The organism is Paenibacillus tianjinensis (assembly GCF_017086365.1).
GTDB lineage: Bacteria > Bacillota > Bacilli > Paenibacillales > Paenibacillaceae > Paenibacillus_AQ > Paenibacillus_AQ tianjinensis.
Genome location: NZ_CP070969.1, coordinates 807401 through 922743, shown reverse-complemented (window position 1 = coordinate 922743; position 115343 = coordinate 807401). Strand labels below are relative to the sequence as shown.

96 protein-coding genes, 1 pseudogene and 1 riboswitch (1 of these 98 cut by a window edge) are annotated in these 115343 nt (G+C 52.7%); of the genes and pseudogenes, 34 read left to right on the top strand and 63 right to left on the bottom strand.

Going from position 1 to position 115343, the window contains the following annotated elements; all coding sequences use genetic code 11:
* Positions 1 to 102: 102 nt before the first annotated feature.
* A complete protein-coding gene (locus JRJ22_RS03965; RefSeq protein ID WP_206103330.1) occupies positions 103 to 342 on the top strand; it encodes an NHLP leader peptide family RiPP precursor in 240 nt (79 codons plus the stop codon).
* A 17-nt stretch (positions 343 to 359) separates the two neighbouring features.
* Here the strand turns inward: JRJ22_RS03965 and JRJ22_RS03960 are convergent, their stop codons facing one another.
* Positions 360 to 2204, bottom strand: coding sequence for a sensor histidine kinase (locus tag JRJ22_RS03960; protein ID WP_232381023.1), 1845 nt, complete (start codon positions 2202 to 2204; stop codon positions 360 to 362).
* A gap of 176 nt (positions 2205 to 2380) precedes the next feature.
* The gene (locus JRJ22_RS03955; protein ID WP_206103328.1) at positions 2381 to 4291 is read right to left on the bottom strand and encodes a sensor histidine kinase; all 1911 of its coding nucleotides are present in this window, start codon (positions 4289 to 4291) and stop codon (positions 2381 to 2383) included.
* A gap of 259 nt (positions 4292 to 4550) precedes the next feature.
* Between JRJ22_RS03955 and JRJ22_RS03950 the strand changes: the two genes are divergently transcribed.
* Together JRJ22_RS03950 and JRJ22_RS03945 are read left to right on the top strand one after the other, a co-directional pair.
* Positions 4551 to 4736: a hypothetical protein gene (locus JRJ22_RS03950; protein WP_206105366.1), complete on the top strand. Its 186-nt coding sequence runs from the start codon at positions 4551 to 4553 to the stop codon at positions 4734 to 4736.
* 15 nt (positions 4737 to 4751) lie between these two features.
* Positions 4752 to 5291 (top strand): hypothetical protein, encoded by a 540-nt coding sequence (locus JRJ22_RS03945; protein ID WP_206103327.1) that lies wholly within the window; start codon positions 4752 to 4754, stop codon positions 5289 to 5291.
* A gap of 94 nt (positions 5292 to 5385) precedes the next feature.
* Here JRJ22_RS03945 and JRJ22_RS03940 read toward each other — a convergent pair whose 3' ends face one another.
* The gene (locus JRJ22_RS03940) at positions 5386 to 6624 is read right to left on the bottom strand and encodes an MFS transporter (RefSeq protein WP_206103326.1); all 1239 of its coding nucleotides are present in this window, start codon (positions 6622 to 6624) and stop codon (positions 5386 to 5388) included.
* A 170-nt stretch (positions 6625 to 6794) separates the two neighbouring features.
* Between JRJ22_RS03940 and JRJ22_RS03935 the strand changes: the two genes are divergently transcribed.
* Positions 6795 to 7457 (top strand): peptidylprolyl isomerase, encoded by a 663-nt coding sequence (locus JRJ22_RS03935; RefSeq protein ID WP_408637864.1) that lies wholly within the window; start codon positions 6795 to 6797, stop codon positions 7455 to 7457.
* A gap of 188 nt (positions 7458 to 7645) precedes the next feature.
* Here JRJ22_RS03935 and JRJ22_RS03930 read toward each other — a convergent pair whose 3' ends face one another.
* The 9 genes from JRJ22_RS03930 to JRJ22_RS03890 form a co-directional block, all read right to left on the bottom strand.
* Complete coding sequence (locus tag JRJ22_RS03930; protein ID WP_206104969.1) at positions 7646 to 8740, bottom strand: Glu/Leu/Phe/Val family dehydrogenase; 1095 nt, start codon at positions 8738 to 8740, stop codon at positions 7646 to 7648.
* A gap of 186 nt (positions 8741 to 8926) precedes the next feature.
* The gene (locus JRJ22_RS03925; protein ID WP_206103325.1) at positions 8927 to 9259 is read right to left on the bottom strand and encodes a hypothetical protein; all 333 of its coding nucleotides are present in this window, start codon (positions 9257 to 9259) and stop codon (positions 8927 to 8929) included.
* A gap of 37 nt (positions 9260 to 9296) precedes the next feature.
* Positions 9297 to 9998, bottom strand: coding sequence for a pirin family protein (locus JRJ22_RS03920; RefSeq protein WP_206103324.1), 702 nt, complete (start codon positions 9996 to 9998; stop codon positions 9297 to 9299).
* Between the two features lie 171 nt (positions 9999 to 10169).
* Positions 10170 to 10817 (bottom strand): nitroreductase family protein, encoded by a 648-nt coding sequence (locus JRJ22_RS03915; protein WP_206103323.1) that lies wholly within the window; start codon positions 10815 to 10817, stop codon positions 10170 to 10172.
* A gap of 153 nt (positions 10818 to 10970) precedes the next feature.
* Positions 10971 to 11405: an RrF2 family transcriptional regulator gene (locus tag JRJ22_RS03910; protein ID WP_206103322.1), complete on the bottom strand. Its 435-nt coding sequence runs from the start codon at positions 11403 to 11405 to the stop codon at positions 10971 to 10973.
* A 121-nt stretch (positions 11406 to 11526) separates the two neighbouring features.
* Complete coding sequence (locus tag JRJ22_RS03905) at positions 11527 to 12459, bottom strand: manganese-dependent inorganic pyrophosphatase (RefSeq protein ID WP_206103321.1); 933 nt, start codon at positions 12457 to 12459, stop codon at positions 11527 to 11529.
* A 188-nt stretch (positions 12460 to 12647) separates the two neighbouring features.
* Positions 12648 to 13763 (bottom strand): slipin family protein, encoded by a 1116-nt coding sequence (locus JRJ22_RS03900; protein WP_206103320.1) that lies wholly within the window; start codon positions 13761 to 13763, stop codon positions 12648 to 12650.
* 146 nt (positions 13764 to 13909) lie between these two features.
* Positions 13910 to 14059 carry a hypothetical protein gene (locus JRJ22_RS03895; RefSeq protein ID WP_206103319.1) on the bottom strand — a complete coding sequence of 50 codons (150 nt, stop codon included), beginning with the start codon at positions 14057 to 14059 and terminating at the stop codon, positions 13910 to 13912.
* A 202-nt stretch (positions 14060 to 14261) separates the two neighbouring features.
* The gene (locus JRJ22_RS03890) at positions 14262 to 15680 is read right to left on the bottom strand and encodes an RtcB family protein (RefSeq protein ID WP_206103318.1); all 1419 of its coding nucleotides are present in this window, start codon (positions 15678 to 15680) and stop codon (positions 14262 to 14264) included.
* Between the two features lie 612 nt (positions 15681 to 16292).
* Between JRJ22_RS03890 and JRJ22_RS03885 the strand changes: the two genes are divergently transcribed.
* Positions 16293 to 16829, top strand: coding sequence for a hypothetical protein (locus JRJ22_RS03885; protein WP_206103317.1), 537 nt, complete (start codon positions 16293 to 16295; stop codon positions 16827 to 16829).
* Between the two features lie 108 nt (positions 16830 to 16937).
* On the opposite strand, the gene JRJ22_RS03880 is transcribed toward JRJ22_RS03885, so the two are convergent.
* On the bottom strand, positions 16938 to 17084 hold the full coding sequence (locus JRJ22_RS03880) for a hypothetical protein (RefSeq protein WP_206103316.1): 147 nt from the start codon (positions 17082 to 17084) through the stop codon (positions 16938 to 16940).
* Positions 17085 to 17229: 145 nt separating this feature from the next.
* Positions 17230 to 18039: an AAC(3) family N-acetyltransferase gene (locus JRJ22_RS03875; protein ID WP_206103315.1), complete on the bottom strand. Its 810-nt coding sequence runs from the start codon at positions 18037 to 18039 to the stop codon at positions 17230 to 17232.
* 176 nt (positions 18040 to 18215) lie between these two features.
* Between JRJ22_RS03875 and JRJ22_RS03870 the strand changes: the two genes are divergently transcribed.
* Entirely contained in the window at positions 18216 to 19199 is a 984-nt protein-coding gene (locus JRJ22_RS03870) for a ring-cleaving dioxygenase (RefSeq protein WP_206103314.1), read from the top strand.
* Positions 19200 to 19298: 99 nt separating this feature from the next.
* Here the strand turns inward: JRJ22_RS03870 and JRJ22_RS03865 are convergent, their stop codons facing one another.
* Positions 19299 to 19964 (bottom strand): hypothetical protein, encoded by a 666-nt coding sequence (locus tag JRJ22_RS03865; RefSeq protein WP_206103313.1) that lies wholly within the window; start codon positions 19962 to 19964, stop codon positions 19299 to 19301.
* A 126-nt stretch (positions 19965 to 20090) separates the two neighbouring features.
* Positions 20091 to 20777 carry a YjjG family noncanonical pyrimidine nucleotidase gene (locus tag JRJ22_RS03860; RefSeq protein ID WP_206103312.1) on the bottom strand — a complete coding sequence of 229 codons (687 nt, stop codon included), beginning with the start codon at positions 20775 to 20777 and terminating at the stop codon, positions 20091 to 20093.
* A gap of 96 nt (positions 20778 to 20873) precedes the next feature.
* On the opposite strand from JRJ22_RS03860, the gene JRJ22_RS03855 reads away from it, so the two are divergent.
* Positions 20874 to 21833 carry an MraY family glycosyltransferase gene (locus JRJ22_RS03855; RefSeq protein ID WP_206104968.1) on the top strand — a complete coding sequence of 320 codons (960 nt, stop codon included), beginning with the start codon at positions 20874 to 20876 and terminating at the stop codon, positions 21831 to 21833.
* Positions 21834 to 21929: 96 nt separating this feature from the next.
* Here JRJ22_RS03855 and JRJ22_RS03850 read toward each other — a convergent pair whose 3' ends face one another.
* From JRJ22_RS03850 to JRJ22_RS03820, 8 genes are all read right to left on the bottom strand, one after another.
* Positions 21930 to 22445, bottom strand: coding sequence for a mismatch-specific DNA-glycosylase (locus JRJ22_RS03850; RefSeq protein ID WP_206103311.1), 516 nt, complete (start codon positions 22443 to 22445; stop codon positions 21930 to 21932).
* Positions 22446 to 22468: 23 nt separating this feature from the next.
* Positions 22469 to 22603 carry a hypothetical protein gene (locus tag JRJ22_RS29415; RefSeq protein ID WP_269751869.1) on the bottom strand — a complete coding sequence of 45 codons (135 nt, stop codon included), beginning with the start codon at positions 22601 to 22603 and terminating at the stop codon, positions 22469 to 22471.
* The gene (locus JRJ22_RS03845; RefSeq protein ID WP_206104967.1) at positions 22567 to 23394 is read right to left on the bottom strand and encodes a nucleotidyltransferase domain-containing protein; all 828 of its coding nucleotides are present in this window, start codon (positions 23392 to 23394) and stop codon (positions 22567 to 22569) included. The genes JRJ22_RS29415 and JRJ22_RS03845 overlap by 37 nt, the downstream gene beginning before the upstream one ends.
* 241 nt (positions 23395 to 23635) lie before the next feature.
* The gene (locus JRJ22_RS03840; protein ID WP_206103310.1) at positions 23636 to 25642 is read right to left on the bottom strand and encodes a DUF6449 domain-containing protein; all 2007 of its coding nucleotides are present in this window, start codon (positions 25640 to 25642) and stop codon (positions 23636 to 23638) included.
* Positions 25617 to 26519, bottom strand: a complete 903-nt coding sequence (locus JRJ22_RS03835; protein ID WP_206103309.1) for an ABC transporter ATP-binding protein — start codon at positions 26517 to 26519, stop codon at positions 25617 to 25619. Before JRJ22_RS03835 ends, JRJ22_RS03840 begins: the two co-directional genes overlap by 26 nt.
* Positions 26512 to 26898: a GntR family transcriptional regulator gene (locus tag JRJ22_RS03830; protein WP_206103308.1), complete on the bottom strand. Its 387-nt coding sequence runs from the start codon at positions 26896 to 26898 to the stop codon at positions 26512 to 26514. Before JRJ22_RS03830 ends, JRJ22_RS03835 begins: the two co-directional genes overlap by 8 nt.
* Positions 26899 to 27034: 136 nt before the next feature.
* Positions 27035 to 28159 (bottom strand): agmatine deiminase, encoded by a 1125-nt coding sequence (aguA, locus tag JRJ22_RS03825; RefSeq protein WP_206103307.1) that lies wholly within the window; start codon positions 28157 to 28159, stop codon positions 27035 to 27037.
* A gap of 76 nt (positions 28160 to 28235) precedes the next feature.
* Positions 28236 to 29921 carry an MFS transporter gene (locus JRJ22_RS03820; protein WP_232381151.1) on the bottom strand — a complete coding sequence of 562 codons (1686 nt, stop codon included), beginning with the start codon at positions 29919 to 29921 and terminating at the stop codon, positions 28236 to 28238.
* A 165-nt stretch (positions 29922 to 30086) separates the two neighbouring features.
* Between JRJ22_RS03820 and JRJ22_RS03815 the strand changes: the two genes are divergently transcribed.
* Positions 30087 to 30704 (top strand): TetR/AcrR family transcriptional regulator, encoded by a 618-nt coding sequence (locus tag JRJ22_RS03815; RefSeq protein WP_206103305.1) that lies wholly within the window; start codon positions 30087 to 30089, stop codon positions 30702 to 30704.
* Between the two features lie 121 nt (positions 30705 to 30825).
* On the opposite strand, the gene JRJ22_RS03810 is transcribed toward JRJ22_RS03815, so the two are convergent.
* Positions 30826 to 31968, bottom strand: coding sequence for a polysaccharide deacetylase family protein (locus JRJ22_RS03810; RefSeq protein ID WP_206103304.1), 1143 nt, complete (start codon positions 31966 to 31968; stop codon positions 30826 to 30828).
* A 521-nt stretch (positions 31969 to 32489) separates the two neighbouring features.
* Between JRJ22_RS03810 and qoxA the strand changes: the two genes are divergently transcribed.
* Genes qoxA through qoxD form a run of 4 tightly spaced genes read left to right on the top strand, consistent with a single transcriptional unit; the run spans position 32490 to position 36365 of the window.
* Positions 32490 to 33497: a cytochrome aa3 quinol oxidase subunit II gene (gene qoxA, locus JRJ22_RS03805; RefSeq protein ID WP_206103303.1), complete on the top strand. Its 1008-nt coding sequence runs from the start codon at positions 32490 to 32492 to the stop codon at positions 33495 to 33497.
* Between the two features lie 36 nt (positions 33498 to 33533).
* Positions 33534 to 35477 (top strand): cytochrome aa3 quinol oxidase subunit I, encoded by a 1944-nt coding sequence (qoxB, locus tag JRJ22_RS03800; protein WP_206103302.1) that lies wholly within the window; start codon positions 33534 to 33536, stop codon positions 35475 to 35477.
* Positions 35474 to 36070: a cytochrome aa3 quinol oxidase subunit III gene (qoxC, locus tag JRJ22_RS03795; RefSeq protein WP_206103301.1), complete on the top strand. Its 597-nt coding sequence runs from the start codon at positions 35474 to 35476 to the stop codon at positions 36068 to 36070. Before qoxB ends, qoxC begins: the two co-directional genes overlap by 4 nt.
* Position 36071: 1 nt before the next feature.
* Positions 36072 to 36365 carry a cytochrome aa3 quinol oxidase subunit IV gene (gene qoxD / locus JRJ22_RS03790; RefSeq protein ID WP_206103300.1) on the top strand — a complete coding sequence of 98 codons (294 nt, stop codon included), beginning with the start codon at positions 36072 to 36074 and terminating at the stop codon, positions 36363 to 36365.
* Positions 36366 to 36664: 299 nt separating this feature from the next.
* Here qoxD and JRJ22_RS03785 read toward each other — a convergent pair whose 3' ends face one another.
* From JRJ22_RS03785 to JRJ22_RS03725, 13 genes are all read right to left on the bottom strand, one after another.
* On the bottom strand, positions 36665 to 38359 hold the full coding sequence (locus JRJ22_RS03785; RefSeq protein WP_206103299.1) for a methyl-accepting chemotaxis protein: 1695 nt from the start codon (positions 38357 to 38359) through the stop codon (positions 36665 to 36667).
* 152 nt (positions 38360 to 38511) lie between these two features.
* A complete protein-coding gene (locus JRJ22_RS03780; protein WP_206103298.1) occupies positions 38512 to 39198 on the bottom strand; it encodes an ECF transporter S component in 687 nt (228 codons plus the stop codon).
* Positions 39171 to 40856 (bottom strand): ABC transporter ATP-binding protein, encoded by a 1686-nt coding sequence (locus JRJ22_RS03775; protein ID WP_206103297.1) that lies wholly within the window; start codon positions 40854 to 40856, stop codon positions 39171 to 39173. Before JRJ22_RS03775 ends, JRJ22_RS03780 begins: the two co-directional genes overlap by 28 nt.
* Entirely contained in the window at positions 40772 to 41716 is a 945-nt protein-coding gene (locus tag JRJ22_RS03770; RefSeq protein WP_206103296.1) for an energy-coupling factor transporter transmembrane component T, read from the bottom strand. Before JRJ22_RS03770 ends, JRJ22_RS03775 begins: the two co-directional genes overlap by 85 nt.
* Positions 41713 to 42558 (bottom strand): DUF4430 domain-containing protein, encoded by an 846-nt coding sequence (locus tag JRJ22_RS03765; RefSeq protein ID WP_232381022.1) that lies wholly within the window; start codon positions 42556 to 42558, stop codon positions 41713 to 41715. Before JRJ22_RS03765 ends, JRJ22_RS03770 begins: the two co-directional genes overlap by 4 nt.
* Positions 42559 to 42690: 132 nt before the next feature.
* The gene (locus JRJ22_RS03760) at positions 42691 to 47856 is read right to left on the bottom strand and encodes an S-layer homology domain-containing protein (RefSeq protein WP_206103295.1); all 5166 of its coding nucleotides are present in this window, start codon (positions 47854 to 47856) and stop codon (positions 42691 to 42693) included.
* Between the two features lie 165 nt (positions 47857 to 48021).
* Positions 48022 to 48228: riboswitch (cobalamin riboswitch) on the bottom strand.
* 441 nt (positions 48229 to 48669) lie between these two features.
* Positions 48670 to 51690 (bottom strand): GAP1-N2 domain-containing protein, encoded by a 3021-nt coding sequence (locus JRJ22_RS03755; protein WP_206103294.1) that lies wholly within the window; start codon positions 51688 to 51690, stop codon positions 48670 to 48672.
* Complete coding sequence (locus JRJ22_RS03750; RefSeq protein ID WP_206103293.1) at positions 51687 to 52949, bottom strand: hypothetical protein; 1263 nt, start codon at positions 52947 to 52949, stop codon at positions 51687 to 51689. Before JRJ22_RS03750 ends, JRJ22_RS03755 begins: the two co-directional genes overlap by 4 nt.
* A gap of 140 nt (positions 52950 to 53089) precedes the next feature.
* Positions 53090 to 53725 carry a beta-mannanase gene (locus JRJ22_RS03745; protein ID WP_206103292.1) on the bottom strand — a complete coding sequence of 212 codons (636 nt, stop codon included), beginning with the start codon at positions 53723 to 53725 and terminating at the stop codon, positions 53090 to 53092.
* A gap of 39 nt (positions 53726 to 53764) precedes the next feature.
* Positions 53765 to 55045, bottom strand: a complete 1281-nt coding sequence (locus JRJ22_RS03740) for a vWA domain-containing protein (protein WP_206103291.1) — start codon at positions 55043 to 55045, stop codon at positions 53765 to 53767.
* Between the two features lie 277 nt (positions 55046 to 55322).
* A complete protein-coding gene (locus JRJ22_RS03735) occupies positions 55323 to 57743 on the bottom strand; it encodes a transcription initiation factor TFIID (RefSeq protein ID WP_206103290.1) in 2421 nt (806 codons plus the stop codon).
* A 4-nt stretch (positions 57744 to 57747) separates the two neighbouring features.
* Positions 57748 to 61137, bottom strand: coding sequence for a tubulin-like doman-containing protein (locus JRJ22_RS03730; protein WP_206103289.1), 3390 nt, complete (start codon positions 61135 to 61137; stop codon positions 57748 to 57750).
* Between the two features lie 13 nt (positions 61138 to 61150).
* The gene (locus JRJ22_RS03725) at positions 61151 to 62974 is read right to left on the bottom strand and encodes a vWA domain-containing protein (protein ID WP_232381021.1); all 1824 of its coding nucleotides are present in this window, start codon (positions 62972 to 62974) and stop codon (positions 61151 to 61153) included.
* Positions 62975 to 63177: 203 nt separating this feature from the next.
* On the opposite strand from JRJ22_RS03725, the gene JRJ22_RS03720 reads away from it, so the two are divergent.
* From JRJ22_RS03720 to JRJ22_RS03710, 3 genes are read left to right on the top strand one after another with little or no spacing between them, the layout of a single operon-like run.
* Complete coding sequence (locus JRJ22_RS03720) at positions 63178 to 63330, top strand: hypothetical protein (RefSeq protein WP_159067651.1); 153 nt, start codon at positions 63178 to 63180, stop codon at positions 63328 to 63330.
* A complete protein-coding gene (locus JRJ22_RS03715) occupies positions 63323 to 64246 on the top strand; it encodes an Ntn hydrolase family protein (RefSeq protein WP_206103288.1) in 924 nt (307 codons plus the stop codon). Before JRJ22_RS03720 ends, JRJ22_RS03715 begins: the two co-directional genes overlap by 8 nt.
* Before the next feature lie 55 nt (positions 64247 to 64301).
* Positions 64302 to 66113: a hypothetical protein gene (locus tag JRJ22_RS03710; RefSeq protein ID WP_206103287.1), complete on the top strand. Its 1812-nt coding sequence runs from the start codon at positions 64302 to 64304 to the stop codon at positions 66111 to 66113.
* Positions 66114 to 66237: 124 nt separating this feature from the next.
* Here the strand turns inward: JRJ22_RS03710 and JRJ22_RS03705 are convergent, their stop codons facing one another.
* Together JRJ22_RS03705 and aroB are read right to left on the bottom strand one after the other, a co-directional pair.
* A complete protein-coding gene (locus JRJ22_RS03705) occupies positions 66238 to 66558 on the bottom strand; it encodes a hypothetical protein (RefSeq protein ID WP_206103286.1) in 321 nt (106 codons plus the stop codon).
* Between the two features lie 286 nt (positions 66559 to 66844).
* On the bottom strand, positions 66845 to 67984 hold the full coding sequence (gene aroB, locus JRJ22_RS03700) for a 3-dehydroquinate synthase (RefSeq protein WP_206103285.1): 1140 nt from the start codon (positions 67982 to 67984) through the stop codon (positions 66845 to 66847).
* Positions 67985 to 68130: 146 nt separating this feature from the next.
* On the opposite strand from aroB, the gene JRJ22_RS03695 reads away from it, so the two are divergent.
* The gene (locus JRJ22_RS03695; RefSeq protein ID WP_206103284.1) at positions 68131 to 68784 is read left to right on the top strand and encodes an SDR family NAD(P)-dependent oxidoreductase; all 654 of its coding nucleotides are present in this window, start codon (positions 68131 to 68133) and stop codon (positions 68782 to 68784) included.
* A gap of 71 nt (positions 68785 to 68855) precedes the next feature.
* Here JRJ22_RS03695 and JRJ22_RS03690 read toward each other — a convergent pair whose 3' ends face one another.
* From JRJ22_RS03690 to JRJ22_RS03680, 3 genes are read right to left on the bottom strand one after another with little or no spacing between them, the layout of a single operon-like run.
* Positions 68856 to 69182, bottom strand: coding sequence for a hypothetical protein (locus JRJ22_RS03690; protein ID WP_206103283.1), 327 nt, complete (start codon positions 69180 to 69182; stop codon positions 68856 to 68858).
* Complete coding sequence (locus JRJ22_RS03685) at positions 69182 to 69931, bottom strand: WecB/TagA/CpsF family glycosyltransferase (RefSeq protein ID WP_206103282.1); 750 nt, start codon at positions 69929 to 69931, stop codon at positions 69182 to 69184. Before JRJ22_RS03685 ends, JRJ22_RS03690 begins: the two co-directional genes overlap by 1 nt.
* 2 nt (positions 69932 to 69933) lie before the next feature.
* The gene (locus tag JRJ22_RS03680) at positions 69934 to 70443 is read right to left on the bottom strand and encodes an NUDIX hydrolase (RefSeq protein ID WP_206103281.1); all 510 of its coding nucleotides are present in this window, start codon (positions 70441 to 70443) and stop codon (positions 69934 to 69936) included.
* A 176-nt stretch (positions 70444 to 70619) separates the two neighbouring features.
* Here JRJ22_RS03680 and thyX point away from each other — a divergent pair, with 176 nt between their 5' ends.
* Together thyX and JRJ22_RS03670 are read left to right on the top strand one after the other, a co-directional pair.
* Positions 70620 to 71321, top strand: coding sequence for an FAD-dependent thymidylate synthase (thyX, locus tag JRJ22_RS03675; RefSeq protein WP_206103280.1), 702 nt, complete (start codon positions 70620 to 70622; stop codon positions 71319 to 71321).
* A gap of 219 nt (positions 71322 to 71540) precedes the next feature.
* The gene (locus JRJ22_RS03670) at positions 71541 to 72344 is read left to right on the top strand and encodes an AAC(3) family N-acetyltransferase (protein ID WP_232381020.1); all 804 of its coding nucleotides are present in this window, start codon (positions 71541 to 71543) and stop codon (positions 72342 to 72344) included.
* Between the two features lie 29 nt (positions 72345 to 72373).
* Here the strand turns inward: JRJ22_RS03670 and helD are convergent, their stop codons facing one another.
* The gene (gene helD / locus JRJ22_RS03665; protein WP_206103279.1) at positions 72374 to 74812 is read right to left on the bottom strand and encodes an RNA polymerase recycling motor HelD; all 2439 of its coding nucleotides are present in this window, start codon (positions 74810 to 74812) and stop codon (positions 72374 to 72376) included.
* A gap of 310 nt (positions 74813 to 75122) precedes the next feature.
* On the opposite strand from helD, the gene infC reads away from it, so the two are divergent.
* A complete protein-coding gene (infC, locus tag JRJ22_RS03660; protein ID WP_206103278.1) occupies positions 75123 to 75644 on the top strand; it encodes a translation initiation factor IF-3 in 522 nt (173 codons plus the stop codon).
* Positions 75645 to 75735: 91 nt separating this feature from the next.
* Here the strand turns inward: infC and ltrA are convergent, their stop codons facing one another.
* The 7 genes from ltrA to mutT form a co-directional block, all read right to left on the bottom strand.
* Positions 75736 to 77127, bottom strand: a complete 1392-nt coding sequence (gene ltrA / locus JRJ22_RS03655; RefSeq protein ID WP_206103180.1) for a group II intron reverse transcriptase/maturase — start codon at positions 77125 to 77127, stop codon at positions 75736 to 75738.
* A 549-nt stretch (positions 77128 to 77676) separates the two neighbouring features.
* Positions 77677 to 77961 (bottom strand): alpha/beta-type small acid-soluble spore protein, encoded by a 285-nt coding sequence (locus JRJ22_RS03650; RefSeq protein WP_206103277.1) that lies wholly within the window; start codon positions 77959 to 77961, stop codon positions 77677 to 77679.
* A 27-nt stretch (positions 77962 to 77988) separates the two neighbouring features.
* Positions 77989 to 78927, bottom strand: coding sequence for an ADP-ribosylglycohydrolase family protein (locus JRJ22_RS03645; protein WP_206103276.1), 939 nt, complete (start codon positions 78925 to 78927; stop codon positions 77989 to 77991).
* Between the two features lie 81 nt (positions 78928 to 79008).
* Entirely contained in the window at positions 79009 to 80010 is a 1002-nt protein-coding gene (locus JRJ22_RS03640) for a Gfo/Idh/MocA family protein (protein WP_408637863.1), read from the bottom strand.
* A gap of 80 nt (positions 80011 to 80090) precedes the next feature.
* Positions 80091 to 80441: a DUF1648 domain-containing protein gene (locus JRJ22_RS03635; protein WP_206103275.1), complete on the bottom strand. Its 351-nt coding sequence runs from the start codon at positions 80439 to 80441 to the stop codon at positions 80091 to 80093.
* Positions 80428 to 80772, bottom strand: coding sequence for a nucleoside triphosphate pyrophosphohydrolase (locus tag JRJ22_RS03630; protein ID WP_206103274.1), 345 nt, complete (start codon positions 80770 to 80772; stop codon positions 80428 to 80430). The genes JRJ22_RS03635 and JRJ22_RS03630 overlap by 14 nt, the downstream gene beginning before the upstream one ends.
* A gap of 39 nt (positions 80773 to 80811) precedes the next feature.
* Positions 80812 to 81204: an 8-oxo-dGTP diphosphatase MutT gene (gene mutT / locus JRJ22_RS03625; RefSeq protein WP_206103273.1), complete on the bottom strand. Its 393-nt coding sequence runs from the start codon at positions 81202 to 81204 to the stop codon at positions 80812 to 80814.
* Positions 81205 to 81344: 140 nt separating this feature from the next.
* On the opposite strand from mutT, the gene JRJ22_RS03620 reads away from it, so the two are divergent.
* Positions 81345 to 83441: a peptidoglycan D,D-transpeptidase FtsI family protein gene (locus JRJ22_RS03620; protein ID WP_206103272.1), complete on the top strand. Its 2097-nt coding sequence runs from the start codon at positions 81345 to 81347 to the stop codon at positions 83439 to 83441.
* Between the two features lie 101 nt (positions 83442 to 83542).
* Here the strand turns inward: JRJ22_RS03620 and JRJ22_RS03615 are convergent, their stop codons facing one another.
* Positions 83543 to 84259, bottom strand: coding sequence for a YceI family protein (locus JRJ22_RS03615; RefSeq protein WP_206103271.1), 717 nt, complete (start codon positions 84257 to 84259; stop codon positions 83543 to 83545).
* A 137-nt stretch (positions 84260 to 84396) separates the two neighbouring features.
* On the opposite strand from JRJ22_RS03615, the gene JRJ22_RS03610 reads away from it, so the two are divergent.
* From JRJ22_RS03610 to JRJ22_RS03595, 4 genes are all read left to right on the top strand, one after another.
* A complete protein-coding gene (locus JRJ22_RS03610) occupies positions 84397 to 85077 on the top strand; it encodes a response regulator transcription factor (RefSeq protein ID WP_206103270.1) in 681 nt (226 codons plus the stop codon).
* The gene (locus JRJ22_RS03605; RefSeq protein ID WP_206103269.1) at positions 85065 to 86474 is read left to right on the top strand and encodes a sensor histidine kinase; all 1410 of its coding nucleotides are present in this window, start codon (positions 85065 to 85067) and stop codon (positions 86472 to 86474) included. Before JRJ22_RS03610 ends, JRJ22_RS03605 begins: the two co-directional genes overlap by 13 nt.
* A gap of 107 nt (positions 86475 to 86581) precedes the next feature.
* On the top strand, positions 86582 to 87079 hold the full coding sequence (locus JRJ22_RS03600; protein ID WP_206103268.1) for a hypothetical protein: 498 nt from the start codon (positions 86582 to 86584) through the stop codon (positions 87077 to 87079).
* A gap of 388 nt (positions 87080 to 87467) precedes the next feature.
* On the top strand, positions 87468 to 89462 hold the full coding sequence (locus JRJ22_RS03595; RefSeq protein ID WP_206103267.1) for a methyl-accepting chemotaxis protein: 1995 nt from the start codon (positions 87468 to 87470) through the stop codon (positions 89460 to 89462).
* 89 nt (positions 89463 to 89551) lie between these two features.
* Here the strand turns inward: JRJ22_RS03595 and JRJ22_RS03590 are convergent, their stop codons facing one another.
* Entirely contained in the window at positions 89552 to 90370 is an 819-nt protein-coding gene (locus JRJ22_RS03590) for a DUF6612 family protein (protein WP_206103266.1), read from the bottom strand.
* A 176-nt stretch (positions 90371 to 90546) separates the two neighbouring features.
* Between JRJ22_RS03590 and JRJ22_RS03585 the strand changes: the two genes are divergently transcribed.
* The gene (locus tag JRJ22_RS03585; RefSeq protein WP_206103265.1) at positions 90547 to 92004 is read left to right on the top strand and encodes an amidase family protein; all 1458 of its coding nucleotides are present in this window, start codon (positions 90547 to 90549) and stop codon (positions 92002 to 92004) included.
* Between the two features lie 13 nt (positions 92005 to 92017).
* On the opposite strand, the gene JRJ22_RS03580 is transcribed toward JRJ22_RS03585, so the two are convergent.
* Positions 92018 to 92338 (bottom strand): YciI family protein, encoded by a 321-nt coding sequence (locus JRJ22_RS03580; protein ID WP_206103264.1) that lies wholly within the window; start codon positions 92336 to 92338, stop codon positions 92018 to 92020.
* A 52-nt stretch (positions 92339 to 92390) separates the two neighbouring features.
* Positions 92391 to 92948, bottom strand: coding sequence for an SLOG family protein (locus JRJ22_RS03575; RefSeq protein WP_206103263.1), 558 nt, complete (start codon positions 92946 to 92948; stop codon positions 92391 to 92393).
* 449 nt (positions 92949 to 93397) lie between these two features.
* On the opposite strand from JRJ22_RS03575, the gene JRJ22_RS03570 reads away from it, so the two are divergent.
* The 3 genes and pseudogenes from JRJ22_RS03570 (at position 93398) to JRJ22_RS03560 (ending at position 97373) form a co-directional block, all read left to right on the top strand.
* Positions 93398 to 95059, top strand: coding sequence for a spore germination protein (locus JRJ22_RS03570; RefSeq protein WP_206103262.1), 1662 nt, complete (start codon positions 93398 to 93400; stop codon positions 95057 to 95059).
* 27 nt (positions 95060 to 95086) lie between these two features.
* A pseudogene (locus tag JRJ22_RS03565) lies at positions 95087 to 96190 on the top strand (GerAB/ArcD/ProY family transporter).
* On the top strand, positions 96183 to 97373 hold the full coding sequence (locus JRJ22_RS03560) for a Ger(x)C family spore germination protein (protein WP_206103261.1): 1191 nt from the start codon (positions 96183 to 96185) through the stop codon (positions 97371 to 97373). Before JRJ22_RS03565 ends, JRJ22_RS03560 begins: the two are co-directional and overlap by 8 nt.
* A 64-nt stretch (positions 97374 to 97437) precedes the next feature.
* On the opposite strand, the gene JRJ22_RS03555 is transcribed toward JRJ22_RS03560, so the two are convergent.
* Positions 97438 to 99468 (bottom strand): beta-galactosidase, encoded by a 2031-nt coding sequence (locus JRJ22_RS03555; RefSeq protein WP_206103260.1) that lies wholly within the window; start codon positions 99466 to 99468, stop codon positions 97438 to 97440.
* Between the two features lie 120 nt (positions 99469 to 99588).
* Between JRJ22_RS03555 and JRJ22_RS03550 the strand changes: the two genes are divergently transcribed.
* Positions 99589 to 100425 (top strand): AraC family transcriptional regulator, encoded by an 837-nt coding sequence (locus JRJ22_RS03550; RefSeq protein WP_206103259.1) that lies wholly within the window; start codon positions 99589 to 99591, stop codon positions 100423 to 100425.
* Positions 100426 to 100523: 98 nt separating this feature from the next.
* On the opposite strand, the gene JRJ22_RS03545 is transcribed toward JRJ22_RS03550, so the two are convergent.
* A complete protein-coding gene (locus tag JRJ22_RS03545; RefSeq protein WP_232381019.1) occupies positions 100524 to 101447 on the bottom strand; it encodes a LysR family transcriptional regulator in 924 nt (307 codons plus the stop codon).
* Between the two features lie 140 nt (positions 101448 to 101587).
* Between JRJ22_RS03545 and JRJ22_RS03540 the strand changes: the two genes are divergently transcribed.
* Positions 101588 to 101818: a hypothetical protein gene (locus JRJ22_RS03540; protein ID WP_206103258.1), complete on the top strand. Its 231-nt coding sequence runs from the start codon at positions 101588 to 101590 to the stop codon at positions 101816 to 101818.
* 19 nt (positions 101819 to 101837) lie between these two features.
* Here JRJ22_RS03540 and JRJ22_RS03535 read toward each other — a convergent pair whose 3' ends face one another.
* The 4 genes from JRJ22_RS03535 to JRJ22_RS03520 all read right to left on the bottom strand — a co-directional run bounded on the left by JRJ22_RS03535 (position 101838) and on the right by JRJ22_RS03520 (position 107078).
* The gene (locus JRJ22_RS03535; protein WP_206103257.1) at positions 101838 to 103841 is read right to left on the bottom strand and encodes a beta-galactosidase; all 2004 of its coding nucleotides are present in this window, start codon (positions 103839 to 103841) and stop codon (positions 101838 to 101840) included.
* Between the two features lie 150 nt (positions 103842 to 103991).
* Positions 103992 to 105299, bottom strand: a complete 1308-nt coding sequence (locus JRJ22_RS03530; protein WP_206103256.1) for an ABC transporter substrate-binding protein — start codon at positions 105297 to 105299, stop codon at positions 103992 to 103994.
* Positions 105300 to 105363: 64 nt separating this feature from the next.
* On the bottom strand, positions 105364 to 106197 hold the full coding sequence (locus tag JRJ22_RS03525; protein ID WP_206103255.1) for a carbohydrate ABC transporter permease: 834 nt from the start codon (positions 106195 to 106197) through the stop codon (positions 105364 to 105366).
* Positions 106197 to 107078 carry a carbohydrate ABC transporter permease gene (locus JRJ22_RS03520; protein WP_206103254.1) on the bottom strand — a complete coding sequence of 294 codons (882 nt, stop codon included), beginning with the start codon at positions 107076 to 107078 and terminating at the stop codon, positions 106197 to 106199. The genes JRJ22_RS03525 and JRJ22_RS03520 overlap by 1 nt, the downstream gene beginning before the upstream one ends.
* Before the next feature lie 134 nt (positions 107079 to 107212).
* Here JRJ22_RS03520 and JRJ22_RS03515 point away from each other — a divergent pair, with 134 nt between their 5' ends.
* The 3 genes from JRJ22_RS03515 to JRJ22_RS29640 all read left to right on the top strand — a co-directional run bounded on the left by JRJ22_RS03515 (position 107213) and on the right by JRJ22_RS29640 (position 110883).
* A complete protein-coding gene (locus tag JRJ22_RS03515; protein ID WP_206103253.1) occupies positions 107213 to 109036 on the top strand; it encodes a sensor histidine kinase in 1824 nt (607 codons plus the stop codon).
* Positions 109033 to 110682 (top strand): helix-turn-helix domain-containing protein, encoded by a 1650-nt coding sequence (locus tag JRJ22_RS03510; RefSeq protein ID WP_206103252.1) that lies wholly within the window; start codon positions 109033 to 109035, stop codon positions 110680 to 110682. Before JRJ22_RS03515 ends, JRJ22_RS03510 begins: the two co-directional genes overlap by 4 nt.
* 105 nt (positions 110683 to 110787) lie before the next feature.
* A complete protein-coding gene (locus JRJ22_RS29640; RefSeq protein WP_408637862.1) occupies positions 110788 to 110883 on the top strand; it encodes a YjcZ family sporulation protein in 96 nt (31 codons plus the stop codon).
* A gap of 423 nt (positions 110884 to 111306) precedes the next feature.
* Here JRJ22_RS29640 and JRJ22_RS03500 read toward each other — a convergent pair whose 3' ends face one another.
* Together JRJ22_RS03500 and yicI are read right to left on the bottom strand one after the other, a co-directional pair.
* Positions 111307 to 112482 carry an SGNH/GDSL hydrolase family protein gene (locus tag JRJ22_RS03500; RefSeq protein ID WP_206103251.1) on the bottom strand — a complete coding sequence of 392 codons (1176 nt, stop codon included), beginning with the start codon at positions 112480 to 112482 and terminating at the stop codon, positions 111307 to 111309.
* Positions 112483 to 112711: 229 nt separating this feature from the next.
* A complete protein-coding gene (gene yicI / locus JRJ22_RS03495) occupies positions 112712 to 115033 on the bottom strand; it encodes an alpha-xylosidase (protein WP_206103250.1) in 2322 nt (773 codons plus the stop codon).
* Positions 115034 to 115160: 127 nt separating this feature from the next.
* On the opposite strand from yicI, the gene JRJ22_RS03490 reads away from it, so the two are divergent.
* Positions 115161 to 115343: the 5' end (the start) of an AraC family transcriptional regulator gene (locus JRJ22_RS03490; RefSeq protein ID WP_206103249.1), read on the top strand. The gene runs 747 nt beyond the window's last position; 183 of the gene's 930 nt are visible here — the first part of the coding sequence; the start codon lies at positions 115161 to 115163; its stop codon lies beyond the right edge, outside the window.

Sequence of the window (115343 nt, the reverse complement as noted above, 5' to 3'; positions counted from 1 at the left end):
CTCAAACAGCGGATAACAACCAAAAAAAGTCATGGATTCAAAAATAATGCTATGTTATGCTTACGGGGTAAGCATTTATCATTTCGAGGAAGGGTGATTGTAATGTCAGAAGCAATTCTTAAGAATCAAGTGATTCAGAAGGCATGGGAAGATCCAAGTTTCAAACAGAAACTGCTTACAGATCCGAAAGAAGCCCTCAGAGAAGCACTAGGTATTCATCTGCCGGACAATATTACACTCAAAACCGTGGAGGAAGGCTCTAATGAGTTTTATCTCGTCATTCCTCCCCGTCCATCCTCGGGCATCATGAAGACGGATGTTTCCCCCCTAAGTTCCTGGTAAATCACCCTAGTCTAACTTCATAGGGAGCCCGAACCTTCCGGAGCGTCTGCCAGCGGCAGCATAGTGACGGACTCGGTTCCGGCTCCTTTTTGGCTCTCAAAATGGATTTCGCCCTGCATGGATTCAATAATCCGGAAGGTAACCATCAGCCCAAGCCCTGTCCCCTTCGTCTTATTGGAGAAATACGGCTCCCCGAGCCGGTTCAGAACCTCCTGATCCATTCCCTCGCCATCATCCTTGATATGAATATACACCTTGTCACCGACACCGTAGGCTATCATATGTATAGTTCCTTCATCACCCAGCGACTCGATACTGTTCTTAATGATATTAATAAATGCCTGCTTGAATTTGGAGGAATTCCCCCTTACCCATAACCCTTCTCCGGCTTCCATGATCATTCGGCCCCCGTTCAGATGACAGAGCGGCAGCATAATACTCTCAATATGTTTAAACTCATCCTGAACGTTCAGGATCGAAATCTGCTCAAATTCCGGTTTGGCAAAGGTCAGAAAATCTGTAATAATGTTCGCGGCACGGTCAAGTTCGCTTAGAGCCATAGATAAGTACTGTTCTTCACTACCGCTTGATTTCTCGCTGAGGAGCTGGAGGAACCCTCTGGTCACCTGCAGCGGATTGCGCACTTCATGTGCCACCGATGCAGCGAGCTCACTGATAATCTCCATTTTCTCCGAACGCTGTAGTTCATTGTTGAACAGCTCCAGCTCCCGGGAATACTTGACCACCTGCCGGTGGTTCAGGGCCAGCCTGCGCCCGAGAATAATAATGAGCGAGAGAATGAAGACAACCAGCGCCCATTTCCAGTAAAACAGATCATAATTACCGCTCTTGACGTAGTACCAGATTAATTCGGACACGCCTGTTAAAGCCGCTGTACCAAAGCCTACAGCAAAAATAATGGCGTCTTTATTCCCTTTTATAGAGTAGGCAATGACATACGCAATAAGCAGAATAAATTGGATAATCATTATAAAACCGATTACCGTGGCAGATACGAAATAATAAAATTCTACAAAACGGTTACCGGACAATGTATTCACAATCATACACAGGATGCAGAATAAGGAGTACGCCGTCTGGAAGATCCGGAACCGCCGGATAATCGAGAAGCGCCCGCTGCCGAATATGTTCTCGAACAGATAGGTAAGCGCCGGAAGCAGCGACAGCAGCCCCAGGTCCAGAAAGATAACGCTGAGCGCTCCAAGAGAACTGTAAAAGGTATAAATAAACGGAGAATACGTGATTGATAAAACCCCGGTAGCTGCGATGACAACGGATAATGAGGCTGCTATGTGGAAATGTTCCCTGTCCAGGAAAAACCCGCATACAAACAGGACCACCGCTACAAAAACAAAAGCGCCGCCCAGAATCACATCGATGAGCCCGTTTTTTATATAGCCTCTGACCAGATCACTATACTCGCCGATGACTGCCGGTTCTTTAATTCCGATCCGGTCCTGCAGAGTTGACGTCCAGATATACATTGTTTTGCCGTCATCGTCTGCGCTAAGAGGAACAAGCAGCGAGAAATTGTCTTTGATATAGCTGCGGTCATCTTCAAACACCATACGGTCTTCGATATACACTTTAACATGCAGGGCATATAAGGTTTTGATGTAGACTGCAGGTGTCACATATTTGAATGCCGGCAGCTCAATACGTGTCCAGGCCGAGGATACGCCATTAGGAAGCTCCGTCATCCCCGGATCTGCTCCGGTGCTGATCCATTCCCCCTGATCCGGAGCAGGTACGTTAAAGCCGTTATCCCCCGGATCATGTACCCATTTGATCTGCCATTCCTTAATTTCCTTAGAGGCATAATGACTATCTGCTGAAGCCAATAGTGAACTGCAGGTCATTAAAAGCAGAAAAAACACTGCTGTTATATGTAAACTTTTACCGATCAAGCGCATGCAAGCACCCCAGAATAAAGTTTTAGAAGCAATGTATACAAGCTAGTATTTCGCCCTAAACGTCCCTTATCCCTTCAAAAAAACGGTATTATCCAAAAAAATTGCTATTTATTGCGATAGGCTGGGAGTTTCACAATCACTTCGGTCCCCTCGCCCTTTTTACTGTGAAACTGAATCGAACCATTCATCGCTTCAATAATCCGGAAGGTAACCATCAGGCCGAGCCCAGTCCCCTTTGTCTTATTGGAGTAATAAGGTTCGCCCAAGCGAGCCAGCTCGCTGACCTTCATGCCTTCCCCGTTATCCTTAACACTGACCATTATATGTGGTCCCGATTTCCAGGCGGACACTTTGATCAGACCATTCTCCTGTAAAGATTCCACACTGTTCTTGATCAGATTAATAAATGCCTGTTTAAATTTAGAGGAGCTGCCAAGCACTTGAAGCCCGTCCTGCAGCTGAAGCTGAATAGCTCCGCCTTGCAGATTAGCCAGCGGCACCAGAATCCCGGACACATGCTTCAGTTCCCCGGAAACCTCCAGGATATCCTCCTGATCCAGCCCCGGTTTGGCAAACGTGAGAAAGTCCGTAATGATGACTGAGGCTCTATCCAGCTCCTGCATCGCCATATCGAGATATTCCTTCTCTTTTGAACCGGAGCGTTCTCCTAAAATTTGCAGGAATCCCCGCGTAACCTGCAGCGGATTGCGCACCTCATGGGCAACGGACGCGGCCAGTTCACTGATAATCTCCATTTTCTCCGAACGCTGCACTTCATTGTTGAATTTCTCCAGCTCCCGGGAATAGCTAACCGCCTGCTCATAGTTTCTGGCAAAGCCCCGTCCAAGAATTACAATCAGTGAAATAACAAAAGCAATCACTCCCCACTTCCACCAATACAAATGGTAGCGTTCTGCAGAAGTGAAGTACAGCAGCAGCTCACCAAGGGAGACAACAGCAAATGCAGCGAATCCAAGCGAGAAAATAACGGCATCCTTATTGCCTCTGTAAGCATAAATCACCGCCAGGCCAAGCAAATAGGCGAGCTGTATAATCATCAGTATTCCCATAACCTCTACAGTCATGATCCTATACAGGTGATCCAGCCGGTAAGACAGCAGTGTATTCAATAGGAGAAAGCCGGAGCAGAAGATGGAATAGCCGAGCTGAAAATTACGGAAACGCACAAGCCGGTTCCCTCTGCCGGGGCCAAAAATCCGTTCGAAATAAAAGGTAAAGGCCGGCAGAAGTGTAAATAAAGCCAGATCAAAAAAAGTTTCAATTAACCGCCCCTGATTGTGCAGAATAAGCGGCAGAAACGGTGAGTAGGTAATGAATAGAACGCCAAAGGATACAATCACCAGCACTAGCCAAAGTCCGCCTGAGAAAAGCTCAACCCTTACAAAAAACAGGCACGTCATCAATACGGCCGCCATAAAGATCAGCGCCGCACCAAGCACCATATCCACTAAATCCTGTTTGACATAAAGGGCGATCAGCTGATCATAATTTCCTGTTCTGACCTCACCTTCTACGCCGAAGCCCTTGCTGCCGCCACTGCTCCATAGATATAACGGTCCATTGCCGTCTTTCGGGGATAGCGGAATCAGCACCTTGCTGCCATTAAAATTAACCATCTGACTTGAATCATAGATGATCTCGTTATTCCGATACGCTTTGATTGTATTTCCATATACTTTATCTATAAGCAGTGCCGAATTGGTAGTCACCTTAGGTATTGCAAAACGCAGCCAGGCTGCGCTTACTCCGGCCGGGGGCAGCGGTCTGGCTGCATTCGCGGGCACCTTCATCCATTCCTGGTCTGGAGCTGCTGCCGTTTCTTCAAAAGAATCAGCTAACGAATCAGCGTCCGGCTGTTCCCATTTCATCTCCCATTCCGGAAGTATAGGTCCTGTCTTGCCGCTCCACTCCATAGCAACCCCTAAGGGTACTAAAGCTATCAAGAGCAGAAGCATGAGAATAGCAGCCACTCTTTTTGGTGATGGCAACTTCATCTTGACACCTCAATAAATCATTAGTTGGATTTTTGTAGTCCATATGATTCTTACTTTCGACAACCTTCGCACTATCCCTGCTAATCCTGCAAAAATACTCGAAATAAGTAGTTTTCCGCTTCACGCGGTTAATCGTACAGATAAATGAATATATTAAGGAAGGCAATGAATAATGGACTGAGTGGACTCAAGGAATAGATTCGCCGCCGAATTATCGGGTAAAGAATGATTATAGATGTTAAGTGGAGGAGGATGGGCAATGAACGACAAAAAGAACTCCGCCGCCAGCGGTACTCCGGCCGAGGATGGACTTGTGACCGAGCGGGATATCGATGAGGAGTTCGGCCTGTTTCAGGAAGATTCCTATCCCGGTGCGCTGCCGGATGAAGACCAGAAGGCAGCCATTAATCATGCTGTTCCTAAAGAGAATCAGACTAAAGCCTAAAGGAGTTGAACGGCTATGGGTAATGAATTCAACAAAACTGAAGCCGATTTAGCATATGAGCGTTATCAGAAAATGGGGAGTATCACTTCCGAAGAAGACATCCCTCTTGAGGATGTGCGGCTGCCCGGTACCCATGAAGCGCCTGTCGATTATGTGGACGACATAGTGGATGAAGGCTCTGATCCGGTGCTGGAGGGGGATCCGATTCTGGCTGCCGATATTGGCCTGAATACGCCGGAAACCGCCCTTGGCCCAAGAGCCGACCGCAACGGCCGCATCACAGCAGCGCCTGCCCCGGAACGGGACGAGCTGCTGGAGTCGGATGCGATCTTCGCCGCCGGGGCAGCAGGATTAACCGGCAGTGTAATTGATTATGCCGATGAAGAGGATGTCCTGGCAGACGATCTTAACAACGACGAAGAAGACTTACCGCTAGAGGATATACCTGACGCTGACGAATTGCAGCCAGGCACCGCAGTCGATCCCGCGGCCCCGCCGCTTGATGTAATGCCTGGAACCGATGTGCTTAACGGCTCGACCGGCGAAGAGGATTAATCAGACTTAGGGCATCACCGGATTCTATTCCGGTGGTGCTTTTTTGCCTGCATTTCGAGCAGTTCCTTCTATTATATGTGTTCATATAATGAGCTTATAAATTGATCTCTGCCCCTCCACCCGCCGTTTCTCCATGGGAACGTGCCTCCCCGACCTTGGCCTCCAGTTTAGCGGCCTTCACCAGCAGTGCAGCTACAAGCAGCATTACTCCATTAATGACAAATACCCAGCGGATCGGAATGAATGCGCCCAGCAGCCCGCCGATAATCGGCCCGGCCATCGTTGCTAATTGTGTAGATGCCTGATTCAGGCCGAACGCCCTGCCGCGGAAGCCCGGCTCAATGGTCTGTACAATCATGGCATTGACCGAAGGCAGCACCCCGGCATAAAACAGACCGTAGGCAAATCGCAGGATGGCAAACTCCACATAGCCTGATACAAAATACTGGAGAATGTTCCCGATCCCGCCCCCTATGAGGCCGATAAACAAAATAAATCCGAATCCTTTGCGGCTGCCGATCCGTCCCCACTGCGGGGCCATAATCACGGTTGCTATGCCTACTGCGGAGAATACAATGCCGGAGCTTAATGAGGCGCTGTTCTTCGCAATTCCCATATCCAGCAGATATATCGGCAGCAGCGGCTCCAGAATCATCACGGAAAAGGTACTGATGCCGGCCAGCAGCAGCAAAGTAATAAAGGCGCGGTTGTTCCTCGCCTCACGGATGTCATCCCGGACACGGGATCTTGGGGCAGAACGGTCAAAGTTCTCTTCTTTGGCGAAAAAGGTTGCGATCAGCGCCGATACGAGCACAATCGCTGCCGAGAAGAGAAAAGCGCTGCGGTTGCTCGAATAATAACTGACCACTCCGCCGATGAGCGGGCCGATAATACTCCCTGTAGCTCCCGCCGTAGACATGATGCTGAGCGCGTAGCCGGTCTTCTCTTCCGGGGTATTCGTGGCAACCATCGCGATGGCTGCCGGAACAAACCCGGCCAGTAGCCCTTGCAAAATTCGTACAATCAGAAAAACATAAGGATCATGAACAAAGAAATTGATCAAATAAAGTGCAGCCAGACTGAAGCCCGAGCGGATCAGCATGGGCTTACGTCCATATTTATCAGCCAGCGATCCCCAGTAAGGAGAGATCAAAGCACTGGCCAGAAAGGTAATCCCGAAGCTGGCCCCTGACCAGATCTCCAAATGATCGGAAACCCCCAGCTGGTCACTCAAAAAAATCGAGAGGAACGGAATCGAAATGGAATAGGCCGTACTGCAGAAGAATACACCTACCCAAAGCACGATCAAATTCCGCTTCCATGAAAATGCCATGCTCTCACCTCCTTTTCTGTTTTTCCGCGAAGTATCCTACCATTCTAACCCTCTTTTCCCGGTGTGCCAATCCCTGGTAAGTCTTAAGGCTTTGCAAGAAGCGGGACAAACCATGTATGATGAAGGATGACTGAACCAGATTACTCAAACACAAAAGGAGAGATTCAAACGTGAAGCGCACCAAAAGAACCCCTGTCATCCTGCTGCTGATGATGACACTCCTGCTGCTCATTGTCGCAGGATGCGGCAATAAACCGGCAGGCAACAATTCGGTGGACAATGCCGCAACTGAAGGCGTTCCCTCTGCCACGGCCAGCCATCCGGTTGTCACCATTGAGATGGATAACGGCGGTATTATCAAAGCTGAACTCTATCCCGAGGTTGCTCCCAACACCGTAAACAACTTCATTTCCCTGATTCAAAAGGGCTTCTACAATGGGACGATTTTCCATCGCGTGATTCCCGGCTTCATGATTCAGGGCGGAGATCCTGACGGCACCGGCATGGGCGGTCCAGGATATAGCATTGCAGGTGAATTCTCCGCGAACGGATTCACGAACAACCTTCTGCATACCGAAGGCGTCCTCTCCATGGCCAGAGGCGAAGACATGAACACCGCCGGCTCCCAGTTCTTCATTATGGCCGCCACTTATCCTAGCCTGGACGGCAGCTATGCCGCTTTCGGTAAAGTAACTGAGGGGCTTGATGTAGTGCAATCCATCGTCAACCTGCCGCGCGACAGCTCGGACCGGCCGGAAACCCCGCCGGTAATGACTAAGGTCACTGTAGACACACTCGGCGTTACTTATCCGGAGCCGGAAAAGGTGAAATAACATTCCATCCGCGAATAGTCGGCTCTTCAGCCGGTGAAATTTCGGAGAAAGCCCTCCACCGGGCTTCACCGATTTCGCGGCTTCCGTACACCAAAAAAGCCCATTTCCCTATTTTGAGGGAAATGGGCTTTTGCTTATGCAGCTGGCAGCGATGCTCTATTGCCGCTGAGCAGCAGCGTGCGGCGCTGCTATCTTCTGCTAATCGCGTGATGCGGATTACGCAGGAAGGTGCTGCGGCTATTCCGCAATAGCGCAATGCGTTCTTCCGCAAGGCGGTCCGCTGCTACATAGGCAGGAATGCTGCTGGTCCGCGAAATCTCCAGCACGCGGGTGATGCTGCCATAAATTTTGCCAATCTGTTTAAAGGCGCGTTCCTTATTATAGCCATTCAGCTCATCGGCAATGTTGATTACACCCCCGGCATTAATGACATAATCCGGAGCATAGACGATACCCATCTCATGCAGGGCATCCCCGTGGCGGGGCTCCTTAAGCTGGTTGTTAGCCGCACCTGCAACCACCTTCGCCTGGAGTACCTTCAGCGACTCATCATTAATGGTCGCGCCGAGGGCACACGGTGCGTAGATATCACATTTCACGCCGAGAATGTCGGCAGGATCTACGGCCTTGGCACCGTAAGCATCAACCGCCCGGGCCACGGCCTCTTTGTTGATATCCGTTACAATCAGCTCGGCGCCTTCTTCATGCAGATACTTGCATAGCGTAAACGAGACATTCCCGACCCCCTGCACGGCAACGGTTTTGCCGGCCAGTGAATCGCTGCCGAAGGCTGCTTTGGCTGCAGCTTTCATGCCTTGGTACACTCCGAATGCCGTAGCCGGGGATGGATTACCCGAAGAACCGTAAGTCGCTGAAATCCCGGTTACAAAATCGGTCTCCTGATGAATAATGTCCATGTCTGCTTCCGTCGTCCCTACATCCTCGGCTGTAATATAACGGCCGTTAAGTCCTTGTATGTATCTGCCAAAGGCGCGGAACATCGCCTCATTTTTATCTTTTTTAGGATCACCGATAATGACTGTTTTACCCCCGCCCAAATTCAGCCCGGCAACCGCATTCTTATAGGTCATGCCCTTTGCCAGCCGGAGCGCATCGACTACCGCCGCTTCTTCGGACGCATACGTCCACATTCTCGTTCCACCCAGTGCGGGTCCCAGGGTTGTGTCATGAATTGCAATGATTGCCTTTAAGCCCGATGCCTTATCCTGACAAAACAACAGTTCCTCGTAATCATCCCGCTCCATTGCTGCAAACAATTCCATTTTGTCCATTTCTCCTGTCTCATCTCTTTATAACGTGTTACGTTTCATAACAAAGCTAGTACACTCAAAGATTGTTGTCAAGTTCATTTGTCCTTTTTCAAGGAAAAAACATGAAATAAATACGCATAGCAAACATCAACATAACGCAATATGTTAGATGATAGCGAGACGGGCTTCACCACATCCCTATTCCCAGTACTCATCCGGACGGTATTGAATTTCCGATTGTACAGTGATCTTCAGGCACCCGGAACCAGCATCATACTCCACGGGATTGTCTCCGACGTAATACCAATGCTTGATGACCGGACCGCCTGCCGGCTCTTCAAAGCGGAATACATTCAGCTCGGACCGCAGCTCCACTACTGCCGCACCTTGCTCAGCCTCCACGCCGCATACCGTAATTAATGTAAGATCGCCCTGCGGATCAAAACTATACGTCAGCCCGTCAGTGCTGCTGACCAGCATTCGACCTGTTACAGAATGCTTCACCAGCACTCTCTCCTGCTGCATCATCATTCGTTCCTCCCTCAATGTTGTGCTTAGACGGGACCGCTTACGGCAAATCAATCACCATCACCAGGGTATCCGCTTCAGCAGCAAGCAATAATTCGCTGTATCCCTCAATCCGCGCGGAATCTCCCGGTGACAGAACCTGATGATCCGGCAGTTTGATCTGTCCTTCAATCAGATATATGAAAACCCGCCGCCCCGGCATCTGCTGAAAGTTCAGCTCCTCCCCGGCTCCTGCCCGGCCAAGATAGATCGTCATATCCTGGGCGATATCCACAATTTCCGCAGTACGCTCTGCAGCCACCACAGGCAGCAGCCTGCCTTCAAGCTTAGCGGGATCAAAGCGCCCTGTGGTATAGGAGGGAGCGGTGCCGCGGGTACGCGGCATGAACCACAGCTGCAGCAGCCGGACCGGCTCTGAATCAGAAGGATTATGTTCTGTATGAATGGCGCCTGTCCCCGCTGACATCCGCTGAATGCCGCCAAAGGTTGTTTCCGCCACATTACCTAAATTATCTTCATGGCGCAGCCTCCCGGAGAGCACAATAGAGACGATCTCCATGTCACTGTGCGGATGGGCACCAAAGCCTCTGCCCGGGGAAATCGTATCATCATTACAGACCCGCATCGGGCCGAAGGCTGTATTGTCCGGATCGTAGAAATCCCCGAACGAGAAGCTGTGACTGCCTTTCAGCCAGCCATGATCAAATTGGTGAGCGGATTCTGCAGAATAGACCTTTATCATGTGATCCCCTCCTGAAAGATTCGTGAGCATTCTCTTCTAACCATAGTTTAGCAGAAAGCGCCGGAAAACAAAAAAACTGCAGCCATACCGGTAACGTAAAGTATCTGCTTTCTCCTATTAAAAAAGGACAGCCAGCATACGCTGGCCGCCCCTTATTCTTCTATAAAATCCTTAACCCTGAAATTCGTTCCACTGGGTAACTTCATCCAGCGGCAGTCTGGCCGTTGAGCGTCCTTCGGCAGCGGCTTTGCCCAGTGCAATCAGCATCACGGTCACATAACGTTCCGGGATATTGAACAGCTCGCGGAATTGCTCGGGATTGAATCCGCCCATCGGTACGGTATCATAACCCTTCGCTTTGGCAGCCAGCATCAGCTGCATGGACACCAGACCGCCATCGACCAGAGCGATCTCCTTCAGCTTCTCTTGCGGCAAGCTGGAGTAGCCGTCCTTGCTGCGTTTAGCCATCGCCGCGCCCACTTCCGCTGTTACATAACCAGCCGCTTCGGCGTATTCATAAATTTTGTCCGCATTGCGGTAGGCTTCGATGTCGCCGATCACGGCAATTGTAGCCGAGGCATCAACGATCTGCTGCTGATTGTTAGCGATCGGCAGCACTTTCTCTTTCAGCTCCTGATCCGTAATCACAAGAAAACGCCAGGGCTGCAGATTGGATGAGGACGGCGCCAGAATAGCATCACCCAGAATCTCCTTAATTTCCGCATCGGAAATCTTCCAGGATGGATCGTATTTCCGTACCGAATGCCGTTCGCGGATCACCTTGTTAAATTCCACTTCCGATTTCAGTTCTGTTGTCATTGCCATACTCCTCCTCTTCCTAATCCCGTTGATTTGTATTCTGTGTCTATAAAAGCACAGTTAACCGCAAAAAAAACTTCATTGTTGCCCGGCTTCTTGCGGCGTTTAACTGTAATAATTTATGCACAGTATAATCCACAAAAAAGCTTCCTGTCAACAGCCCGATTTGCGAACCATATCCGCCAGCGTATATTTCTCTAGTACCGCCATCATACTCCGGTCCATTTCCTCAAAAATATCGAAGCATGCTTCCTTCAGCTGTCCTCCCAGCACAGTGCCGCACATCGTATCATTCCCTGCCTGGCAGCGCGGTTCCTCTTCCAGTGCCTGATAAATCTCTGCAAGCGTCAGTTCTTCCGGGACACGGTTCAGGGCGTAGCCGCCGTCCCGTCCCTCCTTGGTAGTCAGAATCTGATCACGCGTCAGCTTAGCCATCGTCTTCCTTAACAGAGTCGCCTCCGAAGAGAGCAGTTCCGCCAGTTCGCAGCTGGAGCAGGTATTGCCTTTGCGTGCCAGCAGCACGAGTGCCTGCAGGACAAGCCCGAAGGATTTATATTGAAGAGCCCCGCTGTTCCGTGTTTTTGCCATTGTTCCGGCCCTCCTAACTCAGGTGTTGTAGACTAAGTATAGAACGCAAAGCCCGTTTTGGCAAAACAAAGCCTCCGCCGGAATCCACTTCATTCCCCCGGCAGAGGCTTGTTACGCATGATTACAGCTTGGCAATCGTTTCAGTCAGAACAGGTACGATTTGCGATTTGCGGGAGACAACACCCTTAAGAATTGCTTTATTGTCATCCAGCTTCACATTGTAAGCCTGCTCAACTGCACCTGCAACACGGCCCAATGCCAGACCCACGGAATCATTGTTCAGGATATCTGTCACTACGAACAGGAACAGATCCAGTCCTTTTTCATCAATGATCGCAGTAAGGGCCGTTTCCAGCTCCGCCTGCTTGGAGAGCACATCGTTCACATCAACTGCATTCACTTGGGCAATTTCCACTTTGTAATCACCCATTTTGAATTCTTTGGCATCGAGGGAGATGAGCTGTGCAATGCTCTTGTCGCTGAGGTCAGCTCCGGCTTTTAGCATGGACAGGCCGTAGCTTTCGGCGTCTACACCGGCAATTTCAGCCAGTTCGCGTGCTGCTGCTACATCCTCTTCAGTGCAGGTAGGCGATTTGAACAGCAAGGAATCGGAAATGATAGCGGACAGCATCAGGCCGGCGATATCCTTAGGAATGGCTACTCCGTTCTCTTTGTACAGCTTGTTCAGGATTGTTGCTGTGCAGCCTACAGGCTCGGCACGGTAGTACAGTGGGTGAGCTGTTTCAAAGTTAGCGATCCGGTGATGGTCAATAACCTCAACCACACGTACCTGATCGATATCATTCGCACTCTGCTGGCGTTCATTATGGTCAACCAGAATGACCTGTTTGGCTTCCCCTGCAACATTCTCAACCAGTCTAGGTGCAGCCACGCCGAATTGATCCAGTGCGAATTGGGTTTCGCCGCTTACCTCTCCCAGACGAACCGGTTCAGCATCCCATCCCAGTTCCTTCTTAAGTGCAGCATAGGCAATTGCCGAACAAATTGTATCCGTATCCGGATTTTTGTGTCCAAAGATCAAAGTTTTTTCCATTTCCAATCTCCTTACTTTGTTTTTTGTGAGAATAATATACCATACATTGATAGGGACAAGCCAGACAAGGAGCAGGAAGTTATCATCCCTCTCCGGCTGCAGCCTATAAAATAATAACCCGCTCACGAAAAAACTCCGCAAGCAGGTTATTTTAACAAGAATGGATACAGGATAGTTGCTCCTTTATGTCACTGCTTTCCGTCGCCTTCATGGATAAGCAGCTGGCCCAGCCTTTCCGTGAGCGTTCCACCACCGACCAGGGAGACATTGCCGATCCGTTCGCTGATCTTTTCGAGGAACTCCAGCTCTTTAAGACGGTAGAGTGTTTTATTCTCGTCCATTAACTTCGCCGTGTTCAGCAAGCTGCGGGTGGAGGCTGTTTCTTCACGCCGGGTAATCAGATTGGCCTGGGCCTTCTTCTCAGCCAGCAGCACCGTGTTAAGTATATCCTTGATTTCTCCCGGCAAAATAATATCCTTCACTCCTGTGGAATGGAAGATGACGCCATACCCCTCACTCAGCTCCTGCAGCCGGGATAGTACAAAGGCACCCACCTCTTGCTTCATCCGCAGCAGATCATCCAGCTTCATGGTGCCCACATACTCCCGGAGTACCAGCTGCAGGGTGACGTAAATCTGCTCTTCCACCGATTTAATCGCCAGCGTCCGCTGAGGATTCACAACCGAATACTGGCAGACAAAATTAAGCCGCAGGCTCACTTTATCCTCTGTCAGCATCTCCTGGCCGGTCATATCCAGCTGCTGCTGGCGCAGGTCAACGGTCTTCACTACCACTGTAACCGGACCTCTCCAGAAATCGTATTTACCCGGCGGCAGCTCACGCTGATACGCATTGTTAAAATACAGAATCCCCGTCTCGTGGATGGCGACTCCAAAGCTCTGCACAGCAAACGGGATACGGGCCAGGATGGACCGGTCAATCTCCGCCGGAATTTCCGGTTCACGGCTGTCCGCCCGGATGAACTGATGCTTCGTAAGCTTGGTCCAGAATGCATGCTGTCCCGGGGGAAGCAGTTCACTAAAGCTGCCGTCCTCATAATGCAGAACGTATTCATGGTCGGCTACGGTGACAATCGCAAGCTCGCGCACCAGCGCTTCATCCTGCAAAAAAAGATTCAGTTTCTTGCCGGGCACCGCAAAGGGCTCGCTAAGTTTCAGCTTGAGGATCTCCTGATCCGTAAATCCGGTCAGCCAATATGTACCGGGCTCCAAATATTTGTCATAGCTGCCCTGCTTGAACAAAAGCCCGCGTTCATCAGCGGCAATCGTAATCTTCTTGAACATAGTGTTCTCCTTAATCCGCCAAGCGGCGATCCTTCTGATGTGCGACCCCCGGAAGAAGCTTCAGCCGTAAGCGGCTGCGGAGCCCATTTTGAGGAGCGGGGCTGAGGCGTCATTGTGGCAAAAAGCCAAGGCATGACAACACCGGCTCAGACTGCAGCCTGACTGTTCACGCGGATGGCATGTTTACCCGCTTGAACGCCCCGTTCCGGCACTCCGGTATCCAACGGCTGCATAACAGCGCTCCCGGCATCCGCCCCGCAGGGCAGACAAGAAACTCCGTCCGGAGGTCTTTCCATATCAGATTTACAAGTTGGCCACAATTCGCTTGACAGGCGAGTGGGGAATCGAACCCCGAATGGTGGATAAGTCCCCGTCTGCTGCAGCATACCCTGCCATAGAATGGCGGGCACTGCGTGATTATTCCGAAATCACCGCCAGGCAGACAGAACGTTTAAATACCCAGATCTATTATAATTTGTAAACTCCTGTTCCGTACAGCTAAATTCCTTTGATGACGGCCATCGGCTTACACTTCGCCACCACATCTGCCAGTCCGGCACCCGTGATACTGTCGATGATCTGGTCCACATCCTTGTATGCCTGCGGGCATTCATCGAGAATGGTGTCCAGGGAACGGTGGTTCACGACGATCTCGTCATCCGTACCAACCCGCAGGGATTGGCTGAATTCATCCACCGTCACCGCCAGCCGGGTGGCTCTTCTGGAACGCAGCCGTCCGGCTCCATGGCAGATGGAGTAGAAGTTCTTCACACCTTCGTCCCGGCCCAGCATAATGTACGAGGCGGTACCCATCGAGCCGGGAATCAGCGCCGGATGTCCGGTTGCCTTATATACCGGCGTATTGAGAAAATGCCCCGGCGGCAGCGCCCGGGTCGCCCCTTTGCGGTGCACCAGCATCGGCTGGCCGCGGTGGAATTCCTTCAGCGCGTAGTTGTGCATCAGGTCATACAGCACCGGCATCTGAAACTGCGGACCGTACAGCTCACGGAAGGCTTCCTGCACCCCGAACGCAATCATATGCCGGTTCGTTACCGCAAAATTCAGTGCAGAGTACATCAGATTCAGATAAGTCTGGCCTTCACGGCTGCTGATCGGCGCGTAATTCAGGTTGGGGTCGGGGTTGCTTACTCCCCATAAATGCATGGCTTCTTTAATTGTTCGGGTATGCTCCCGTCCTACCATCGCTCCCCAGGCGCGTGAGCCGGAGTGAATCATTACGACAACCCCTCCGTCAACCAGCCCCCACTTCGCCGCCAGCTCCTTATACTCTTCAGCAATCTCCAAATATTGAATCTCACAAAAATGATTGCCGCTCCCCAGCGTCCCTAACTGGCCATGGGCGTTCTTGCGGATCTTAGGCGGAAGCATCTCCAGAGCCGCATGGTCATAACTGAAATTACTTTCCTCCACATGCGTAATCCACTGGGGTGAGGGAATGTATTTGTCCGGCAGTCCCTTCAGCCCGCTGCGCACAACCTCCATAATATCGATGTCTTGATAATTGCTGTTGACGCGTTCGTTGGTCGGCACATATTTTTCAATCGTTTCGATCAGCTTGCGGCGGACTTCCTTGTCCTGCAGATCCCGCTTGTGCAGCGGTGTCGTGTGCACGCGCATCCCGCAGCCGATGTCTACACCAACAATTGAAGGTGACACCATACCGTCCTTCATATTCCACACCGCCGTTGTGCCGATGCAGGTCCCGACGCCGACATGCGCATCCGGGGTATAAGCCATGTATTTATTGCGCGGAATCCGCAAATTGTTGTCAGCCATCTCAAATACCTTATCCTCAAACGACTCGTAAATCTCCTGATTGGCAAACACATGCAGCGCTCCATGCGGGAGCTCAAGCTCATAATGGTTACTGCCGTGTGCCTTACTGTTCCGGTTCATTCCTTCTCCTCCTGGTTGTTGTTATTTATATAAGAAGAAACGGCTTCGCCGTCCTATTAGGGACGGTATCCGTTTCTGCGAAAAATAGAAGGATAATTTATAGCGTAAAACATATACATTCTTATATTTCAAAAAAGCTGCCGGTCCGCGTTCATCTCCACCCCCACCTGTATCCAGGTCCAGCGAAAACTTGCGCAATCCGGCAGCCTCATTTCTTCTCATTGCTATAGCACGGCTGTGTTATAGTTGCGGGAAACCCTTGTTCCTCCGCCTTGAGAGGGAGGAAGCAGGATACTTGAGACAGACGGACCGATAAGGCTCGCCCTCATCAGGTTGTACGCGCTGTATGGATATAGTGGGGTAATCGGGGGATAGAGATTGGGATAGAGATTGGGATAGAGATTGGGATAGAGATTGGGATTGGGATTGGGATAGAGATAGAAGTAGGGCCTGTGTATGCTCCTGCTCTTGCCAATTCATCTTTGTATTCATGCTTCTCTCTCCTTTCATGGTGGTATGAAGTTTTTCTTATATTTCAGTTGCCGGGAATCGGTAAGTAAACGTCCCGAGATAAGGGTGCACCGCGGAATCAGAGGAATTTATACCTCTGATTTGTACATTTTGCCCGGGCGCGGCGGAATCAGAGGGATTTATACCTCTGATTTGTACGTTTCGCCCGGGTACGGCGGAATCAGAGGGATTTATACCTCTGATTTGTACATTTCGCCCGGGTGCGGCGGAATCAGAGGGATTTATACCTCTGATTTGTACGTTTCGCCCGGGTGCGGCGGAATCAGAGGGATTTATACCTCTGATTTGTACGTTTCGCACGGGTACGGCGGAATCAGAGGGATTTATACCTCTGATTTCTACGTTTCATCCGGGCGCGGCGGAATCAGAGGGATTTATACCTCTGATTTGTACGTTTCATCCGGGCGCGGCGGAATCAGAGGGATTTATACCTCTGATTTGTACGTTTCATCCGGGCGCGGCGGAATCAGAGGGATTTATACCTCTGATTGGCTCGTTTTGCCCGGGTGCGGCGGAATCAGAGGGATTTATACCTCTGATTTGTACGTTTCGCCCGGGTACGGCGGAATCAGAGGGATTTATACCTCTGATTGGCTCGTTTCACCCGCCGGACAATAAAAAAGCTGCGTCCCGCGGTCTTCTACCCTACCCTTATCCAAGGGCAAAGAAAAAGACTGCGGTGCACGCAGCCTGAGTTCCCGGTATAGCCATATCGGCGGGGCAGGATTAGACCTGCACACCGGGAGGCAAGGGAGCGCTGCGTGATACCTGGGTATCCTCTATATAAGAATCAAATGCCGGTTGGTTGGATAGTCGAACTTGCTCATTCCAGCCATGCTGGAGCTTCTGTTCATACCCGTTCACCTTATTCATTGATCCTTCGCCTCCCTCAGCCATTTGCCGGCTCGTAAATTTGTAGCCAGCTTACCATGGATTTCCAAACATTGTAAACCATAATTCAGAATATACTAAGGCAGCTTCTGCATGCGATTTCAACATTACAGCCTGGCCTGATACGTTATTCCGGGAGCCCCCGTTTCGTCTTGGGCAGCGGCTCGGGTACCGGCTGACCGTGCAAAGGCTCGTTGTCACCGAACAGATCAGGGTTCTCCGCCAGCATCCTGCTCAGAATATCCGTAGTTTCTACAGCGCCGCAGATCATAACAGCCGCATCTCCAAAGCGGCCTTTGCGCAAGGCTCCCCCATCCTCCAGAACCTGCTCTACCTTCCAGAAATGCTGGGACCATGACAGACCGCAATGTCTGCGTGACGGCACGGGAATTTCCGTGCCGTCGGGAGTGATTGTGTACAGCAGCTCAGGCTCATCGGTCATTCTGCCGGGAATGTCTACCCATTCCTCAATGCCGTGAATGAACGTATTGCGCCGCAGATCCACGCCAAGCAGCATAATCTCCGCGCTCCGGTCCAGCAGCTTGCCGTAGACCGACCCCCGGGCACATGGGGTATCCCAGCGGTGATCTCCGGCAGTGAAAGCCTCGGCATCCCTGCCGAGGGCAGCCACGGAATGGGTCGGATGCCAGGAACGGATGACACCCGGGCGCCGCCGGAACAGCTCTGGCAGAATGCCGACACAGACAGGCGATTCCTCCACAGAAAACCGCGGATGACTAGCATCAATATACGACCAGGTATGCGTAGGCAGGACGAGCAGTCCATCCTTCATATACACTGACAGCACATCCAGCACCGTATCTGCACCACCCTGCACGGGGCCGATGCTTTTGAATGAAGAATGAACCAGCAGTGTCCCCCGCGGATTAATTCCAAGCTCCTTTAGCTGCTTCAAGAGGCTGGCTTCGGTATGCATTACATTTCTCTCCTTATCTGGATAGGTTAAAATCTCTGCTTGCAATCATCTTACTTTACTTATAAAATTATAGTTACTTAATATTATTCACTAAACTTCCGATAGAACAGTAACGGGCTCATTCCTATATTTCCATACAGTTTTATTTGAAAGTACACTTTCAAGGAGGGTACACCATGAGTTTAACATTAAAAGGCCTTCACCATGTATCTGCGATTACAGCCAGAGCGCCGGAGAATTACAAATTCTACACCGAAGTGCTTGGGCTGCGACTGATCAAAAAAACCGTGAACCAGGATGACATCTCGGTCTATCACCTATTCTACGGCGATGAAGCAGGCAATCCCGGCACAGAGCTGACCTTCTTCGAGCTTCCGAACGCCGGACGCAACCGTGACGGCAACAACAGCATCTCCACACTGTCGCTGCGCGTGCCGGATGATCAGGCACTCGACTATTGGAAGCAGCGGTTTACAGAACTTAACGTAGAGCACGAGACCATCGCTGAACGCGGCGGCCGCCAGACGCTGGGCTTCCGTGATCATGAGGGGCAGCGGTTCCTGCTCGTATCCGATCAGAACAATCAGGGCGTTGCCGGAGACAAGCCATGGGCGGACAGCCCGGTACCGGCCGAATACGGTATTATTGGGCTCGGACCCGCTCATCTCACCGTCGAGAATGCTGAGCATACCGCACTCATCCTGGAGGATCTCTTGGGGTTCCGCCGCAAAGGAAGCTATCCATCACCTGTAGACGGACAGCCGGATGTCGTGGTATTTGAAACCGGAGAAGGCGGCTCCGGCGCTGAGGTGCATCTGGAAGAGCGCACCGATCTGCCGCAGGAGCGGCTCGGCCGGGGCGGCGTGCATCATGTCGCCTTCCGGGTCGACAATGAGGAGGAACTCAAGCTGTGGATCGAGCGCATCCGCACCGTCCAGCTGCCTAATTCCGGCTTCGTTGACCGATTTTACTTCCGTTCCCTGTACTTCCGCGAACCCAATGGCATTTTGTTCGAGCTGGCTACGGACGGGCCCGGTTTTGCCACCGACGAGCCTATGGAGCATCTTGGCGAATCCCTTGCCCTTCCGCCGTTTCTGGAAGACAAACGCGCCCAGATTGAAGCCCATCTCAAGCCGCTAAATACCCGTCAGCAGGCTTGAGTCCCGGCCTGTCTCTTCTAACAGCAGCACAAACAGCTGCGTTCCGGCCCTGGAACGCAGCTGTTGTTGTTATTCCCTATTCAGCAGGTGAAAATAAGATCAGCTCTCTGACCAGGTGATCGTAAAGATCGTGAAGCCGGGACGGGCGGTGGACGGCTTGCCTGTGATCGAGACCGGACTTGTGCCGCCCAGAAGGCCGGTGATTTTGACCGTTGTTGAAGTCACGGTCTGCGAGGCATTGTCCAGCCGTTTGATCCGGACATACTCACTGTACACGAAGCCCATGGTATCCAGCGATTCCTGCGTTGAATAGCTGAACGCGGCCTTCTTCACACCATCGACATCCGTATCCACCGTAGTCGCAATGATGGCATCTCCCGGGATCGGAAAATCCTTCGGCAGGTTGACCGGCCTCAGCGTGCTCTCCACCGGAGTGCTTCCGGAAGTTCCCGGCGTTTCAGCCGTGTCCGCACCGCTGCCAATTCTGACTTTATAATTTACAGAATCATACGTGATAGGCACATCCAGGGCATCTGCAACCGAGCGGATCGGCAGATACGTAAGACCTTCGTAGGTGATCGGCGTTAAGGTTTTGCCGTTGCCGTCTTTAAGCCAGTAGGGCGTACCGTCAACGACCACTCCAATGCTGTGGTTTAAATAAGCTTTGATCTGCTGTAATTTGGCTCCGGCATAGACCCCTGCTGAGCCGGTCACCGCCATGCCTGTAACGACCGCGGCAATCAGCCATTTTTTATTCAAGTTCATAGCTATCCTCTCCCGTGTATTAGAATGATGTAGAAATGAATGTTGCGTCTTCATATATTTACCACCAGGAGAACCCCGCCAACCTTTTTCTAACGGAAAAACACCCTATAACCGGCCCGCTTGCTGCTATTCATGGACAATCTCCGGCAGTGCAGCCAGCTCACGGATTTCGTAGGTCGGCATAATCCCTGCACTGTTAGCTTTGCCCAGCGGGTTGAACCAGCAGGTATCGATGCCGTAGTTGATTCCGCCCTGGATATCCGAAGTCAGCGAGTCCCCGACAATCAGCACCCTGCGCTTATCCGTAATCCCCAGCTTCTCAAAAGCATAGTCGAAAATGCCGGTGGCCGGCTTTTGATAACCCGCTTCCTCAGAAATGATTATCTGCTCAAAAGTGTCCGCAAGCGGCGACCCCTTGATTCTGGACAGCTGCACTTCCTTGATTCCATTTGTAATAATCGCCAGTCTGCAGGCCGCCAGCTCCTCGCATAGCTCTACCGCACCTTGAATCAGAAACGTACCTTCTCCCAGAAACCGCAAATAGGCCTCGCTGAATTCCTCCGGGTTCAAATCGAGCTGATGGGCAGCAAACAGCCGGTTAAACCGCTCCACCCGCAGCGCAGCGGAGGTAATCCGCCCCGCTTCCAGATCCGCCCACAACGCCCGGTTGATGGTCTGGTAGCTGGCCGCATACTCATCGGCTCCGGTCGGCAGCCCGAAATGGGTAAATACATTCAGGAAAGCCTGCCCCTCAGCCATTCCGTAATCAAACAGCGTATCGTCCGCATCAAATAAAATTACATCGTATTTCATGATTCGCCTCCAAATGTACGTACAATCGACAAGATAACATCCTCTGCGATATAATTTAGACAGACCTGTTTAAAAAAATCAACGGTGGTGATTGTCATTTTATACGTTTTATCGTTCCTGGTGTCATTTTTCATCGTTTACCTGCTCATCCCTCCGCTTGGCAAGCTTGCGTTCTGGCTTGATTTTGTGGACAGGCCCCGGCAGGATGTCGAACGTAAAATCCATAGGGAGCCTATTCCTCTGACAGCCAGCTATGCGATATTTATCGGTTTTTTCATTACATACCTGCTGTTTGCCCGGGATTTCTCGCTGGAGACGCTCGCCCTCTTCATCGGCGGGGTGCTTCTGCTCACTATAGGTACTATCGATGACTGGTACAAGACAAAAGGCAAGGATTTCCCTGCGCTGCCCAAATTTATCGTACAGATTGCGGCGGCCGTTCTTGTGTTCTTGTCCGGCAATGCTTTTACCGGGTTCATCAACCCGTTCTCAGGGGACTACATTTCCCTGCCGTTCATTTTGCAGTTCGTGCTGACGATCGTCTGGATCTTCGGTGTCACTACGGTCATTAATTTCTCCGACGGCATGGACGGCCTGGCTGGAGGACTTACGGCAATCTCAGCAATCACGCTGTTCATCGTTGCGCTCATGAAGGGCCAGTCCGCATCCGCCATCATGGCCATTTCTCTGGTCGGTGTGACCCTGGCCTACTTACGCTTTAACAAGGCACCTGCCAAAATTTTTATGGGTGATGCCGGCGCTACCTTCCTCGGTTTTATCCTGGCGGTAATCGCACTGGACGGAGCCTTTAAGCAGGCTACTGTGCTGTCGCTGTTCATCCCGATTCTGGCAATGGGCGTGCCGATCTTCGATAATATTTTTGTCGTAATCAAACGGTTCATTCAAGGCAAAGCGATCTATCAGGCCGATGCCAGCCAGGTACACTACCGGCTGCTCAAAGCCGGATTGAACCAGAAGCAGGTTGTTGCTGTGTTGTATCTGGTCAGCGTCTGCCTGTCCCTGTCCTCGATCATTCTGCTGTTAATTGAAACCTGATATTTAGGCATGCCGGTTCGTTCATCTGCCGGAAACAGACAAAAACACCCTTGCCTGCAAGGGTGTTTTGCTTTTCCCATGACCCCCGTGCTTCATTCAAACCCCCTCATGGGTAAAGTCGTATAATCTGCGGTAAATATTCACAATCTCCTGCATCGGCATCCGGACCAGACCGCTGGAGGAAGGGGCAACAAACTCGCGCACACCATCAACTACCGGCTCTGTCTGCTGGAACCCCCACTCCGCCTTGGTTCTGCGGCTGAACTCCGTATAGACCCCTTTGCCAACAAAGCAGGCAATCTCCGGACGGTACAGAGCCAGCTTCCCGCGTAGCAGCTCACGCCCTTCAGTATATTCCTCCCGGGTGATATCCTCCGCGCCTACCGTCGGACGGGCGACAATATTCGTAAAGCCATAACCCAGCTTCAGCAGCTCTCCATCCTCCGAGGCCTCGTACAGGCGCGGCGTCAGACCCGACTGGTGAAGAATCCGCCAGAAGTTATTGCGCGGGTTCGCATAATGATGCCCCAGCTCTCCTGAGCGGATGCTCGGGTTAAAGCCGATAAAGACAATCTGCAGACCGTGCTCCAGGTGATCCGGTACTTCCTCCATGAACAGCCCTCCGCTTCACTTAGTTATACTTCGTTGCCCGCATAATAGAAGGTTACACCGGAAGCCGCGGCCTTAACCGTGTCTGCTGCAAGAAGCACATGGGTGCCTGCCGTTTCCTCCCTTAGTTGCGGCTCCGCCGGCTTACCCCAGCGGTCCATAAGCTATCTTCTCCCCATACCTCTGCCAGCGCCGCGCGGAACAGCTCATCCAGCACTTCATACGATACGCCGTCCCCCGGACCAAACCGGGAGGCCGCTTCTTCAAAATAGGCGATTTGCTGCTCCAAATATGTATTTATCACTTCAAGGCGCGGCTCCAGATTCAGTTCATCGCCTGACATTTTGCGGATCAGCAGGTTGTTCACAGTCTCTCTCAGGAGGGTGCCTGCCGGAATGAGCTCCTCTACCAGGACGGAAAATTCCAATGGCGGAACCTCATTGTATTTCTCTATCCAGGCACAGGCCAGCAGCGGGCGGAGCACATAGAAATATTTTTTGATTTTGACCTCGCTGCCCTGCAGATAGGTGCGATAGTTGCCCCGTGCCATGTTCAGATAGTGATAGATACATGACTTAGGTGAAAACCCCAGCGGCGAAAGCTTGCGGATGCTCTCTGCCACCGTGTAGTTTTCTTCATAACGGATACAGGACTGCAGCCACTCCAGCAGCGGCGGATTGGATTTGCGGAACAACGTCAGGCCTTTCTTCAAATCCCAGCCGTTAATATCCAGCAGATCGCTGATTGGCCGTTCGATCACATCTCTCGGCTCCAGGATCGACAGATAAGCCTCCGGCCGGCGCAAGTATAGGAACCGGACATCGTAGTCGCTGTCCTTGGACGGAAAGCCCCAGGCCCGGCTGCCCGACTCACAGGCATACAGAATACGCACATTCTCTTCCGCTTCAATCGAACGCAGCTGGCGCACAATCTCTTTATGAATTTCAGACATCATTCAACACTCCCTTCAGCTCCAAAACAATACAAAAAGGCCATGGATTCTATCATCCATGGCCCCGCTCCGTCTATAGCAGACTTCCAGCTACATATGCTGCAACGCTAAACTACCGTTCCGGCGATACATATACTGCTGCTGAGACTACGCTATGAACCAGGGAGGACAGTTGGACGGATAGAATCCAGTTTCTGTCAACCCGCCTTAGAGCAGCCAGCTGCGCTGGCGTATTCCATATTTATGGGAGGATAGCTTTAACCGCTGGTGTTAAGTCTTGTTTCTGCAATGTAACATAATCCGTTCTGCCCTCTTTATAGACCAGCTTCACCAGGTAATCGCCACTCTCCGCTTTATAATAGCGCTGATTCTCCAGGATATCGGCAATAGCGTCAGCATCTTGGATCACAGCCGAACGTTTCTCGCTGCGGGCCAGCTGCAGGTGACGCTCAGCATCATATCGCTCAGCAGCAGGAAGCTGGTCATTGTAATTATCCAGAATGATCTCTGCAGATGCAATATCACCTGGTTGGGTACGGATTCTATCGGCGTACCCCTTCTGCTCCAGCCACGCTCCCAGCTCCTTGAAGGAGGACTGCCATTCGTAGGCGTAGTAGAGCTGATACCCGGTAGCATCCGGCTTACTCATGATTTGGATTGACGCATATGGCGGCTGGAGAAGCCTCTGGTTCTGATCCTCATAGGTCATATTCAGAATTTCCCGTTTCAGAATTTCTTTGAATTCCTTAACCTCCTGCGGGTCCGAAAGGCTCAGCGCTTTATTGTAGTTATCTAAGCGGAAGCCTTCGATGTCCCCATCAAGCCGGGACAGCATATACGCTTTGCGTTTGTATCCCTCACTCTCCATCACGGCCTTGAGCTCCGGTTCAAACCCGGCAGTGGGAATCAGGTAGGAACGCTGTACGATCCGCCCGTTATCAAGCCGGTAGGACAGATAGAATTGCCGGTAATCCGAGTATGAATTATTCGCCGGAATCTCCGGGCGTGCAGCGGCCACGGCAAGATGCAGCTTGCGTACAGCCTCGATATAGTTCCGATCCTTAGTGAACGGATCCTCCTTGCTGATATTCGGATTGGTATTATTCAAATATGCATCATTAGCCGCATAATCACTTCCTGCATAAACACCTTCAATCTTCTCAAGAGCCGGCACCCGGTTCTCATAGCCGGAGATTCCTGAGACCGGAATATACAGCAGCAGACCCAGCAGCAATGTATAACCGGCAAATTCCAGCGGCACCCGGCGGGTTAGAATCTGCCAGGTTTTGCGGATGATCATCTCCGCCGCAATGTAGCCGATAAGCGCTCCGGCCAGGTTGCCCGCGATGATCCAGCCAAGCTGCAGCTGCTTAAGCTGGGCGAAATAGGTGCCGGAGATCAGCATCGCACAGAACATGACCCCCGCTTTGAACAGCGGATTGAAATACGTAAAGGCAATCGCCTGGCCTGCCTTTTCCCCGTGGCGTCTGCGGTACAGTATAACAGACAGCGCAAATAACAGGACAGACAAGGCCGAATACATCCACAGATCACCGGCGCTGAAGGCATTAGTATTCACGTAGATCATATGCAGAATCGGGGACCATACTTCCATATGCGCCTGCGCCCCGTACCATCTGGGATAACCGTACAGGTACATCCCGAAATGTTCATTGACCAATTGGAGCAGCATGACAGGCAGAAGCAGCAGGATGTAGATCACCGCCCCCTGAAGCACCGTTTGTCCGGTACAGATGCCAACAAACATGCTGAAGATAAACAGGAACAGCGTAAGGATACTTAGCGTCAGGCACCATTCCAAGACATCCGATCCAGTATAAATGTACATATTACTATCCAGCGGCTGCACTATGGCAGTAACAGCACCCGTCAGCCAGATGGGAACCAACAGCAGAATCAGACCGCTCACCGTATGGGACACCAGCAGATGCTCCCGGCGCAGCGGGAGGCTATGCCACAGATCAGACGGCATTTTGGCCTGCAGATAACGGAACAGGAATAAACCGGCAGCTACAGGAACCGTAACGACGAACAGCATCTGAATCTCTCCGCCGACGAAGAACAGATTCTGTACCGTCTGCGGTTTGGCATTCGGGTCACCGTTCATGAACATCTGCAGCGGCAGTGCGAATAGAAGAGCAAGGGTATAAATAATTCCGATCCAGCCGTGCTGGCGCAAATTCTGGCGGATCACGCTGCTGTTAAAGAAGAATCGGCTGCGCGTCATAACCGGCATCCCCCATTTCATAAATAAAGATTTCTTCCAGCGTCAGCGGCAGCAGATCAAACACATACGGCTCATAGACATGAAAAGCCCGGGAGATCCGCTCACGGTCGCCTTTTACGATATACAGGTTAACGCTGCCCCGCTGCTCCTGATGGAGAATCTGCAGCTTGGCGGTAAGTGCGCCGGCGTGGCGTTCATCACGGAAAGCCACTTGAATTTTATGCGTGTCCGCCTTCAGATCATCCAGATCCTTCTCGACCAGCATTTTACCGCCATGCATAATGCCGACATGATCACATAAATCCTCAATTTCTCGCAGATTATGCGAAGAGATCAGTACAGTCAGGCCGCGTTCGGCCACTTCCTGGAACAGCAGATTCTTGATCTGCCGCCGCATGACCGGATCAAGCCCGTCAATCGGCTCATCCATAATCAGTACCTCCGGCGCACAGCTCAGTGCAAGCCAAAAAGCAGCCTGCCGCTGCATTCCTTTAGAGAATCTGCTGAGCTTCCGGCCCTGATCCAGCCGAAATACGGCAGCCAGTTCCTTGAAACGTTCCTCGCTCCATGTCGGATAGATTGACCGGTAAAAGGCAGCCATGCTCCGGATTGACGCCTGCGGGAAAAAATACGGGCTATCCGGCATGAAAATAATCCGCTGCTTCACTTCCGGCGCCTCAAACACCGGCTTGCCTCCGATCGTAACCGTTCCTTGCTCGGGCCTATAAATACCAGCGAGCGTTTTTAGCAGTGTCGTTTTACCTGCACCGTTCGAACCGAGCAATCCGTAGATTGCCCCTTTATGTACAGTCAGCGAGATGCCGTCAACGGCCTTTTCCCCTTGAAAAATCTTGCTTACTCCGCGGATCTCAATCATGCTTCTCCCCCTCTCTCTGCTCCAGAACCTGGCGGTACAATGTGCTGATCTCATTTTCGGTGAATCCAAGATATACGGCCTCTGCCATCAGCCGCAGCAGCTCCCCGCGCAGCTCCGCCCGTTTGCTCTCACTGCGTTCCTGCCGAAGCGGAGCCACGAAGCTCCCCTTGCCCGGCAGAGAATAGATATACTCTTCACGCTCCAGCTCCCGGTAAGCCTTCTGAATCGTATTCGGATTGACTGTGAGCTGTGAAGATAACGTTCTTACCGACGGAAGCTGTTCATCTGCCCGGAGAATCCCATGCATAATCATCTCTTTGATCTTACCCGTCAGCTGTTCGTAAATCGGCTTGCGGCTGCGAACGTCCAGTTCGAACATAAGCATCCTCCTTTCCATTGCATAGCAGTTCTCTCAGGTGTATTAACTGTACTACTATTATTAGTACAGTCGGATGCTATTGTCAACATAAAGAAACGGCTTTCCTCCTTTGCCGGAGAGCCGTTTTGGTGGCCTTTTATCGGGGCAGGTTATATTTAATCCGCTGCCCTTTGGGCTGCTGCTGGGTAATGCAGTGAATATTGCCGCCGCCGAGGGCGATTTCCCTTGTATTGATCTGCACGACCTTCCGCTCCGGAAACAATCTGCTTAGCGTTACATAAGCCTCTGCATCCTTACGGTCCCCGAAGCCGGGCATAATCACTCCCCCGTTGCAGATATAGAAATTTACATAGCTGGCGGCTAAAAGGGTTCCCGCTCTGCGGCTGTAGCTATGACTGGCCCGGTCAATCCGGCCTGCTTCCTCACCGGTAATTTCCAGGGGCTGCGGGAGTTGCAGCTTATGGATGTCAAGCCTGCGTCCCTGTGCATCTGTTGCCCGGCTTAAGTGTTTATAGGCCTCATTCAGCACCTCATACTGCGGATCCCGCCGATTGTCCGTCCAGCTCATTACAACCACGCCGGGTCTCACAAACGCCGCAACCTCATCGACATGCCCATCCGTTTCATCATGAAGCATGCCGCGCGGGAGCCAGATAATTTGGTCGATATTCAGGGAATTACGCAGCACAGCTTCAATCTGCGCCTTCGATAGCTGCGGGTTGCGGTTTTTGTGCAGCAGACACTGCTCTGTAGTGATAAGCGTACCTTCCCCGTCTACATGAACCGATCCGCCTTCCAAAATAAAATGCTGAAGATCATAGCGGTCCAGACGCTCGATCTCCAGCACTTTTTGTTTCACCAGCAGGTCCTGATCCCATGGGAAATACAGTCCTCCGTTTAGTCCGCCCCAAGCGTTAAAACCCCAGTCAATTCCTCTTACGCCACCCTCACGGTTCAGAACAAAGGTCGGGCCGATATCCCGCATCCAGGCATCGTTGGAGGAAATCTCAACTACCCGGACGGACTCTGGCATCCGTGAGCGTACATGCTCAAACTGGCCGGAGGCAACGCCTATCGTCACCGGCTCAAATTCAGCAATTGCCGCTGCTACGGCTACAAAAGCATCCTGTGCCGGCTTAGCCCCCAGCCTCCAGGTGTCGGTGCGGGTAGGCCAGAGCATCCAGGTACCTGCATGAGGCTCATATTCGCCCGGCATACGATAACCGTCTTCCCTCGGCGATCTTCCTATTGTGTGTGGCATCCGTATTCACCCCGGCTATAGAATCCTAATAGAATTCTATGCGGATAAACAGGCTGCTGCTACTGGTGTATATAGCTCAAATAGCAGAGCTTTCCGCCTCAAGCAGGGTCTCCTTCTGCCTCTTCGGGCGCTTGTCGCTCAGCAGCGCAAAGAGAATCCCGGGAAGCATCAGCAGACTTGCACAAACAAACGTCCGGCTGAAGGCATGAACAGCCGCCCCCTGCAAACCTGCTGCAGCTTGTGAGAGCAGCTGCCCGGCTTCGCGGAACTGATTCCCGCTGTCTGCCGCAAATGCCTGCTGCTCCGCAGGACTCAGCGTGGCAGCGGCAAGCTTGGTCTTCGCCATCACTTCCGTGAACACTTCATCGCCGTCTGCTTTCCCGTCTGAGCCGTGTTCCCCTTGCCCGAGCGAGGTAATAGCGGCAATCAGCACCGGTTTAATAAACGGCTGCAGCACTTGATCCTCCTTCACCGCCTGCACCGCACGGTTCCCGGCGGTGTGCAGGTTATTATCCGTTTGCTGCTGCAGCACTGTTACGATAATTGCTACACCGATTACACTGCCCAGCGCCTTGCTCATATTCGTGATGCCCGAAGCAATTCCCACCTTCTCTTCAGGAACGTTGCGGACTGCGGAAGACATCACGGGCGCCATCGTAAGGCCAGTTCCCAGTCCCATGGCGACTAAGCGGACCAATACATCGGCCAGCGCCGAATCTGCCTGCAGTCCGCTTAAGGAATAGGCGGCACCAGCCATTATGAGCACTCCCCCCGCAGCGAACAGGTGACTCCCGTATTTAGCGGAGAGCGGCCCGGATATAGCCGAGCTGACAATGGAGCCCACTGCAATCATAGAGAGGACAAGACCCGCTTTCAGCTCCGTCATTCCCATCATCCGGGTCAGGAAAAAGCTGGTCAGCAGCGAGATATTCATCAGTGCCGCCCCGACGATAATCATGGTCAGCGATGCGCCGTTAAAGGTACGGATCCGTAGCAGCGAGAGCGGCAGCATCGGCTCCCTTCCTTTCCGCTGCGAGAAGGAAAAGAAGATCAGGAACAATATGCCCAGTGCCAGCAGCAGCAGAATAACCCGGGAATTCCAGCCAAAGTCTTGAACTTTGATTAACGCATAGGTAATGAAGAACATCGCTCCGGTGATTCCCAGCGTACCGCCAACATCGACAGATCTGCCTGCAGAATCGTCACGGGATTCCTGGATGAACAGCGCTGTGAGCACAATGCTCAGCACCCCAAGCGGCACATTGACAAAAAAGATCCACTGCCAGTTGAGCTGCTGGGTAATTACACCGCCAAGCGCCGGACCGCTCGCTGCAGCAACCCCCGAGATAGCTCCCCAGATGCCGATAATGAGACCATGCATTTCTTTGGGGAAGGTGGTCGTGGTCAGCGGGATTGTAACAGGAACAATAATCGCCCCCGCCAAACCCTGCAGAACACGAAGCAGAATCAGAACTCCCAGGGAGGGAGCCAGACCGGCAAGCAATGAAGTCACCGTGAACAACAAAACACCGATCAAAAATACTCTCTTACGCCCGAACTGGTCCGCCAGCCGCGACGCTGTCAGAATAAACACGGCAAACGCCAGATTGTAACCGTTCATTATCCAGGATATTTGTGACACGGTTCCCCCGAAATGGCGCGTCATCTCCGGTAAGGCAATATTAATAATCGTGGTATCCAGCAGTGCCATAAAGAAACCGAGGACAATTGCAGTAAAAGAAAAAATCCGCCGTACACGCATACTCAACCTCATCACTCCCTTTATAATCTGAACTATAGTTCATATTTAGAATTATATGAACTATAGTTCATGTTTGTCAATGAAAAAAATGAACTATAGTTCATCTTTTGTTGACAGTAAAAAAGCACTCCTCTACAATCGGGTATATAAGGGGGACCTTAACACATGGGTGAAACGGAAGATAAGATTAGAACACCGCAACAGGACCGCAGTATTAGAACCAAGCAGGCGATCGTCCAAGCTGCTATGAAGCTTTTTTCGGAGAAAGGCTATCATCAGACTAATACTAAGCAAATTGCCGCCGCGGCAGGAGTATCTACAGGTAGTTTTTATTCTTACTTTATTGATAAGCGGGCTGTATTTATGGAAGTGCTGACGGGGTACAGCGAGGTTCTTCTGGAACGGATCGATTCCTCCATGGCCGAAATTAATTTCCAGATTATGGACAAACATTCCCTGCTTACACATCTCGTAGACAGCCTCCTGTTGTCACATGAGGTCTATACCGGTTTCCATAAAGAGCTGTCCATTATGTATCTCAGCGATGAGGATATTAAGCGGCAGATGGACGCACAGTATGAAGTTGGCCGAGTCCGAACACTGCAGTTTCTCCAAATGGGGAAGGATGAGCTGAAAGTTACCGACCTGGAAGCGGCAGCTATCCTTGTATTCGAGTCCGTAAACGCCATTGTGGATGTAATCGCCTTCTCTCCGCACCGGGTTTCGCCTGAACGGCTGAAGAGAGAACTCGTCAATATGCTCGTTGAGTATCTGTATGTATGATATATAGATTGAACTTGTGATTTTTTATTATGAGATGGCCGTAAGCGTCTTAACCTTTCTCAGCAAAAAAACAGCGGCCGGCAGAATCACTTCTGCCGGCCGCTGTTTCACTTCTCGCCGCTCAACGTTCATCCTTCCAAAAATTCAGCGGTTTAAGATCCTTAGTGATAATCGCAAAGCTGTATCCTTCCTTCTTGAAGGTCTCCAAAAGACGCGGCAGCACTTTAAGCGTCGCCTTCTGGTCATGCATAAGTATGACCGGATTCGTCTTCGATTTCTGCAGTTTATGCACCTGACTCATGACGGAAGCATAGATTTTGCCGCTATCTTCCTTGTACCTCCAGTCTTCTGAGTCGACATTCCAGTCCCATAAATGATAACCCTGGGTCAACACCTTATCTCTGAAGGCTTGAGTGAAATAGGGTTTGCTTCCGTATGGCGGCCGGATCAGTGACGTTTCCGCTCCGCTGATTTTCTTCAGCACCGCATTGTCTCCCGCCATCTCTGCCAGTGCAGCGGCCGGAGATGCATAGAATTTCTCCTTGCGGTGAGTCATTCCGTGCAGGCCAAGCCCGTAGCCTGCCTTCACAATCTGTTTCACCTGGGAAGGATAACGGTTCATGTTGATCCCCAGCATAAAGAAGGTCGCCTTTGCATCATATTTCTCCATTATACCCAACAGCTCAGAGGTCGTTGCCGACGGCCCGTCATCAAATGTAAGATACAGGGTCCGCCCCTTGGCCTCAGAAGTAGCCGGAGATGTATCCGCAGAAGCAGTTCCGCTGGCGGCCTGCGGTGTCAGCTTGTCTTTATATTGAACAATGAAGTCCTCGTCGCTCAGCAGCGCCCCGGCATCCCGTACCCGAAGTAAATATTTATCCGGCTGAAAGGTTAAGCTATACCCAAGGTAGGTGCTGATCCGCAGAGGCACCATCAGCTTACCGTCCTTCAGGAAAGTGCTCATCGCAGCAAATGTTCCGTCCGGAAGCTGAAGTCCCCCGTCATTGTTAAGCAGCCGTACCGTATGATCTCCGGCCGCAACTTCAATTCCTTCCTGCAGACCGGTAATGGTCCATTTCAGTTCTGCGGATAGCGCACGAAGCGGAACATAATAGGTATCCTTAACGGATACAGCTTCGATTTCAGTCAAGCTATCGTTGACACCCAGCTTCAAGACTGATCCTGCCCCCGCAGCCTTAGCTGTGGTTTGCAGAATCCCAAAACATAAGAATAATGACATTAATAAAGCCATTGCTTTTTTCATAGGCACGAGCAGAATCTCCAATCTATGTATATTTACCTCTAACTCTATCATACATAGATATAACGTAATTTGAGAGATTGTAACCCAATCCATAAATTATTGTTACTTTTTCGGGCTGTGACATATGACATAGCAAGCCCTTCTTATACAAAAAGGCAGTGATTCCTTATATTTCGTCGAATGCTGTCGCATCAACAAAAAAAGCGGTTAAACAGCATCGTTTTTACACATTATAATTGTGACGAAATTAGCAACATTTGTGAATGTTTGAACAAATTTTGAACTACCTTAAATTCAGCTTAAAGCCCGTCGCTACAGTGATCTTTGTCATACCTAACCGCACTTGTAACAAATTGATCACAGATATTTAACTTTATCGCCATTATTAAGGTCGATAATAGATATTATGTTAAAATATGTATTTTGCAATTAGGGTAAGTAATTCTTACTATAGATACAGGTTAAGCTTTCCCAGCCATCGAACGGCTAATGAAAAGAAGTATTGAAGGAAGGAGTTCTATATGAAAAAAAAGGGACCGTTATACGCTTTGTTTCTGAGCCTGCTCTTCATTCTGCCGGGATGCAGTTCACTTTCCGTACTGAACCCGAAGGGGCCGGCTGCCCGAACTTTATCTGACACGATCATCCTCTCCATTCTGGTGATGGCCGGTGTCCTCGCAGTTGTCTACATCTTATATATCTTCGTCCTGGTAAAATACCGGGCAAAGAAGAGCAATGAAGGGTACATTCCTGAACATGAGGAGGGCAATAAGGTTCTTGAGGCCATCTGGATTATCATCCCGATCATCATCGTAGCCTTTCTGTCTGTTGTGACTGTTAAGTCCACGCATGCGGTCGAGAATGTCGCCACTGAGTACAAGGATCAGGATCCGCTGGTCATTTATGCTTCGTCCTCCAACTGGAAATGGCATTTCAGCTATCCTGAGGAAGGCATTGAAACAGTGAATTACGTCAACATTCCCGTTCACCGTGCGGTAGAATTCAGATTGTACTCCTTCGGGACAATCACGAGCTTCTGGGTTCCCCAGCTTGCCGGTCAAAAATACGCGATGAGCGATATGATTACCGAGCTTAACCTCTCGGCCGATACTGTGGGCTCTTATATCGGAAAGAACTCGAACTTCAGCGGTAAGGGCTTTGCCCATATGGAATTCGAGACGCTTGTAATGACCGATAAGGATTACCAGGATTGGGTGAAGGAAGTTAAAGAAACTGCACCTGCACTTACCGAAGAGGAATTCAAAGGTCTGCTCGCCGCCGAAGTACTTGGGCGCAAAACCTACTCATCTACGCATCTGACGTTCAGTCCTCCTCCGGGTGACCATAACGAGCATATGAGCGGAAACGGCTCGGAAATGGATATGGAGAACGGCGGTATGGAACATGAGGACAACAAGGAAATCCATCCTTCTCCGGAGCCATCCAGCCAGACAGAGTTTGATAGTGTGCCTAATCCGGAAGTTAATGAACCGCTGCCAAGTTCGCCTGTTGAAGAAACTACGAACTAATGATGCAATAGCAACAACCTGAAAGGAGCCACCCTAATGGATTTAGACAAATTTAAGGTTCACGGCGAACCCTTGATTTACGGAGCCATGGTCAGTATCGCACTCGCTACCATCGGGATTCTCGTCGGGTTGACCTATTTCAAGAAATGGGGATACCTGTGGCGCGAATGGCTTACTACCGTGGATCACAAGAAAATCGGGGTTATGTATATTCTAGCAGCACTTCTGATGCTGTTCCGCGGCGGCGTGGACGCGATAATGATGCGTCTGCAAACCGCAGCACCGGAAATGAAATTCCTCGATGCGCAGCATTATAACGAGGTATTTACCACTCACGGCCTGATTATGATTCTCTTCATGGCCATGCCTTTTATCATCGGTCTGATGAACGTCATCATTCCGCTGCAAATCGGCGCAAGAGACGTTGCTTTTCCGCGCCTCAACGCTGTCAGCTTCTGGCTTTTCTTCATGGGAGCCATGCTGCTTAACATTTCCTTCGTTATCGGGGGATCACCGGATGCAGGCTGGTCCGCGTACTTCCCGCTTGCGAGTCTGGAATTCAGCCCGACCGTTGGTAACAACTACTACTCCCTGGCACTGCAGATTTCCGGTATCGGGACACTGATTACAGGGGTTAACTTCATTGTTACCATTCTCAAAATGCGCGCACCAGGCATGACGCTGATGAAAATGCCAATGTTCACCTGGTCCGTACTGATCACCAACGTCATTATCGTCTTCGCCTTCCCGGTGCTGACCGTAGCACTTGCCCTGATGATGTTTGACCGTCTGTTCGGCTCACAATTCTTCACGATGGCCAACGGCGGGATGGATATGCTCTGGGCCAACCTGTTCTGGGTATGGGGACATCCTGAGGTTTACATTGTTATATTACCGGCATTCGGGATTTACAGTGAAATTATCGCCACCTTCTCCAAAAAGAACCTGTACGGCTATACCTCAATGGTATTCAGTATGGTCATCATCTCGCTCTTGTCCTTCCTGGTTTGGGCTCACCATTTCTACACCATGGGTCAAGGCGTTATGGTCAACAGCTTCTTCTCCATCACTACGATGGCGATTGCCGTACCAACCGGGGTCAAAATATTCAACTGGCTGTTCACCCTACGTAAAGGGCGAATTACCTTCACGACACCGATGTTATACACTCTGGCCTTCATTCCGATCTTTACTATCGGCGGTGTAACCGGCGTAATGCTGGCGATGGCCAGTGCGGATTACCAGTATCACAACACCATGTTCCTGGTAGCCCATTTCCACTACGTTCTGATTCCAGGTGCAGTGTTTGCGGTTATTGCAGGCTTCCATTACTGGTTCCCGAAAGTATTCGGCTTCCGTCTTAATGAACGCCTCGGCAAACATGCTTTCTGGTGGATTATTATTTCCTTTAACGTGACCTTCTTCCCACTCTTCTTCCTGGGACTGATGGGAATGACCCGCCGTATGTACACCTATTCAGAGGAGAGCGGCTTCGGTCCGCTGAATATGCTGTCCTTCGTCGGAGCAGTGGGTCTGGCAATCGGTTTTGTTATCCTGGTCTACAACATTTACTGGAGTACACGCTACATGCCAAGAGATACAACAAGCGATCCTTGGGATGGACGTACCCTGGAATGGGCTACACCAAGTCCGATTCCGGCTTACAACTTCGCTGTAGTGCCAAACGTGAAAACTCGCGATGCCTTCTGGGCAGCCAAGCAGGATAATGTGCCGCTGTTTGAGGATAAAATCACTAAGATTCACTTGCCGAACAATACCGGGAAGCCGTTTATCCTGGGTGTCATCTTCTTCTTCCTGGGCTTCTTCCTCGTATTCAGCATGTGGATTCCAGCGATCGTTGCCGGAGTCGGCGTAATCATTATGCTGGCGGCAATGTCCTTTGACCGGGATCACGGCTTCTACGTACCGGCTGAAGAAGTTATTGCTACTGAAAAGAAATTGCGGGGTGAGACTGTATGAAAATAGATGCGTCCAAGCCGCTGGAATATTCAACAGAAGAGAACAGTAATAAAATCTTCGGCTTTTGGGTTTTTCTCGGGGCTGAAATACCGCTCTTCGCTACACTGTTTACCGTATACTTCGTAATGGTTAACCGCTTTGCCAGCGGTCCAAGCGGCAAAGAGCTGTTTGAAATCGGTCCTGTGCTGATGGAAACTTTCCTGTTGCTTACAAGCTCGTTCACAATCGGCCTCGCCATTCATGCTATGCGGCACGGCTACAAGAAAGCGATGATGTTCTTTATGGGCATCACGCTCCTGATGGGTCTTGGCTTTATCGGCATTGAGATCGATGAATTCTTCACCTATGTCCATGAAGGCGCCACACTCCAAACCAGCGGTTTCCTGTCCAGTCTCTTCGTACTGCTCGGAACCCACGGTGCCCACGTCAGCTTCGGCTTCCTGTGGGGCGCGGGGATCATGATTCAGCTGTGGCGGCAGGGAATTACTCCGGCTACTGCCAATAAAGCCTTTATCTTCTCACTGTTCTGGCATTTCTTAGACGTTGTCTGGATCTTCATCTTCAGCTTCGTCTACCTGAAAGGAATGATGTGATATGATAAAGCAACTGTTTCCAATTCGCCATGTTATGGGTTATCTGGCTTCCCTGGTCCTTTCTGCCGCTGCGCTGATTGTGATCTATGGAGACCTCTCCCATACGGCTAATATGACGGTTCTGTTCATCACTGCGCTTATCCAGGCATCCCTGCAGCTCTTTGTGTTCATGCACATCGGGGAATCGGCAGATACCAAAAAAGAACTTTATCTCAACATTGCTTATGCCTTGTTCGTAGGGCTGGTAACCCTCTTCGGTACCCTCTTCATCTTCGTATGGGGCTGGTATTCCTAAGACAGGCATACGATCTTTCTTCCATTAAGCAGCCCGCTTCCGGTAATTTGACCAGAGCGGGCTGCTTTTTTGTGCTAGCGCAGTTTCATTCATTTTCAACAAACATTCAGCCCATGTTCAACCAACCGCTGTTAATGCAAATCCGGCGAAGTCCGCTTCGCTTACTCTGGATGCTAACAGCACCTGGAATGTCTCTGGAGACTCCTATTTAAGCGGCGGTTAACTGATCTTTGCTGCAATAAAATCAACAAAACCCTGGAATTTATTCGTCCCAGGGTCTTGTTTTATTTGAGATATGTTTAGAGCTTGAACCGCGCCATTTCCTTCTGCAAATCCTCTGCTAAAGTCGCCAGGTACTGAGCCGAAGCCATCATTTCTTCCATCGCCGACAGCTGCTCCTCACTGGCGGCACTGGTATCCTGAACATCTTCCACACCCTTACGGGAAATCTCACTTACCCGTTCCATCGCCCCTGATAAGGCCCGCGACTCCAGTGAGACATGTCCGACTGCCCCCCTGATCTCTTCTGTCTGCAAGGCAGCAGCCTTAATGGAAGCCTGAATTTTGTCAAATGCCTGGGAAACCACTCCGCTCTGCTCCACTCCAAGCGCTACAAGCTCAGAGCCTAGTGCCATCGACTCCACGGCACTGCCGGTCTGCTGCTGAATGTCGGTAATAATCTCTGTAATCTGCAACGAGCTACTGCCGGTTGCCTCGGCCAGCTTGCGGATCTCACCGGCAACCACGGCAAAACCAAGGCCATGTTCCCCGGCTCTGGATGCTTCAATCGATGCATTCAGCGAGAGCAGATTGGTCTGGGCGGAAATTTCATTAATGGTAGTAATAATAGTGTTGATCTCTGCGGATAAACTGCCAAGATTGCGGACAATGGCCTGAGTGGCGGTTACACTGGCATTAATATCTTTCATTTGTCTGATAATTCTATCTACAGCCGCAGCACCTTGATCCGTTGAAACTGCTGCACCGGCCATAAGATCCGCCATTTCACTACTGCTGCGCTCAACAGCAGCAATGTCCTCCGTCATCGTCAGCACGGATAACGCCGTACGGTCAATGCTGTTCACCTGGTTTTCGAAGCCTGCGGCTATTTCACTTGAGGTCTCAGCAATCAGCCGGGAAGCGCGTCCGGTCTGTTCGGCACTTGCACTCATTTCCTGGGAGGAGGCTGACAGCACCTCTGCGCTCTCTGAAACACCCAGCATCATTCGCTTCAAGCTATCGAGCATACTGTTGAATGAAGTATTGATCTGGCCGATTTCATCCTTCGACTGGTAAGCTGCCGTTACAGTCAGATCTCCTTCTTCGGCACGGCGCATAAGCGCCTGCAGTTCTTTGAGCGGATTCGTAATCAAGCGGGTGATGACGATGCTGATTGCAATGCATAATACCCAGGCTGCGGTAATAAGTATGCCGCTTAACATCGAGGAGGTCTGTGCATTATTTAATGTAAGTTCATTATGCGTTTTGGCATCCGCCAGAAGCAGCGCTGACGCATCATCCAGAAGGCCCACCATCTTCGTCCGGGACTCGCTGAACGTACGGCCCGAGAAAACCTGGTAGCCCTCTTCATTTAGGTTTTTATTGGCAAGCTGAATAATATTATCGCGCTGTGCCCGGTAATCCTCAAGAAGAGACAAATATTCATTAATTTTGTTGCTGACTTCAGTATCCTTAAAGTCGATGGATTTCAGCTGGTTCATCAGTTCATTATTCTGCTTAATCTTCTCCTGAATTCCGGCAGTGAGCCCCTGGCTCTTATCCGCCTCTTTCGTAAGCAGGTCTTCCAGCAAAAAGGACTCGATGGCCCGGTTATTGGCGCGTATCTCAGTAACCATATGAATAGGCACCAGATTCAGATTGTATGTCTCTTGTGACCGGTCAGCTAATTTGTTAGCGAACAGAATACCATTCATCCCGATACCGATCACCATGATTACTGCAACAGCCGCAAGCACAGCCATTTTATATTTCACCTTTAGATCTCTCATCGTCCTAGTTCCCGCCTTTTCCCTACTTGCTGTATTCTATTTATCGGCGAAAAAGGTCGAATAATGATACTTTATTGAAATTTTTGTCGAATAATCTACTTTAATTTTCACCAATTCAACTTTACACAATGCAAACTCTATTCCTGCAGCAAGCCGTACTTTTTGCGGAAACGCTCCAGCACTTTGGTCCACCCTCCGGCAAGAATGGCAAGGAAAAAGACATTGGACAACGCATGCGCTAAATCAAAATAAAAGCTGGAGGCATATGCAGCGGCCACAAGTCCCCAGCTGAACGCGTCCGGAAGGCTGATGATATACCAGACATTCATGATCCAGCCGAATAAGAACCCCCACACAAAGCCGAAGATCAGCATACCGCTGCGTTTCTTCATCCACCAGGCATTCCGCAGCCAGCCTGCACTAAGGCCGACCATCCCCCAGGCAAACATCTGCCAGGGTGTCCAGGGACCCTGCCCGAAATAGATATTAGAGACAAGCGCGGCCACAGCCCCGATGATGAAGCCTGCTTCTGCTCCAAATACATAGGCCGACAGAATTACGATCGCCGACACAGGCTTCACACTGGGCAGTGCAGCGAACGGAATCCGGCTGACCGCCGCAATAGCCGACAGTACAGCGAGCAGCACCAGCTCTCTAGACTCCAGCGGCCGCCGTTCCAGGCGGATAAAAACCGGCAGCAGCGCAGCGAGAAGCAGCACAAGACTGAGCAGCATATAATGACGGTCCTTCAATGCTGCCGTAAGCGCCAGGCCGGCGATGAAAAGGACTATGGCAATTATAAGCGGGATGCGAAAACGTGCCAAGCGGCCATCACATCCTCTATGGTTAATGCCTGCGGAAGAATATCCCGGACCATGCGGTTTACCGCCGTAGTATAGAAATAATTGCTGCTGAAAAAAGCTGATGGCCTTCCCTCTGCGGTAATGCTCCCGTCAAACAGCAGTGCGCAGCGGGACGCGTACCGTGCAGCAAACTCTACATCATGCGTCACAATCCCAATACTGATCCCCTGGTCCAGCAGCTGCCCGAGCAAGCCCGCGAACCTGGACTTGGCCTCAGGGTCCAGACCCTTGGTCGGCTCGTCCAGCAGCAGCACCGCCGGCTTCAGCAGCATGATCATCGCCAGCGCCAGCTTCTGCTGCTGGCCGCCGCTAAGATCATGCGGATGGCTCTCCAGCACCTGCTGAAGCTGAAACACCTCCAGCAGCCGCTCAATCTCCGATTGTGCCGTTTCGTTAGCTAAACCTGCAACGGAGGCCATGTGCCTCAGCTCCTCTATAACGGTATCAAAGCTGAAATACAGCAGCGGATTCTGGGCCAGGTACCCGGTAGTTACCCCTTTGGCGAGGTCCACATTGCCGCGCTGGGGCTTTGCCAGACCGCTCAGTACCTGCAGCAGGGTGGACTTGCCTGCACCGTTGCCGCCCAGGATCGCCAGCAGCTCGCCTTGATGCAGCGACAGGTTCAGCTTACGCAGCACCTCCGGCCCATCCTTCTCATAGCGGAAGGTGACTTCCCTGGCGCCGAGCAGGGTAGCAGCCGGTACAGAGGAACGCTCAGCGCGTATCGCTGCAGCAGGCTCCGGGGCGCTGGCGGCAAGCATCTCCTGCCCGGTGGCCGCATAAGCCTGCAGCCAGCGTTTGCCCTCACGGACCGTCAGCGGAATGGTTTCCAGCGGCAGCTCCCCCTCCGGTGACAAGGCAAGGAATAGCCGTGATGCAGTCGGCAAGTAGGCCCGGCGCGCAGCCTGCCGCGCGTCTCCGGCTCCCCGTACGAACTCGCGGGGACTGCCGGAAGCCTGCAGCACACCGTCTTCCAGCAGCAGGACACGGTCTGCCAGCGGCAGGACCTCCTCCAGGCGGTGCTCACTGATAATGATGGTCATCGACATTTCCTCATTCAGCCTATACAAGGTCTGGATGAACTCGCGTGCCGCGACAGGGTCCAGCTGTGAGGTCGGCTCGTCCAGCAGCAGCAGCTTCGGTTGAAGCAGCAGCACGGAGGCCAGATTTAGCAGCTGCTTCTGGCCTCCGGAGAGCTCATGGACCGATTTGTACAGCAGCGGCTCCAGACCGAACAGCCCGGCCATCTCTGCCAGTCTGCTCCGCATAACAGAAGGCGGATAGCCCAGGTTCTCCATTGCGAAGGCCAGTTCATGCCACACCGTATCCATTACAATCTGCGCATCCGGGTTCTGAAAGACCATCCCGATATCCCCGGCCGCCTTCTCCGCCGGCAGCTCCGCCAGCGGCTGCCCTTGATAACGGATCATGCCGCTGCCTGTGCCCACGGGGGTAAGCTCACGCTTCAGATGACGCAGCAGTGTTGTTTTACCGCAGCCCGACGGGCCAAGCAGCACAACGAACTCCCCTTCTTCTACTGAGAATGAGAGCTCATGGAGCGAGTCCCGGTCTTCTTCGGGATAACGGAAGGATAAGCGCTCCGCCGTGATGATCTCCATAACCATTTCTCCTTTCCTTCCAGGCCCAGGGGTGTCAGCACGAACAGGCAGAAGCTGATATACATCACCGCTTCGCCCCCGCCGAACTCCATAGGCTTCATACGCGGATAAATCTCCAGGATTCCGTATCCCTGCAGCCAGCCAAGCAGCGGAATCAGACCGCTGACGGTAAGCAGCAGTAAGATCCCCTTATCCAGCCGGTCCAGCTTAAAGATACTGTATGCACTGCGTTTGCGGATGCCATAGCCGCGTGCCTTCATCGAATCGCCGGTCTGGAGCGCTTCCTCCAGCGACCAGGTCAGCAGCACTTTCAGCAGCGTCATGCCGTCCTGCATTCTTTTGCGCAGGCTGCCTTGACCCGCATCTATGCCCCGGAGGCGCTGGATGAGGGTAATCTGCCGCAGCCTTCTTTGGAACAAGGGCACAAACCGCAGTGCCATCAGCGTCAGCAGGGCTGTTTTGGGTGCAGCTGCAGCGAATAAATACATAAACTTATCTGTCGTTACCGTGTAATTGTAAGAGATGAATACGATAAAAATCGTGAGCAGCACCAGCATCATCATCAGCCCGTACAGCACGGATTCCAGCGTAACCGGCTGATCCCAAAAATAGAACAGGATGTGCGCTCCCCTGTGGGAGAACAAAGGGTTCAGCACAGCCACGGAACCGGCCATCAGCAGATAGAAGGGCAGCCCCTGCAGCAGCTGCCTTCCCTGTCCCTGCAGCAGCAGAAGGCCCGCGAGACCTGCAATCTCCGTTAGGAGGAACAGCGGATGAAACAGCAGCGCGGCGAACAGCATCAGCCCGCCGTAATAGAGCAGCGCAACCGCCGGATGCATGGCGCGGAAGCCGCTGCTCATGGCGCTTTGGCTCCCAGGTCTTTGCCGAGATCCAGCGTATACAGCCACTCAATGGTATCGCCGGGATTTACGGTATAGCTTCCCGCACCTTTATCCGGGAAAGCTCCGTTGACCTTATACATCCAGCCGCTCTCCGCCCCATGGTCGAATTCATAGAGATTGTCTATGCCTTCAACATAGGCGAAGGCCTTGGCGCCCTGATATTCCATCTGGATCTTGGATGAACGGGTAATCCGCTTCAGCAGCTCCAGCGCAGTCTCGCCTTCCTTGATCTCATAGGCGGCAGGCGCCAAAATCACGCCATGCTCCTCATCTCCCGTAATGGAGATGACCGCTGTGGCAGCCTCTGCGGCAGGCGCAGCAGCTGCAGAGGCTCCTGCCGTGGCCTGCGGCGTGGCTGCCGGCCGCGCAGTCGCGGTGGCTGCCGGTGGCTTCGCACCGGCAGAAGGGCTTGCCGCAGCGGGCTTGCCGCCAGCTGCGGCCGTGGCTGCACCGGCGCCTGTGCCTGGCGGCGCCGAAGCCCGCGGGGCCGTTCCAGCGGCTGCGGGAACGGCAGTTGGCGCGGCGGCAGCAGCCGCGCCTTCAGGAGCAGCCGTCTCCGCTGCGGGAGACGGCGAAGCGCTTGTGCCCGCCGGGGCAGACGGCGGGGCTGTGGCCACTGCGTCTCCGGCCTGCGGAGACGCGCTGCCTTCCGGGTGCGTGCTGTGCACCGCAGCCGTTGCGGCCGTATTGCCGCCGTCAGGACCGGCGGCAGGCCGCTCCGCGGCGCAGCCTGTGAACAGCAGCGCCGCCAGCAGGATGAGCATCGGATATAAGAACCTGTGTATGGCTGATTTCGACATTAATGTTCACACCTCCGTAAAAAAGGGAAAGAACGAGGGCTTCCTGCTGCTCCCCCGTTCCATCCCTATCCAATATGTCTGTTATTATTCTATCTTAAAACGGGCTGTAAATCTGCCCTCTTGCGTAATCTTTTATTGTGGCAATCTTACTGCTACGACCGCAGCCATTTCCCGCGTTACCGTTGCCGCCGGATCAAAGGCTCCGTTAAAGCCGGTCATGTAGCCCAGTTCAGAGGCGGTACGTACAGCGGACAGCGCATAGCTGCTAATCCGGCTCTCGTCCGTGAAGGCCCCGGCCTGAACCGCAGCTGAAGCAGCGTTCTCCAGCTTGAAGGCTCTGGAGATCATGACTGCCATATCCTGGCGGGTAATAGCTCCGCCGGGATTAAAGACCTTATCTGATACTCCGCTGATAATTCCTAGCTCCTTCGCCTTCAGCACTGCTCCATAATACCACGCACCCGGCTTCACGTCGCTGAATACAGGTGCCGCAGCCGCTGCGGACGGGTCCTGATTCATCAGTCTCAGGAGAAGGGCTGCGAATTCGGCGCGGGTAATCTGCTGCTTCGGCGCGAAGACCAGGTCGGTTTCACTGACGCCCTTCATCAATCCTTGATCATAGGCGGCATGAACGGAATCCAGCGCCCAGGAAGAAATGCGGCTCTCGTCTGTGAATACGGTACTGCTGACAGCTGCCGGTGAAATACTGAATAGTTTGCTGTCTCCTGTCAGGAAGCGGCTATAGGCAGTCAGGGCCAGCAGTGCCTGTTCGGTAGCCAGACTATTCTCCGGCTGGCCGGCGGCATGGACATAACCGCCGTCCGCCAGTCGGAATGAGGCCAGATGGCTGAGCAGTCCGCCCTTCGCTTTGACGAAGCGTGCATCTCCCGGGCCTACACCGGCTGCACTAAGAGCGATAATCACCTGTGCGGTGCTCTCGCTGTTCTCTACTCCGGACAGCTTATAGCCGCCGTTCTCCAGCTGCTGCTGCGACAGCCAAGTGACCGCTTTATCCAGCGCTGTCTGTACTGCTGCCTGCTCTGCATGGGAGGAGAGCGCGGATACTGCCATCGCGGTAAGATCCACATCATCGGTTCCGCCCGCGGTCAGCGGGAAGCCGCCATCCTTACTCTGCAGCTCCAGAATGGCCTGGATCAGCCGTTCTTTGGTCCACAGCGCACCTGCCGGAACACTGTAGGAGCCGCTGTCCAGGGCAATCAGGCCAAAAATCAAACCGTTGCTGCCCTGGCTGGCCATCTTGTCATTGCTGTAAATTTTCTCAATCAGATTGTAGCCGCCAAAGCTTTGCGGATTGCCTCCGGCAGCGGCCACGGCCAGTACCAGACGCTCATAATCCGTAACTTTGCGGAATTCGCCCTGGCTTGCGGCAAGCCGCTCTTTCACCCCGCTCAGATAGCCGGCTGGTACAGAATGGCCGGAACGGGCCAGGCCAAGCGCCTGCCAGTCACTGAGTTCTCCGGCGGCCGTAACCATTTTGGCTGTAGCGGCAATATCGCTGATCAGCTGGGCCTGCTTCGGCTCAAATTTGCTGCGGTCCACAACCGCATAAGTAGTGAAATGGCTGACCTTACCGGTCATGATCCCCGTTTTGAGGTCAAGTGACGCAGGAACCGGTATCCAGTTCCCTGTGCTTTCATCCAGCCAGGCCAGGGCCAGATTGGCCGGATTAGCTGTGGTAACAGGAATCTTGATCAGTAGATCCGCTGTTTTCAGGAATTTGGTGCCGTCAGGCTTGAAATCATACAATCCCGATACCAGCTCAGGACGGTTTGCGCTGCTCTCACGCACACTGATTTTCAGCGTACCGGAGACTGCACCGGCAGGCAGCTTCAGCTCTACTTCACCGCCGCTGTCTTTTAAAGACGCTGCAGCCGGAGTCACATCCTGTTCGAAGGAAGCAACATTGGCGCTCAGACTCTGCTTAAGCGCAGCTGCTTCTGCCCGTGTCATGACCGTACCGGAAACGGCTGTCGTTTGCAGAACCCTGTCCAGCGGCAGCGTATTGTCTGCCGTGATATCAACACCGCTCACCGTCGTTCCTGTGCCGCCTAATCCGGCAGCTGAACCACCCAGATCTCCGTTCTTAACCGTATAACGCCAAGCCACCGTATCACCATTGCTTAGCTTGTAACTTGCTGCACTGTAATTTGGAAATTCTCCATTTACAGAGTACATCCAGCCGCTCTCCGGCCCGCGGTCTCCTTCACCCAGTCCGTCGATGGACCGGATGTAGATGTCACTACCTGTACCGCTGCTGACCACCTTGCTTCCAAGCTGGCGGACCAGCAGACTATAGGCGGTTTCACCGTCATTCAGGATGACTGTGGTACCCGGCAGAATCGTTCCCTTTACACTGTCACCGATGACAGAAATCGTCGCCGAGGCCTGGAAAGGAGCACTTACTGTTAACGGTTGTGTATAGCGGGCGATATTAGGTGCTTTCCCTTCTACATACCCTGTTACGGCCAGCGAGTACGAACCTGCAGGCAATCCCTGCTGGAAGGAAGCCACGCCCTCAGCATTCGTTGTTGCTGTTACTCCCCCGCTACTTACCTGTATGCCCTCTGCCTTCGAGGTTACCGGGTCTGACGTATACGTTGTGTTGTTCCAAACCCATTTTTTCTGTTCCACCGTAACGGTGAACGGCTCACCCGGCTTCGGCTGCGCAGGCGATACGGCCAGCGAATTGACCACCTGCGTATTAGCACCGGTATAGTAGACAAGCACTTTGTCAGATGGCTGAAGTACAAAATCATTCAAGCCTACATCCGGATAAATCCACGCCCCGCCGCGTGACACTGCGAAGCCCCAATAGTCGTTAGGACTGTAAGCGCCATTCTCTATCCCGCCGATGCCCCATACAAAAATACCGTAAGAGGACTCCGTGCTTTGCAGCGGAATACCGCCGGAAGCAGCAAGCTGCTGCAGCGCATCAAACGCATTGTAGGCATCAAGCGTGCCTTCGGCCAGTGGACCCTGCGGTCCTTCAATAGACAGATGGGCCGAAACATTGCCCGGAGCCACCTTCAGTGACTGGGTGTAGCGGGCAACTTTGGGAGCCGCACCTCCGGCATAACCAGTAACAGCCACTGTATAGATTTTGCTGGATAGTCCTTTTTCCACAACAGCCTGGCCTTGGCTGTCCGTTGTTAAGGTTGTACCGGCAAGAGTAACTTGTACACCTACCGCAGGTGAAACCACCGGATCACTGGTAGAAGTGGTATTGTTCCATACCCACTTTTTCTGAGTAACCTTAATTGTAAACGGCTCACCCGGCTTCGGCTGCAGCGGAGAAGTCACAACCTTATCCACTATCTGCGTATTTGTTCCGCCAAAGTAGACAAGCACCTTATCGGCTGCCTGCAGTTCAAAATCTCCCATGCCCACGCTTGGGTAGATCCATTCCCCGCTGCGTAAGACAACGAAATTCCAGTAGGCATCGCGGATTCCGTTCGTTATTCCGGCAATGCCGGACACATAGCTGCCATAGGCAGAATCCGTAATTTGCAGCGGAATATTCTGCGAAGCCGTCAGCTTCTTCAATGCCTCCAGCACATTGGCTGCTTTCAGCGCACCCTCCGCAACCGTTCCATCGGGTCCTTCAACCGCCAGATAGGCGGATACTTTTTTCGAGACTACCGTTATAGCCTGCGTGTATTTTGCAACTTTTGGCGCTGCCCCCGCCACATAACCGGTAACAGTCAGCGTATAATCGCCTGCCGCTACCCCTGCGGTGAATTCGGCCTTGCCGTCTTTATCCGTAACAGCCTTCTGATCCCCGATCGCGACCTCTACCCCGGCTGCCTTTGAGATTACCGGGCTGGACGTAAAGGTTGTGTTATCCCAGACCCATTTAATCTGATTAACCGTGACGGTAAAAGGCTCCTCTTCCCCAGGCTGCGCCTTGGATAAGGTAACGGATTCCACAAGCTGTGTATCGCTGCCCGCGTAATAAACGACTACCCGGTCCGAGTCCTTCAGCTTGAAGTCCTTCATCCCTACATCGGGATTCAGCCACTGTCCGCCGCGGACCACCGCATACATCCAGCCGTCCCAGCCGCCGTAGGTTCCGGCGAATACATTGCCGATCCCCGTAACATAGCTGCCGGAAGGATTCTTAAGCGCGAGCCCGTTCTGGGCCGCCACTTTCTCCAGCGCTTCGAGCGCGTTTCCTGCATAAGCATTTCCCTGGCCCAGTGTGCCCTGTGGCCCTTCAATGACCAGCGGTACATACACCAGCGGGTTCTGCGCCGCAGGTTTCGTAAAGTCATACAGCTTGCCGTTGCTGCCGCCGCTGAACAATTTATAAGCGACCAGCGCCTGCAGTCCCTGCTCGGTTGCAAACGGGTTAATGCTGCCGCCCGCGTTATGAATGAATCCGCCGGATGAGGTTTGGAAGCTCAGCAGCCTTCCGATCAGATCTGCTCCGTTTTTGGTAAACTGGACGCCCGCAGGGTCAATCCCAAAAGAGGTCAGCCCGATGATGACCTGGGCGGCGCTTTCGCTGTTATCGCCATAGCCGCCTTTACTGTCCTGTGCTGCCGAGAGCCAGGCTACCGCCTTTTGTCCGGCACTCGCTACCGCCGGGTCGCTTTTGTATGCGGACAGGGCCGTTAAGGCCATTGCCGTTATATCCGGCTCGCTTGCACCTGAATTCAGGGCAAAGCCGCCGTCTGCATTTTGCTTGGATAGAATCTCGGTCAAGAGCGCTGCCTTGGTCCACTTGGCATTGCCCGGAATGGTATAATTCCCGGAATCCAGTGCCAGCAGCGCATACACAGGATAGTTCAGCGTCTGGCCGCTGATCTTCTCATTGTTATAGATACGTTCGAGCAGATTGTAGCCTGCCGTTGAACCGTTTCCGGCAAAATCCGCCGGATCAGCACCTAGTGCCTTCACCGCCAGCACAATACGTGCATATTCGGTGACGCTTGCGAACCTGCCGCCGGCAGTCTGCACTTGCTGAGTCAGGGACTGGACATAGCTGTCCGGCACCCTGTAGCCAGCCTGGGCAAGCCCGATGGCTTGCCATTCAGACGTCACGCCACTGCCTAGAATATATTCGGCAGTCTTGTAAGTGGCATCTGTCGCGCTAATCTGGCCTGCTGCCGCATACACCGCATCAGTAACCGTGTCCGTACCCACAGCAGCTGGAGAGGATTCGGCTGCGGATGCCGCTTGCCCGGCAGGAACAACAGCAGCTCCTATAATCGAGATAACCAGCAATAAAGCCAGGCCTAGTCTTAAGAACTTGGCGGGGAACATCGTCTTCATCATTAACCTCTTTTCATAGATAAAATGGTCTTACAGTACAGCAGACAACATAAAGACCGCCCTCTTAAGGGCGGTCCGGGAAGAATACAAACTCAGGGCCGTGGCAAATTACACCCGTAAGCCACAGTCCATCTGCATATGTTCCGCATTCTTACCCCACGAAGAATAGAAACGTTCGTGAAAAAGGCAGGTCTCCTGGCTTATGCTTCATCGCTTCTCCCGGCCTTCCCGTCCGTATTCTCAGCTGGACAGTGGCTTCAAGCAGGAGTTGCTCCGCATCACAGTGGCGGGACCGCGCCGGATTTCCACCGGCCTTCCCTTTTAAGCGGTTCTATCAATGGATATAGAATCCGCACCTTTTTCAAAACCCTATGAAATTTTAATATTCATAATCATATCTAGTATTCCCCTGTATGTCTATAGAAAAGGTGCTTCAATAACTCTCCGGCTAGCCGTGAGTGCGCTGAGCGCTGACTGTATCCGGTTTTGCTCTATGTACATTATGCCTATGTTTCATATTCTATGAGAATCACGAAAGGAAACCTATGAGTTGAAAAAACTACCGCTAATCCCGCGAAAATGGACATTCCAAGGTACCTAAGTGGAATTCCTCCACTACATTCGGCAACTTCGAGCATAGAAGGCGGAATTAGAGATAATTAGGGGGATTATTTCCAACTAGTTGTGGACATTACCCTTTTAAGCCGGTGTTAGCGGGAGGAAATCCAACTAAGCAGCAGAAAAAATCCTGAACGCCCTGCCCTGTTATTTGCGGCAAAATCATGCGGTTCAGGATTTAGTTCTGCATTACTCTTGTTACTCGGTGCCAGCATCGCCAGCGGCATTAGTACCATTCGCAGCGTCAGCATCAGGCGTTTCTTCAGCAGCCGCGGAAGGCTGAAGCGTTGGTGACGGAGCAGGTGCGGTATCCGGGGCAGACTGGACAATCAGCTTGTAGTCACCGGCGACAATCATGCTGCCTGCGGCCAGCTCCGCTCCCGGTTCCAGGTCAACCGTGACCTGATAAGCCGCCGCGCCGGTCTGGCCGGTTGACGGAGGGGACGTGACATCCTGGTCCCCGTTGTCTGTTCCGGCGTTGGCGTTCCCGGCCGCGCCGCTATCCGTTCCGGCGCTAGCGTTATCCGCCGCGCCGCCGTCTGTTCCCGCGGCTGCATCGCTCGCAGCCGCCGACGCGCCGCCCTCAGTAGCGGCGGCGTCCGGCTCCGGCGATGGCGACGGCACGAGGCAAGTGCCCGCCGTCGCCGTGACCTTGTACGTGTCCGTCACATCCCCGCCGGACATCACCCCAATCTCCGCCGGTTTGAAGGCGGAGCACTCCGCCGCATCGGCGAAGGTGAACACCAGCCGGCTGCCCGCCGCTTCCCCGCTGCTGCTGAGTGCTACCGTAACAGGCGGCTGGCTGCCGCCTGCCCCGGCACTACTCTCCGGCAGCGCGGTGTCTGCCGGGTCCGGCCGCAGCAGGCTGATGGCGATGATCGCCGCAATCACCGTGATCCCCAGCACGGTGCCGGTGATCAGGAGTTGAAATCGGCTGCGGCTGATCCACCGCGCCAGCGGCGAAGCCAGCTTGCCCCGGGCTTCGTTATAGACATTCTGCAGCGCCGGTCCTGCGGAGGCGGCATAGGTTTTGCGGAATTCCCGGTTCTTGAACGCTTCGCGGTCGCTGTTCTGGAAATATTTCAGGATCGCTCTGCGGTACCCCGGCCACAGCTTCTTATTCGAAACCGTGAACAACCGGCTGCCCTGTGACCAGGCGAAAAAGCGGTACACCGTCTCTTTATCCCCGCCCGCCTTGCGCGTAACGAGCTCCAGCAGTGCATCATAATCCAGCGGTCCGCCCTCGCGTTCACTGCTGTGATAGAAGGCCAGCGGCAGCCGGTCAAACGGCTCCACATTGCGCGACTCCTTCAGCCAGCGGCGTCCGAGCAGCTGCACGTCGTCCAGCTCTCTTGGAGCCAGGCCGGCAAAGATGTTCTCATCCGGATTCTCCTCACCGAACCAGCGGTAGGCGGCGCGGAGCGCATTGGCCTTGCGCTTATTGATGGCATCCAGCGGAGGCTGCCACTCTCCCGTATCCCGGTAGCGCAGGAACGAAATATCCAGCAGCTGCTCCTGCGTCAGCTCCTCGAGCGATACCCGGTTCAGCAGGGAACGGTCGGCTGCAGCCGCCAGCTCCTGGAGCAGTGCCAGCGCCTCAGGGTAGAGGCCGCTGCCTCTGCGCCGCTCTTTTTCCGCCTTCTCGACAAATTCATGAATTGCCGCTACAGCCCCAACCGGATTATCGTCATGCTGAAGCTTCTCCAGCAGATATTCCTTCGCGCCATCACGGACAAAGGCCTGCTGAAGCATTTCCGGCAGGAACCGGCCCCAGTGGGCGGCAAATCGCAGCACATCCGCCGGTTTCACCGCTGCAGCCAGCCTGGATTCCATGTAGGGCTCCAACAATGCTTTGCGGAACACAGCCTGTCCCAGCACTTTCTGGAAGAAAGCCTCACTCAGCTCATCATTGCTCTCGATAATGCTATACGCCGCTGCCAGCACATCCTCACGGCCTGCAGTGGTACAATTGTACATGCCGTTAATGAAGTAATCGACGATTTTACCCCGGTAATGATGGCCCTGCAGCGCAAAATACTCCTTAAACTGCTCCAGAATCTCCGGCTGGGGAATCCCCCTTTGACGGATCACATCATATTCGCGGTCGAACCGCTCCAGGAACATATCGTTCAGCCGAATCCGTGACGCAAGCGCACCCTCCGGCTTCAGGTAGGACAGCAATCCTGCCAGCACCGCGTTTTTGTTCCCGGTATACAGCAGTTCATTGCCCTGCTCAATCTCATACAATACCGCCAGCTCATTGTATAGCGCAAGCTGAAGCTTGCGTTCCACCCCTTCGCCCAGCAGCAGCGCATCGGCAAACCGGGCAAAGTCCTCAAGGCTCCCCTTTTGGCTCAGCGTCTTCCATGCCAGGTCGGCAAAAGGCTGTGGCGTCCCGCCGAAATCGGCATTCAATATCCGGCCGGAGACCAGATCAAACACGTAATCCTTCTCGATATTCCGGTCCCCAGGGCGCAGCGAGCCCTTCTCCACAAAAGTCAGGTGAATAAACTTGCGGTTCTGCGGCTCACTTGCATACGTAATCACGCCCAGCCTGCGGCGGAAATCATACGGGAGCACGCTGTAGATGACTTCCGTCAGTTCGGCAGCGCGCCGTGACAGCTCACTGACCGGCACGTCCAGCGCGATGTATATTTTTTTCTTTCCTGCCACCGAGAGCATGACCGCCTGCAGCAGCACCTTGAATGGCTCTTCACCAAACCCTAGTGACCGCAGTACCGCCAGCGGCTCCGGCCGCCGTTCACGCGGCGCTACAGGAATATCCTCAAGTTCCGGCAGCGTCCCCCCGGGTTCCCCTTCATAGCTCCAGGCAAAATCTGCATGCAGCCAGTCTCCGTAATGCTCCACAATCTCCTCCGAACGAATCGGGGGAACGATAAAGTTATGGGCAAAAAAAGCGCTGCGCTGCCCGGTAAAATCAGCCGCCAGATAGCGGCTTTGTCCGATGACCGTCTCGTTCGCTTCCGTATGGAACAGATGCAGCGCGGCCGGATACATGTCCTCATTCTTTTCGCCGCGTGCCGTCAGCTCTGCCGGAGCATCGTAGAGGCAGAAGGGATGCAGCATTTTTTTGACAAAATTATTGTCGAGACTCTCTGACTTGGCTATTGTATCGAAGCCCTCGGTTGCCCGGTAAACCCCGCGCCGCTCGCGGGTATACATCTGCTGGGTAATCCTGGACCCTGAAAATCTGTTCACGGCCCGTCGCTCCCCTCAATATAGTTCAGCTTGTGCAGCAGCCAGATAAACGGCTCGTCAACACGGATCGGGCTGACCACACCCTCTATTCTTTGGTTCACCGGATTGCTGCCCAGGGCAGACACGGCGAAATAACCGGTACTCCCAAAATACACATCCATCGTATCCTTAAACGGACGGTCCACTTTCTCGATAAAACGGCGGATTTCTCCGTCAATGTTGTGGAATTCATCCAGATTCAGCGTCTTGCGGTGCACGTAGTTGTTAAAGACATTACTGTTGGATTTAATATAGTCGCCATCTTCATCCTTGAGCGAATGCAGCATATCGCTTTTGGTCAGCACAACAGCCGTCGGAATAACCGTTTTGCTCTTCTCCTGATAGGCGATGAAATCGCCGAACATCGTCAGCACCACATCGCGCGGCTCATCATACTGCGAGACCCATTCTCCTGGGCGGTCCCCGTAATTCATCCGGATCTTCTCGCGGATAGAGCGGATCTGCAGCGGATCGACCATAAACAGGATCCCTGCGGAGTTCTTGATATGCTGGCCGTGCAGGCCCAGATAGTCCTGATCGACCATGCCTTCACCGGCCACATCGAAGAATACCAGCGTCAGCGGCGGCTTGCTCTCATCCTTGAACACAAACTGGAAGATAAACGGCTCCTGCATCTTTTCCTTCTGGGTCGAGGCCAGCAGATCACCGCGCTCAAACAGCGGTTCTTCGTATAGCGTGCGGAACTTACGGCTAATCTCGGCATTCAGCGGCATGCAGGCCGCGTCAAAATGCCCGGCTGTCGTATGCTGCAGCGTATGGATCAGCGAGGTCATATAGACCGACTTCCCGACCTGGGAAGCACCGATGATCGAAATGATATTGCTCGGCACTTTGCCTGCCGTTACAGGAAGCTCATTATGGCAGGCCGGGCAGAGCCGTCTGCGCGTCAGCACCCCGTAACGGTCGGTAATGCCGGTCAGCACATGGTCAGTGTAATGGTGGTATTCTTCCGGAATATCCGCCGGATTCAGAATTGCCTCCATATCATCCACCGTATCGAGGCCGAAGCGCTCGCGATATTTGTTCAGCGCATCATCTTCGCCGAGCGCATAGTTCTCATCATCTTCACGGCTGTGCATCGCCCGGAAGACCACATCCTCCGGCTGAAACTTCGTGAAGCAGTAAGGGCACACAATATCATAAAAAAGCGGCCGCGGCTGCGGCTGGTTTTTCTTCATAAAGCGGCTGAAAAAAGACATCTCTCATCCTCCTTAAAGTTTTGTGAGCGTAACCTCCATTGAAATGCTCCGGACAAAACTCACTACGGAAGCATAAACTTAAGTTTTGACAGCTCAACCGGATCGCTTAAACGCGCTCACCAGGAGCCTGCTGCCCCGGCCTACTCCGGCACCAGCTCATAATACAGTCCGTACTTGCGGCCGTCGGTGAAAAAGATCCGTACAAAGTCCTCTTTGCCGATCTCAATCGGCGGGAGCGCATTCCGTCCGGCAGCAAAATCCTGCACGAAATGGAAGAGGACCCCGTCCTCCCTGGAGGCCGGATAGCCGCCTCTTTTTTTGACGTAGCAGAGTACATCCTTCGGCACCGGCGTTTCCGCGGTAATCGTCATATGTACCGTTTTTTGTTTGCCGAATAACGCTTTTTTCTGGACTATGGAATAATAAATTCTCGCCTTGCCCGCGCTGACAGTCGTTTGATTAGCACCACCCCGCTGGCGAACCAGCACAATCTCCCCGTTGCCTTCCAGCCGGGCATAGACGGTATAGACAATCAGGCCGATGTCATCCATCCGTTCCCGGTATCCGTTGTTCGCCTTATACTCCTCGCGGGTGTACAGCTTCATGCCGGAAGGCGGAAGCTCTCCGTGATCCGGCATTTCTGCTGATGCCTTATGGATATAGACCGCCTGTACGCCGTCCGGCCAGCGCCACCTAAGCGTACAGAACCGGTCCTCCACCCGGGCAGTCACATCGGTAATTGCCGGTGCGGAGGCATTATCTTCGGCGTACCTCATGTCTGTAAGCTCCTTTCACATTCACATTCTAAACTCCGGTTAAAATCCCTTGCTGCCCCGGTTTCTGCGGGGCGAATGGAAACCCTCTGAAGAAGATGGCGCAGCAGCGGCTGCCTCTCTTCTCCCCCTGCGGGACAGGCGGCCTTCGCCTACCGGCACCACATAGGTGAAGAGAGAGAGGATTGCTGCCAGCACCAGCAGAGCGATCAGGCGGATCAGCGCATCGCCGAAGGATTGTCCGCTGAGTCCGAATTCAAGAATCAGACCGGCACATAGTCCTGCTACCCAGCCGCCGAACCCGAAGCTTTTGGCCAGATGACGGTTATCAAATACAATGCCAAGACCGATGCCGAGCGCGGTGCCGATCAGAATCAGTGCCAAGATCCGCACAACTGCGTAATAAGGACTGTCTGCTGTAGCATCACTGCGTTCGGTCAGCAGGGTACGGTCACCCAGCCGGTCATAAATTTGCTGGAACACATCGCCAAGCCGGTCCGCATCTGTAACATCGTAATACTGCCCGCCTGTAACGGAGGCAATATCCTGCAGCAGGCGGGAACCGGACTGGTCATCCAGCGCAAGACCGATGGTGTTCACAGCAATCCCGCGGCTCACATATTCGCTCAGCTCTCTGGACGTATCAAACTCGCTGAAGCCGTCAGACAGCATGATTACCATGGCTCCGCGGCTGGTCTGGCCTTCACTGTTAATCACGTTCATCGCCTCATTGAGGGCGCCGCTGATATTCGTTCCGCCATCTGTCGTCTGCAGACTACGGATTACTGCCGATACCTTCTCGCGGTTTTCGGGACTCTTGAGTGAGATCAGCGGCTGAACGACTGATGCATCCTGGCTAAAGGTCACTACAGCCACCTGGTTATCCTTATCCATCTGCTGCACCAGTGCCTCGGCCGCTGCGTACCGGCTGTTACCTGGATCGCTTTGCTGCATGCTGCCGGAGTCGTCGATGACCATGACAACATTCTTAACCGGCTTCACACCGCCGAAGTTCAGCTCATACACAAACTCTGTCAGCGCACCGACACCGAACAGCAGCACCACCGTCAGCGGCAGCAGCTTCCACGACATGCCAAGATAACGCTGCTTCCATGATAAGCCGTTCAGTCTCGGCGAGATCATCTCGGCAAGCAGGGCGCCCAGTCCGACGCCAAGGGCCACAATGGCGAAATAAATGGCAATAATCAGAATTGACGGCAGATCATAAGGCCTGCGGCCGAGCAGCAGCTCGCCGAGGACAAAAGCTATTCCGCCGCCCAGCAGGCTGAAGCACAATAAGAGCAGATTGATTTTTCGCTGCATCGATACTCATCCTTTCCCGAGGAAACTGGCAAAACAATTCTATTGCAATTAGTGCAACAGAATGCCTAATAAGATGATTTAGATTCAATTCTACTGCATTCTCTACAATAGAAAACAGAATAAACGCTCTAAAACCGAGATTGTTCTGATTCTGCTGTACAAAATGCAATAGAATCTTCTAATAAGGATTTATCACTCTATTCTAATGTACTATCTGCAATAGAAGCAGAAGGGCAAGGGCAGGGGCTTCCCCCGGCCCTGCCTGAAATAAGTTTACTCACCGAAGCACCGGCAGCTGCTCCTCTTCCACGCCATGCAGCTGGTAACCATTCTGGACGTAGGTTTCATAATAGACCTTGCCGTTACGGTAATAGAGCAGGTCCTCCAGATGGAAGCCGCCCATCAGGTTCAGCTTCTCGACACCGCTTCTGCGCTGCTCATGGACAACGCCCAGCCGGTAGATCCGGGTCGTCTCGTCTGCGCTCAGGGCATAGCGCAGAAATTCGGAGGTGCTGTCGCCGAAGAAGTATTTCTCTTCATGACGGTGCTCCTGTGTATATTCGAACAGGCGGACATTGATGCTGGCCCCTTCCTCGAGACTGAGGTACAGCCGCTTGAACAGCTCCTCCTTGGAGACAATCTCGCGGTTCTCATACGCAGCTGCGACATTCGCCCGCCGCAGCAGCTCCTCTTCGAAGGGCAGTGCGAACGGCTCCGCCGTCAGCAGCTCTCTCCTGCATACGTCGATCAGGCGGCGGATAACAGCGGTGCCGCCCTGGCGGAGCAGCTCCGAGATGCTGCCCATAAACCGGTCGCTTGCGAAGATACCTGCACCGCGCCTGGTTTGAATATCCTGCATGACTTCCGCGGTCACGGTGCGGTAGTACTCCATGATATTCTGGTCCACCGCTTCGCTCGAGCGCAAGGTGCTTGCCAGTACCAGGCTGCGCAGCTCTTCATCCAGCGCCTCCATCATCTGCACCTTGGCTTTGCTCTCTGCATGCAGCTGCTCCAGCGCAGTATCATAGCTCACCGCCAAGTCCAGCTCCAGCTTAAGACGCAGAATCTCATATTTCCTGCTGTAGATACTATCAAATAAATAATGAATGAAATTACGCACGGTCCGCTTGTCAAGCAGCGGCACCCGCTGGAAGGGCTGGCGGTCTACGGTCTCACTGTAGAGCCGGTCCAGCTCCTCCTCGGCCGAGGCGATTGCCGAGCGGAGGCCGCCCATGTGCTGGCGCAGCGCGTTCAGCACACTGCCTCCGGCCTCGCCCTGCTCGGCCGTCCACTCCGCCAGCTGGTAGAACGTCACTGGCGCAGCAGACTGCTCCTGAGCCGCCAGTACGGCGGACCATTCGCGGGCAGGGTCAAGGGCCGCAGCCCGCGCAGCGGATACATCCGCAAAGTTGCTGCGGAAATACGCCTCGCCGCCGCCCCCGAACAGCAGCTGTTCCGCTTCGCGCAGCGTCAGCGGCTTCAGCTCGCTGAAGGACGGGCGGCCGTGGCTCATCAGCCCGGTCATCTCGGCGATCCCCGCCTCCTCCGGCAAGAAGCCGGCGGCCCGTTCGCGCAGCGCTTCGGGAGTAAGGCCAAGCAGGGCCTGCCGCTCACGCAGACTCCAGCTGCTGCCCCCGCGCAGCTCTGCGGCAAGGTAATGAAAAGCATGGTACAGCACCGCTAAAGCAATAGGCTTGCTCGGCCTGCGCACCGCGGAGAAGCCGGCGGAAGCATACCCTTCTCTGCCCGTGCTGCCGCGGATGCCGCTTTTGAACGTCATATTGTTATAGCCGCCTTGTCCGGTGGCCTGGTCCGCCGATGGCCGCACCCGGTTCTTGAGCAGACTGATGTGTGCGATAATCTCATAGTTGTCTTCCATGCCGCCCGCCGACATCATGCCGCGCTCGTTTTTATCCGAGAGCAGGTAGACAAGATCAAACAGCGCAGATGGACCATGGGTTACCGGAATGGACAACCCCTCCTCCGTAACCAGAAGCGGAGCATTAAAGGTATAACCAGGCAGCTGCATTCCGTCCAGCTCACGCAGAAAAGCCAGCCCTACCGAGCTGGAATATCCGAAGTTGTCCCCCTGCTCCCGCTCGTTGATCAGCACGTATAGGTCGGTCTGCACCGACTTGAACGACTGTCCGAGCACCGCACGGGCCAGCAGGGCAACTTCTGGCAGCAGCACATTAAGCGGGTCGTCGACCCGCGTAATGATAGAGAGATGGATAACGTCGAAGGAAGAATACAGCCGTCCATAGTCCGCTATACTGTTGCCGAGGCGCCGGAGCGTCCGGTTCATCCCGGCCAGATAACGGCTGTCTTCGTGGAACTTACGGTAGACCTCTTGGCGGACCGTGCGGGGGTCACGGCCTGCCGTGTCCGGCAGACCCATGGTCATCACCCGTTCCCTGCCGCCACCGCCGGTATGATCCTTACCCACGCTATTTCCTTTGACGCTGCCCTGCTCGCTGCTTCCTTGAGCCGCCGCATGCAGCGCCAGAACGCCAGCGGCATTGTCCCATTTCCGCTCACACCGCTCCAGTACCGGGCCGATGGCCGGGGTTACTTTGTCGCCGAGGAACAGGAACAGCGCAGGGTAATGAATGCTGCTGCGGCCATCCCCCTTGCTGTGCTGCGCCTCTTCCTGCGCCGCGTATTGTTCGGCATATACAAGCGCTTCTGTTCTAATCATAGGCTTACTTCAGCTTCCTGCGGATACTGCCGAGCTTGCCGGTCAGGCTCTTGTAGAAGCCGTACATTTCGTCCCCGTTCGCATGCTCTACCCGCTCGTATTCCAGGCTGTCGCGTGCCTCCAGGAAGGAGACATACAGACCCTCCAGCTTATACAGCAGCGGGGTTACATCTTCAGCTGCCGTCATTTCTCCGGAGCGTCGCGCCGCTTTGCGCAGCAGCACACTGCGGCTCTTCTCATCCAGTTCGCGGAAATGGCGGTATACGGCATATTCCACATAGCTGCGTTCTTTCATTAAATTAGCGAACGGCTCCCAGGCCTCTTCTTCCTCGTCACGGTCATAGACATAAAGTGCGCCTTTTTTGACAATGGTATCGGTATAGAGAGCCTCGATGAACTGGTCCAACCACTTATCTTCGTCGAGATATTGACGGAGCAGAGCGTCCAGCTCAGCTGCTTTGGCTGTCAGGGCGTCATATTTGAGCAGCTCCTCGCGGACACGGGTGATCAGCTGCGGTGAGCGGATCAGGTTCTCCTGGGCCAGCTCCATGTTGATGCTCCCGAAAATATCCTTGACCCCTTCACGCTCCAGGCCGTTCTCATGCAGCATTCGCAGCTCATCAGCTGCCTTCTTCACTTCCCCGAGATTCGGACGGGATGAGCCCAGCTGCAGATCATAGCCGCCCAGCAGCTTCTCCAGATCAAACGGCTTGGTGAAGATGACCGAGAAACGGCTGCTTGTATTTTCATCCTGGCCCTTCTCGATGATGACTCCGCTCTTCAGCGCCCGGGCGAAATCAGCCCGCACTCTGGCGTTGTATTCACGGACACGCGGGTTAACATAGGTGTCACCCCATGATTTCTCCGGAATCGGAGACGGCAGATAGGTCCAGTTGTTCTTATCGGTCATTACCAGATGGCGGCCGATGCCTTCCTTGTCGAGGATCGTCCGTTCATAATTCTCCTCGAATACCCGGAGCGGTGTATAGACGAAGAGCGGCACCCCGTTGCGGGTATTGAGCCAGAAAATCCGGTTCTTAACCTCGCTCTCCTTCACCGTAAACTGTGATTTGCCGAGTGCGTTATTCTGGTAATTGCGGATCCCTTTCAGGATGCCCGGCGCTTTGACCGGCACGGACACGAAGCCCCATGACGGGAAGTGCAGGCTGCCAGAGCTGTTGCTGAGATGAAAAATCGGCACCGCATCCTCATCCAGCCTGCCTGCGATTATCCGCTCCACGAATTTATCCAGCGGCTCCTCGCGGCCGTATTTCATCACCAGGAAATCTTCCATGGAACGTGTAATCAGATCCCCGAACTTGTCGCTCAGGAACTCGGAGATGGAACGGACAATATCGATCTCCTGCTCTCTGACCCAGCGTCCGGAATGCTTAAGCATTTCCCGCGTGAAGTCACGGATGAGGTCGTCGCCGTCCTTCTGGTCCATCACCTTGGAGATCGTCGCGGAAATATCCGGCACGTTGACGATATTCCAATAGTAGGTTTTGTTGCCTTTGTGATCCGCCTGCTCTTCCCCGCTCAGCAGAATGTCCCCGTTCTTCTCGAAAATCGAGCTGAGCGCGCTGAGAATCTCTGTAAATACGCCGTAAATCCGGTTATTCTCCTCATTCAGCAGCTCAAACAGATCCTCATAGAACTGGATCATCTGCTCTGTGCGCTCCACATCGGCATGCAGCCAGTACTCATTGATCTTGGCTTCGATGTAGGCGTTCTTCTTCTTCTCCTTGGAGACAAAAGCGCTGCGCGCATCGCCGAGCTTCTCTTCCGCGCTGTCCTGAGCCGTCTCAATATCACGCGGCAGGCGCAGAAGACTCTCACGCAGCGCTTCGATATAGGACTGGATCAGCTTCAGGATGCAGAAGCCCTTCTCGGTGTAGAGCAGCCGCGAGACATAGAACGGCCCCTGCTCGGGATGCAGGAAGATGCGCTCCAGCTCCTCACTGAAACGTCCGGTAATTTCGCCGGGCAGCTGTTTTTTGGATTTAATATATTCTTCGCGCGCCCGGGACAGGAAGTTCTGCTCCAGCTCGGTGTCCATATCCACGACCTGGTTCTTGATCACATTGGCGTGGCTGAGCCGCTCGCTGTTCTGATAGCCGGGCAGCGGCTCGGGTACGCGGGATTCGAATGTTTTGACCATAGTATCGAGATCGATTCCAAGCTTGCGCGCGAACTTCTCCACATCCTCCTGGCCGGGTGCCTGCTGGAACATCTTGTCCATTTTGTCGAACAGCCGGTAGGCGAGGTAGGTGGTCATTTCCTCAATCGGCAGCACGGCCGACGAAGCCCCGATAATGTTGTATTCATAATTGGCAGGGTACGTCTTGTTCATCTGCGCAATGTTCGTACGGATGTTGCTGATATAGTCATGGATGGCGAATTCCTCGCCCGAAGCTTTTTCCTCACTGGCCATGAAGTTGGTGATGTTCTCTGCCGTTACGTTCATGCAGTAATCATAGGCATTCTCCAGCAGCTTGCCCTCGGTATTAGTTGCCGAGATCAGATGGCACAGATTGAACGGCGGCAGCGGCGAATTCACGGTGAGAATATTGCCGTACTGCTGGCGGAACCGCTCACCGCGGCTGTCCACGTTCATCCAGTAATCCAGCTCTTTGAGCGCCGCATAACCGTTCTTGCGGATATATTCGCGGGTGTGTTCGCTGAGGCTTTTATTCGCCAGATTGACGTCCGGTGTGAACAGGTAGCCCAGTGTGTTGACCCGGTCTATGCCTGCCGCGCCGTAGTCGCGTTCAATAATGCCGCGCACGATATAGGCGATATCCAGAAAAGCTCCGCTTCCCGTACCTCCGGATAAGCCGGTGAGCAGGAACACCATCAGCTTCTTGCTGGTGCCGACGGACAGCGTCTTGATCTTCTTATCGATTGCACCTACGACCTGATTGATCTTGGTGAACAGCAGCAGGCGCCCGGCCTGGCGTACACCGGCGGCGCCGTTCATACCATCCGTAATGCTCAGCTCCGGCGACAGCCATTCGGTAATGTAGGGCTCGAGAATACTTCTGTTTTGCAGCAGGCCGCCGATTTCCGCGTTAGCCAGCAGCACGAACTCGTTCTGGGGATCAAGGCCGATCCCTTTGTATTTTTTGCCGCGGTCCTGTTCATTCGTCTCAAAAGCCAGGAACTCCACGTTATCCGGTTTATCGCGCTTCTTCTTGGAGAGCGGATCTTCGGGCAGCTTAAAGCGGCGGTTAATCTGGTATTTCAGCCGCAACAGGGCGTCGATGCCCGTGCCGCCGAGGCCGATGATCAGGATCGGGTTGTCGATCGTATCTACTCTGATTTTGTCGCTGACGATCCCCCCGCCAAGTGATACATCGAGTTGCTGTATATGCTCTCTTACTACCGGTTTCATAGGTTCTCCCCCTCTATATTAAATACTCAAGCAGAATGGTCTTATCTACAGTTTGCAGCGGCACCGAAATACGGTCCCCGCTCTTGAGTTCCAGCCCGCGCGAGGTATCGGCAGCCCGTCCTGATCTCTCAACGGAAATGCCTTCCCCGCTGCGCAGCAGCAGCCGGTCATTTTTACCGGGTGTGAATACGACCTTCTCACTCTCCTTCAGTTCAGGCGCAAGCTGCAGCAGCTGATGGAGCGTGAATTTGCCCCGGAAGGCAGACAGCTTCTTATACTGCGGATACGTCTTTTCCCCGGTGTTGCCATCCAGCACCTCCACAACCAGTTGTCCGACAAAACCGCGGGTCGCCTTTTTGCGCAGCATCCACAGCACAACAGCCGCAGCGAGCAGCAGCAGTACTCCGCCGATGATAAAGTACAGGGTGTTCGAGGTTTCTTTCTCCTGAAGAGGCTCTTCGCCGGCAGGTCCGCTTGTGGCCGCCGGCGCTGTGCTTACAGCCCCGGTCTTGGCATCGATTTTGAGCACATCGCTCTCGCGGTAGAAGCTGCTCTCCTCCGCACGGACCTTGAGCTCGTAGCTGTGGCTGTCCTTGATCTCAAAGCTGCCTTTAAATTCTGCGCCGGAATTATCCAGCGGAATCTCCTGCACAGCGCCTGTATCGGTATCTGTGGCAAGCAGCACCGCCTTCATATCTTGATACAAATTGCTGAGCGTTACCTGAGTACCATTACTGAACAGATGGGATACGATTTCAATGGTATCGCCTTTTTGATACTTGGCGGACGGCAGCGCATCTATTTTAAGCTCTAAATCATAGTTGAATACGAGATTAATATCGATCTTATCCTTCGGAACGCCCTTTACCTGCAGCTTCCAGTCGCCCTGCTCGGGTGAGAGCAGCTTGATCAGACTATAGCTGGAAGACTTGGACAGCAGAACATCGTCTGACGGAATGGCGACTTCCTTGCCGGACGGATCAGTCAGCTTCGCGGTCACCGGCTGTGACGACATGATGGAAATATTCGCTTCCAGCACACTGCTGTTGGGCACATTGACCGTTACATCCTGGTAGCTGCCGTTCGCCGTAATCGACTGCACAGGCACAACCTTCAGCTTCAAATGACTGGCAAAAATCTCGCTGAGGATCTGCGGCAGATCATCCGCTGAATCCGTAGTAAATGCTTTGCCTCCTGTCTCATCAGACAGTCCGGACAGGATGCTTTTATTCAGCTTGCCATCAGCATTGAGGCCTATAGTATAAATCGGATAGCCTTTCTGCTTGGCGGCCTCCACTGCAGCGGACAGCTCCTGGTCAGACTGGCTCTGGGTCCGGCTGCCTGACTCGTTGAGATCATTGTTACCGTCAGCCAGCATGACGATCATCGGCTCATGCCCAGGATCACTGCCGTTCTCCAGCACTTTGACGGCTTCTTCCACACCAACGGCAATATCCGTATAAGGGCCGCGGTCCAGCCCGTCGATGAAATCCTTCAAATCCTGTTTGTCTCCGGCCGAGCCGATCTGCAGCAGGGCTTTCTCACGCTGGACCTTGTCGGTGTAGGCTACGATCCCGACCTTGTCCCCTTGGGCGGACAGCATATCTATAAACATCTTCATCGCCTCACCGGCGATATTGTTTTTGTCGCTCTTATTCATGGAGTTGCTGACATCAATCAGCAGCACCGCGTCAATCCGGGACGGACCCGCCGGGGCTGCCGATGCCCGCATTACGGCAAACGGAGAGGCGGACAGGCACAGAATCAGCAATAGTACAGGGATTAGCCGCTTAAGCATATTCTTAGTTGTTCTAGGGCAAAGCTGTGTACGAAGCATAAAGATGGCTCCTCTTGTGTTATATTCGGTAATAGAGACGGGGTTGTCAGTTAGCTAAAATCTGTAAATAGCATGCCATTATGATATAATTAAACATTGTAAACTTCAACTTTGTGCCCGCCTGACAGCTGCCGCCAAGGGTAGAATCGTCATTCTATCAGCCTTTCAAGGCAGCCATACTTCCAAGTGAAAGGAAGAGTTCCATGATTTCATACGTTATTCTCGGTATTACGTTTCTTTATGCCGTAATCCAGATCTCTATTTATGCATCAAGGCGGCGGAAGCCGCTTACCCGTGACGATATTGACGCGAGGCTGCTGGCCGCACTGAATGGAGGGACTGGCACCCGTGAATAAGAAAAGACCCGTGACCTTCCGGCCGTTCAAAGTCCCTCGTTATGCCTATGATAAGCTGCGGATCTGCCGCCGCTGCGGCCGGTTTACCGCACTCGGCGAAGAACGCTGCGGCGGGTGCGGGCGCGCCGCCTTATCTTCGCTTGAGAAGCAGGCCACGGCCATCGCCGGACGCAAAATGCATACCCGTCTGCTGCTTATCGCGCTGCTCACCCTGGCTGCGGTCTACTTCGGGCAGAGCCTGCAGCAGATGGCCTTATGCGGTGCAGGAGGAACTGTCCTGGCCGCAGCCCTCTATTATATGCAGCGGAAGGTCCGGCAGAATGAGAATCTCTTTGCGCTGAACGAGCTGCTGGGCCGGAACATCGACAGCATCAAGGAAGGCCTGGAGATTAACCGCCAGGAGGCTGTAGCTGTGCTTCGCGAGGACGATGTGCTGGCTTATGAGAAGCTGCGCGAAATTTCTATCCTGCTGCGCGGTGACCGGATCTCCCGCCAGCGCGTCGCCCTGCTTCACGGCTTCCAGCTGCGCAAGGATATGAACCTTGAGCTGGAGCAGCTGCTGCTGAAGGATTTCGAGCCGCTGCTCGCCGAGTATATCGGCGAGATTGCCAAGGTCCGTCCCGAGCTGATCAAGGACCGTACGCTGCGTTATGTTAAGAATTATGAGGCACAAATTCTTGAAATGGACAAAGGCGTAGCCATCCTGATCAGTGTTGCAGGGGCGGCAGTCCGCTTGAAGCGATATGCGCTGCTCTACTCCGGAATGATCGGAAGATACATACAGGATCTGCCTAAGGACCGCTTTCTGCGCTTGTCCAAGCTGATCTCCGCCAGTCCCTATGAACCATGGAACGGCCTGGACCTCAAGGTAGCGGAAGTCCGGGAAGCAAAGTACCGCTGGGACCCCGATTTTTAAATGGATGCCGGAAGCTGGAGGCATACTTTAATTTAGAAAAAGGGGCTACTATACTATGACGTTCAAACAAGCCATATCCCTGCGGAATATTATGATTATTCTGTGTATATGTATGCTGGCGCTGCTCGGAATGAAGATACTGCAAATCGGAGACAAGATCCGTGAGGTGCAGGAAGCAGAGCGGCTTTATGCCGCCGGGGATCTTATTGCTGCCGAGAACCTGTACCGCCAAGCAGCGGATAACCCGGCCATTCATTATAAAGAGGAGCAAATTGCTGCACGCCTGGAAGAACTGGCGCCGATTTCAGCCATCCGGAGCGGACTAAACACCCTGGTAAAAAGGGTAACGGATCAGCTTGTGACCAGGGATTTTGCCGAATTCATGGAGAGCTATGCTACCTTGATCAGCCTTAAGTCCAAGTATTTCATCAGCGGAGGACCCTATGTATCCTATTATCGCCAGCTGTCTGAGGATTCAGGCATTTCCGCACAGCTGACGGCAGGCTTCGGGCAGTTTAAGAGCCAGTTCCTGGCTGAGCTTGCCGCAAGCCAGAACGGCAGCGGCAGTGATGATAACGGAGATCAGTTCAAATGGAATCTGCTGCAGATTCCGGATGCTTATTATGGAGGAACAGATGCCAAGAATAAGCTGCTGGCAACGGGGTTCAAGGCGCATGATACGGCCAGACTGAAGGTTCTGGCCGCTGGAGGCAGCTTTGGCCCTATGCTCGACAGCTCCCTATCCATGATAGAAGCGTACAGCAATCATAGCTATCAGGCGCCGTGGGTGCAGAAGCAGGCTGAGGACAGTGCCCAGGTTATTCTGGACAAGGATCTGGAAGGTGATCATATATCCGCCTTCGCCGGACACGCTGCCGCCTACCGCACTTACGCCGCAGCTGCAGCACTTGATCCTGATTCGTCCAAAGTGCTGGCATTCATCGACAGCAGTGCAGCGAAGCTGCTGAAGAGCGCCGCCCGGCTGATCCGCGGCGGCGAATATGCTGAGGCCATCCAGCTGTACACCAGCCTCTCCCAGCTGCAGGATACTTCAGCTGAGATTGCCGCCGCTCAGCTTGCCTGGAACACCGCCGAGCCGGTCCGCCTGCTGCCGGGCGGCGATGAAGCCGGCAGATATATCCATGTGGCCACAGCCTCCGGACGCTACGGCGCCAAGGCCGCTGTAGCCGGCACGGATAACAGCGGCAGGCTGTATTACGCCGATCTGAGTGATGAGGGCAGAGTCTCTACACGGACCGGCGATATCCTTCCCGGCTTCGAACGGCTTAGCGGGCTAGCCTTCGACGATCAGCTGTCTGCTATGGCCGAAGTGCCGGTCGTCTTAGCTATAGGAAGCCAGGAGGACGGGCGGACCGCTTTTTCGGCCTATCGAATCAAGCCGGAGGGAATTTCCCTGCTATTCTCCTTTGCCGGTGACAGTTATGAACTGCAGCCGGATGATAACTCAATCCTCGTAACCAACGCGGATACCGGGGATGGTGTGCTTGGCGAGACCGGAGTGTACCGCCTAAGTGAGGATGGCAGTTACCAGTTTGCTGAGATTCTGCAGGAGTCTCCGCTTATTCCTGCTTCCGAGCTGGAGCTTCACCCGTTCGAGAAGGTCACCCTGAACTGCGATATCTATATTGATTCTGCAGGCAGAAGTGTCGGCAGCTCTGAAGGACGCTACATCTCCCTGCAAGGTAATGTCGGTTCCATTACGGGACCCGCTGTCGTGAGCGGCCAGTATCAAAACAGCTACGATTATGTAGAGACAGAGATCGGTGAGCAGTATGTACCTGTCTTTGTCGTCGATTCACTGGGGAGCCTGAGTGCGAATCTCAACGAAGAAGCAGCTACAGATTAAATGCCCGGCTGCCGCATTTTCCCAAAAAAAGAGCAAAGCAGCGATTCTTCTGTTAAACGGGGAATCGCTGCTCTGCGTTTTTAGGCTATATGTGGTTAATGACTTTGAGCTATGACTGGTGGTTTTATCCAATCGTTTTTGCTTTCTTCTTGCGGCTGAGCAATCTTCTATGCCGCTTCTGTGTGTAGAGAACTTCACCAGCCGCCGAAATCGTCTCCCTAACCTCGCCCAGCACCGCCTTAGTCTCCTGCACGGTGGCCTTCATCCGTCTAAACTGCAGCTTCACGCTATCCAAGCGGGTTTTCGCCTCACCCACAGTCTCCTGAATATTGGCCTTCACTTCATCCACCGGTTCCTTCAAACCGTCTACAGACTGCTTGACACCTTCCAGTGACTGCTTCAGTCCGTCGAGACTGTTCTTAAATTCCTTAATCGGGTTGCCCATTCATATCTCCTCCTTTATAAACTAAACATCAGATTAACCAATCCGGCGTAGTCGCAACTACGAGGAATGTTTGGACTTCCGGCCACTGTTAGGTTTGGATTTCCTGAATTTAACCGCGAACCGCGGTAGAAATCCAAACCTAAAGGCGGACGCATTCGCTCCTACAGTTCCAAACTTCCCCTCCGCTTCTTCGCCTTTTGGGTGGCGCCTAGTTCAGCTTATATACTTATCCTTTACCTATACTTACCCGGATAAGCGGAGGCGGATTCACCGGATGAAGGATAGCTCAGCCGCGGATTTCTTCCAGCAGCTCCATAATTGTCGCTTCCTCCACCGGAGTAGAATAAGAACCGTCCGCGAAACGCTTCATCGCCCCGATGCCGTCCTGGAAGACGAAGCGGATCCGGCCGCTGCGCACTTTTTTATCCGTATACATTTTGTCCATCAGCATCCGGTTTGTAATAGCGTCCGGAATCTCTGTCGGAAGACCCGCTCTGCGCAGCAGTGCTGCGACACGCTCCGCCTGTTCTCCGGTCATATAGCCCAGCTTCACTCCCAGCTTCGCTTGAATCACCAGACCGACCGCAACGGCTTCTCCGTGCAGCAGCGCATAGCCGCTGACCGCTTCCAGCGCCCTCCCGGCCGTATGGCCGAGGTTCAAAATCTGCCGCAGATTGCTCTCATGCTCGTCCTGCTCCACTACCTCGTATTTGATCCGGCAGTTGTGCAGCGCAATTTGTTCGCAAGTCTCAGGGTCAAGGATCAGCTCCCCGTCCGGTGACACGATTTTACCGATATGATCCTCCAGATACTCAAAAAACTTCGCGTCCGCCAGACAGGCATGCTTTATCGTCTCCGCCAGGCCGCTTCTGAACTCACGGACAGGGAGCGTCCGCCAGGCTGCGAGATCAATGTACACTTTGCGCGGCTGATGGAATACACCGATCAGATTGGTGGCGACCGGCGTATTCACGCCTGTTTTGCCGCCAACAGAAGCATCGGCCGCTGCCAGCAGCGTCGTTGCATAGTTCAGGCTCGGTACTCCCCGGCCGAACGTCCCGGCCAGGAAGCCGGCCAGATCCGTTACCGCACCGCCGCCGACTGCTATGATGCAGCAATCCCGTCCGTAGGAATGGCTCAGCAGCTGATCCTCCAGGAGCGCCTTGGTTTCGCGGGTTTTGGATGGCTCCCCGGCCGGAAATGCAAACAGCTCAGCCACAAAACCGTTCTGCCGCAGCAGTGCAAGCAGGGGCCGGCCATACAGCGGTTCGACTGAGGAGTCCGTAATTATCGCGTATTTGCTTACGCCCGGCACAAGTCCCCCCTGTATATCACGGATCAGCGAAGGAAACAGCCCTTCGCCGATCTCGATCTCGTAAGAGTTGTCGACTAGCTTTTTCAGCTCAACCTGAAAACGTTGGGACATGGCAAAAACTCCTTTTCCACATTTAGTCTATTTTTTGATAGATCCACTAGTACCGTATAGTGTGCTACACTTGCTTTTGGAACGCTGGATTTTGTAAGTTGATTCTTATATATTCATTTAATCTGTCAATATAAGGAGAGATACTCGTGGTAGATGTACAAGGCAAATGGGCCCTGATTACAGGGGCAAGCAGAGTGCGGGCACTCGGTGTTGATGTCTACTGTGTGCAGGCCGAGCTGGCCAATCACGAAGAAGTCGTCGCCATGCTGGATGAAATTGAAGGTAAAGGCACCTCCGTAGACATTGTCTTTAATAATGCGGCTGTGCAAATCGCCTACAGAACCGATTACTGGAATACGCCGGTGGAGGATTTTGAGCAGAGCTTCCGGGTTAACTTCATTTCCATCGCAACGATATGTAACCGTTTTATTCCTCAGATGATCGGGCGCGGCTTCGGACGGGTCATCAATACAACCAGCGGTATTAAAAATGAACCGGAGCAGGCAGGTTATGCAGCCAGTAAAGCGGCGCTCGATAAATTCACCAAAGATCTAGCCTCCCGGCTGGATGGAACCGATGTAATTCTCAGCTTAACGGATCCGGGCTGGTGCCGGACCGATCTCGGCGGCCCGAATGCCACCAGTCCGGTCGAAAGCGTTATCCCGGGAATTGCTGTCGCCGCCTTTGTGGACGACAAGAAAAGCGGACGCTTCCTCCACGCCCAAGCCTTTGCCGGCATGACGCTGGGAGCAGCGGTGGCACTGGCGGAAACGATGGAAGCAACACCATATACCATCTAAAGAAAAATCGTGTATATTTTCCAAAGCAGACCATAGACGGATATTAATCTGTCAGTGGTCTGCTTTTTGTATTAGCTGAATAAAGGACGCGTTACCATATCCATATATTGGAGCAGTCCGTTCCAGGCTGGTTCATTCTGCTGCCATACGCCTAAGTTCCAGCACATAAACCCGAGACCCGGGTACCGGGAGGCCACAGCAAACCTTTCGGTAAAATGCTGATCCGCAATACTAAAGCCTAGAGATTCAAGATACCTGCGGTAACTCCCCGCTTGCTGTAGGCTCCCGCAGCGCATGGGGATGTCCATGAACAATGAACCGTAGCGCGCCTCTTCCCAGTCAATGAAATAAACTTCGTCATTGCCCTTCACCAGAACGTTCAGGTTGCTCCAATCCATTATTTTCGGATGATCGTTCGGTAGACAAATTTGGGCAGTGCAGCCTGTCTGCGCCAGCGTGATTTCTGGCCTTTGGCTACAGGTGCGAACAACAGCCGGTGGGCCCACTCCAGATTAAGCTTTTTCCACACCGCCGGTGCAGGCTTCACTTTCCCCGAGATAACATCCAGACTGCCGCCGACACCAAACACCAGCTTGACCCCGCTAAGCTCTTGTTTGTGTCTATGCAGCCACTTATCCGAATAGGGTGCACCCATAGCGAGAATAAGTACATCCGGTTTGCTGAGCTGAATCTCCGCAATAATCCCCGGCTCTTCCTCCGGACTGAAAAATCCATGATGCCTGCCGGCAAGCTTTACCTGCGGATAGGTGCGGGAAATCCTCTCCACAGCTTGTCCGCTCGTCTGCTCGTCTGTTCCCAGAAAATAAAAGCTCCAGCCCCGCTCGTTCCCCTTCTCCAGCAGCCGCAGCAAAAGGTCATACCCGGTCACCCGTTCAGGGATGGGCTCACCCTTTCTTTTGGCTGCCAGCACAATTCCAATTCCGTCCGGAACAACAAGATCCGCAGCGCGGATAATTTCCCGCAGCAGCTCATCGGACTGGCTGGCGAGCGTAATTTCCGGATTGGCTGTGATCAGGTGAAACAGGCCGGAGCGTTCCTTGCGGATCTGCTCAGCCAGATACAGTGTCGTCTCCTCAAGCGTCAGCTTGGAAAACGGTACGCCCAAAATCGAAACAGAATTCCCCATAATCACTTGTCCTCCCAGCCTTCAAGCACATTCCAGCCCACCGCAGGCTCTCCCTGCAGCGGGTACATTGTTCCCGTATAAATCCGCTTGTTATGTATTCCTGTCTCCAGATAATGCTCCATAATAGCTCTCGTAGACGCGGTCACTTCCAGCCCGGCAAGCTTGCTGTTATCTATCCATAGCAGCTCTCCTTCCTCACTTGGGGCCAGTCCGTTGTCTGCGGATACACTTCCCATAAACACGTATTGTACTCGGATTTCCTGATCACCCTTATTCCGGTGAACGATGTACCGAAGCGTCAGACCCTGGACTGCCCGCTCCGTTAATCCGGTCTCTTCCTCAATCTCTCTTATGCAGGCACGCCTCGGGTCATTGTATTCCCCGTCCTCCAAATGCCCTCCGATAGGGACCAAATATCCGCCAAGAAACCGGCTTGCGGACTTTTTTTGCAGAAATAACACTTCCCCCGCTTCATTAAATAAAAAAGCCACGGCCATTTGTCTGAGCAGCATAATCAATCACTCCAGTCACGGATAAACACTATGCTATATCCCATATCGCAACAGGAACACATAGGAAAATTATACCATGCAAAATCTGAACAGGTCATGACAAATTATGATATTGCAGGGAATTTGACCCTGACAGGTGAATAAGTGTAGAAGCTTAATCCATTGGAGGTCGTTACATGTTAATCAATGTGCTCGATAAAGGATATGTCCGGCTGGTTAATCATATGGGCAGCGATCTGACTGTTGTGAATGCAGCGCGGGTCTCCTATGCCAAACAATCGGATGAACTGAGTGATAAAGACATCCGGCTGATTCAGTTTCTGGCCCGGGAAGGGCACACTTCACCCTTTAGGCATGCTGTAATCCAGCTTGAGATCTATGCTCCGCTGATGGTAGCAAGACAGTGGTGGAAGTATGTGGTGGGCTCAGCCCATTATGAAGGCACCGGCGACAGTCTGGAGGCCTGGAATGAATCCAGCCGCAGGTATATTACGGAGGAACCTGCCTTTTATCTGCCTTCGGGCGGGGAGTGGCGGAGTGCACCGGAGAATTCCAAGCAGGGCAGCGGCAGCCTGATCTCTTGGGAGCTTGGAGCGAAATACACGAAGGAGCTGATGGACTACACTGAACTCGGCATGCAAAAATACGAAGCAGCCCTGGCGGACGGCATCTGCGCCGAACAGGCAAGGCTGTTTCTTCCAGCTTACGGACTTTATGTCCGCTGGTACTGGACGGCTTCGCTGCAATCCGCTGCCCACTTTCTCCAGCAGCGGCTGGAACATGACGCCCAGAAGGAAATCCAGGATTATGCCAAAGCCATACTCAGCATAGTGAAGACATTATTCCCGGTAACTGTGGAAGAATTGTTATCCCGCTAAGTTTGCCTTTTTAGTTCCTGTGCTGAAATCACCTCAATTTGAAATTAAAGTGCAGGAAAATGAACTTTGTATCATCCACAATAGAGCTAAAGTGGTATAATCTATCATTATTAACCGAAGGGCAATGTTCTTCAGACTATCCGAAGACAACCCCGCAGACTGCTGCGGGGTTGTCTTTTTTATATAGATATTTTGGGACTATGAAAGGTGGAGGTAAAAATGAGTATGGAGCAGGAACCAAGAGTAATTTTCACCAGGGATGAGTTAATCAGTCAATTCAAAAGCTGCGGAGTCAAAGAAGGACAGCACCTGCTTGTTCATACCTCTCTCAGCAAACTGGGGTTTGTCGTTGGCGGAGCGGAGACTCTTATCCGGGCTCTTCTGGAAATCGTCGGGCCTGAGGGCACTATAATGATGCCTTCGCAGACGTGGAAGAATCTCGATCCCGCTACTGGTGTGCATTGGGAAGCGCCAGCAGAATGGTGGCCCGTCATCCGGGAGCATTGGCCGGCGTATGACAAAGAGGTCACCCCGGCTATCGGCATGGGCGTTGCCGCCGAAATGCTCCGCAAATGGCCGGGGGCCCAAAGATCAGATCATCCTGCCCGTTCTGTTGCAGCGGTCGGCAAATATGCGTCCTACCTTACGGAGAATCACGATCTGAGCAATATTTTTGGCGAGGGCTCTCCCTTGGATAAGCTCTACCGCTTGAATGGCTCTGTGCTCCTGGTCGGTGTCGGCCATGACAAGAACACTTCACTGCATTTAGCGGAGACCCGTGCTTCCTTCCCCGGCAAACAAACGGTCAATGAGAGTAGCGCAGTGATGGTAGACGGCAAGCGGGAGTGGATTACATACCCCACCCAGGCCGTGGACGACAGCGATTTTGTCCAGTTAGGAACCGCATACGAGGAAGAAATGAAGCTAACCGTTCATCGCATCGGCAACGCTGAGGTCCGGCTGCTGGAACAGCGTCCGCTCGTCGACTGGGCAACGGCCTGGATGGAGCGGCATCGGGCTTAAATTTTTGCCGATTCCAAGGCAGAGAATGATTATAACCGTTCCAAAGAACCCACATCATACAACGAAGCATCCGCTGCCTGGAGATAAGGTGTCCAGTCCGCTGTGGTGTACAGCATTAGACGGTGCATCGCCCGCGTGCATGCGGTGTAAAACAGCTTCCTTTCGCTCTCCCGGTGATACGTCTGCGAAGAAGCATCATAGATGAGCACAGCGTCAAATTCTACTCCTTTGGCAAGATATGCGGGGATAACCAGCGTCCCCTTTTCAAAGGTAAGGGTCTCCTTCGTAATAAGCCGCAGTGCCCCCGGGCCTTGCGCCGTCAATGCTTCATAAGCCTCGTGACTTTCCGCAGCGGTCTTCGTAATGATGGCGATGGAGTCGTAGCCCTCTGCCTGGAGTGCTGCGACATCTTCAAGGATCCGTTCCGCCCGCGCGGCGCCCCCGCCGGTCCGCGCGAGACACGGCTTACTGCCGTGTCTGTCGAACGGCACAATCTCTTCGCCCGGGAGCATGGACTTCGTGAATTCGACAATCTCCCGTGTTGAGCGGTAGCTCCGGACAAGCCGGATCAGGCTTGTGTCTTCTTCGCCATGCAGCCGGATCAGCGGGGAATCCGCCTCATGCAGATTCGTGGCCTGGGGAAAAATCGCCTGGCCGAAATCGCCCAGCACGGTCATCCGCGCGCGGGGAAACAGCCGTTTGAGATAAGCATATTGGAAGGGCGAATAATCCTGGCCTTCATCGACAAACAAATGCCTTACCACTGTGTTCGTCCGTACACCCTCCAAGAGTTCTTTTAAATACAGGAACGGGGTTGCATCCTCATAGAAAAGCTCGCTGTGTCCCAGCTTCTCTCTCGTCTGCCTGCAGATTTCAGTCCAATGATCAGGTACCCCGGCCTCATCCGTCATCGTCCGGTAAGCAGCCTCCTCTCCAAACAACTGGCTATAGAGCCCGGTCACATCTACGAACATGAACCGTTTGATTTCCCGTTTCAGCGGTTTGAAATGTTCCTTCACAATCATCCGCTGCAGCAGTTCTTCTTGCTGAAGTCCGAAGTCGAAGACATTCTCTTCTCCCTGCTCCTGTCCGCGAAGGTCTCCATATTGTTCCACATACTCCTGAGTAAAATCAAAGACAACGGTTTCCCGCTGAACTTTCTTGAGCAGGGCGCTGTAAGCTTCGGCATATTGCTCGTTGTCGAGATAATCAAGCTCATCCTGAACCCACGGCTCTTCTTGCTCCTTAAGCTCAAGCGAAGCCAGCTCCCGGAGCAGCCATTCCTGCAGCAATGCAACTCGGTTAGCCAGGCGGATGGAGCTGTCGTAGCTGTAAAACTGCATTTTCATCTTCTCTGCGGTAATCAGCTCGCGGCCCCGGAAAGTGATACTGCGGAATAACATACCTTCCTTCCCGAGCCATAATGCGTAATTCTGGAGAGCATGCAGGAAAGCTTCAGAGGCCTTATATCGCATCCCGTTCATTCGTGCTTCGTACCCGGAGGCAGACGCTGGATTCATGGCATATTCGATCTGCTCGAATGGGTCCTCCAGCCGGAACGCCGAGCCCAGCAAGTAGGCAAGATATTCCTGAAAGGTCGTCTGCTGCATGTTTTCCTCACCCAGCTCGGGAAGCACTGTGGATACATAGCTGTTAAACATCGGATTCGGCGAGAAAAGCACAATCTGATCGGCCCGGATCCGGCCGCGGTGCTTATAGAGCAAGTAGGCCACCCGCTGCAGTGCAGCTGACGTCTTGCCGCTCCCGGCTGCTCCCTGCACAATGAGCATACGGCTCTTGTCGTCACGGATAATCGCATTTTGCTCCTTCTGAATCGTTGCCACGATGCTCTTCATTTGGTTATCTGCACCTTTGCCGAGCACCTGCTGAAGCAATTCGTCACCGATTGTGAGACTCGTATCGAACACATTGTGGAGCTCTGCGCCGCGGATCTGATACTGCCGCTTCAATATCATCTCGCCCGTAATTGAACCGCCGGGCGTTTCGTAAGCGGCTGCCCCGGGGGAATAATCGTAGTACATGCTTGCAATAGGCGTCCGCCAGTCGTATACCAGAAAGCTCATACCATCCTCATCGGCAAAAGAGGCTACGCCGATGTATATTTGCTCACTGCCGCTGAAACCGTCCTCCCGAAAGTCAATCCGTCCGAAATAGGGGGACGGCAGCAGCCGCTGCATGCTTCTGTAGCGCTGCAGGCGCAGCCGGTGACTCCGTTCCCGTTCAGACAGCATCGCCTCCTGCTGCCTGATGCTATAGAAGGTCTCTTCGAAATCCTCGTGGGTGCTGGTATTAACCGTAACTTCCTCCCAGAACCGCTTGCGGATATCCGCCGCCTGCTCGTGCAGTCCGGTTACCTCCGGCTCTAGTCCGCTGATTGCCGCCCGCAGCCTTTCTTCAACCAGCTCCAACCGGTCCTGTTCCTGCTGCCAATCGTTCGCGTTAATCATCCTACTGGACACGCTCCTTCTCAGTCTAATCGGGATCAAAAAGAAAGTTTGACAAACCCTTAATTCCTATGGTAAGATTAAGGTGTAGATAAGATGCAATAACTATGAAGTTTTAGGTACGAAAAAACCGATACTGTTCAACTATATCACAACGCCTTTTTGTATGCAATTTATTTTATAGACCGAACCCGGCAGAGTCTGCCGGGTTCTTTTATTAATATACAGGACTTGCAGCTGCCTCCCGATTGAACCGCAGACCGCTTCCCGTTATGATATCAGTATCATGGCTCAAGCAGGAGGTTTCATAAGAATGGCAGTATTCATGAATGAACAAATCAGAGCATCCGAGGTTGTGCTCACCGGACTAAGAGGCGAGAAGCTCGGTATAGTCTCCAGAGAGGAGGCACTGGGGATGGCCCGGACCCAAGGGGCGGATCTGGTCTGCACCTCGCTGATGAGCAGCCCCCCGCCCTGCAGCCTGATGGCCAAAGGCAAAGCAAAGGCAGCCGCGCAGAAGGAAGCCGCTTCGGCACGCAAGGCAGCCCCCGGACAGGCAGCCGGAAAGAGCGGTGGCAAGGAGAAGGTCAAGGAGCTGCGCTTCACCGCGCATATCGAGGAGCATGATTACGAGACGAAGCTGCGCCAGGCGGACAAGCACCTGCGCTCCGGCAAGCCGGTGCAGCTGGTTGTGCAGGCCTCCGGCGCCAAGGAAGCCGCCGCGGCCAAGACCGTGCTTGAGCGGCTGGTCGCCGACCTCAAGGAAGCCGGAGTCAAGGAAACCGGCCTCCAGACCGGCGGCAAAGGCTCGAAAGTGAAGTTGAATCCGCGCTGATCAGCCGGTATAATCGAGTAGGAGGGGGCGGCTAACCCCCGTCCTCTCACACCACCGTACATGCGGGTCCGCATACGGCGGTTCCAAAAGGTTAACAAAGCTCCAAGTAACGTGAAAGCAAACTTTTCAGCCCTTTCCCTTCCCAGTAGGAAGTGGGAAGGGCATTATTTGTGTTCCGGGACATTTCCCATGCGCCTCGCCGTGAGTTTGCCATTGTGAAACAGGCCCACTCGGGCACCCCAAGCGCCCGGAGTTCGCGGATTCGTGTGCGCACTCGTTTCCATTGTTTCCACAGGCACATTCGCAGCCTCCTCCGAATCCATTGGTCCAGCGTTTGGAGGTGTTTCTTCGCCGACGCCAGATGGAAATAGCCAAGCCACCCCATCACATACCGGTTCACTTGGCGAATTCGCTCTTCCATGGAAATGGACCACGTTCGATTCGTTAGTTCACGGATTCTTTCCTTGAATCGCGAGATTGTTTTCGGAGCTAATCGAATCGTTGCCTGCTTCTGACTCAGGAAACTGAAACCTAAGAACTTTCGGTGCCACGGTCTTGCTACCGCACTTTTATCCCGGTTCACTTTCAGTTTCAGCTTTCCTTCTACAAATCGGCTAACCGATTCCATGACCCGTTCGCCCGCTCGTTTACTCGCCACAAAGATATTACAGTCGTCCGCATAGCGTACAAAACGCAGCCCGCGTCCGGCCAATTCCTTATCCAGATCGTCCAGTAGAATGTTTGCCAAAAGCGGACTGAGCGGACCGCCTTGGGGCGTTCCTTCCCGGCTACGTTCCAGCTTTCCGTTCACCATAACTCCGGCGTTCAGATACGCACGAATCAGGATCAGTACTCTTTTGTCTGTCACTTTCCGCGCCACTCTTGCCATCAGCATGTCGTGGTTTATCCGGTCAAAGAATTTCTCCAGATCGAGGTCTATGACCCACCGGAGGCCACTTTGGATATATCTTTGCGCTTGTTTCACGGCGTCATGTGCACTTTTCCCCGGTCGAAAGCCATAGCTATACCAGGAGAACTCTGCGTCAAAGATCGGGTTCATGACTTGTAGAAGCGCCTGCTGGAGAAAACGGTCCATAACGGTTGGGATGCCTAGTAGCCTTACACCGCCTCCGGGTTTGGGGATTTCCACCCGTTTGACTGACGCAGGTCTGTAAGCCCCCGCTAGAAGTTCGGCTTTCACCGATTCCCAATGTGTTTTCAAATAAGCTTGTAGATTCGCTACCGTTACATTGTCCACACCGGGCGCTCCTCCGTTTTGTACCACTCGTTTATACGCGAGCCGAAGGTTGTCTCCTTCGAGCATTCGCTCCAGCAAGTTGCTCTCTGCTTCGCGAGAGGAAGGGGCGATTTGTGCCGACGAAGAACTCGGCGCTCCGGCATACCCTGGCGGCTTCACCGCTTCTCTTTGCCGTAAGCTCTCTTGCGAGATATTCTGCTGTCTTTGCACTTCATGCGAACGCATCGGTTTCCTCTCTCCTTTCGGTTCAGCCCTTCCGTAAACGCTGCAGCAGTTTACGTACTATGGCCTCTGCTGACTCCTGCCGGTTCAGCGCAGCCTCTCGGCTACGGTTACAAGTTTTTTTTTCCTTGCCCCTCCGGCAGGCCTCCCCAGATAAGAACGTCATCTTTCCGCCCGCACCTGCCCAAGTTTACGGCTGCAGCCCTTGGCAGCTTTGGATTTTGTCATGTATGGGTGACTCATCCGGCTGCAACCGCCTCAAATTGGATTCGCGTACCTCAGGTCGTGCTTTTGCCTCCGGCTTCCTTCAGATTCCGCCTCACGGTGGACACCCTTGCCCTTGGCTAACGGTAGGCGCTTGCCAGCCCCCGCTCGGGACTTTCACCCTAGAGATGACGCCCATGCTGGGCGTACGATGACAAAAGGAGCTTCCCGTGGCGGGGAGCTCCTTTTTGGATCTAGAACAACATATATAAATGTTAGATTAGGCGTGATTCCGCAAATCACCGTTGAACTTCCGAACAAATCGGCCACTGCAAGCCAAGTCAGCTCCTAAGAATTCCCCTTCTCCGCGAGCTGCTCCTGGGCAAGGCGGATCATTTCGCGGACCATGGAGCCGCCGATTTTGCCGCCGATATGACCGGCAGATTCCGTAGTCAAACCGCCATTATTGCCCGGCTGAAGGGGAATGCCCAGCTCCTTGGCGACTTCATATTTCACATCGTCCGGGTGGTTTGGATCAACGGTATACCCTTCACGCCTCATTACATCCGCTTTGAAGGTCTGCATTCCCTGTGCTGCTCCCGGTACTGCATATTTCCGGTTTCTTCTTGCCATCCAGATCACTCCCTTAGGGTATTTCCCCTACTTTTCCCCAAGGTCCCTTGTTTCATCCGCAAACAATCTTCCTGCATAGTCAGCAATCAGCTCGCGCATCGCAAGTTTGGAAATCCAGTGCTCCGGGATGCCGCTTAATCCGTAAAAGGCTCCGGCAATCTGGCCGTAGACCGCCCCGGTCGTATCGGCATCATTGCCCAGATTGACAGCGAGCAGCGCACCTTCGGCAAAGCTGGCAGAGTTGCGGAACGCCCACAGCGCCGCTTCCAGCGATTCCACCACATACCCGGAGCCTTGAATTTCAGGCGGTTCCTTAAGCTTGTAAGAGCCATTCATAATGCCCAGAATATGCGGTGTCAGCTGATCCTCCTGCAGCCAGCCGCCGAAAGCCTCCGGGGCCAGCATCTCCTGTTTGCTCCACCCGTGCAGTCCGGCGAGAATATAGGCCGCCAGCAGACGGCAGGCGCTGACACATTCCGCTGCGGCATGTGTCGTTCTGGAGCTGTCGGCCGCATACCGGATGGCATCCGAAGGATGAGCAGCGTAATACATGACGACAGGAGCCAGCCGCATAATCGAGCCATTCCCCGCAGCAAACGGATCGGCCGAACCGCTGTAGGCCTCTCCGCTCGCTTCATATTGAAGCAGCGCCGCCCGCGTAGCATTGCCGATGTCAAAGCATTCCCCGGTGCTGCTCAGATGCCCCTCACGGAACCATTTCAAATAACGCTGCATCTGGTCTGCAGGATCAAATCCCTGCTTTGAGAGCAGGCTTTCCGCCAGGCATAGTGCCATGGATGTGTCATCTGTCCACTGTCCCGGCTGCAAGCCGAAGACGCCGCCCCCTATGATATCCTCCAGCGGTGCAAAGGTGCCGGGGGCCTTGAATTCGGCCGTGGTTCCGAGCGCATCCCCTACCGCCAGCCCATGCAGACACCCCTGATATCGATCCGCATTCAAAGTCATACTGCATCCTCCTTATGCACTGACGGTCCCCAGAGTTAACAATATTCTCTGGGGACCGCCGGTTTCTTCAGAAGCATTTAATTATTGTTCGCCAGGATACTTAAGTCCCCACTGTGCCCGGACCTGATCCAGCAGCTTCAGAATCGCTACGGATTCATCCAGCGTCATAACCGGACTTTCCGTCAGACCGGCCTGCAGACAGCGGCCCACTTCCTCCGCCTCAAACGAATAGCCGACAGAAGCACGGTCATCCTCAAAGGTCTCTGCCAGTTCACCGCCGATATACAGCTCGGCCGCACGCGGATTCACCAGCGTGCCTTTCACAATAATATGGCCCTCGGTTCCGAATACATGAGCTTCCTCCAGCAGCTTGAGCCGGATTCCCCCGTTAAGCGAAGCGCTTTTTCCGCCGCCATAGGACAACAGCAGTGAGAAATGCTCATCCACCCCGGTCTCACCGATATGTACCGTACTGGATACGGACTCAGGATGAGGCCCTAAAACCATGGAAGCGAAGGATATCGGATAGATGCCGACATCCAGCAATGCTCCGCCGCCCAGCGCCGGATTCAGCAGGCGGCTTTCCGGATTCCAGTCGGCGCGGAAGCCAAGGTCTGCCTGGACCAGGCGGACGTCCCCAATCTTCCCTGCAGCAATCCACTCTCTGACTTTGACGTTAGCCGGGATATAGCGGCTCCACATGGCCTCCATCAGGAACAGCTTATGCTCGCGGGCATAGGCCACGACTTCTTCCAGCTCCCCGCTGTTCACCGTGAACGGCTTCTCACACAGCACAGCCTTGCCGGCGCGCAGGGCCAGCAGGGCGTTCTGTTTATGGAACGGATGCGGCGTCCCGATATAGATGGCATCCACCTCCGGGTCGTTCACCAGTTCTTCGTAAGTAGCATAGGCGACGGGAATGCCGTGATTCTTAGCGAATTCATCCGCGCTTTCCTGGGTGCGTGATCCGACAGCGTAAGCAATACCGTTACTGGCATGGGCCAGATCCGTTGCGAACTGGTGGGCAATCCAGCCGGTGCTGAGAATTCCCCATTTCACCTTGTAAGCGTTATCCATTGGCATTAAAGTCTCCTCCTGCAATAGTTTCAGTCTATTTGATTCTATCAAACTGTGCTTCTTGTGTAAAAGAATCTCCGCTAAGCTCAGACCATAGCCAGCAGCGCAAACACGCTTATTACAGAAAATCCGACCGTCACCAGAAGCGTAGCGGCGTTCCAGATCTGGTGATTCAGCGCGAGATTCTCAATATAGCTGCGGAGGAACAGCCTTCGCAGCAGCAGCTGAAGCAGCCGGATGAACCCGAAGCTGAGCCAGCCGAATAAACTCACTAATAGGACCTCGTAGCTCCCTTTGTCCACAAACCGGTCCGCCACCTCACCATTGTAATGAATAGGTACAAAATCGGGCATCTCCCGGTAAAGATACATATATAGCAAAACAGGAATGATGGCAGCGATACTGCTTAAGGTGAACGTCATTTTATTTTTGAACATCAGCTGCAGCCCCTTCTGTCTGAAGCAGCAAAATACGGTCCTTGAATCCGCCGCGGCGCTCTGCCTTCTCCGCACGGATCGCCTCCAGCCTCTCACTGTCTCCGCCATGGATTACAGCTAATGCCTGGATGACCTCAAGCATATCTGCCAGTTCCTCGAGCGCATGGTCGTCCTGTTCTTCCCTGAAGTACTCCTCTGCTTCCTCGCGCAGCTTCGCACGCAGTGCCTCTATGTATTCCTCAGTATCCAGTATTCTGGTGGCACAGGTCTTCCCCTGCGATGCAATCAGCGCCGGAATACCATCTCTTACAAGCTTGAAATACTCGGTCAAAATCAATCAGCCGCCTTTCATTCTATAATCGGCTATCCTTCAGCAAAGCTCCTTCCTCAGGCGCTCTACAAAAGGAATATCCGCCGGGGCAAAGTCGTATTCCGCCAGCTCGCCCCGCTCCACCCATCTGCAGGCATCATGGTCACTCAAGGCAATCTCTCCGCCCAGATACTCTGCCTTCCAGGCTACCAGTGTAATCTGTACGCTGCCATAATCATGCTCATGGCTTCCTAATGCTTCATAAGGCCGGATGGCGATCCTCATTTCCTCCATTAGCTCTCTGCGCAGACACTGCACGGCATCTTCGCCGGCTTCCAGCTTGCCTCCGGGGAATTCCCACAGTCCTGCCTGCGCTTTGCCTGGTTTCCGCCGGGCGATCAGTACCTGTCCTTCTTTATTATGGATAATCGCCGCCGCTACTTCAATCCTCATTTTTTGCTCCTCCGGACCGGCACTCAACATTTACGAGAGATGCCATTTTGTGGTTTTATATGGTAAAATATGAATTGCATACTAATTAACTGTTCTTCACTAGCTCCATAGAATAAATGTAGTTTTCGGGGAGGCTAAACGTGAAATCTATTTTCAGACCGGATGGCAGGAATGAGGAACAGAGCGCGAACCCGTCGCTTAGTCTGCGCATCAATATATTTTTCTTCGGCACTTTTATTATATTCTGCATTATTATTGTCCGTCTTGCCATTCTACAGTTTGTTGAGGGACCCACGCTCACCGAGGTCGAAACGAGCCGGGATACCAAAAACGTGCCGCTTGCTTCGATACGCGGAAATATTTTGGCAAAGGGCGGAGAAAAGCTGGCCTATTCCACCTCGGTGCAAACGCTTTATTTCTCCTTGACCACTGACTATACGGAAACCGTAACGGACAAAACAACCAAATTAACCTCACGGTCGCCCGAAGCTACCACCAAAGCTAATCAGCTTGCCGCCGACCTTGCTGCCGATTTCGCCAAATACGGGGCCAAGGTGCCGGAAGATGAAGTGATTACGAAGGATGCTGTGCTGAAAGCCATGGACCTCGACTCCAAAGTCTATTCGGGCTTCATGCTGCGGCCGATCAAACGCGGTCTGGTTAAAGAGGAAATTGCCTACTTCATGGAGCATAAGGACAAGTATCCGAATCTCACCGTCAGCGAGGAGGATGAGCGCCACTATGATCCGGACACAGTAGCTGTACAGACGGTCGGATATATCAAGCCTTTTAAGAAATCGAAAGAGAGCCTTGATATCTATCTGAACATTCAGGCTGCCATGAGAAAGGACGCTGACCCCGGCCTGGCGTACAGGGATGATGAATTCGTCGGTTTCGACGGCCTTGAGCTGCAGTATCAGCGGGAGCTGCGCGGGCGCAACGGCTACCTGACCGTAGGTGTTAATGCCAAGAATATGGCCGAGGGTATTGAAGCCATTGTACCTCCTGTCAAAGGCAATGATGTATGGACCACCATCGATAAGAACGTTCAGCTAAAGACGGAGCAGGCGATTCTGGATCAGATTAAATGGGTACACAGCCATCCGGTGCAGGGCAAGGTTCACCCTGATGCCAAGACCGGCTACGCCGTTGCCATGGAAGTCGATACCGGCAATATTGTGGCAATGGCCAGCATGGAGGATTATGACACCAATATATGGACTTCAGGCACTCTGCCAAAAGAGATATATAACGAGATTCAATTGAATTATCAGAACGGTACCGTCACCCCAATTTCCTCCGGACGCTCCGGGCACAATTTCGATTCTGCTGTATTCCTCGGTTCAGTGATCAAGCCGCTGACCGTATTGATCGGCCTGAACGAAGGGTTCATTACAACACGTACAACCTATACCGACAAAGGCAGCACAACCTTCGGCAGAGCCGGATATGAGACTACCGTCCGCAACGCAGGCGGCCATGCCTACGGATTTTTCAATTCTCCGGCTGAAGCCATAGAGAAGTCCTCCAACGTCTTCATGATCGATATGGTCGGCAAAAAACTCTATGAGAAGTACGGCTCTGAGGGAGTCAATGTCTGGGATAAATACATGAGGGAGTTCGGGCTGGGGGAGCGGCCGGGCAGCGGACTGCCGAATGAGCATAAAGGCCTGATCAACTATGTGAAAGAGGCAAAAAGCGGTAGCGCCCAGTCAGCGCTGGTCTTTGCGTCATTCGGGCAGCAAGGCCGCTACACGGCGCTGCAGCTGGCCCAGTATGCCTCCACGCTGGCGAACCAGGGAGTCCGGATCAAGCCACAGCTTGTCAGCAAAATCACAGATCAGTCCGGCAATATCGTCAAGACCTTCGGCAGAGAAGTGCTGAACGAAGTGAAGTTCGACAAAGCATACTGGCGTGAGGTCATCAAGGGTATGAACACCTCTGTGAGTGCATTCGAGGATTTCCCTTATGACTTTGCACGTAAAACCGGTACCTCCCAGCAGCAATATACGGTTAAAAAGAGCAGTTACCTGGCGGACAACGGCGTCTTCATCGCCTTCGCCCCCCGCGAGAATCCCAAGCTGGCCGTCGCCGTTGTCATTCCCGAAGGGGGATTCGGTTCCAACAGCGCCGCACCCGTTGCCCGCAAAATTTTTGACGCCTATGATTGGGAATACGGCCTTGATGGAACACCGAAGAAGAATATTCCGCCTGTGAAGGATGAAACTAAGCAGTGAACAAAAAACAAGCTCATTCCATAAACGGAATGAGCTTGTTTTGCTGATAATAGCGAATTTGTAATGGGTAGAAGCTTTTTATATTTGGCCTGCTCACTATATTACTTGCTTAGCACAAGCTCCAGACGCACTTCAAGATCATTCTCAGTATCCAGCACGATCGAGTGCGGGTTCTTCATACCGAAGTCTGCAAAGGTTACGGTTGTCGTCCCCGACAGCATAAGCTGTCCACCGCTGTACACTGCCTGCGAATCGAAGGTAACCTCTTTCTCTATTCCTTTTACGGTAAGCGTACCCGTCATCTGTACCGGCACCGCAGTCCCTTCCGTCCATTCCGCCGGCAGCTCAGAGAAGGAGCTCACCGTAAATGTCGACTGCGGGAACTCTTCTACATTCAGGAAATCCGCGCTTTTTACATGCTCGTCCCGTTGTCCTTCTCCGGAATCCAGCGCACTCATCTCTATCGAACCTTTGCCTGTCATGGAGGCTGAGTCATCCAGATTGACATTCCATGTCCCTTGAACGGAAGCATCTACGAAATTGACCGTTTCTTTGGAGGTCGTAACCGACCAGTATACTTTCGAAGTGTCGGCAATATTCCAGGCACCGTTTAATTGTTCTGATGTAACTGCAGCGCCTGTTGCCGCCGCCGCATTCGCTACTCCCGTTCCCGAGTTATTCGTTCCCTGTTCCTGTGCAGGAATGACGGACTCGATTTCCACGTTATTGCCCAGGCTGTTGTTCAGTAACGTAAATGCTGTGATTGCCCCCACGATTACAACGCCTGTGGCTGCCCACACCCATGTTTTCTTCTTCATCCTTATTCCCTCCATTTAAAATTTTTCTCTGCCTTGTCCGGCTAGCTCCCATTCTAACAAAGCAATATGTCGGGAATAAGTCAAAGCACCGCCCGGTGTTCTGTGGTAAAATGTCCGCTAAAGGAGGCTTGTTTTCCATGAAATCCATTCTGATCGTTGAAGATGAGGCTGCGATTGCCCGTGTGCTAGGCGCCTATCTGAAAAAAGCCGGCTTCCAGGTTACCCATGCCGCCGACGGGGCAGCCGCACTTGAAATTTTCGGGGCATCGCCCCCTTCCCTTATATTGCTCGACATTATGCTGCCGAACATGGACGGCTTTGAACTGCTGGGCCAGATCCGCAAAATCAGCAGCTGTCCCGTCATCATGCTCACTGCCCGGGACGGCATTAAGGACCGGCTGGCCGGACTCGACGGCGGTGCCGACGATTATATGTCCAAGCCGTTCATCCCCGAAGAGGTTGTAGCCCGGGTGAACGCCGTGCTGCGCCGTCCTTCCCAGTGGTCGGACGGCAGCGGCAAACGCCACTTCGGCAGCCTGTTTGTCGATTTCAGCGCCCGCAGCGTCTTCCTGAATAACGCTGAGGTCAGTCTAAGCCCGCGCGATATGTCCGTCCTGCTGTTCCTGGCCGAGCGTCCAAATCAGATCTGCACCAGAGACCAGCTGATTGAGCTGGTGTGGGAGATGGACTATGAAGGCAGCGACCGGGCTGTCGATCTGTCCATCAAGAGACTGCGCCAGGCGCTCTCGCACTGGCCGGCTGAAGAAGGGGAGATCCGCACGCTGCGAGGGACGGGGTACCAGTTATGGACCGTATGAAGCAGCCGCCGAGACGTACCTCCATCCTCTCCTACTGGACGCTCCGCTATCTGATTATTATCAGCATTGGGCTTCTGCTCACGGCACTGGTAACTTTCTGGTGGATTCAGCAGGAGGCGATGAACAACCGCATGCAGACCACCGCACTGCTCGCCCAGGAGATTGCAGACCGCAGTGTCAGCAGCGACGGAACCATGCAGATCAGCCCAACCTTGGCCAAGCTGGTGGAAGACCGCAAGCGCTTCTTCAAATTAACGCTGGAAATGTGCGTGATTATTACGGACCCGGAGGGTAAACTGCTCTTCTCTGAGCCGTCCCTGACCCAGGAAGAGATGAACCATAAGCTTAATGACACGCTGTCCGGCTCGCGAAGTCCGGAATTCAAGGCCGCGGTGGCCCAAATTCAGCATGGCCGCGAAACCCTGGGGCAGGTTGTCGTCCTCCAGTCCAAACGTTCGCTGCGCCATATCCCCCAGGAGGAGATTACCTTCTTCTCCGTTCTGATTCTGTTCCTGATCATCCTGAGCTGGCTGACCATCTACCTCTTGTCAAGCAAGCTGGCAAAGCCCATTCAGCGGGTAGCTGCCGCAGCGTCACAGATTAGCAGCGGGGAGTACAATATTATTCTGGACACAGGGGCCAAAGAGCGGGAAATCCATGAGCTGCTGCTCTCCTTCCAGGAGATGTCTGGCAAGCTGCAGCAATTCGAGCAGTCCAGGGCGGTTATGCTGGCCGGAGTTTCTCATGAGCTGAAAACACCAGTCACGTCCATCAAAGGACTGGTTCATGCCGTCCGAGAGGGTGTGGTTGAAGGCGATGAAGCCGAAGAATTCCTCGACATCGCCCTGAAGGAGGCGGGCCGGCTGCAGCGCATGGTGGCCGATCTGCTGGATTACAATGCCCTGACCGCCGGCATCGTGGCCGTCCGGCATGACCGGCTGGATGCCGCTCCGCTGCTGGCGGAGATCGTCTACCAGTGGAAGCTTACCCAGTGTGAATCGGTCAGTGAACCGGTGCTTCAGCTGCCCGAGAAGCCGCTCTATGTGCGGGGAGATCCCCTGCGCCTCCAGCAGATCATCGTAAATCTGCTGAACAACAGCGTACAGGCTGCACTTCCGGGACAAAATCTCCAGCTGACCATTAGCCTGGCCGCCATTCCGCAGGGATATGCCGAAATTACCGTCACCGATAACGGGCCGGGCATTTCGCCGGACATCAGCGGCAGAATCTTCGAAGCGTTCTTCCGCAGCAGTGACAAGCAGAGCACACTTCGCGGCCTGGGGCTGGGCCTGACCTTCAGCCGTCTGCTGGCCGAAGCGATGGGCGGAAGCCTGGTGCTGGGAAGCAGTCCCGCCCAAGGCTCCACCTTCGAGCTGATCCTGCCGCTCCATGCTTAAACCAGTAGCGAAGCGGCAGCTGTAGTCCCGCGGGCCGTCAACGTGGTATAATCACTTGCACCGATTTGACAATAACTTTAACGAGAACCGTGAACCGGAGGCTGTATATGCTAACTTTTGAACAGAAATTGGCGATATTTGATTCCTATCCAGAGCTTGAGCGGAGGAATGTCTCGCTTGGCCGGGTGAACTACCATTTCGAAGGCAGCCGGCATGACAAAAAAACCGTTGCTTCCCATCTTCATCCCAACGGCAACGGCTTTGTATACGCAGGGCTGCTGCGGGGCTATGAAACGGATAACAAGGGTCTTGTAAATATCCGCGATTATTCCGAAGCCGGACTGCGGGAGCTGATTGAGGCATCCATTGCCTCCTTGACCATGTACATTCCGGAAGCTCCTGCGCCTAGTAAACGCAAGAAGAAACCGGCAGCAGACCCGGCTGAGACCCTTTGGATGAATGAGGAAGGCAACAGCCTTAGTCTGAGATTCGAAGAAGACTTATGGTATCTCTATGCCGGACTTCAGCTGGAAATGGCCTTCGAAACCCTTGAGGAAGCCCACGAGTATCTGGCGGAAGAAGGATTTACTCCTGGCGTGCAATAACATGTATTCTCAAATGATTGTAGCCTTAAAACAAGCCTGCAAGCCCCGCAATCTTCATTGGGGGCCTGCAGGCTTTCTTCATAATTTATAGGTTATGAATTTTATTATTGTATTTTATTTATTTATTTAATATCATATGAAATATTACAGTTTATGATATATATTAGCCTTTACTCAACTGGAGGTATTAAACAAGCTCAAACTTTATCAAAATCCTATGAAAATACTTAAATATCACAATATTTACAGGGATTCAAAGAAGAAACGGGTTAGAATAACGACAATATTGAAAACGCTTTAAATAAGTGAAGCCTGAATTCACTTTATCTTCTCTCTCAGGTTTTATTTTATATATATAAATAATAAAGCACATCATTGGGAGGTCATTATGTCTATTTTTTCGAAGTTCCGCATTCCCCGGCTGCAAACAAACATGTCGCTGCGCACCAAGCTTACTCTAACATTTGCTGTTGTATTGCTTGCTCCGGTGCTCGCTGTCAGTATTCTGTCATATCAAACAGCCAAAACAGAAATCAGCGATCAAATGAACGGCGGTGCGAAACAAAATGTTGAGCTATTGAACGCCGTAATCACTCAATTCACTTCAGCTGAAATCGCGAACACCAATTATTTGTCCGGTTTAATTAGCTCATCCGTGTATACCGGACCGGATGCCACGCTTCAAAGAGGCATTCTGGATCCGTTCTATAAGACACATCCGATGATGTCCAGTATCGAGTTTGCCGCCGAAGACGGCTATTACCGCAATGTTCAGGGGAAGGAATGGGCCGGCGAAGGCGACTTCCGCGAGCAAGAGTGGTTCACTGCCGCTATGGAGAACTCGGAGGTTCATGTATCCTCTCCTTACATATCCGCAATAACAGGTGACTTTGTTATCGGCTTGTCAAAGGCAGTGTCTGATGCCAGCGGTGTTGTGCGGACCGAAGTTAAGATCGATGAACTGACGGCAATTGCGGATACTGTCAAAATCGGCAAAAATGGTTACGCATTAATTGTTGATAATGCTCAAAAGCTGGTCTTCCACCCTACTCTTCAGAGCGGAGAAGCCGTCAAGGCAGCCTGGATCGGCAATCTCTTTGCCGGAGATAGCGGACAATTTAATTTCACTGCGGACGGTGAGGAGGAGTCCATGTCCTTCGTCTCTAATCCAATGACCGGTTGGAAAATCGGCGGTGTGATGTATAACAAGGAATTCACGGAGGAAGCCCGTCCTATCCTTAACCATACACTGCTTGTAGTGAGCATCTCCGTTATCATTGCCGGATTCCTGATCTCATTTATCCTCATCCGCCTGGTCCGGACACTCAAAATTATGCTCGTCACAGCGGATACGATCAGCAACGGGGATTTATCGGTGCGGATTCCGCTCACGGGCAAAGATGAACTCGGCCTCTTGAGCCGCAGTTTCAACGCTATGGCAGAGAATATCCACAAGAGCATGAACAGAATTCATGGTGCTTCCCTGACTCTGGCTGCCTCTTCACAGGAGCTGAGCGCAAGTGCCGGCCAAGCTACACATGCCGCCGAGCATATCGCGGAGTCAGCGGAGAATATCCATGTAGGTGCCAATCAGCAAGAAAATCTGCTCGTCGAGAATCATGAAGTGATCTCCTCTATTACGGAGCGGATGAATGAAATTGACAGCTATGTGACCCAACTGGACGAGCTCACGAGCCAAGCCGGGGCAATCTCGCTTGCCGGAAGCACCGGTGTGCAGCATGTCGTCAACCAGATGAGCGCTATTCAGAGCAGTACCGAACAGCAGTCGCTGATTATCGGGGGATTAAACAGACAATCGCATGAGATCAGTGAAATTATCAAGGTGATTCATGAAATCTCTTCGCAGACCAATCTGCTTGCACTGAATGCCAGCATTGAGGCGTCCCGCGCTGGTGAGCATGGCCGGGGATTCGCTGTTGTTGCCGCTGAGATCCGTAAATTATCTGAACAAACCGCCCAATCCACCCAGTCCATCAGAACGCTCGTTGATCAGATACAGACAGGGACTTCAGCTGCGGTATCCTCTATGAAAACAACAGCCGATGAGGTCCGCAAAGGCATTGAGGTTGTTGAAGAATCCGATCATAATTTCAAAAGTATTTTACAGGCTGTAAATCCACTGGCAGAAATGAGCAGCGTCCTGCGCGGTATTACTTCAGAGATTGCCGAACAGTCCTCACGGATGGCGTCGTCTCTTCAGAATGTCATCGCGATAGCCGGTGAGAACTCCGGCGGCACTCAGAACGTTTCCGCCGCCATCGAGGAGCAGCTTGCTTCGATGGAGCAGATCTCCGCTTCGGCTGACCATTTGTCCCATACAGCCGAGGAACTCTCTCTCATTGTGGAGAGCTTTAAGCTCTAATCCAAGTACAACGCTCGTACCGGGCAGGAATGTCAAACTCTCCTGCCTGTACGAGCGTTTCTTTTATATGAATACCCGGTATTAAGATTTTACCGCTGTACATTCAGCACTTCTTCCGGAATTTCAATCTTGGAAAGGGTATTATACTTCCCTATGGTTGTCTTCATCCTCGTCTCCGTGTACATCCCATACCCGCCAGTTCTGTTGTCGGTCACCATTTCATCTTCTGTCCGGGTCGGCAGGTAGGTCTGTTTGTTAACACAGTACGTTGTGCTCATACTCTTCACAGCAGATATCTCCTGGTCAGGTAACTCTACACTGCTGTACTGAACCCGGTAATAGGCTGTAAAATCCTTCATTTGGTCACCGGATGCCCGGGCGCTCAGTACATAGTCATCGCCTTCCTCTGTTACCTTCAAATAAGGAAGAATTGTTTTAAGCTGCTCCATCCGCTCCCTGGGGCTGGCCGACTGCAGCACGATGCCCCCAATATTGCCGGATATATCCTTAGGCATTTCACGCCAATGTCCGTCCATAGATATGAACAGCCTGTTATCAGTGTAATATTGCTCAATAAGCTGTTCACCTTTTCCTGATAATTTGATCCGGCTGGCCTGATGCATTTGCAGCGGGCTCAGCACAACCTCAGTGGTCGAATTCGTCTCCGAAGACTGCAGGTCCTTCTTTTCGCTCTGTGCCATATGTATATTTGACCAGGTCTGCGACTCCTGAACGAAACTGCTAAGCCCTTCGCCGGCTTCCGTTATTTTCGCAATTAACTCTTCTGCTGTAGGCACTGCCACTTCTTGCTCCGGGCTTTCCTTCACAGTGCCATCTTTGGCACAGCCAGCCAGGCCCAACACTACGGCCACTCCCACCAGCAATACTTTTCCCCATCTGTTCAACATGCCGTCCTCCCAAGTTGCAGCGCAGATTGTTCAACCGTTTCTCAAGATGGGATTATACACCAGAGATGGAATGCCAACTATCAAAAAAATCCAAAATGAACTCTATCAAGACGCGGTAAACTATGGTTAGATGAAGGAGAAGGCCAAACCAAAGAGAGAAAGAAGCGTGAACCCGCATGAGTTTTGAAATCGTAGAGGCTACAATCCCGGAAATTCAGGCCGCACTGGCAGCCGGAGAGATCACTTCCAAAGAACTGGTTCTCATGTATTATGAGCGCATTGCCGATCATGACAAAAACGGCCTGACGATTAACTCCGTGCTGGAGATCAATCCGGATGCGCTGTTCATTGCGGAATCTTTGGATGTGGAACGTGCGCTGCAGGGTCCAAGAGGCCCGATGCATGGCATTCCGGTCTTGCTCAAGGACAATATCAATACAGGGGATAAAATGCATACCAGTGCGGGATCGCTGGCTTTGGCGGATTCTTTTGCCGGGGAAGATGCCTTTATCGTTACGAAGCTGCGCGAGGCCGGAGCCATCATCATGGGCAAAGCGAACATGACGGAATTCGCCAACTTCATGACGAATGGCATGCCGTCAGGTTACAGCTCACGCGGAGGCCAGGTGCTGAACCCTTACAATATCTCGACTCCGACCGGCGGCTCCAGCGCCGGCTCCGCTGTAGCCGTCGCCTGTAATTTCTGCACAGTATCGGTGGGAACCGAAACCTCCGGCTCCATCCTCAATCCCGGCAATCTCGGGTCGATTGTGGGAATTAAGCCGACGGTAGGCATGCTCAGCCGCTCCGGCATTCTTCCGCTGTCGAACACGCAGGATACTGCCGGGCCAATGGGAAGAACAGTCCGTGATGCTGTTCTGCTGCTGAATGCCATGCTCGGCCGGGACAACAGTGATGCGGCGATGGGCACTAGCGCGGGAAGGCTGCATGAGGATTATACGGAATTCCTTGATCTGAACGGTCTGCAGGGTGCGAGGATCGGCATTCCCCGGGACTACTATTTCGAAGAATTAACGGAAGAACAGCTGGCACTGTTCAACGCTTCCGTGGACAGAATGCGTGAGCTTGGCGCAACAATCATCGACCCTGCTGACATCCGCACCGCGCGCGAGATCAAATATTCCTCCGTGGTGCTGAACGAGTTCAAAACCTCCATTAACGCTTATCTGGCCCGGCTCGGCCCGGGTTCGAAGGTACGGACCCTAAAGGATATCATTGACTTCAACCATGCCCATCCGGTAGAAACGCTGCGCTATGGTCAAGCTACACTGATCGATGCCGAATATACCTCTTCAGGCACTCTGACAGAGCCGCAGTATTTGCGTGACCGCGCCACGGATCTGAAGCTCTGCAAGGAGCAGGGCATCGACGCGACCATGAAGGAGTACCAGCTGGATGCCCTGCTGTTCCCGGCCGACTTTGGCGCACGGATCACCTCCAGATCAGGATATCCCTCCATCGTCGTGCCTTCCGGCTACACCTCGGCCGGTGCCCCGTTCGGAGTGACGTTCTCGGCCCAGGCTTATCAGGAGCCGCTGCTGATCAAGCTGGCCTATGCCTATGAGCAGAATTACAAGGTCCGCAAGGCACCTTCGCTGCAGAGCTTTATTTAAGCAGCAGCTCTCGTCAATCCGCGGCTATGCCCATGTGCCTGTTGCCTGCATGTGACAGGCTCCAGGTGCGGAGCTCGTAGCTGCGGATGCCTGAGAGAACATACGGATCACGCTCCGCAACCGCCTCTGCCTCTTCCCGGGATTCTGCCCGGATAATTACCATCCCGCCGGGAGCATCGTTAAACGGCCCGCATAGCACCAACTGACCCCTGCGTTCCAGCTCCTGTAGATGCTGCACATGCCCGCGGATAATCTCCATATCTCTGCGGTCCTGCTGTGTGGGGCTTAACAGAATAACATAACAAATATCCTCTTCCGCCTGAACAGAATTCATCTTCCTTCCTCCTCCTTCGATAAAGAAAATGACTTTTTTTCAATCAGAGCTTTTATTCAAAATCCCGCTGGTTTTCCTCGTCGGCAATATTCTGGATTTCCTCCGCAAACATCAGATAGAGGCCATAGTCGCTCTCCGCATGCAGCTTCAGTGCCCGTTCCTTGAAATATTTCGCGCTTCCTTCAGCGGCATCCTCATCATAGAACAGCAGAATGGCATCGCTTTTGCGGAACAGCAGATTATCTCTGGCCCGGAACTGCCAGCTGCCGTCATAAGGGGCATTGCTTACCGCTCCATAATAATCCGCTCCGGCCACAATCCTCCGGTATTCGTTCTGCTTGTCCTCTTTCCACTTCTCTTCCGGGTTGGCATGAGCCGTAATGATCCCCAGCTTCAGAAGCGGATATTTACGCTTCAGCTCCAGTACCACCTCGCAGGCCCAAAGATCCACACCATATTGGCCGGGAGTAATGATCCAATCCACTCCGTCCTCAATGAGAGGAATCAGCCTTGCGGCTAGCGCTTTTTTGATATAGGCGATACCCTGATGCTTATTGTCAAAAATCCCGAGCTCATGCGCACGGTAGCCTGTTACCAGTAGGGTTGTCATGTGCAGCCTCTTTCCTAGAAGGTTGTATCTGTACTCCACTCTACTATATAAATTGAACTTGAAATAAACATTTAGGAAAAAGTGGCGGAAGAGAAGTTTGGAACTGTAGGAGCGGTAGCGCCCGCCTTTGTATGCAGATTTCAACCGCTAAAAGCGGTACAAATCAGGAAATCTGCATACAACAGCGGCCGGAAGTCCAAATGTTCTCTGGAGTCACGGCCTTCCCAAATGGAATAGGCAGTTCAATTTATATAACCATTATATCTCAATTGGGCAGTCAATCTTTTCTGAAATATTTACCAAGCTTTAAGCTGACATTCAGGACGCTCTGCTAATTGAATATCCCAATACTGCGGACAATTATTTTTTACAGAAATGACTAAACGAAAGCAGACTTTGGAAAACTTCATGTACACAGCAATTTATACAGAAAGTTGGGGTTGATTTCATTGTTATCTTCCGTTATTTCTCATGTCCCCGGCTGGGATGTCTTTTTTCAGGCGGGAATTGCACTGCTGTTCCCTCTGGCTGTAAGCCGTCTTTATAAAGCACTGTATTCCCTGGTAGGCAGTGGCAGAGCGGTGGAGTCGCCGGGCAGCAGCGTGAAGAAACGCAAGGAGCAATCCGGTGCTCCGGTGTCCTCCTCTTCGCAAGTCCGGCAAGGCTTCAGCGGGAATTATACCGCAGACCTTCAGTCTATTAAGTCGGCTATCGGAAGGAACTCTGATCTCCATTTCAAGGAATTTACTATAACCAGGCTGCAGAAACAGGCGGTGCTTATTTATGTAGACGGCATGCAGAACGATAGAAATCTGAATTTGCAGATTATGCAGTTTCTGATGTTCGAGGCAACAGCTGATTCCTTCTTCGCTTCCGGATTAGCCGGACAACGCCTGCCGTTCAGCCAGCTGAGCGAGGCCAGCGATCTGGCGGACTTCAATCAGTCCGTCCTGTACGGATATGCCGGACTGCTGATTGAGGGGCTGCCGCAAGGCCTGCTGATCCAGCCCCCGGAAGCAGACAGCCGTTCACTGGACGAGCCTGTTTCGGAAGCACTGCTGCGCGGACCCCGGCTGGGCTTCTCTGAGTCGCTAAATGAGAACACCTCCATCTTACGCCGCCAGGGCAGGAGTGATCAGCTGGAGATAGTCACTCACCGGTCCGGTAACCGGATTCAGAAGGATCTGGTTATCGCTTATATGAAGGATATTGTCAATCCGGAGCTGCTGCAGGAAGTCGAGTCACGCATCTCCAAACTGGATATCGATTTTCTTGCAGAATCGGGATATATCGAGCAGCTGATCGAAGACAATTATTTAAGTCCTTTCCAGCAGGTACAGAACACTGAACGTCCTGACAGGGTGATCAGTGCGCTGCTGGAAGGACGGATTGCGATTCTGCTGGACGGAACCCCCTTCGCGCTGATTGTTCCGGTTACCTTCAGCATGCTGCTGCAATCTCCGGAAGACTATTATGAACGCTGGCTGCCGGGATCGCTTCTGCGGATGCTGCGCTTCGCGGCCTCCTTTCTGGCGCTGATGGCCCCGGCTCTCTATATATCGTTCATTTCCTTTCATCCCGGACTGATCCCGACGGAGCTGGCACTCTCTATTATTGAGACCCGCCAAGGAGTCCCTTTCCCCTCAATAATCGAAGTGCTGATTCTTGAGGTTTCGATTGAAATTCTGCGCGAAGCCGGCATCCGGCTGCCTAAACCGGTCGGTCCGGCAATGGGTATCGTCGGCGGCCTCATTATTGGCGATGCTGCCGTAAATGCAGGGATCGTCAGCCCCTTCCTGGTCATTGTCGTTGCAGTCACCGCGATCTCCTCCTTCTCTATTCCAATGTACAGTGCCGGAATAACGCTGCGGATTCTCCGCTTTGTCGGGATGGGATTTGCGGCCCTGCTGGGGATGTTCGGTACAATCCTCTTCTTCCTGCTGATCTGCAGCCATCTCACCAAGCTCAAGAGCTTCGGTGTGCCCTACCTGACGCCTGTATCCCCGTTTCGGGCAAGGGACTGGAAGGACCTGTTCTTCCGTGCACCGCTTACTCTGATGAAACGCAGACCGGCAATGATGAAGACGCTGGACAGCAAACGTAAATCGTAGCTACATGTTAAGAGAGGAGGCAGTATCATGTTTACCCGCACAGACGACAATATCACCGCTACACAAGCAGCGGTATTCCTCAATAACACGGTGCTAGGCGCCGGGATTCTGACACTGCCGCGGGGCGTAAGCCAAGCTGTGAAGACTCCTGATTCCTGGCTGTCGGTATTGCTCGGGGGGATCATCGTGATGGCTGTAATTGTCCTCATGGTAAAGATAAGCCAGCAGTTTCCCGGAAAAACTATTTTCCAGTATGCCGGAAAAATCGTAGGCCGGGTACCGGGAGCACTCCTTTGCCTGCTGCTAATTATCTATTTTCTAATTCTCGCAGGCTTTGAGATCCGCTCGCTCGCCGAGGTTACGCTGTTCTTTCTGCTGGAAGGCACGCCAATCTGGGCGATTATCCTGCCTTTTATCTGGGTGGGAACCTACCTCGTATACGGCGGAATCAATTCTATCGCCAGGGTCTTTCAGATTCTGTTTCCGATCAGCATCATGATTCTGCTCATCTGCTAAGGGTTCAGCCTGCGGCTATTTGATATTAACAACCTGCGCCCTGTGCTCGGCAGCGGGATTCTGCCGGTGATCAGCGGTCTGAGGTCAACAGTGCTTGTCTATAGCGGGTGTGAGGTCGTTATGACACTTGTAGCGTTTATGCAGAACCCTCGTCAGGCTGTAAAAGTAATGCTGGTCGGAATCGGCATTCCGATCGGCCTCTATCTGCTGACAGTAATTATGGTCATAGGCGGACTCTCTATCGATTCGGTGATCACAAGTACCTGGCCGATCATCGATTTGATCCGCAGCTTCGAAATTCCCGGATTTCTGTTCGAACGGATGGAGTTTCCGCTGATGGTGATCTGGCTGATGCAAATGTTTTGTAACTTCTGCAGTTTCTTTTTCCAGGCTTCTCTAGGCCTCTCCCAAATTTTCAGCCTGAAGATACATGCGGTCATTTACTTGCTGGTACCGGTCATTTTCATCTCTGCGATGGTGCCCAAGTCCGTTAGCGAGCTGTTCAGTCTGGGGGATATGATCGGTAAAGCGGGAATTGTCCTGTTTCTGCTTCTGCCCCTGTTGCTCTCGGTCATCTGGCTCATCCGTACGAAAGGATTGAAGCAGCATGTGTAGACGGTTGATACCGCTTCTCCTCTGTCTCTTCCTGCTTGCTGCCACACAGTCCGGATGCTGGAGCAGCAAAGAAATTGAGGACCTGGCAATTTATACCGGACTCGCTCTGGACACAGGCAAGCTGACAAAGGCTGAACAAGAGCTGGAAGAACAAGGCGTCACCTATTCCAAGCGGGATAAAGTTACGGCAACGGTCCAGATTGTACCCGTGAAACACGCAGGCATGGAAAAGCAGCAGGGGGGCCCACGGCCTACGCCTTATCTCAACATCTCCGGAACCGGAGATTCCGTACTGGAAATCTTCCGCCAATATTCTATCAGGAACGAACGGCCGATCGTTGGTCATCATCTGAAGGTCATTGTTGTCTCAACGGAATTGCTGAAGCGGCAATCGATGGAACAGCTGATGGATTTTGTACTCCGTGACAATGATATCCGCCCAAGCACCTTGGTTTTTATCAGTCAAGGCCGGGCAGAGGAGACGCTTGTCTCCAAGCGGACCGATGAAATCCCCTCCTTTCACCTCAGAGATATGATCCATGGTCAGAAAAGAACAAGTAAGGTGATGGACCCGGTCATCATTTCCGAACTGGATGCACTCATGCATGCCAAGCGGAGTTATGCTCTGCAGAATCTCGTTACCGCGGGTGGGGAAACTGAGTTCTCCGGAGCTGCTGTGGTAAAAGGAGACACGGGGCACTGGATCGGCACCTTGTCACAGGAAGACACGGAATGCCTCTCCTGGCTGACCAATAAAGGCAAGGCTGGCGCGATCAAAGCCTATGATCAGGATGATGAACCGATGACCTATGAAATGAAGGCTATGAAGAGCAAAATCAAAGCCCTTGTCGACGGGGATGTTATTTCGTTTGAGGTCTCCATCGAGACGGAAGGCCGGCTGATCGAAACCTGGAGCAGCTCAAGTGATGCCGATTCAACAGAATATACAGATAAGGTAGGCCGAATATTCGAAGCTAAGCTGGAGAAGATGATGGAGAAGATGATGAGTAAGCTGCAAAAAGAGTATAAAGCCGATGTAGCCGGTTTCGGAGAAGCGCTCAGCATCCAGTATCCCCAGGTGTGGAAAAAGGTCCAGGACCGGTGGGACGATACATTCAGCCGCTCCGAAGTCCGTTTTAAATATGATTTGAAAATAACCGATTTCGGCTCCTTTACGGAATAGCTGTAAAAAAACCCCGGCACCCCTCCCTTTCAGGAGAGTTGCCGGGGTTTGGGCTATTTGCGTTCTATTTGTTATCGGACAAGATCAATACGCCGCGGCCCGGAACAACAGCGGTGCCGCTGAAGCTCTTGCCGGTCAGCAGGTCGGTGCGCTCAGCTGCACCAATGTCTGCGCTTAGCTCGCCTTCGTGATGATTCAACAGGAACAGGTAGGATACGCCGTCTTTCACACGCTGTACCGATTCGATTCCCTCTGGTGCGTTTACGAGCGGCTTGATGCCGTTCTCTTCGCACAGATTCCCCAGGAAGCTTTGCAGGAAGCCGGCTTCAGGGCTCGATGCTACATAGTAGGCTTTGCCTTCACCGAAGCTGTTCACAGTCAATACCGGCATGCCCTTGTAGAAATCGGTACCGTAATGGGCCAGCACTTCTGCTCCTTCGGAATGGATCAGATCGCAGAGCAGATCGCATTTGTAGGTCCCGCTTAACGAACCCCACTCCCCGTTCATCACGATTTCATTGCTCATGTCCGGCAGCAGCGCATCAATCTCCTCAGCCCAGATGCCAAGCACCTTCCGCAGCTCGCCCGGATATCCTCCAACCGTAACCAGATCATTCTCATCAACGATCCCGCTGAAGAAGGTGGTCACAAATGTCCCGCCAGCCTTAACGAAGGCTTCCACTTTCTCGGCGAAGCCCGGTTTAATCATATATAACACCGGTGCGATCACGATTTTGTATTTAGACAGGTTCTCTTCGACACCGATCATATCGGCTTCGATATTCTGCTGATAGAGAGCATTGTAATATTTATGCACTTCTTTTACATAATCAAGGGCTACAGTAGGTCCGCTCGACAGATCAAGTGCCCAGCGGTTTTCCCAGTCATAGATGATGCCGATCTGCGCTGCACTGCGTGCATCCAGCAGCTTGTCGCCAAGCCGTTCCAGCTCCCGGCCCAGCTCTGCGCATTCGCGGAAGACCCGGGTATGCTCATGGCCCACATGCTCAATGACCGCACCGTGATACTTCTCGCAGGCACCGATGGAGCGGCGCAGCTGGAAGAACAGCACGGTGTCCGCACCGCGCGCTACCGCCTGGTAACTCCACAGACGCATCACACCAGGCCGTTTCAATGAGTTATACGGCATCCAGTTCTGCTGGCTCGGCGTCTGCTCCATCAGCATGAATGGCTGTCCGTTCTTCAGACCGCGCATCAGATCATGCGTCATCGCCGTATGGCTGACCGGAGTGTCCAGAGCCGGATAGTTATCCCATGAGATGATGTCCATATGCTTAGCCCATTCGAAATAATCCAGCTCCGGGTAAAAGCCCATCAGATTGGTCGTTACCGGAATATCCTTGCTGTGTTCCCTGATTGCCTCTTTCTCAATTTTGTAACACTCAAGCAGGCTGTAAGACATGAACCGGCGGTAGTCAAGGGAAATCCCCTGGATATTGGTCCGGTTACCGTTCCACTCTTCACTCAGCTCATTTGGAACAACGATTTCTTCCCAGTCATAGAAGGTATGACCCCAGAAGCGGGTATTCCAGGCTTTGTTCAGTGTATCCAGTGTGCCGTAACGTTCCTTCAGCCAGACGCGGAAAGCCGCCGCAGACTGCTCGGAATAATCATATCCGCCATATTCATTGGAAATATGCCAGGCCACCAGAACCGGATGATCCTTATAGCGTTCAGCCAGCTTGCCGGCCAGTTTGGCTGCATACTTGCGGTACACCGAACTGTTCGGATTAGAGTTATGGCGTCCGCCGAATTTGCGCTTTCTGCCCTGCACATCCACACGGGTCACTTCAGGATAGCGGTGTGCCATCCATGCCGGATGTGCTCCAGTGCCTGTGGCCAGACATACATAGGTTCCATTCTTATATAGGCGGTCCATCAATTCATCCAGTCCGGAGAAATCATATACGTCCTCGGACGGCTGAATCAGGGCCCATGAAAATACATTGATGGTCGCCACATCGATTCCCGCCAGCTTGAACATCCGTTCATCCTCTGCCCAAACCGGGGCATCCCATTGCTCTGGGTTGTAGTCTCCACCGTACCAAATCTTCGGCAATTTATCGTTGATCACACATCGCACTTCCTTTATAGTATAAGTATATTCTTAGTTTAACCTTTAAACTTAGTGCGATAAATATAAAATTTACACCGGAACATATAATAATATGGTACAACTACGAGGTGATTCTTGTTGCTAACGCCAGCCCCCCGCAGAATTGTGTTTGCCCAGGAAAACAGGGAGCATCTGCCCATTACGCTTGATAGCATGGGCTATAATCCTGATCAGGAAAAGGTATCGCGTCCGGACGGCTATCATGTCTATCACTGGCTGCAGACAGCCTCAGGTGAAGGGATTATTCATTTCGAGAATAAAAAACTCACGCTTGCCGCAGGCAGCGGCGTACTGCTCCTGCCGGGTACCGGACACCGCTACGAATCACTTTCCTCCCAGCATTGGTGCACCTATTATCTTACGTTTGGCGGGGGCTCATCCCAGCATATCCTCGAGACTTTAGGCATGCAGGCCAATGCCTTCTACCGCTGGGAAAGTGAAGCTCCGCTGACCCGCATGCTGCAGGAAATGCTTGACCGGCATGATGCTGCCGCAGACATGTTCAGCCTGGGCGTGTCCACCGATGCTTATCGTTTCCTGCTTACTCTCAGTAAATATGGACAGTTACATAACAATACTGCCATTTCGCGAAACGTGGACAAGCTGCAGCCGCTCCTGAAATGGATGGACAACCACTACGGTGATCCCGGCATCGGGCTGTATGATCTTGCTTCCCAGCTTGAGGTATCAGGCCGGTATCTCAACAGCCTATTCCTGCAGACCTTCGGGCTATCTCCCTATGCCTATTTCGTCCGCTTACGCATCCGCAAGAGCAAGGAACTGCTCGTAAGCCAGCCGGACCTGACCGTAAAAGCGATCTCCCAGCTCGTCGGTTTCCGAGATGTCAGCCACTTCGTGGCCACCTTCCGCAAGCAGTCGGGAACGACCCCGGATCAGTTCCGGCGGCTGCACTGAATTCATGAGAGCATACAAACAGCGGCACCCGGGTAGTAACCCCCGGGTGCCGCTGTTTTCGTATGGGTGGACGGTTTGAACCCAATGCCTGCCCCGTCTTAATTACTAGCTGTTCCTCTGCCTTCCGCCGCGAGAAGGTCTGTCCTGCATACCGCTTCCGGCAGATGCACCTTCAGCTCCTCAATGAACTCCCGGAAAGCACTCGTCATATACAGATCACGCCGCCGGATGAATACAGTCGGCACCTCGGCGTACCGCTCCGGAAACGGATAGCAGGAGATGCCTTCCGTAATATTCATCCGCCTGAAATAAGATACCGGCAGCACTGCAAATCCTATGCCGGCCCTAACGCAGCCAAGCAATCCTTCCATCGTCCCGAACTCCATTACCTTCCCGAGCCGGAAGCCTTCTTCCCTGAGCCACTCCTCAAGCCTCGCACGGTAGAGGCATTCTGCATTCAATATCAGCAGCGTCTTATCATGGATCGAAGAAAGACCCCGATAACCGATCGTATCCGGAATAACTAGTCCCAGCTGCTCGTGGATGACCAGCTCCTGGACGATCTCCGGATGCTCGACCGGCCCGTCCATGAACGCCCCATGCACCACATGCTGCAGGACAGAATCGATCAGATCAGCCGCCCGTCCGATCTGCAGTTGAACCTCAACATCGGGGTAACAGCCGCGGTAAGCGGACAGGATCGCAGGCAGACGTACGGCAGCAGTCGTATCGGATCCAACCGTAATTGTTCCCTTCGGAACCGGGGAATCAAGAACTGCCTGCTGTGCTTCCTCCAGCAGATTAAATATCCTAACCGTATATTCCATGAGCGTCTGCCCGGCTGAAGTCAAGGTGATGCCTCGGCTATGCCGGTAAAAAAGCGGAGTCTTCAGCTCCTGCTCCAGCTGCTGAATTCTCGCTGTCACATTCGACTGCACATAGTTCAGGCTTTGGGCCGCTTTGGATATACTCCCTTCCTCGGCAACCGCCTGAAACACTTTAAGAAGTCCAATATCCATCATCCGCCCTCTCCCCCTCGGATCAGCCATCAGCCGCAGTGATGCCCTCCATCATTTCCCTTCATTATACAGGAACTGGTCCATGGAATATGATGAAAATATAAATCAAATTAATTTTAGGAAACTTTTAAGGAGTGATTAAAGTGGATAACAAACGTTGGAGCTTTAGAATTCCCGGAGATCCGGAAGGCAGCCTGAAGGATATCGATATCAGCGAAATCAAAAGTGTGTACGATTTACTGGATCTCATGCGGAAGGACGAAGTTCAGAATACACCGCAGATACAGGCTTCAAGGCTGAATACCAAGCCGAAAGCCAAGCTGATTCCCTTCATCTCCCGGATGACAGATACAAGACGCCATCCCTCCGCATGAGCCCGGTTTCCCGGATGCATCAGCCTTCTGTCCCGAGAATCTCTACGCCGTACGGGGCAAACACAACCGGTCCCGAACGTACGGCTCCGGTCAGCTCACAGCGATAAGGCTTGTCCAGCTTGACCGTCTGCTCTGCCTTGCTGAGATTCAGCAGGAACAGGAAGCTGCCGTTCTCTCCGCTGCGGACCGTAGCCTGGACGCCTTCCGGCAGACCAGCGAAGCGCAGCAGGCCAAGCTTGTCTGCAAGCCCGGCCAGCAGCATGGACCAGTAACCTTCTTCGGCATGGGTGCCAAAGTAATAGACCTGGCCTTTGCCGAAGCTGTTGACAGTGATCGCCGCAGTTCCCGCATAAAAGTCATCGTTATACCAGGCGATGGGCTCTGCGGTAACCGGAGCGAGCAGATCGCACCACTGGCTGCATTCGAAGGTAATGCCCTGCCCGTCCAGGAGGGTATGCACATCCCCGCCAACCGGATCATATTCCTTGACCCATACTCCGGCTGCACGGCTCAGCATGCCAGGCAACGGCTGCATCAGACAAATATTATTGATATTCTTCACACCGCTGCGGTTTGTCAGAATCAGGGTACCGCCCTTAATAGCAAAAGCTTCAAGCTGCGCAGCCAGCTCCTCACTTAACAGATAAAGGCTTGGTGCAATGACCAGCTTATATTTCTCCAGCGGCTCACCTGCCTGGATAACATCACATCCGATACCCAGCTTGGTCAGTACACGGTGATACTGCTTGATATTCTCGTAGTAATCCATTCCCTCGGCCTGCGGCTGGATGTCCAGCGCCGCCTTCTGTTCATGGGAATGAAGTATGGCCACCTCATGCTTAAGCTCCGTTCCCTTAAGCTTATCGGCTAACGCGTTTACTTCATAGCATAGCCGGCCGAACTCTGCAAACCTGCGGCCCGGCACATTGCTGTGGTCGATCAGGCCATGCCAGTACTGCTCTGCACCCGCAACCGCACTTCTCCAGCGGAAGTGGACCACGGTATCCGCTCCACGCGCGATGGCCTGCCAGGCATAAGCCCGGATAAAGCCGGGATACGGTGTGCGCCACATCGGCATCCAGCACCCGGGCGGACCGCTCAGCTGCTCCATGATCCAGAAATTCTTCCGCTTGATTCCCCTTGTCACATCCAGCGACAAGGCTCCGCTGTAGGGCGTCGTTGCCTGCTTGTTAGGAGAGGTATTCGGATAATAGTCAAATGATGCCACATCCAGCCCAGCGCCGACCGCATACATATCCAGCCGCTGGGGATAGCTGTGGAAGTTATGGGTGATGAAATGATCCGGACACTCCGCACGCAGCACATCAATCTGCGTCTGCTGGAACTTCACCACCGAATCCCACTGGAACCGCTGGAAGTCCAGCAGCAGCGAAGGATTCTGGAACGGAGATCCGCCATAAGGGACCGTCAGCTCCTGCCAGTCGCTGTATTCCCCGCTCCATACTACCGTTCCCCATTCTGCATTCACATGTTCGAGCGTCTTATACTTGTCCTGCACCCAGTCGCGGAAAGCCTCATTACATCTGTCACAGTGGCAGTCAATCATGCCGAATTCATTGTCAGTCTGCCAGCCGATGACCGCGGGATGACCGCTGTAATGACGGGCCAGCTTGTGGATAATCCGCGTACCGTATTTCAGCAGTGACCTGCTATTGTAGCAGCGGTGCCCGCGCACGCCTGGATGAAAGGTCTGTCCGTCTGCAAATACCGGCAGCACATCGGGATATCCTGTCGTCAGCCAGCGCGGAGGTGTTGCTGTAGGTGTTCCGATCACCACCTGCAGCCCATAGCGGTGCAGAGCATCAATCGCCCGGTCCAGCCAGGCAAAATCAAAGCTTCCTTCGACAGGCTCCAGCCGGCTCCAGGCGAACTCGGCCACCCGGACCACTTTCACTCCGGTCTCCTTCATTAATTGCATATCTGCTTCCCACAAAGACTCATCCCAATGCTCCGGGTAATAATCGACACCGATTTGAACATTGCTGTAGCTGAGCATCTCCATCTCCCCTTCTCCTTTCCCGTATGCTCCCCATCTTACCAAAAAGGCGCCCCCGCCTCACATTATTAATGAGTTAGGCGGGGAGCGCCCTGGCAAATCCACTTTATCCACTTACCGGTCCTTTAGAGGACTCTCTTTATGGTCATAAATTCTTTATTTCTTCAGCTTGTCCCAAGCCGCTTGCATGGAAGCTTCCCAGCCGGCTTCGTCGACCTTTCCAGCAATCAGCTGCTGAATCGAGCTGGCGAATTCTTGGGTTACACCATCAGGGAATTTCGAAGCCTGCAATCCGTAAACTTTACCTGCTTTAACATAGTTCCATACATCCGCACCAAGAAGACCGATATCTTCAGGTGTTGCAGGGATTGTGGACAGGGCAGGAATGAATTTCCATTTTTTCACGATATACTCTTTACCCATGTCAGAAGTAACGAGCCAGTTGAGGAAAGTCTTAGCTTCTTCCTTCGAATCGGAATCCTTGTTAACGACCAGGTTAGCCGGAACGCCTACAGACAGCTTATCATTCATCGCAGCATCGTCGTTGATTGGCATAGGGAACATACCGATGTTCATGTCCGGAGTGATGCCGTCAACCAGAGTCTGTGCCCAGTTGCCTTCCTGCATCATAGCCGTTTCGCCGTTAGCGAACATAGCCAGGTGAGTATTAGCATCTGTAGTCAAAGGATTTTTCTGTCCGTATTTTACAGTCAGGTTGAGCAGGTTGCTCCAATCCTTAAATTTCTCGTTGCCCACGATTGTGGAAGTGCCGGCGTTCAGGCCGTTGATGAACTCATCAACATTATCCTGCTGTGCAAAAGCTACGCTGATGCCCTGGATACCCAGCAGCCACCATTCCTGATACGCGTTGCCGAATGGAATAACATCGATGGCCTGCAGTTTTTTAGCAGCCTCTTCAAGCTCGGTGATTGTTTTTGGTGTTTCAGTGATCCCTGCTTTTGCGAACAGGTCTTTGTTGTATACAAAACCGATACCTTCAAGATTCATCGGCATACCGTAGGTTTTGCCGTCTTTGGTCATTGGCTCAGCGGCCAAAGGAATCAGATCCTTAACCCATGGCTGATCGGACAGGTCCTCCAGCTTGTCTGCCCAAAGCGCCATTTCGGCATAACCGCCGTTACTGAAAATATCAGGAGCATCGCCGGAAGCGAATTTGGTTTTCAGGGCTGCTGCATAGTCTGCACCGCCGCCGACCGTCTGGATGTCCAGCTTGATGTTTGGATGTTCTTTTTCAAACTCTACTTTCAGCTCATTGAGGCCTTCAACGATTTCGGTTTTGAACTGGAAGATCTTAACCGTTTTCACTTTTCCGGAAGCAGCGTTGCCAGCGCTTCCATTTTGTGTGTTATTTGAAGCGGTGTTGTTGTTACCGCCACACGCCGCGAGTACGACAGACATCAGCATAACGCTGGACATCATTACTGCAGAACGTTTCTTCATCATTCTATTTTCCCCCTAGATAAGTTTAACTGCATAATAAATATTTGGAACGGGGACTCCGTGAAGGTTAACCCTTCACCGAGCCTGCCGCTATTCCCTCAACAATGTAACGCTGCATGAACAGATAGAAAATTACAATGGGTGCTACGCCGATCGTAAGTGCCGGGAGCGCCATATCCCATTGCTTCGTATACTGGCCGAAGAACGAGAAGGTGGCCAGTGGAATGGTCCGCAGATTAGGCGCCTGAAGAATCAGAGACGGCAGCAGATAGTCATTCCAAATCCCAAGTGCATTCAGGACGATGGTTGTCATCAGCATCGGCTTCAGCAGCGGAAGCACAATCCGGAAGAATACCGTAATCGGATTACAGCCGTCGACTGTAGCCGCCTCTTCGATTTCAAGCGGGACCGATTTGATGAACCCGTGGAACAGGAAGATCGCCATCGGAATGCTGAGACCCAAGTTAGTGATCAAGAGACCTGGAATGGAGTTGTTCACGCCCAGGACGTTTACAACCTTCAGGATCGGGATCATGATGGTCTGGAACGGCACCACCATTGCCGCTACGAACAGCAGCAGCAGGACCTTATTGAACTTCGTATCCGCACGGACCATACGGTATGCAGCCATTGCGCTGAACAAAGCGATCAGGACGACACTGATTACCGTTACAATGAGGGAGTTGCGGAACGCTTCACCGAAGCGGGCCAGCTTCCAGGCATTTGAATAGTTGGACCACATGAATTCCTGCGGCCAGCTTGCCGCATTGCTGAGAATTTCGCCAAATGATTTCACGGAGTTCGCCAGCAGGAAATAAAACGGAGCGAGGAAGAGCAGGGCAAGCAGGATCATCAGCACTTCAATCCCGATAGTCCATCTGCTTTTTGACTTTGCGTTCATTAAGCCTCGACCTCCTTGCTCTTCGTTACACGGACCTGAATCATCGTGATGACCGCGACAATTACAAAGAACAGCAGCGCTTTTGCCGTACCCAGACCGTAACGGTTATTCAGGAAGGCTTCATTATAGATGTTCATCGCTACAGACTCCGTTGATTTGAACGGTCCGCCCTTGGTCAGCGACAGGTTCAGGTCGAACATTTTGAATGACCAGGAAATGGCCAGGAACAAACCGATAGTTACCGCAGGCATAATCAGCGGAACGACGATGTTGCGGAGCACCTGGAACGGCGAGGCGCCGTCGATGTCAGCAGCTTCAAGCACTTCCTTGGATACATTGCTGAGCGAAGCGATGTAGATAACCATCAGATAACCGGAGGACTGCCAGACGAATACCATAACGATTGCCCAAAAGCCGGTCGTCGCATCACCAAGCCAAGGAAGATTAAAGAACGGCCAGCCTGTGGTTTCACCGAGTGTGGCAAAACCTTTGATAAAGATAAACTGCCATATAAAACCGAGCAACAAGCCCCCGATAACATTCGGCATAAAGAAGATCGTACGGAGCATATTGCGAGTTTTTAAAGGTTTCGTCAACAGATACGCCAGGAAAAAGCCGACCACGTTGGTCAAAACAACACCTAACAGAGTAAATCTAACGGTAAACCAGAACGATGACCAGAAGTCAGGGTCATTCGTGAAAATACTTTTGAAGTTATCAATTCCTACCCAGCTAACATTTCCCGATACACCGTTCCAGTCAGTGAAGGAATAATACATCCCCATCAGAAATGGAATAATCATGACTACAGAGAAAAACAGTACTGCCGGGCCAACGAAAAAAAGCTGTTGACCGAATTGGGACAACTTATGACCTCGCATGAATTGGCCCCCCCTTTCTTTTACTCACTTACTTGTTTATGATCTAAAGATATTATCCGTTTTTTGACGGACCTCTTACACCTACGCAAGTGATCTTTCAGGTGTAAAATATTGATCGGATGTGACAAGAATCGATGAAATGGACCAATATCCGCACCAAACTGATCCTTTTTTTACTCCTTCCAACCTTAATTTGTATTATGGCGACGATGTATATCAGCTATTCTTACACGACCCAGTCGCTGAGAACACGGGCCGTAGATGAGAACAAAAATCTGCTCTATCAAGGCTCCAAAAATATTAACAGCCTCATTCAGGAGGTCAACCGGCTGTCGCTGAGCGTATACTCCGATTCAGATTTTTACCGTCTGCTGGAAGCCGGTTATGATGACCTGTCCTCTGATATTGCCATCTATAATTCACTCAGTTATATTTCCACTTCGCTGCCCGACATCTCGCAGGTATACTTATACGGGGTTAAGGACAGCAAAGCCACACTGATTACCGACAATACAACGCCCAAGCGCTGGCTGGTGAACATGCCGTATCTGGAGTCCAACATTACGGGCAGTTCTCCGGTAAGTGTTCAGAGCACCCACATCAGCAATGCTTACGGGCTGAACCTGCCTTTGATCCAGTTCACGCCTGAGCCGGTCTTTACCTTGCACCGCAGAATTGAGCGCATTCCTTCTTCGGAGGCACTAGGCTATCTGTCGATTGATGTCAAGCTGACGGCGCTTGCCGAAATTGTCGACCAGCTGTATGAACAGGATCAGGAGAAGACCTATGTAGTGGACAGTGACGGTATGCTGGTGTACGGCCAGGATGCCGATTCGCTCGGCAAGCCGCTGAATGCAGCCTGGTACAGTAAGCAGATTGCTCCAAATACGGAGGCTCAAGGTTATTTTGAGGAAGGCGGGTCTGTATTCATTTATCAGAAGGTGGAAGGCACCGGCCTGAGCTGGATGCTGGTCAAACAGATACCGGTGTCCTACCTGTTCCGTGAAGCCAAGGAAGCCGCAGGCATCAACCTGCTGCTCCTCTTCCTGCTAATGACCATGATTATTGCTCTAACGATCTTCATCTCCTTCCGGATCACTGCTCCGATCAAGCAGCTGACCCGGTATATGAATCAGGTGCGGACCGGGAATCTGGAGGTCGAGATCAGCCCGGCGGGCAATGATGAGATCGGTGTGCTGACCGAGCATTTCCGCAGCATGATGGATACGATCAACAATCTGATTTTGCGGGAATACCGGCTGGAGCTGTCTAATAAAACCAATGAATTGAGGGCACTGCAGTCGCAAATCAATCCGCATTTTCTCAACAACACACTGCAGATTATCGGTACGCTTGCCCTTGAGATGAAAGTGCCGCAAATCTATGCCCTGCTGTCGGCGCTGGCCAAGATGATGCGTTACAGCATGTACAATGACGAGAAGATTGTGACCATTCAAAATGAGCTGGAGCATGTCAAAGCTTACATCGAACTGCAAAAGGAGCGTTTTGAAAATAAATTCAGTTTCCGCTACGATATGGAGGAACCGCTGCTGAATGCGCTGATGCCCAAAATGATCCTCCAGCCGATTGTTGAAAATTACTTCAAGCACGGCTTCAATCTGTCGCGCAGTGATGGGTTGATCGAGATTACGGCAGCCCGGCTGGCAACAGGACGAATGGAAATCATGATTCGGAATAACGGCAATGTCATTCCTCTGGCGAGACTGGAGAAGCTCCGGCAGGAGCTAGAGCAGCCTGCTCCGCTCGACGTCACCGCCGTAAAGAACAGTGACAGCAGGCGGGATGCGCCAGGCGCAGGAATCGGCCTTGGCAATGTACTCGCGCGCCTGCGCCTTGTCTGCGGGGATGACGCTGCGCTGACCGTGGACAATCTGCCTGAAGGCGGGGTCCTGATAAGACTGGAAATTGAAATACTAACGGAGAGTGAACGGATATGAAGGCGCTGATTGTGGATGATGAAGCGAGAGTCAGAAAGGCGGTCCGGCTGCTGGTCGACTGGGACGCCCATCAGATCGATGAGATTCTGGAAGCGGGAAACGGCAATGAAGCCATTGAAGTGATCCGCGCTCAAAAGCCGGCTCTGGTGATCATGGATATGATGATGGAATCGGGGAGCGGCATTGAGCTGATGACCTGGGTGAATGAGTTTGCCGGGAATACGAAGTTTATTGTCGTCAGCGGACATAATGATTTTGAATTTGTACGCCAGACAGTCCGGCATGGAGGAATTGACTATATTCTTAAGCCCATTGAGGCCGATGCCATCAATACAGCCGTGTCCAAGGCGGTTGCCTCCTGGCGCTCCGAGGAAGAAGAACGCAGCCACCGGCAGCAGCAGAGCATCCGGCTGAATGAGATCAAACCGATCTACGGAGAGCGCCTCCTGTCGGCACTGATTGATGATCCCGTTACTTCTGAGGCCTCGCTCCGACGGCTTGTTGCTGAGAACGTCATTCCCGGTAATGCCGGGTCCTCCCGGCTGATTCTAATACAGACCGATGCGGGCAATAATCAGTTGCTCAAAAGATTCGGCGGAGACAGCGAGCTGCTTTATTATGCCATCGTCAATATTTGCAATGAGTTCTTGCATCCCCAGAAGAAAGGAATTGCTTTCCGCTACTGGGGAGGGCCTCCGGAAATCGCCATCCTGCTATGGGATGTCCATGAACCGGTACTGGAGCTGATCAGCCGGATCAATCAAGGTATCTTCCGGACGCTGCAGTTCCGGATGCATTTTGGGATCAGCAGTGCGGGCAGCCTGCCAGGCCAGCTTGCACAGCAGCGATCGGAAGCTTTGGATGCCCTGATGCGGCGGAATCTGCTCCGGCATGAGGATTATTGCCACTTCGCTTCCTCTGCCGGAGAGCATAGCAAGGCTGAACAAGCAGCCGGAGCCGACGGCTCCAGGGCAATCTTCGCCCATGTCCAGGAGGACTGGAGGATGGCCGTTATCAGCGGGAATACAGAGGCCTTGTCCGCTGCAGCCCAGCACTGGATTGATGAGATGAGCCGCGGGGGCGTGGTAACGCCGGAAATGCTGGGCTCCTGGAAAGCCGATGCCCTGCTGTTCCGCTCCCGGCTCGTACGCGAAGCGCTGGGCGGGGAAGCCGACAGTGCTCTGGCTGAACTGGAGCTGGCCGACCGGCACAATCCTGCTCCTTATGCCAATGGCTATTCCTTCTCGCTGTTCGCCTGGCGCGACTGGTCCTTCGCCTTGATGCAGCGCCTGTCGCAGGAGCTGTCGGCAAGGCAGATCAAGGAACGTAACCCGCTAACAGAAATCGTCAAATATATCGAGCAGAACTATCAGTCCGACCTGTCGCTGCAGGAGGTCGCCGGCAGATTCTATGTCAGCCGCGAATACGTCTCCCGCAAATTCAAGCAGGAATACGGCATTAATTTCTCCGACTACATCGGCAGCGTCAGAATCAATAAAGCTAAGCTCCTGCTGCAGAATCCGAACCTCAAGCTGTCACAAATCTCGGAAATGGTCGGCTTCCACGATGTGAAGTACTTCAGTAAAGTGTTCAAGAAGCAGGTCGGCAGCTCTCCGAAGGACTATCGAACACAAATCCTGCTTTAACAGGCTATACGATTTTAATTTTCAAGTGGGGCAATTGTCCATACAGGAATAGGGGAAGGTGCATATCATGGGTCTGTAAGATGATAATGCGAAGGGGGTAAAGCTATGGGCGGTTGCGCAAACGTAGGTGGTATGATTACTTCTACTACTACAATCCTGGTGCTTTATATTCTGCTGGTGATCATTCTTAGAACATTTTAAGTATCGTTAGCCTAAAAAAGTAGAGCCTGCAAATGCAGGCTCTACTGGGAATTACGTGTACAATAAAGTGATTACAAGCAATTCGAACAGCACCAGGGCTAGAATCGCTTCATCGCTGCCCCCATAGAATGCGCGTTGTCCTCCATGACTCTGCACGCCCATATATAACATTCCTCTATCACAGCCCAAAATTCTTCCCGTAACGACCTGACCGTCAATTGTCTGCACCTGGACGAATTGGTTTACATGTTGTCTACATATACTGTGCAAGTGATGTCTAACCGATTTCATAGTTTGAACATAATTTTGATCTGCCTGATACAGCACCTTCGGCTGCATTCCCGCTTGAATACCCATTGGAGGCACACTACCCTTCTGTTAAAAGTACTACATAGTATGCCTAGTAAGCCTGTGGTGTTCTCTTTATCTATTTCCCCCGTACCAAGCCAGAAAAGCTTCTGCTACCGCCTTGCCGGCGTTCCCGTTCGGATGCGGATCAAACTCGTTGCTCATGTATTCCGGTTTGATTCTATGATCTGCCGGAGCCGGTTCAGACAGTACCGCAGCGATGTCGAATACCCGGTCTACCCCGGCCGGAGGGTTCGTGAGAATCGTATCATTCACTATGCGCCAGTAGGTCTCCCGCTCTTCCGTGAAATTGAACGGCGGTACGGTGCTGAGGATAATGTCTGTGCTGGTGTTCGCCTCTTTAATCTTCCCGATAATATTCGTCAGATCGCCAAGCAGTTCCTCAGCACTGCGCTTGCCGATATCCAGATCGTTGACTCCGAGGACAATCAGTACCTCATCACCCTGCTTAGCCTTATTCAGCCACGCCCCGTCCGCAGCAACGTCATAAGCCCTGCCCCAGCCTGAACCGATATTCCACAGTCCGTAATCCGTCCCCAGACCTTCGGCGATCCGCGCCGCCCAATAGCTGTAGGCATCCTTCTCCGTCCGGACTCCCTGTGTGATCGAGTCCCCTAGGAACACCAGCTTCTTCGCCACCTGCTTCTTGTATCCGATATAGCCTGGCATAACCAGCAGCTTGTCCGACTCGGCAAAGGTATCCACAGATTCCTGCCCGGCCAGATTGCCGTCAGCATCATAAGCGGACACGAGGATGCCTTCGACGTTGAACGGGAAGGACTTGCCCGGCGCGGCTGTTCTAAGGGTCCAGGTAAACGCCAGGTAATGACCTTCCGGCAAGTCGAGTGAGGCTTCGTCACTCCAGAAGCATTCGCCGGGAGCAACCGCCTTCGAGTTTGCCCCCGCGAAGGTAACCGGAACCTGCGAGCCCGGTGCTACCGCACCGTCCGGCACAAGCCCTCCATCAGCGATATACGCTTCTTCTATGCTCCACTCCCCGCCCCGTTCGCTGCCGCTTGCTTCCTGCCCCATATCCCAGGTGGAATCGACACTGTTGCTGTGCCAGAATTTCAGCGTCAAACTGCCGTTTTCCCGCAGGCGGATGTATGTCCGGTAGGTATGGGTGAACGTCTCCGGTGCATTCATAATATAATTGGCGGCGGTGGACAGCGCCGTAGCTGAAGAGTAGCCCGCTTCGCTGAGTACACCGTTGTTATCTTTAATAATCATAGTAATCAATTCTCCTGTCCTGATCCGCAAAATATAACTATTCATATGGCTATCTTCTCTCTACCCGTTTCCAAAGGGAATATCTCCAAAATTATTCCCGCCAACTGTCAGGCACTGATGTTAGTGTTGAGCCATTCATATAGATACTTTGTTTTTCTAAAAAAACTCCCTAATGAGCCAGGGACAATGTGTCCCCGGCCATCAGAGAGTCTGATACACACGGAATAACTTATTTCAATGTAATCGTGAACGATACGGACTTGCTGCCGCCGCTAACTTGTACTGTAGCTTCATCTGCTTGCTCTGCGCCTTCTACGGAAGCGATAGCGCCGAGATCCTTCACAGCAAATGTGAACGGCTTGCCGCTGCCTTCAGCAGTTACCTTAATCGTGCTGCCAGTGCGTTCAGCTGTCACTGTCAGTTCTGGAGCGCCTTTGATATCGCGGACCGTTGCAGCTGTTGTTGCGCCGTCTTCCAGGGAATACAGGCCGAATTTCACGCCGTCAGCAAAGTCATAATCCGGACGGTTGTCGACACTGCCTGTGGCCAGCAGCGAGTTCTGGCGTACGAACAGCGGAAGGCTGAAGAAGTCATGTTTTTCTTTGCGCCATGATCCGCCTACTACCGTTTCACCATTCAGTAGGTGAGTCCAGCGACCAGCCGGCAGGTAGTATTTCACTTCGCCGTTCTCCTGGAAGATTGGAGCTACGAGCAGCTTGTCACCAAGCATGTACTGACGGTCCAGTACTTCGCAGGTAGGATCTTCTGGGAATTCCATGACCATGGCCCGCATCGAAGCCCAGCCTTCTTCATGCGCCTGGCCGGCTACATCATACAGGTAAGGCATCAGGCTGCATTTGAGCTTGGTGAAGAACCGGGTAACATCCACCGCTTCGTCATCGTAAGCCCAAGGCACACGGTACGAGGTGCTGCCGTGCAGACGGCTGTGGCTGGAGAGCAGGCCGAAGGCCAGCCAGCGTTTGAAGACATGCGCCGGTGCGGTATTTTCGAAGCCGCCGATGTCATGGCTCCAGAACCCGAAGCCGGACAGACCGAGGGACAAGCCGCCGCGCAGGCTTTCTGCCATAGACTCGTAATCTGCGTAGCAGTCACCGCCCCAGTGTACAGGGAACTGCTGCCCGCCGGCTGTTGCCGAACGTGCGAACACGGCTGCTTCATTTTTGCCAAGCTTCTCTTCCAATACTTCAAAGACCACTTTGTTATACAGCTGAGTGTAATAGTTATGCATTTTCTGCGGATCGGAGCCGTCGAAGTACACAACATCCGTCGGAATCCGTTCGCCGAAGTCTGTTTTGAAGCTGTCTACGCCCATATCCACCAGACCGCGCAGGTATCCTGCATACCATTCACAAGCAGCTGGGTTCGTAAAGTCTACGAGTCCCATACCCGCCTGCCAAAGATCGGTTTGATATACGTCGCCGTTCGCCTTTTTAAGCAGATAGCCGTTCTTCTTGCCTTCTTCAAACAGCGGTGAACGCTGTCCGATATAGGAGTTGATCCAGACGCAGATTTTCAATCCTTTTTCCTTCAGGCGTTTCAGCATGCCTACCGGGTCCGGGAAGACGCGCTCGTCCCACTGGAAATCGGTCCATTGGTATTCACGCATCCAGAAGCAGTCGAAGTGGAATACATGCAGCGGCAGATCGCGTTCAGCCATACCTTCAACGAAGGAGTTAACTGTTGCTTCATCGTAGTCAGTGGTGAACGAAGTGGTCAGCCACAGGCCGAAGGTCCAGGCCGGCGGAAGTGCAGGCTTGCCGGTAAGCGAAGTATATTTGCTGATGACCTCTTTTATCGTAGGTCCTTCAATTACGAAATATTCCAGGCTCTCTCCAGCTACGCTGAATTGGGCTTTTTTCACTTTTTCCGAAGCGATTTCATACGAAACCAGTTCAGGCTGGTTCACAAATACGCCGTAGCCCTTGCTGGTTACATAGAACGGAATGTTCTTGTAGGCCTGCTCGGAGCTGGTGCCGCCGTCTTTATTCCAGATATCAACCACTTGGCCGTTCTTCACAAAAGCAGTGAAGCGCTCGCCCAGACCGTACACGAATTCGCCTACACCGATGTCCAGCTCTTCACGCATGAACGTGTTGCCGTCCTGGTCGGTGATATAGGCCATCGATTTGTAACCGCTGCCTGTAATGCGCTCGTCGCCGCGGTAGAAATCCACGGACCATTGAGTGCCTTTATGGATAACCACACGGAGTCCGCCGCTGATCAGCACGGTTTGGGCTTCATTTTCTTCAATCTGTACATGGTCGCCGGTTCCCTTGGTCAATTCAAAAGCCGGACCGCGGTCGATCACGCCGTCATTATGAATGATCTTCACACCCACTACACCAGGAAGCGGGGAATGGAATTTAACGGTAAGGAGCGTGGAGTTCAGTGTAGCTGCGCGTCCTGTAATTGGAGTTGTTTGAGTGACTGCTGTCAAACCCTCGGATGTTTTTTCTACTACATAGTTTTGTACTGCGCCGTTGATGTTGATTCCGTCACGAACCAGCCAGAGGCCGTCTGTAAATTTCATGTGTGCACTTGCCACCTTTCAATTTGGTGTTTATAGTTGCATTATAACGATAATAAAACAACAAAACTAATATAATATAGCTCATTTATAACACTATTTTGATATTTTAGCTAAAGGAGGCCTAGAAATGGACCGCACGTCCCAGCGTTTGCTCAAAGAAGACCGAGTACATGGTGATGTTATGTTTCCGCTGGCTGCTTACTGGATCGAGCTTCCGTCCGGAACGCATGTCCTGGACACGCACTGGCATGAGGAGGCCGAGTTCTTTTTGCTGCTGGAGGGAGAGATCCTTTTTCAGGTGGACACCGAT

Bases quoted from the DNA above. Each gene is read 5' to 3' on its own strand.
- aroB (WP_206103285.1), bottom strand. From the start codon at position 67,984: ATGTCCCAACGTTTTCAGGTTGAGCTGAAAAAGCTAGTCGACAACTCT.
- JRJ22_RS03840 (WP_206103310.1), bottom strand. From the start codon at position 25,642: ATGACGCGCAGCCGATTCTTCTTTAACAGCAGCGTGATCCGCCAGAAT.
- JRJ22_RS03850 (WP_206103311.1), bottom strand. From the start codon at position 22,445: ATGGAGGAAGTACCGGATCACCTGGAGCACGGTCTGCAGATTGTCTTT.
- JRJ22_RS03590 (WP_206103266.1), bottom strand. From the start codon at position 90,370: ATGTTGAACAGATGGGGAAAAGTATTGCTGGTGGGAGTGGCCGTAGTG.
- JRJ22_RS03525 (WP_206103255.1), bottom strand. From the start codon at position 106,197: ATGAACGCAAAGTCAAAAAGCAGATGGACTATCGGGATTGAAGTGCTG.
- mutT (WP_206103273.1), bottom strand. From the start codon at position 81,204: ATGAGGATTGAAGTAGCGGCGGCGATTATCCATAATAAAGAAGGACAG.
- JRJ22_RS29415 (WP_269751869.1), bottom strand. From the start codon at position 22,603: ATGGACCGCTGGGGTAAGCCGGCGGAGCCGCAACTAAGGGAGGAAACG.
- infC (WP_206103278.1), top strand. From the start codon at position 75,123: ATGGCAGTATTCATGAATGAACAAATCAGAGCATCCGAGGTTGTGCTC.
- JRJ22_RS03880 (WP_206103316.1), bottom strand. From the start codon at position 17,084: ATGAATAAGGTGAACGGGTATGAACAGAAGCTCCAGCATGGCTGGAAT.
- JRJ22_RS03560 (WP_206103261.1), top strand. From the start codon at position 96,183: ATGTGTAGACGGTTGATACCGCTTCTCCTCTGTCTCTTCCTGCTTGCT.
- JRJ22_RS03585 (WP_206103265.1), top strand. From the start codon at position 90,547: ATGAGTTTTGAAATCGTAGAGGCTACAATCCCGGAAATTCAGGCCGCA.
- thyX (WP_206103280.1), top strand. From the start codon at position 70,620: ATGTTAATCAATGTGCTCGATAAAGGATATGTCCGGCTGGTTAATCAT.
- JRJ22_RS03895 (WP_206103319.1), bottom strand. From the start codon at position 14,059: ATGGAAAGACCTCCGGACGGAGTTTCTTGTCTGCCCTGCGGGGCGGAT.
- JRJ22_RS03645 (WP_206103276.1), bottom strand. From the start codon at position 78,927: ATGACTTTGAATGCGGATCGATATCAGGGGTGTCTGCATGGGCTGGCG.
- JRJ22_RS03945 (WP_206103327.1), top strand. From the start codon at position 4,752: ATGGGTAATGAATTCAACAAAACTGAAGCCGATTTAGCATATGAGCGT.
- aguA (WP_206103307.1), bottom strand. From the start codon at position 28,159: ATGCCACACACAATAGGAAGATCGCCGAGGGAAGACGGTTATCGTATG.
- JRJ22_RS03670 (WP_232381020.1), top strand. From the start codon at position 71,541: ATGAGTATGGAGCAGGAACCAAGAGTAATTTTCACCAGGGATGAGTTA.
- qoxA (WP_206103303.1), top strand. From the start codon at position 32,490: ATGAAAAAAAAGGGACCGTTATACGCTTTGTTTCTGAGCCTGCTCTTC.
- JRJ22_RS03875 (WP_206103315.1), bottom strand. From the start codon at position 18,039: ATGCATACCGAAGCCAGCCTCTTGAAGCAGCTAAAGGAGCTTGGAATT.
- JRJ22_RS03820 (WP_232381151.1), bottom strand. From the start codon at position 29,921: ATGCGTGTACGGCGGATTTTTTCTTTTACTGCAATTGTCCTCGGTTTC.
- ltrA (WP_206103180.1), bottom strand. From the start codon at position 77,127: ATGCGTTCGCATGAAGTGCAAAGACAGCAGAATATCTCGCAAGAGAGC.
- JRJ22_RS03765 (WP_232381022.1), bottom strand. From the start codon at position 42,558: ATGTCGAAATCAGCCATACACAGGTTCTTATATCCGATGCTCATCCTG.
- JRJ22_RS03615 (WP_206103271.1), bottom strand. From the start codon at position 84,259: ATGAAGAAGAAAACATGGGTGTGGGCAGCCACAGGCGTTGTAATCGTG.
- JRJ22_RS03830 (WP_206103308.1), bottom strand. From the start codon at position 26,898: ATGTTCGAACTGGACGTTCGCAGCCGCAAGCCGATTTACGAACAGCTG.
- JRJ22_RS03520 (WP_206103254.1), bottom strand. From the start codon at position 107,078: ATGCGAGGTCATAAGTTGTCCCAATTCGGTCAACAGCTTTTTTTCGTT.
- JRJ22_RS03650 (WP_206103277.1), bottom strand. From the start codon at position 77,961: ATGGCAAGAAGAAACCGGAAATATGCAGTACCGGGAGCAGCACAGGGA.
- JRJ22_RS03940 (WP_206103326.1), bottom strand. From the start codon at position 6,624: ATGGCATTTTCATGGAAGCGGAATTTGATCGTGCTTTGGGTAGGTGTA.
- JRJ22_RS03535 (WP_206103257.1), bottom strand. From the start codon at position 103,841: ATGGAGATGCTCAGCTACAGCAATGTTCAAATCGGTGTCGATTATTAC.
- JRJ22_RS03860 (WP_206103312.1), bottom strand. From the start codon at position 20,777: ATGAAATACGATGTAATTTTATTTGATGCGGACGATACGCTGTTTGAT.
- JRJ22_RS29640 (WP_408637862.1), top strand. From the start codon at position 110,788: ATGGGCGGTTGCGCAAACGTAGGTGGTATGATTACTTCTACTACTACA.
- JRJ22_RS03915 (WP_206103323.1), bottom strand. From the start codon at position 10,817: ATGACAACAGAACTGAAATCGGAAGTGGAATTTAACAAGGTGATCCGC.
- JRJ22_RS03640 (WP_408637863.1), bottom strand. From the start codon at position 80,010: ATGCCAATGGATAACGCTTACAAGGTGAAATGGGGAATTCTCAGCACC.
- JRJ22_RS03930 (WP_206104969.1), bottom strand. From the start codon at position 8,740: ATGGAATTGTTTGCAGCAATGGAGCGGGATGATTACGAGGAACTGTTG.
- JRJ22_RS03600 (WP_206103268.1), top strand. From the start codon at position 86,582: ATGCTAACTTTTGAACAGAAATTGGCGATATTTGATTCCTATCCAGAG.
- JRJ22_RS03745 (WP_206103292.1), bottom strand. From the start codon at position 53,725: ATGAGGTACGCCGAAGATAATGCCTCCGCACCGGCAATTACCGATGTG.
- JRJ22_RS03685 (WP_206103282.1), bottom strand. From the start codon at position 69,931: ATGGGGAATTCTGTTTCGATTTTGGGCGTACCGTTTTCCAAGCTGACG.
- JRJ22_RS03575 (WP_206103263.1), bottom strand. From the start codon at position 92,948: ATGACAACCCTACTGGTAACAGGCTACCGTGCGCATGAGCTCGGGATT.
- JRJ22_RS03950 (WP_206105366.1), top strand. From the start codon at position 4,551: ATGAACGACAAAAAGAACTCCGCCGCCAGCGGTACTCCGGCCGAGGAT.
- JRJ22_RS03920 (WP_206103324.1), bottom strand. From the start codon at position 9,998: ATGATAAAGGTCTATTCTGCAGAATCCGCTCACCAATTTGATCATGGC.
- JRJ22_RS03775 (WP_206103297.1), bottom strand. From the start codon at position 40,856: ATGGAGATCATCACGGCGGAGCGCTTATCCTTCCGTTATCCCGAAGAA.
- qoxD (WP_206103300.1), top strand. From the start codon at position 36,072: ATGATAAAGCAACTGTTTCCAATTCGCCATGTTATGGGTTATCTGGCT.
- JRJ22_RS03720 (WP_159067651.1), top strand. From the start codon at position 63,178: ATGATTTCATACGTTATTCTCGGTATTACGTTTCTTTATGCCGTAATC.
- JRJ22_RS03810 (WP_206103304.1), bottom strand. From the start codon at position 31,968: ATGAAAAAAGCAATGGCTTTATTAATGTCATTATTCTTATGTTTTGGG.
- JRJ22_RS03760 (WP_206103295.1), bottom strand. From the start codon at position 47,856: ATGATGAAGACGATGTTCCCCGCCAAGTTCTTAAGACTAGGCCTGGCT.
- JRJ22_RS03580 (WP_206103264.1), bottom strand. From the start codon at position 92,338: ATGAATTCTGTTCAGGCGGAAGAGGATATTTGTTATGTTATTCTGTTA.
- JRJ22_RS03900 (WP_206103320.1), bottom strand. From the start codon at position 13,763: ATGTTCAAGAAGATTACGATTGCCGCTGATGAACGCGGGCTTTTGTTC.
- JRJ22_RS03515 (WP_206103253.1), top strand. From the start codon at position 107,213: ATGAAATGGACCAATATCCGCACCAAACTGATCCTTTTTTTACTCCTT.
- JRJ22_RS03815 (WP_206103305.1), top strand. From the start codon at position 30,087: ATGGGTGAAACGGAAGATAAGATTAGAACACCGCAACAGGACCGCAGT.
- JRJ22_RS03890 (WP_206103318.1), bottom strand. From the start codon at position 15,680: ATGAACCGGAACAGTAAGGCACACGGCAGTAACCATTATGAGCTTGAG.
- JRJ22_RS03595 (WP_206103267.1), top strand. From the start codon at position 87,468: ATGTCTATTTTTTCGAAGTTCCGCATTCCCCGGCTGCAAACAAACATG.
- JRJ22_RS03530 (WP_206103256.1), bottom strand. From the start codon at position 105,299: ATGATGAAGAAACGTTCTGCAGTAATGATGTCCAGCGTTATGCTGATG.
- JRJ22_RS03835 (WP_206103309.1), bottom strand. From the start codon at position 26,519: ATGATTGAGATCCGCGGAGTAAGCAAGATTTTTCAAGGGGAAAAGGCC.
- JRJ22_RS03910 (WP_206103322.1), bottom strand. From the start codon at position 11,405: ATGGCAAAAACACGGAACAGCGGGGCTCTTCAATATAAATCCTTCGGG.
- qoxB (WP_206103302.1), top strand. From the start codon at position 33,534: ATGGATTTAGACAAATTTAAGGTTCACGGCGAACCCTTGATTTACGGA.
- yicI (WP_206103250.1), bottom strand. From the start codon at position 115,033: ATGAAATTTACAGACGGCCTCTGGCTGGTTCGTGACGGAATCAACATC.
- JRJ22_RS03605 (WP_206103269.1), top strand. From the start codon at position 85,065: ATGGACCGTATGAAGCAGCCGCCGAGACGTACCTCCATCCTCTCCTAC.
- helD (WP_206103279.1), bottom strand. From the start codon at position 74,812: ATGATTAACGCGAACGATTGGCAGCAGGAACAGGACCGGTTGGAGCTG.
- JRJ22_RS03750 (WP_206103293.1), bottom strand. From the start codon at position 52,949: ATGTCTTTTTTCAGCCGCTTTATGAAGAAAAACCAGCCGCAGCCGCGG.
- JRJ22_RS03710 (WP_206103287.1), top strand. From the start codon at position 64,302: ATGACGTTCAAACAAGCCATATCCCTGCGGAATATTATGATTATTCTG.
- JRJ22_RS03845 (WP_206104967.1), bottom strand. From the start codon at position 23,394: ATGTCTGAAATTCATAAAGAGATTGTGCGCCAGCTGCGTTCGATTGAA.
- JRJ22_RS03905 (WP_206103321.1), bottom strand. From the start codon at position 12,459: ATGGAAAAAACTTTGATCTTTGGACACAAAAATCCGGATACGGATACA.
- JRJ22_RS03545 (WP_232381019.1), bottom strand. From the start codon at position 101,447: ATGATGGATATTGGACTTCTTAAAGTGTTTCAGGCGGTTGCCGAGGAA.
- JRJ22_RS03500 (WP_206103251.1), bottom strand. From the start codon at position 112,482: ATGATTATTAAAGATAACAACGGTGTACTCAGCGAAGCGGGCTACTCT.
- JRJ22_RS03510 (WP_206103252.1), top strand. From the start codon at position 109,033: ATGAAGGCGCTGATTGTGGATGATGAAGCGAGAGTCAGAAAGGCGGTC.
- JRJ22_RS03770 (WP_206103296.1), bottom strand. From the start codon at position 41,716: ATGAGCAGCGGCTTCCGCGCCATGCATCCGGCGGTTGCGCTGCTCTAT.
- JRJ22_RS03680 (WP_206103281.1), bottom strand. From the start codon at position 70,443: ATGCTGCTCAGACAAATGGCCGTGGCTTTTTTATTTAATGAAGCGGGG.
- JRJ22_RS03635 (WP_206103275.1), bottom strand. From the start codon at position 80,441: ATGTTCAAAAATAAAATGACGTTCACCTTAAGCAGTATCGCTGCCATC.
- JRJ22_RS03865 (WP_206103313.1), bottom strand. From the start codon at position 19,964: ATGAACTTGAATAAAAAATGGCTGATTGCCGCGGTCGTTACAGGCATG.
- JRJ22_RS03725 (WP_232381021.1), bottom strand. From the start codon at position 62,974: ATGCTTCGTACACAGCTTTGCCCTAGAACAACTAAGAATATGCTTAAG.
- JRJ22_RS03735 (WP_206103290.1), bottom strand. From the start codon at position 57,743: ATGATTAGAACAGAAGCGCTTGTATATGCCGAACAATACGCGGCGCAG.
- qoxC (WP_206103301.1), top strand. From the start codon at position 35,474: ATGAAAATAGATGCGTCCAAGCCGCTGGAATATTCAACAGAAGAGAAC.
- JRJ22_RS03955 (WP_206103328.1), bottom strand. From the start codon at position 4,291: ATGAAGTTGCCATCACCAAAAAGAGTGGCTGCTATTCTCATGCTTCTG.
- JRJ22_RS03730 (WP_206103289.1), bottom strand. From the start codon at position 61,137: ATGAAACCGGTAGTAAGAGAGCATATACAGCAACTCGATGTATCACTT.
- JRJ22_RS03925 (WP_206103325.1), bottom strand. From the start codon at position 9,259: ATGATGATGCAGCAGGAGAGAGTGCTGGTGAAGCATTCTGTAACAGGT.
- JRJ22_RS03870 (WP_206103314.1), top strand. From the start codon at position 18,216: ATGAGTTTAACATTAAAAGGCCTTCACCATGTATCTGCGATTACAGCC.
- JRJ22_RS03705 (WP_206103286.1), bottom strand. From the start codon at position 66,558: ATGGGCAACCCGATTAAGGAATTTAAGAACAGTCTCGACGGACTGAAG.
- JRJ22_RS03965 (WP_206103330.1), top strand. From the start codon at position 103: ATGTCAGAAGCAATTCTTAAGAATCAAGTGATTCAGAAGGCATGGGAA.
- JRJ22_RS03610 (WP_206103270.1), top strand. From the start codon at position 84,397: ATGAAATCCATTCTGATCGTTGAAGATGAGGCTGCGATTGCCCGTGTG.
- JRJ22_RS03740 (WP_206103291.1), bottom strand. From the start codon at position 55,045: ATGCAGCGAAAAATCAATCTGCTCTTATTGTGCTTCAGCCTGCTGGGC.
- JRJ22_RS03690 (WP_206103283.1), bottom strand. From the start codon at position 69,182: ATGGATTGGAGCAACCTGAACGTTCTGGTGAAGGGCAATGACGAAGTT.